Source organism: Myroides odoratus (assembly GCF_001549985.1).
GTDB lineage: Bacteria > Bacteroidota > Bacteroidia > Flavobacteriales > Flavobacteriaceae > Flavobacterium > Flavobacterium odoratum_A.
Genome location: NZ_LROZ01000001.1, coordinates 57,672 through 173,014 on the forward strand (window position 1 = coordinate 57,672; position 115,343 = coordinate 173,014).

Consider the following 115,343-nt stretch of genomic DNA (forward strand, 5'->3'; position numbering starts at 1 on the left):
AACAGATTTTTAAAATAAATCACCAAACTCATCAAGGGTATTGTTCCTACCCCAAATAACGCCATATAAGCCATTCCCATCACGACATCTTGTGTTGCTAAAGCGCCAAATAAGGCAACATACACCATTCCACAAGGTAAGAATCCATTAAAAAAACCAATGAGAAACAACGCTTTGGGTGACTTTTTTTTAAACTGTTTTCCCAAGGAAGATTTGATCCAGTTCACAAAGCGATACAGCGGTTTCAACACATTGAAATTACCAATTCTATTGGATGGAACCAGTGCCAGTACAATCATGATAATTCCAACCACAATAGACAACTGTTGTTGAAATCCTGCTAAAAACAAACCTTTACCAAACAAACCAAAAATAACACCCAATAAAGAATAGGCAGCTATTCTCCCTATGTGATAGGTGAACATCTGCCTAATTTTTACAACTGGATTATGCTGGCTAATTGGCAACATTAAAGCAATCGGTCCACACATACCAATGCAATGCAGACTACTTACTAAGCCAAAAATAAGTGCCGAAATCAAATTTTTTCTACTTTATCGTTAGTTGTTTTACATTTCGATACGATACATCATTATAGTTCCATTCAACCACAATATCCCAACGACCGTCTACCAGATTTGTGTTAGGTATGAGCAAATTGGAAGAAGACAGTGATATGAGAGTATCAAAGTCTAATTGCTGGTTAGACGGTCTGTATAGGAATATTTTTCCATGTATTTTTTTATAGTCAAAGCTAGCAGGGAATGTAAATTTAATTCCCTCACTTGTACTGTATATTGTCACTTGTTCTTTTAGTTTTAGTGCTTCCATTTCTCTCTCACGACGTGAATCCACCTCAACTTCTTGCTGATAATAGTTCTCCGTTACCAATTGATTGTCGTATTTCGAATCAACTTGTACGCGAATAACATATTGTAAAATGAATATCATAAATAAGCCAATGGCGATTACGATTCCTGTTCCAAAATTAAATTTCATACCTAACTATTTTTTAATTTTTAATTCAATAAGCGTGGGCCTAAGAAGTTGGTTTTCGTTGTTTGAATTAAACGATCTCCATCATATACCTCAATGGTTACTTTTGTACTATATCCATCGAGGTCCTTTTGAGGAATTTCAATAAACAGTACCCCTTCACTATAATTTTCTTTTTTAACTGTAATGACATCTTGACCGACCATTTTTACTTCTGCGCCTGCTGGTTTTTTCACTTTGAAGCTCAAATTATCGTAATCTTTCATCGTTTTATTCATGATTTTAAACGTATATACGTTAGAGATATTCGCACCTTTGTGTTCAAACGTTTTTCCTGCTACACGCAATACTCTTGCTTCAACATCTGTTCTCAAGAATACCAGTCCAATTAAGATGACAACTAAAATAGACAATACCGCAGTATATCCTTTTTGTCTCGGTGTAAACTGATATTTTTTGTTCTCTACGATTTCCTCTTCAGACGCATAGCGAATTAGCCCTTTAGGGAACCCTGCTTTTTCCATAACGAAATCACATTCGTCAATACAAGCCGTACAATTCACACATTCTAATTGCGTTCCGTTTCGAATATCAATTCCTGTTGGACAAACGTTCACACATTGTTTACAGTCGATACAATCACCAAAACCTTCAGCTTTTCTATCGATATTTTTTTTCAGTTTTGCTCTTCCGTTTGTACTTTCCCCTCTTACGTGGTCATAGGCTACAATAATGGATTTATTGTCGAGTAAAACACCTTGTAAACGTCCATAAGGACAAGCGATTACACATACTTGTTCTCTAAACCAAGTGAAGACAAAATAGAAAGCACCAGTAAAAATAATTAAACCGATAAAATTCCCCATGTGTACAAATGGTCCATCTTCTACCATTAAAAGCACAGCATCACTTCCGATAATATAGGATAAGAAAACGTTGGCAATGATAAAAGAAATCACAAAGAAAATGAACCACTTCAAGAGTCTCTTGCGTATTTTCTCCGAATTCCAAGGTTGTTTGTCTAATCTCATTTGCGCTCCTCTATCCCCGTCAATCCAATATTCGATACGCCTGAAAACCATTTCCATAAAAATAGTTTGCGGACATATCCAACCGCAGAAAATACGACCGAAAGAAACCGTAAATAAGGTTACAAAAACAACACCGATAATCATTGAAATTACGACCAAATAAAAATCTTGTGGCCAAAAAGGAAAACCAAAAATGTTGAATTTTCTGTCAATAACATTAAATAACAACAATTGATTTCCATTAATCTTTATGAAGGGTGCAGCTATTAAAAAAATTAGCAGTAAATAACTAACTATTTTTCTTTTGTTGTAGTATGGCCCAGACGGCTTTTTAGGATAAATCCAAGCCCTTTTACCATCTTTGTCAATGGTACTTATCGAGTCTCTAAAACTCTCATTATTTCCATTTTCCATAGCCTTGTGTCTTTTTATAAAAAGGAGCTGAGCATGTAAAATACTCACTCAACTCCTTTTTTTATATGTTTATTAGTTTTTTTTGTTTTGTCAAGAGATTATTCTTGACTTACTTCAGCTGCATCAGCAGTTGAAGCATCATCTTTTGCTTCTGTAGCTGTTTCAGTTGCTTCGGCAGCATCTCCGCTTGCTCCATCCAATTCAGCTTTAGACCAAATGATATCTCCTTCTGCCTCTTTCGGGCTTGCAGGAGTTGTTCCATTTAATGAAATAACATAAGATGCTACTTTTTCAATTTCAGATGGTTTTAATGTTTTTTCCCAATCTACCATTCCTTTACCAGGTCTTCCTCCTTTAGCAATGGTGTGGAAAATATTTTTAACTCCTCCACCTAAAATCCAATGATCATCCGTTAAGTTTGGTCCGATTCCTCCACCACCATCAGCTTGGTGACAAGCCACACAGTTCATTTCGAAAATCTTTTTACCAGCTGCTAACGAGCTTTCATCTGTTAAGTATTGCGCCTCATCCGCTGAGATTAAATCTGCAGCAGTCTTTCTATATTCTTCAATTTGTTCTTTGGCAATTGCCACTGACTTTTCGTATTCTACAATTTGGTTGTCGCCTCCAAATACGTGGAATCTCAATAAGTAAACAACAGAGAATATAACGGTAATATAGAACAAACCAACCCACCATGGTGGTAATTCGTTATCTAACTCTTTAATACCATCGTAGTCATGCTCTAATAACAACTCATTTTCATCACTAATACCTTTAGTACGAGTCATTTTTTGCATTAATTTCTTCACCCATGGTCTATCCGCTAACGAAAGATTGTCTTCTCTTTCTTTCTCTGCGATTTCTTCAGGTGTCATTAATCGTCTTAGTACTCTATTGGTTGCTAATGCAACTATTTCCACCGCTATTAAAGCGAATAAAAACAATCCCAACAAAATAAGTACTGCAGGATGATCTACAAAAGCAGGTCTTTGTGCTGTTCCGCCTGCTACCCATTCTACTAATACATAAAATAGCAAGAATAGTAATGGAACTCTTACATATACTGGAAAATACTTTTTCATAATTTTTTTGAATTAGGATCAACATTGTGCTTTTCATCATCTAGAAACGGCATATTGCTCAATTCCTCAATCGTCTCTTTTTTATAGGTAAATACCCATACAAACAAGCCTACAAAAAAGGTAAAGAAAATTAACAGGGAGATAATCGGGTAAATCTCAATCCCGCCTATAGTTTCCATCGTATGTTTAATAAATTTCAACATAATGCTCCTTTTTTATTATTCCTCAACTCTATTTTTGATGTCTGTACCTAAACGTTGTAGGTAAGCAACCATAGCTACAATTTCGCGTTCGCTCATTGGAACGAACTCTTGTCCATTTTCTTTAGCTGCTTTTTCACTAGCTAAATATGAATCTTTATAATCCGGATCCGTTTGGAAATTCAAAGCAATTTGTTCTCCTTGCTCCTTCATTGATTGTCTTGCATTTGCAATATCTTCATCCGTATAGGGAACACCCAACGTTCTCATTACATTCATTTTCTTCTCAATGTGTGAGAAATCTGCTTGCTTATTATCAAACAACCATTTATATCCTGGCATAATAGATCCTGGAGATGTTGATTGTGGATTATACATGTGGTTGAAATGCCAGATATCTGAATATTTCTGTCCAACGCGCATTACGTCTGGTCCTGTACGTTTAGAACCCCATAAGAATGGATGATCATACACATACTCTCCTGATTTTGAATACTCTCCATAACGCTCTACTTCTGAACGGAAAGGGCGAATCATTTGCGAGTGACATCCCACACATCCTTCACGGATATACAAGTCTCTACCTTCTAACTCTAGTGGAGTATACGGTTTCACACTTGAAATTGTTGGAATATTCGATTTCACGAAGATTGTTGGAATAATCTGCACAACACCTCCAATTAAAATCGCTATTGTTGTTAAGATTGTAAATTGGATTGGTCTTCTTTCTAACCAAGTATGCCAAGCTTCTCCTTTTAAACGAGAAGCAGAAATTCTTTTTAATGCTGGTGCTTCTGCTAATTCGTCTTCTACTGGTTTACCAGCTCTTACTGTTTTATATACTAAATAGATTAACACGAATAATCCGATTAAGTAGAACGAACCTCCAATTGCACGCATCACGTACATTGGCATAATCGCCGTTACTGTTTCAAGGAAGTTTCCGTATTTTAATGTTCCTGATGGATCAAAGTCTTTCCACATTAAGTGTTGAGAGAATCCTGCTACATATAAAGGAATCGTATAAAGAATAATACCTAATGTTCCGATCCAGAAGTGGAAATTCGCAAGTGTTTTAGAATACAATTCTGTTTTGGTCATTCTAGGGATTAACCAGTACACCATACCGAAGGTCATGAAACCATTCCATGCCAAGGCTCCAACGTGTACGTGAGCAACGATCCAGTCTGTATAGTGTGCAATAGCGTTTACGTTTTTCAACGATAACATCGGTCCTTCGAATGTTGCCATCCCGTATCCTGTAATACCTACTACGAAGAATTTCAACACAGGATCTACTCTTACTTTATCCCAAACTCCACGTAGGGTAAGTAATCCGTTAATCATACCTCCCCAAGATGGTGCAATCAACATTACAGAGAAAACTACTCCTAAGTTTTGTGCCCATTCTGGTAAAGCTGAATATAATAAGTGGTGAGGTCCAGCCCAGATATACAAGAAAATTAAAGACCAGAAGTGGATAATAGATAAACGGTAAGAATACACCGGTCTATTCGCTGCTTTTGGTAAGAAGTAATACATCAATCCTAAGAATGGTGTTGTCAAGAAGAAGGCCACGGCATTGTGTCCGTACCACCACTGCACCAGTGCATCTTGAACCCCCGCATACACAGAGTATGATTTTAATCCGTGTACAGGTAACTCTAATGAGTTAAAGATGTGTAATACTGCTACTGTAACGAAAGTTGCTAAATAGAACCAAATAGCAACATAAATATGACGTTCTCTACGATTGATGATTGTCATAATCATGTTGATACCGAAGGTAACCCAAATTACCGCAATTGCGATATCAATTGGCCACTCTAATTCAGCATACTCTTTTGAAGTAGTAAAACCTAAAGGCAAGGTAATTGCTGCAGCAGCAATAATGGTTTGCCATCCATAAAAGTGAATGTTACTTAGAACATCACTGTACATTCTTGACTTACACAAACGTTGTAAAGAATAGTAAACCCCTGCAAAGATTGCATTTCCAACGAAAGCAAAAATAACTGCATTCGTATGTAGCGGACGTAGTCTTCCGTAACTTAACCAAGGAATTCCATCCGTTAAGTTAGGAAATATAAACATCACCGCTAATAGTAATCCTACAAGCATCCCAACAGCCCCGAAAAAGATCGACGCGTAAAGGAATTTCTTTACAATTTTGTTGTCATAATAAAATTGTTGCACTTCCATAGTTGTTTATATTTGATTTTCTTTTTGATTATTTTTTTTGTCTTTTTCCTCCTCTTTGGGTTTCGTTTTTTTCAGCTCATCATCAAACAACATACGAACAGAAGGCGTATAAGCGTCGTCAAACTGACCACTTTTCACGGATCGAATGAAAATGTAGAGGAAGATCCCTGCAACGAAAACACTGATACTAATTAAGAAATATATAACACTCATACCTGATAATTATTAAAACAAAGTTAACAATATATTTTACCTAAAACTATGATAAATATCACCAAAAACCTAATAATTGTTTTTTTTATTTTATCTTTTTTCCATAATAATTTGTCAATAAAGTAACGAAGCTAATGATTGTAAACGTGCTAATTGGCATCAAAATTGCCGCTAATAAAGGTGACATCATATTCATAATGGACACCGTAATACCAATCACATTATACGTTAAAGCAAGTACATAGCTGATTTTGATAACTTTAACAGATTGTTTAGAAAATTGAAGGCACCCCAACAGCTGGTCAAAGACGCTTGCATCTAGGATTGCATCACTGGCCGGCGTAAAGACATTTACATTCTCTGACACGGATACTCCCACATTACTTTGCGCCAAAGCTCCTGCATCATTTAATCCATCGCCAATCATCATTACGTTCCCTCCTTTGTCTTGCAGTGCTTTGACATACTCCAATTTTTCCTCTGGTTTCTGATTAAAGGCTAAAGCAGTCCCTTGAGGCAAAACAGATTCCAAATACGCTTTTTCTCCTTCATTATCTCCAGAGAGGATACTCAATTTGTATTGGTGTTGGCTCAAGTTTTTAAACAATACTTCCAATCCAGGTCGGTAGTGATTTTCAAAAATGAATTTTCCCACATACTGTCCGTCAATTGCGATGTATACTGCTGTTTCATTTAAGCGTTCTGTTACCTTTGCTCCCACTAAACCTGCAGAACCAATGGCATATCCTTTTCCATTGATTACTCCCACAATCCCCTTTCCTGCAATTTCTTCAAACTGTGTGGGTTTGATTACGACTTTTGACTGTAAAAAAGCATAGAGCTTTCGGCTTAACGGGTGATTCGATGCACGAACCATATTTTTGATATCCGCTTGTTGTTCCTTATCTAGTTCGACTCCTTCATATTGAATTGTCGATTGTGCATTGGTAGTAATGGTTCCTGTTTTATCAAAAACAAGGGTATCCACTTTTGCCATTTGCTCCACGACCGTTACATTTTTCAAAAAGAACTTTTTGCGCCCCAAAATACGAATGGCATTTCCCAAGGTAAATGGTGCTGTTAATGCTAAAGCACACGGACACGCCACAATTAAGATAGCCGTTACCACATTAAACGCACTATTCAAATCCACAAAAGCCCATCCGGCGAATGCCAATACAGCTATTGTCAATAAGGCTGGAGTAAAATAATGACTTACTGTATCCGTAATCGTTTTGTATTTCAAGTCCACTCGTTTTTGGAATACCTCATTACTCCACAATTGGGTCAAATAACTTTGAGAGACCTTATTAATCGCTTCCACTTCTACGGCTTCTCCCATTTGTTTCCCTCCAGCAAATAGTTTATCTCCTGATTTTTTTTCTACTGGAACCGCTTCCCCTGTCACAAAACTGTAGTCGATAAAAGCGCGTTCTGACAATAAGATAGAATCAACGGGTAAAAGCTCTTGATTGCGAATTAATAAACGATCCCCTTGTTCCACATCATAAACTTGAATCGGTTCTTCTGTTCCTTGTTTCGTTAATTTGGTAATTGCGATAGGAAAATAAGACTTGTAATCGCGTTCAAAAGACAGGAAGTTATAGGTACGTTGTTGAAATAATTTTCCTAATAACATAAAGAAAACTAACATGGTCATACTGTCAAAAAATCCAGGTCCTAAATCGAAAACAATGTCAACTGTACTTCGAATAAACATGACAATAATTCCCAAAGACATTGGAATATCAATGGTGTAATTTTTTGTTTTGATTCCAGTCCACGCGGCTTTGTGGTAAGGCGAAGCAGAATAGAAAAAAACAGGCAACGACAAGAATAAAATCAACCAACGGAAGAAATTCTTGTATTGATCCATCCAGACATCATCAATATTAAAATACTCTGGAAAGGACAGCATCATTACGTTTCCATAACAGAAAAAAGCAACCCCAATTTTATAGATTAAGCTGCGATCAATGCTGTTGGGTTTTTCTTCGTAATTCTTTAAGCTGATATAAGGTTCATATCCAATACGACAAAGCAAGAGCACGATTTCTTTTAAATCGATAGCATCTGTATCGAATGTAATAGTGGCTTTTTTTTCTGGGAAGTTAACCAAAACACGGTATACCCCAGGATTTAATTTATGTAGATTTTCTAAAATCCAAATGCAAGAGCTGCAGTGAATATGAGGAATATACAGCGAAACGATAGCCGTATTTCCTTCATTGAACTCCAATAATTTCGATACAATGTCTGGATTACTCAAGAAATCATATTTTCCATTTACCTCTTCAGGAGTGGCTCCAGGTGTAGATTCGAGGTCATAATAACAGGTTAAATCGTTTTCATTAAAAATTTCGTAGACGGTTTTACAACCGTTACAACAAAACATTTTCTCATCGTAGTCTATACGATTAAAGGCAGTAACACTGTTACCACAATGAAAACACGCTTTTTTATCCATAAAATTTGCTCATTTACCTTGTACAAAGGTCTTAGTTAATTCTCCTAAAAATTATGACATTTATCAGTAAATAGCACTATCTTTGCAGAGGTATTTTTACCAACTGCATAAAAAATAGTTTATATAGGTATGGGAAGATGTGAGCAATGTATGATTAGAGAATTCAGTTCTCTAAAAGCTTTAACTAGAGAGGAGTTACTAGCGATTTCAGAAACAAAAACCCACTTTATTATTAGAAAAGGAGAGAACCTATTTTCGGAAGGAGAAAGTTTAAATGGGGTTTATTGTATCAAAGAAGGATTCTGTAAATTAACAAAGTTAAATTCAAACGGAAAAGACTCGATTGTCAAATTGGCAAAAAGAGGGGATTTATTAGGACAACGTTCGATTATTAATGAGGAGACTTCTAATCTTTCTGCAACTGCCTTAGAAGATATGCAGGTGTGTTTCATACCAAAAAAAGAAATGTTAGATCATTTCACAGAAAACAACAAGTTTTCATTGTTGATTACACGAGACATTTGCACGCACTTAAAAGATGCAGATCAAGACTTAGCGAATCAAACACATAAAACAGTAAAAGAGCGTTTAGCGATTATGCTATTGAAGTTGGAAGACTTAGGAGGCTCTTCTTCGGAGACTCAAGCCTTAAACATCAAATTATCACGTGAAGATTTAGCGAATATGGTCGGAACTGCGACAGAAAGTTGCATTCGTTTATTATCTGAATTAAAAAAAGATGGCATTATTCAACTAAAAGGAAAGGACATTATTCTTTTAGATAAGAGAGAGCTCCGTGCATTGGCGGAATAAATGCGAACTGTCATTTTAATTTTATTAAATTCGTCTATATTTTTATGCAAATGATGCAAAATAACTTATTTTCGCATTATGAAGCATACATCAATAGATACGTTAAAACAACTCATTAGTTTACCAGCAAAGAGCTTTGCAATCATCCCACATCGCAATCCCGATGGTGATGCTATTGGCTCTTCTTTAGGTTTATATCACGTATTAAAACAATTGGGACACAAGGTAGAAATTATCTCTCCCAACGAGTATCCAAACTTTTTGGCTTGGATGCCTGGTACTGCAGCAATTAAAATTTACGATTTTAATAAAACAGCAGGTCAACACATACTAAAAAATAGCGATTGCATTTTTACGCTAGATTTCAATATCTTATCTCGTACAGGAGATGAAATGGGTGCTTTTTTAGCAAGCTTACCCAATGATTTTGTCATGATTGACCATCATCAAATGCCTGGAGATTACGCCAAATTAACCTTTTCCGATACGTCTTTTGGATCAACATGTGAATTGTTGTATTCGCTGTTAGAACAAATGGATTTGACTGATTTAGTTCACCAAGAGGCCGCTACTTGTATTTATACAGGAATTGTTACGGATTCTGGTTCTTTCCGATTCCCTAAAACTACGGCTAAAACACACCAAGTGGTTGCTGCCTTAATTGAGAAAGGAATTGACAACCCTAAAATTCACCACGCCCTGTTTGACAATAGCTCATTCAACCGTTTACAATTAATGGGAAGAGCACTACAACATCTGCATTTGATTCCGGATACGCAAACTTCTTATCTTTATTTGAATGAGGAAGATCTTCATGAATTTTCTCATCAAAAAGGAGATACAGAAGGATTAGTGAATTATGGGCTTTCTATTAGTGGAATTGATTTAACCGCATTTTTCATTGAACGCAAAGACGAAGGCATTATTAAAATTTCTTTCCGTTCATCGGGTAATTTAGATGTCAATTTATTTGCTCGAACCTATTTTGAAGGGGGTGGCCATATCAATGCAGCAGGAGGTAAATCTACACTTTCACTCGATGAAACGATTCAACGTTATATCGACATTGTAAATCAACACAAACAAGATTTTTATGTTTAAGTATTCCCTTTGCTTCACTCTTCTGGCTAGTCTAGTTCTCCTGGCAAGCTGTCAAGAGAAACAAGAGGCTCGAAAACCGATTTCTAATTCGCGTTCAGTGGAAACAAAACTTTCTATTGACCGCAATATTGAATTGAGAGAAAGCGAAGAAGACATCTTTACCAAATACAGAACAAATGACGTAGCCAATACTTATATTCACTCGAATTCAGGATTTTGGTTTACCTATTTAAAAAGAGAGGTTAAGGATTCTGTCCTCCCTCAGAAAAGTGATATCGTTCAATATACGTATGAAATACGTCAAGTGAATGACAGCGTCATCTATACGCAGAAAGAAATCGGCACCTTAACCTATAAGGTTGATGAAGAAGATATCTTACCTGTTTTGCGCCATAGCCTGAAAATTTTAAAACCTGCTGAAAGCATCAAGGTATTAAGTCCCTCTAGTTTAGCGTATAGCTATTTAGGTGATCAAAAGGCTATTGCAAAAAATCAACCTTTAGTTTTCATTATTTCACTGGAATCAATCAAAAAATCTAATTAATAAAAATGAAAAAAATGACGAGTCTAATTTTAAGTTTAGTCGCTTTAGTGTCGTCTTGTACTACGCAAAAATCAGATTTACCTGATGGTTTGTACGCAGACATTCAAACAAACAAAGGTCATATCATCGTTGAGCTAGCTTATCAAAAAGCACCTGTAACTGTGGCTAACTTTGTGAGTTTAGCAGAAGGAAAAAATCCTTTTGTTGATGAACAATACAAAGGCAAACAATATTATGATGGAATTAAATTTCACCGTGTAGAGAACGATTTCGTAATCCAAGGTGGAGATCCAACAGGAACAGGAGCTGGCGGACCAGGTTATGTGTTTAAAGATGAGTTTTCTCCTGAATTAACGCATGATAAACCAGGAACTTTATCTATGGCTAACAGCGGTCCTTTTACCAATGGTAGTCAATTCTTTATTACACACAAACCTACACAGTTCTTAGATAACAGACACTCTGTTTTTGGTTATACAGTAAAAGGAATGGATGTAGTAAACAGCATTGTAAAAGATGACGTAATCGAAAGTGTAAAAATTATCCGTCAAGGAAAAGAAGCGAAAAAATTTGATGCTGTAAAAGTATTCAAAAACTACTTCGAAGAAGCAGCTAAAGAGAAAAAAGAAAAAGAAGATAAATTAGCAGGTGCACAACAAAAATATGCTAGTCAATTCGCTGATTTGAAGAGCAAAGCAACAAAACTTGATTCAGGTTTATCTTATGTAATTATAGAAAAAGGCAATGGCAAAAAACCAGCAGTCAGTCAAGAAGTATTTGTTGACTATGCAGGATTCTTTGAAAATGGACTTTTATTTGATTCAAGTATTGTTTCTTTAACGAAAGAGTTTGATGCATTTGATCAACGTAGAGCAGACATGAATGGATATAACCCAATTCCTTTTACTTACGGTGCTAAAACAGGCTTAATCCCAGGTTTTATTGAAGGAATTGAGCAAATGAATTTTGGTGATACTGCTATTATCTTCATTCCTGCTCACATGGCTTATGGCGAACGTGGAGTTGGTCCTATTCCTCCTAATACAGATTTAGTGTTTCAGATGAAATTATATGAAACTGCTGATAGAAAATAGTAATGAGTTATGAGTTATGGGTTATGAGTTATGGGTTATGAGTGATTATGTGAGACAACAATTACCCTTTAACCTTTAACTCCAAAACCAATAAAATAAAAAAACCTCCGCTTTAGCGGAGGTTTTTTTATTTTATTGGTTGACGTTGCAAATAAGCAACTGCGCTTCTTCCTTCATTAAACAACAAATCTAATATGCTTAAGTTGTTTAAAAATCCATTCTTATCGTCAAAGACTTGAATATAAGGTTCGAATTGATTTTCATCTTTCTTACCGTTGGCTAATGTTCTAAAATCAACGACATCGGCTGAAACTTCTTTTAGATACTCTTCTGTTTTGCGATATTTCCAATCTACACCTAAACATTCGGTTATAACTTCGTGAATCTCTAAATTTAGATCCAACATATACTTGTGTTGTTTCTCAAAAAGAGAACGAATATCATCTTCAAAATATTCAAAATAAGGAGAAGTACGATAAGCGGCTTCTAAGCTCTTAAAGTGTTGCTTTTGCCATCCAAAGGCATATTCAATTTCAACCTCTTTAAACTTTTGGTGTAGTCCTTCTTTGTTGTGCTTGATGGGTATATTCAACATTTGCATTCCATTTGCACTGTGAATATACATTCTGTTTCTATTGGTTTGTTTTTGAAAATTATCTTCTACTTCAAAAACAAGCTCTTCTGCTTGCGCCATCGCTACATAGTGACTTATAGAAGGAAAATAAGTCGGATGTAGTATAATTGTATTCGACATTATTAAAACTTAGAATTCTTTTTTTCTTTTCTTCTTTTGTATAAACTATATCCACCCCATCCGATTAATATAACGAGGAAATAAGGGAAATAAGACACTTGGGTTCCATTGCCATTTACCGTAATAAACATGCGGTCCCAACGGATTTTATCAAACGCTTTTGACCATGGAATATTTTGATCCAAACTCATCCATACAAATACAGGTTTACCCACAATATGATCTTCAGGTACAAATCCCCACATTCTACTATCTTCTGAGTTGTTGCGGTTATCTCCCATCATGAAGTAATAGTTTTGTTTGAAGGTATACTGATCTGTAGCTTGACCATTAATGTAAATCTGCCCATCTTTTACTTCCAAATCATTGTCTTCATATACGCGAATTGCGCGTTTATACATTGGTAAGTTATCTGCAGTTAAAGTGATTGTTTCTCCTTTAGCAGGGATATGAATTGGCCCTAAATTAGTTTCTGTCCAATCTTCTTTATTGTGTGGGAAGATATACCCTTTAGGCATATTGTATTGAAACAATTTAGACATATCCGGACTTCTAGTCACACCTTTTACCGCACTAAACGTTTTTAGATATTCTACATCGTCATTTGTTAGCGATTGGAAAAACACAGCATATTGTGGACTGTTTACATAGGTAACATAATCGCTAATTTTTCTGTTTTGAATAATCGTTCTTAAATCTAATGAACCATCTGTTTCAATTAGGTAACTATATTGAACTCTTGCTCTATCATTGAGCTGTAATTCTTTATCATTGATAAATACAACACCCTCTTTAACTGATAAGTTCTCTCCTGGTAAACCTACTGCGCGTTTTACATAGTTGGTTTTTTTGTCAATAGGTTTAATAACTCCAGGTCGTTTCACTGGGTCATTAAATTTGTAAATGGTATCGACAGGCCAATTGAACACGACAATATCGTTGTGTTGTACTTTTTGGAAACCAGGCAATCTAAAATAAGGCAAATGTGGCTTATTTAAATACGATTTTTTTGATGTAAATGGAATCGTATCGTGTACCATCGGCAAGGCAACTGTTGTCATGGGTGTTCTTGCTCCATAATGGAACTTGCTCACAAACAAAAAGTCTCCGACCAACAAGGTTTTCTCTAAGGATGAGGTTGGAATGGTATAGGGTTGAATAGCATACGTATGGATTACGGTTGCCACAACTACAGCAAATAAAATCGAGCTTACAAACTCTCCTGATTCTGTTTCTGGTTTTAGTGATCGATTTTCACGGTACTTTACGTCGCCTACATAATTGATAAAAGCTACGTATAATCCCAAGGTTACCACCCCTAAAATCGTATCTATCGTTGATTTCTTTCCAAAACTTCTCAATATTTCAACCCATACTACAGGGAACATAATCAAGTTTACAATTGGAATAAACAACAAGATTACCCACCACCACGGGCGATTGATAATTTTCATTAATACTACTCCATTATATACTGGAACAGCTGCTTCCCAAGCTTTTCTTCCTGCTTTTACATATAGCTTCCAAGTTCCTATAAAATGAACCACTTGAATAAGCAAGATGAAAATGAACCATTGTGCTATCGTCATACTCTTTTTATTTTAAATCCCAATTTACTTATTTTTTCAAATTAAGCACATCTTTCATTGAGAAAATACCTTTTTTATCTTTTAACCACTCCGCTGCGACAACAGCTCCTAGAGCAAATCCTTCGCGATTATGAGCGGTGTGTTTAATTTCTATTTGATCAATGCTAGAGTCATAACGCACCGTATGTGTACCCGGCACTTGATCTTCTCTTACTGCATCAATGTGTATTTGTTTGTCCGTTGCTTGCGGATCTAACGTCCAGCTTTCATAGCTAGAGTTTGCTAAAATCCCTTCTGCTAAGGTGATGGCTGTTCCACTTGGCGCATCTAACTTTTGTGTATGATGGATTTCTTGCATGGAAACTCCATATTGCTCAAAATTTCTCATCATTTTAGCGAGGTAGTCATTTAATTCGAAGAAGATATTAACTCCTAAGCTAAAATTTGACCCATACAAGAAGGCGCTATCTTTGTCTTTACAAAAATCAACGATTTCGCTATAATGCTCTAACCAACCTGTGGTTCCACAAACCACGGGAACTTGAACGGCTAGTGCTTCTTTTATATTAGCAACTGCAATTGACGGCACACTAAAATCAATGGCCACATCTGCTTGTTCCAGCCTTCCTGTTACCTGTTCTCTTTGTTTGATATAGACAATTGAATGTCCTCTTTCGATGGCTATTCGCTCAATGATTTTACCCATTTTACCATAGCCTAATAATGCAATATTCATAAGTTCTGTACGGGTTAAAAGCGATATTGTACATTAATCGCGTATTGGTACTGTTGCTGTTGAATCAGTCCTTTTTGGTCTAATTCAATGACGGGTTTGATTGTCAAGTTTTCGTTGACGTTGAACTGCATCAAATGCGCATCCACATTGGCATCTACAATGCTCAATACATAGAATCCCACAGCAATAACGACAGATAAATCTCTATTTTTACGATAGAAATTCTGTCCATCTAGTAATCGTTGATCATCCAATCCCGCAAGGGTTTCATCTGTTTGATCTATTTTTCCTTGAAGTCTATTTTTATATTCGTTGCGGTAACGATCGTAATTGCGTTGGTTATCTGCCCAAAAATAAACGGGAATTCCAATTCCTGCGTACACAAGCGGAACTTTCCAATATTTTTTGTTGTAAATCTGTCCTAAACCAGGAACAATTGTAGTATAGAATGCCGCACGAGAGGGTGCAACAGGATCAAGAGGCTTATAAGCGGCCTCTCTTTTTCTTTTTTCTTTTTTACTCTCTTTTTCAATCCCCTCTTCTTCTTGTGCAAAACTTGCTACTTGAAAGAGTAGGCTGAAAATCATTATCAATAAAAATCTACTTCTCACTACTTTTCTAAAAGTTTGATAATACGCTCTAAATCTTCTTCCGAGTAAAAAGGAATTGTAATTTTTCCTTTTCCACTATGGCTTGCTTTAATATCGACCTTTGCTCCAAAAAACTTACCAAATGACTGTCTATATGTCTCTGGTACCACTGGTTGGGCTTTTGGTTGGGCTTTTACAGCTGTTGGCGCTGTATCCCCTTCCTGATATCTTTTCACCAAAGCTTCTGTCTCTCGAACAGATAAGTTCTCGGCAATTATTTTATGGTAAATATCCGTTTGTACGTCTAAGTCATCGATATTAATGATTGCTCGTCCGTGTCCCATCGTAATAAAACCGTCTCGAATTCCCGTTTGAATAATAGGGTCTAACCTCAGCAAACGCAAATAGTTAGCAATCGTAGATCTCTTTTTACCTACACGATCACTTACTTGTTCTTGGGTCAGGCTAATTTCTTCCATCAAACGTTGATACGACATGGCGATTTCGATTGGATCTAAATCGTGGCGTTGGATATTTTCCACCAAAGCCATAACAAGCGAATCATTGTCATTTGCGATGCGAATATAAGCAGGAATCGTGGATAAGCCAGCAATTTTAGAAGCTCTTAACCTTCTTTCCCCTGAAATTAACTGATATTTATTAAAGTCAATTTTTCGAACCGTAATAGGCTGAATCACACCTAACTCTCGAATACTACTCGCTAATTCTTGTAGTGATTCTTCATTAAAATTTGTACGAGGCTGAAAAGGATTAATTTCAATTGCTTCTAAATCCAATTCAATGATATTACCTACAACTTTGTCCGCATTGGTATCGTCAATTGACTTAATGTCATTCTCAGGATCTTTTAACAGCGCTGACAATCCTCTTCCTAAAGCTTGTTTTTTTATTGCTTTTGCCATAGTTTATCTTTCCTCTCCTATTTTTTAGTGATTCTTTTTTACTATTTCCTCCGCTAAATTAATATAATTTGTAGCACCTTTACTTGTTGCATCATAATTTATGATGCTTTCACCAAAACTAGGTGCTTCACTTAATTTTACGTTACGTTGAATAATGGTGTCAAAAACCATGTCATTGAAGTGTTTTTGTACTTCTTCTACCACTTGATTTGACAGGCGCAAACGCGAGTCATACATCGTCAATAACAACCCTTCAATATCCAATTTAGGATTGTGAATGCGCTGTACGCTTTTAATGGTATTCAATAACTTTCCTAATCCCTCTAATGCAAAGTATTCACACTGAATTGGAATAATGACAGAATCAGCAGCAGTAAGTGCATTCAAGGTCAATAATCCCAGAGAAGGTGCACAATCAATAATGATGTAATCGTACTTGTCTTTAATGGACTGTAACGCTTCTTTCAGCATATATTCTCTGTTCTTTTTATCAACTAGTTCGATTTCAATCGCAACTAAGTCAATATGAGCAGGAATCAAGTATACATTGGGGGCTGTACAATCTACAACAGCTTCAGCAGGCGTACAACTATGCTCAAGAACTTCATAAGTTCCTATTTCCACAGCTTCCACATCTACTCCTAAACCCGAAGTAGCATTGGCCTGAGGATCAGCATCAATGAGCAACACCTTTTTCTCTAGCGCTCCTAAAGAAGCAGCTAAGTTAACAGAAGTAGTCGTTTTACCTACGCCACCCTTCTGATTTGCAACAGCTATAATTTTCCCCATTTTATTAATATCAAAAATTTTTGAGTGGTAAAAATACAATTAATTATCTGTATATAAAATCTATTTTATTAACATTCTCAATTGACAACTTCGACCTAAAAAAAGGGTAATCTCTTATTATCCAAAAGAATACCCTTAATTTAACTTCGTTTATATTTTGTTTTATTTCTTGCGCACATTGGCTTCTAACATATCCCACATCGCTTCTGGAACTTGATCTAACATATTAAACTCTCCGGCTCCTTGTAACCATTCTCCTCCGTCTATGGTAATTACCTCTCCATTGATGTAACTTGAAAAGTCAGAAATCAGGTAGGCTGCTAGATTGGCTAACTCTTGGTGTTCCCCAACTCTGCGCAGCGGAATCTTTTTCGTGAGGTCGAATTTTTCTTTTAAATCACCTGGTAATAATCGATCCCAAGCTCCTTTTGTAGGGAAAGGCCCTGGAGCAATCGCATTGAAACGCATACCGTATTTGGCCCATTCCACAGCTAAGCTTCTCGTCATAGCTAAAACCCCTGCCTTAGCGACAGAAGAAGGTACGACATACGCAGACCCTGTCCATGCATAGGTTGTTGTGATATTTAAAACAACCGTATTGCGTTGTTTTTGTTCAATCCAATGTTTCCCGAGAACCAATGTACAGTTTTTTGTTCCTTTTAATACGATATCTACGATTGTGTCAAACGCATTGGAAGATAGTCGCTCCGTGGGTGAAATAAAATTACCCGCTGCATTGTTGAGTAAAACATCTACTTTTCCCCATTTATCCAATACTGCTTGTAGCATTTGTTCTACTTGATCATAATGTCGCACATCACAGCTTACAGGGAAACACTCCCCGCCTGTTTGTTCTTCTAGTTCTTTGGCTGTTTGTTGTAATTTTTCTAAATCGCGAGAAGTGATAACCACTTTCGCACCTATTTCCATAAAGTAAGCAGACATCGATCTTCCTAAACCGCTTCCTCCTCCAGTAACAATCACTACTTTATCTTTCAATGCCGTTGGTGGCAACATTTTTTCTGTATAATTCATAACTTATTTTCTTTTTGATATCTTCTAAAGATACAAAAAAGGAAGTTGATTTTCTTTCATCTCGGTTGAAAAACTTTATTTGAGATGGTGAGGCGATGAGAAGGTGAGGTCACCTAAAAAAAAAAAAGACATCCCGAAGGATGTCTTTTTTTAAGATTTATTGCTGCGCCTTATCAATGTGATCTTGTATGATGTTCCAATCGTAATAATGGAATACTTTTCCATTGCTCATCATCACCAACATTCCTTTGGGAAATCTAGAGTCAAGTCCTTGAGCTGTGATTTCTAACCCATCACATTCAATGGCCGCCACTGGAATGGTTGCTATCAATTGATGTTCGTGTGGATGATCTGAAGTTCCTTCTCTTGGGTAAATTAAGATGGAATTATCTTGTTGATTGGACACCACTATGTATCCCGTTGTTGCGTCTTGTTTATAAATCGCAATCCCTTCGTGGTCGCGTTTAGCATCGGTTTGTGCAAAGAATGCAAGTTCTTGATTTCCTCTTGCTGGATTTGCATAATACTTGCGTACTCCTGCTCCTTCATCGGAATAATACACATAGCCCAACTCCTGATCTACCGCTATGGCTTCAATTTCTTTTTTTCCACTATAAGCACCAAATTTTCGAACCAATTGCAACTCAATCTTTCCGGCGGCATTGGTTTGATAACGGTATTGCCATAAATATCCTTGGGCAGGTCCGTTTTTACGACCTACAATCGCATAAAATACGGTTGCTCCTCCTTCTTTTCCTTCATATAAAGCAATCCCCATTGGTTCATTGTATTCTTCTGTTGTTTCTCCTTCAAACACCTTTAATCCTCCTCCATCAATAGGAGTTAATTCAGGCAACTTAAACAAGCGAATGGCATTAGCATTGCGCTCGGTGACCACGGCAATGTCAATCTTCTGGTTTTGATATGGAAAATCATACGCGATATCTACGTTATTTGGACGTGCCATATCTGTGTATTGATGTACAATCTTTCCCTGTAAATCATAAGCATAAAGTCCACCGCCATTTTCTTTATCTGTTCCGATGATTAAACTTTTTGTTTTGTCTTGTTTATTCAGCCAAATAGCAGGATCATCCGTATCAAAAACCGTTTGTTCTGTCACTACTACAGGTTGAATAGCATCTGGTGAAACAGGTGCTAATTTATCTTTACAGCTGGTCAATAACGCCAAGCTAAATAAGAAGTATATTGATTTGTTTTTCATTATTTTTTCTTTTGAATGGTGTGGGTATACATTACTTCTGCATCTTCTTTGTTTGCTTTTACGACTTGAACCGTTAAACGATTATTCAAGATAGAAAAGGCCATAAATCCAGGTTCAGCTGCTGCAAAAACAGTATGTTCCATGGTTCCTGAGGGACGGACCTCACTCGCAGCCCCAGATAAAAATTGTGTGGTATAGCGATTTTTAGGTTTAATAATTTGCAAATCATGTTCATGCCCACAGATATAAGCATCAACTTGATGGCGATCAAAAAACGCGGCGAATTTCTGCTCAAATCCTTGGGTATCTTTATTTACTTTTCGCTTTCCTCCACTATACATCGGGTGGTGTCCTACCACAATTTTCCACTGTATATCTGCATCTGCCTGTCCTAAGGTTTGCTCTAGCCACTGCATCTGCTTTTCTGTATCTTGTTCACTCAAATCTCCATACTTGGGACTCTTGCGGTAATTGTCAATAAACGGGTTAGTATCCATCACGACCAACAATAGTTTTTTTCCATTCTCTAATTTAAACGTTTTGCTGTAATAACGATCGGGCATATTCCAACGTCTACTGATTTTCGTATAATCGACTTGCGCCTGAACATTACCTAAATAATCGTGATTACCTAAAGCCACGTACCAATCCGCATACAGCGATGGGTTGGTGTATACCTGTTCAAAAGAAGAAGTCCAGTGATAATCTTGTGTACTCGCTACGCCATTTGGATAGAAATTATCTCCAACAGAAACAACAAATTCTCCATCTAGCACCACCATGGCATTTCCCATTTCTCGAGCTACCTCTTTTTGATAGTAGTCCCCCACGCGTCCAAAATCGCCTAGAACAAGAAAGTTAAAACTATCTTCCTGATATACTAAACTCGGAATATTTTGTCCGGAATAACCCGTACTTTTTTCGTGTTCAAAAGGCGTCTGCGCTTGAGTTAATCCTGTGAAACTAAGTAAGACTAAAGTATAAAATATTTTCTTCATGTGTTGTAAATGAAAAAATTACAGCCAATAAAACGATTCGCTGTAATTTTCTTGTGTATGGTTTATATTATAAATCAAATTTAACCCCTAAGGTAAATTTAGGTTGGTAGTATTCCATTTGTTTTACGCGATTGCTCACCCCTTGGTAATATCTCAACGGTTGATTGGTTAAGTTATTTGCCTCAGCAAACACGCGCAAATACGAAGTAATCTTATAGGATGCATTCGCATCTAAAAACAATTGTTTGTCGTAGTAGCTATCCTCAAAACTATTTCCTCCTAATGCATCTAAGTAATCCGAAGCATAATTTAAAGAAACACGAGCAGAGAAGCGTTCATTTTCCCATGAAAGCGATCCATTAAACATGTGAGGGGCTGATCCAGGTAACTCCATATTTTTTCTAATCTCTCCATCTGCATTGGTAATTCCTTTCGCTTCTGAGTGCGTATACGTATAGTTCACATAGATTCCCAATCCTTTAAAGAATTTACCCGGAATAAAATCTAATTGTCTTTGAAAGGCTACCTCAACCCCGAATAAATTCACCTGATCTCCATTGCGTTGTTGCATAAACTTCCAGTTTTCACCTGCTTGAATTGGATTCGCTTGATCAGGGAAAGCCGCATTGAAATTATCTTGATTGAATGAATCCGAACGGTACGTATAAATGAAGTCATTTAAATTTTTGTAAAACACTCCTGCAGAGAACATCCCTACCGATTGGAAATACTTTTCTGCCATTACATCAAAATTATAGGCATACGTCGCTTTCAAATCTGGGTTTCCAGCGGCAATTGCATTATCTTGAGAAATTACACTGATATAAGGAGCCAAAGCGTAATAATCGGGTCTAGCTAATGCTGTAGTGAACGCAGCTCTATAAATCCAATCTGTATCTGTTTGGTATTTAAATGTCAAACTCGGCATCACATTCGTATAGCTGTTGGTGTTGTTTACTTCTCCTACTAAATCACTTTCATCTACAATGTGATTTCCAGTATAATCAATACTCGTATGTTCTACACGAGCTCCCACAATCATGGATAAATTTGCATTAAAATCTTGATCCCAACGGATATATCCTGCGTAAATTTTCTCTTTGGCTTTGTAATTTAACGCCAAGTATTCTTCTGGTTTGGCTTCTTTTTCAAATAAAGCTGCATTGTTCAAATCTAAACCACCTACATATTGCTTAGCAGCAAAATAACCCGGTACATATCTACTTCCTGCTTGAAAGTCTTTTCCATCATAAAAATGATGCGGTACTGCTGCTAAATTTCCGATTGCATTTGGTGCGATTGGCGTGTATTCATAGAACATATTATCGCGTTCTTTGTCTTTTAAACGCAAACGTCCTCCAAATCTCAATCGTCCTTTTTGATCTTCAATTACAGAAAACGGGATTCTAAAATTCAATTTCGCTCCAAACTCACTGTCTTTTGTAAAGTTGTGGTTTTCTGTTAGTTTTCTAAAGCTAAAGTTTTCAGGTGTATCTTTCGCTGCAGTGATTAAAGGAAAATCTCCATTAGATAAATCTTCTACCATGGCTACTTTCTTATTTTGAAAATCCAAGTAGCGCTCTCCTGGACGGTCTTCTGAAGCACGGGCATAGTTTACTGACCAATCCATATCTAAATTACTCGACCATAAATGCTCTCCACTTAAGGCATAGTTTTGTATGCGTTGATCTTCTAAACGTGCATTCTTATTGCGATTCGTATCAATTCCTCCTTTTGTTTCTCTACGGATATCTCCTTTGTACCCGATGATGTTGTTTTCTGCATCGTACTCTGGGGTTATCCCTCTGTAACGTACACGGTATCTATTTTCTCTATCATCTCTCCAATTGTACATTGCACTGGCATAAATGGTGTGATTGTCATTGATTTTGTAATCAAATGCTCCGGAAAAACTACGGCGTACGCGTTGTACATCATACTTTCTGATGTCGTATTCACTGATATATACATTATTGTGCTCATCTTGATCCCAAACTGCTTCTACGTTGTCTGAACCAAAATTATTGCTGTTGTAAGATCCACTGAAAATCATTCCTAATTTAGAATCTAAAAAGCGGTTTCCGTACACAAAGCTTCCGATGTAATTTCCTTTCTCTCTAATGGGATTATATCCTCCTGCTATTGTTGCAGCAATACGCTCTCCATAAGGGGAAGCGCGGGTAATCAAATCTACAGAACCTCCAATGGCATCTGCATCCATATCTGGGGTTAAGGTTTTATTTACTTCAATAGATGAAATCATATCTGAAGGAATTAAATCCATCTGTACGTTTCGATTATCTCCTTCAGCAGAAGGAATGCGATCTCCGTTTAGAGTCACCGAGTTTAAACTAGAAGCCAATCCTCGGATTACAATGTTACGCGCTTCTCCTTGGTCATTTTGCATGGTAATCCCCGGTACGCGTTTTAAGGCATCTCCGATATTAGAATCTGGAAAACGACCGACTTGATCCGCAGAGATTACATTGGTTACATTGGCGTTATTCATCTGTTGATTTAATGCCTTTGCTTGTCCTTTGAGGCGATCTCCTACAATGACAATTCCTTCTAAAGTTTGAGCATCAGTAGCTAAACTCAAATTGATGACAGTATTCTGTCCTGCTGTAACTTCTACTTCTTGTTCAATAGGTGCATATCCAATATAACTAACAGATAAGGTATAAGCACCTACTGGTATATTTAAAAACTCAAAATAACCATTGCTATTACTAATGGTGTATTGTTTTCCTTTATTTAATAGTACGGCTGCTCCTGGAAGTGAACTTTTATCTGTTGCGTCAATCACTCTACCGGATACAATTCCGTGTTTTTTATCTGCATTTTGCGCGTGTAAGGTCCACGCAAAACAAAGTGTAAAAAAGAATAATAAGTACTTTACTTTCATAATGATAACATTGAATAGTTTTAGGCAAACTTAGTCCTACCCCTACGAAATGGTGTTTCTATATCGTTATGATTGTGTTTTGGTTTTGTTTGTTGTGTTAAGAATGGGTTATGATGAGTTATGGGTGAGGTGGTGAAAGGGTGAGATTGGTGAGACGGTGAGACGGTGAGAGGGTGAGGCAGTGAGACGGTGAAAGGGTGAGATTGGTGAGATTGGTGAGATTGGTGAGATTGGTGAGAGGGTGAGATTGGTGAGATTGGTGAGAGGGTGAGGCAGTGAGACGGTGAGAGGGTGAGGCAGTGAGACGATGAGGTGGTGTTAAGGTCTGAAGGTCTGAAGGTGTGAGGGTGTGAGGGTTGAACGTCTTTCCCTTCTCCATAAAAAAAGAGGCCATGCATCGCATGACCTCTTTTATTTCGTAAAATCAAATTCTACATTTGACTTTCTTCTAACTGCTGTTTTTTAGCTTTCTTCTCTTTTAATAACTCCATTGCGCCTCCAGTTGCCCAGTAGCAAGCGAAACCAATTAAGAATATCAAAAGCCAAAACGCCATTGTAATAACGGTCATGGCAACGATGAAACCTAAATACTGTTGAAATTCAAACATTTTATTCCGGATTTTTTTGTATACGTCCCAAATATACATCCTTTTCTCGATTTAGCAATACCTCTTATTTTATTTTCCACCTTCTTTAGAATCAAACTAAATAATTCAGTACCTTTAAGGTAATTTTAAATACAAATCACATCATGGACTATAGAATAGAAAAAGACACCCTTGGGGAAGTACAAGTACCAAAAGACAAATATTGGGGTGCACAAACGGAACGCTCAAGAAACAACTTTAAGATTGGCCCAGAGGCATCCATGCCACATGAAATTATCGAAGCTTTTGCTTACTTAAAAAAGGCGGCTGCCTATGCTAATTTTGATTTAGGTGTATTAAGTCAAGAAAAACGCGATGCAATTGGACAAGTATGCGATGAGATTATTGCAGGAAAATTGGATGATCAGTTTCCATTGGTCATCTGGCAAACGGGATCGGGTACGCAATCCAATATGAATGTCAATGAAGTGATTGCCAATCGCGCACAGGTTTTAGCGGGGTTTGCTATTGGAGAAGGAGAAGCAGTATTGAAAGCGAATGACGATGTCAACAAATCACAGTCTTCGAATGATACCTACCCTACGGCCATGCATATTGCGGCCTACAAAGCAGTAATTGAATCCACTATTCCAGGGGTTACCCAACTAAAAAACACCTTAGCCGCTAAGGCAAAAGCATATAAAGATGTGGTAAAGATTGGACGTACGCACTTAATGGATGCGACGCCTTTAACTTTAGGCCAAGAGATTTCAGGTTATGTAGCTCAATTAGAACATGGCTTAAAAGCGCTTAACAATACTTTACCGCACTTAGCGGAATTAGCACTAGGAGGAACAGCGGTAGGAACGGGATTAAATACGCCTGTCAACTACGATGTGGTAGTTGCTCAACACATTGCTGATTTTACACAATTACCTTTTGTTACGGCTCCAAATAAATTTGAGGCTTTAGCAGCTCATGATGCTATTGTAGAAACGCATGGTGCGTTGAAGCAACTAGCGGTATCGCTCTATAAAATAGCCAATGATATCCGTATGCTAGCTTCTGGACCTCGTTCGGGAATCGGTGAGATTATCATTCCTGCTAATGAACCGGGATCTTCTATTATGCCTGGTAAAGTAAATCCAACGCAATGTGAAGCCTTAACGATGGTGGCTGCTCAGGTATTGGGGAATGATGTAACGATTTCATTCAGCGGTACACAAGGACAATATGAATTGAATGTATTCAAACCTGTGATGGCAGCGAATTTTATTCAATCAGCTAAATTATTAGGGGATGCTTGTGTTTCTTTTGATGAACATTGTGCACAAGGAATTGAACCTAACCACAAACGCATTCAGGAACTCGTAGATAACTCGTTGATGTTAGTTACGGCGCTCAATACAAAGATTGGATACTATAAAGCAGCTGAAATTGCACAAACGGCTCACGCCAATGGTACAACCTTAAAAGAAGAGGCTGTTCGCTTGGGCTATGTCACACCAGAAGATTTTGATCTTTGGGTAGATCCGAAGAAAATGATTGGGAATTAAGGGTGAGATGATGATGAGGTGAGGCGATGAGATGGTGAAATCGAAACGCAGTGAAAATCGGAACGCAGTGTAGATTCATCGAACACCAAAACAAAATAACAACTCGGTGAGATATATTCATCAAACACCAAAACAAATATAAACTAGGTAAGATAGATGGTGAGGCGATGAGATGATTAGTGGCTGTAATCCATAACTTCTTAAAACCTAAAAAGCAGTAGGGAATAATTCTCTACTGCTTTTTCGTTATGATTACATCAACTTGCTTTCATGTTTTTTATATCACAAGTTTATATTTTCGATCAATAGATAAACTTCACCCTATTTGACTGAATTAATTGATTATAAGAACTATATTTTTTGTTTTTCAGTTCAACTAAAAGCTCTTTCCCTACATATTTATCCATCCATTTTTTTGGCATACTATAACTGATACTAAAAGTAATGTTACTTTTTCTATTTTTCGCCTCACTTATATCATACTCAATAAAACTATCATTATCGGGCTCTTGTACTTTTTTTAGTGTAAAAAAATAGGGTACTATCAGTGTCTTATTTTTCGGAATTAAAACAATTCTATCTTTGTCTTGTATACTTTCATTTATTTGACTGTAGTATTCGGAATCATGGGCTGATGTAGATACTATAGTATAAATTGGAGTATCTTCTTCCTGACTTTTTAAATTTTCTCGTATTTTAATGCCTCCGCATAATTCAGTTTTACAGAACTGTAACTTAGTTTGATTTTCCGATATCGTATCTAACGCTATCCAAATATTCTCCTGAGAATTATTCACTAACTTTATTTGTAACCACGTACTATCGCGTACTTCTTTTTGTCCAATCTCAAAGTATACTTTCGATTTCTTATTTTGACTTAACCCTATTGTAAGTGAAAACAAACTAATAAGTAAAATTACCTTTCCCATCCGTTTAATTTTGCTTGTCCTAAATATCCTTGATATGTGTTATTAAATTGTGGTCGTTCATCAGTAGAATGATATACTTCAAGCTCTGATATAATTAATATTGCTTGGGTTGATTGCTAAGTTACAGCAAGATACAATCTGATTATTTGGCAACCAAATCAATATAACTAAAAAAGGAGATTTCAACCTATTGAAATCTCCTTTTTCATATAAATTATATCTTTCTAATGAGAAAGATGCTCTACATCTTCCGGTCTGTGTTTGTATTTAAAAATAATCGCGAATAAGATAGTTACCACTAACGAGAATAAAGCGAAAATAATCCACGAATGTCTCCACCCTTCTACTTGTAAAACCAAATCTTCTTGGCTATATACATAGTGGTTCACCACAGCTTGTGCTAAGAACATTCCGATGGTTGCTCCGAAACCGTTGGTCATCATCATGAATACCCCTTGAGCAGACGAGCGGATATCTTCACTTGTTTCGTTATCGACATATAAAGATCCTGATACGTTGAAGAAATCAAAAGCGATACCATAGACAATCATCGATAAGATAAACATCCATACGCCATTTCCAGGATCTCCTAATCCAAACAATCCAAAACGCAGTACCCAAGCAATCATTGACATCAACATCACCACTTTAATTCCAAAGCGCTTCAAGAAAAACGGGATCAACAAAATACACAGGGTTTCTGAGATTTGAGAAAGCGAGATTAACGCATTGGCATTACTTGCTCCCCAAGTACTCGCATACTCTGGAATATTCTTAAACGTCGTAATGAAAGGATTGGCATACCCGTTGGTGATTTGAAGAGATACTCCCAATAGCATAGAGAAAATAAAGAAAATAGCCATTTTCTTTTGCTTGAATAGTGCAAAAGCTTTTAAACCAAAGGCATCTGCCAAAGTGCGTTTATCATCTGATTTATTCACTGGGCAATTCGGTAAGGTAAAGCTGTATAAAAATAGAATTACACCTAAGAATCCAGAGACATAAAACTGGTGGTAATCTTGTTGAAAACTAATAAAATCAGGACTACTACTGAAATTAAAACCTAGGGTTCCATCTGTATATCCGAAGAAGTTGACAAATAACATGGCGATGATAAAACCAATGGTTCCAAATGTACGTATAGGTGGAAAGGCTTTAATAACATCCAATTGATTTTGCTTCAAAACAGTATAAGCCGTAGAATTAGATAAGGCAATCGTAGGCATAAAAAACGCTACACTAATGCTGTATAAGGTAAAGATAGTTGTAAAATCTACGTTACTACCAGAAACATAACCATAATACCCCGTCGCAAACATAAAGAGTGCCGCTAACAGGTGGTTGATTCCCAATAAACGTTGAACTGGAATCCATCGATCTGCCACGATTCCCATAATTGCAGGCATAAATATAGACACAATCCCTTGCATGGCATAAAACGAACCAATTTTAGGTCCTAATCCTATAGATCCTAAATAGTTTCCCATTGACGTTAGATACGCTCCCCAAACAGCAAATTCGAGGAAGTTCATAAACGTTAGTTTAAGTTTTACATTCATAATTATTTCGTGTGTAGTGTATAGAAACAAACCGCATGCGTATGCCCCATGCGCGTTTTTTCATGGGTCATTTTAAATTCTTTCTTTTACTAATTGCAGGATTAAATCAAATTGTTCTTCTCTTGATAAATTTGAATTATCTATTTCTACCGCATCTTCCGCTTTTACTAAAGGCGAATCTTTACGCGAAGTATCAATTTGGTCTCGTTCAACCACATTGCGGAGTACATCTTCGTACACGACTGCACTATTTTTTTCTTGCAGTTCTTTGAAGCGTCTTTCTGCGCGAATTTCTGGAGAAGCAGTCATGAATATTTTCAATTCTGCATCGGGAAAAACAACCGTTCCAATATCCCTTCCATCCATGACAACGCCTTTTGATTTACCTAAGATTTGCTGTTGTTGTACTAATTTTTTTCTCACGGCAGAAACGGCTGCAATTTGACTGACAAATTGAGACACTTCCAAGTTGCGAATAAGCTCTTCTACATTTTCTTGGTTGAGGTAAATATCAGCATATCCTTTTGCTACATTGTATTCAAAGTGTACATCAAAGGTATCTAGCAGTTCAATCAAGCGTTCTTCATCAAAAGACTTAGAAGAGATTAAACCTTTGCGCATGGCAAAAAGTGTCACTGCGCGATACATGGCACCGGTGTCGATATAGATGTAGCCTAATGACTTGGCCAATGCTTTTGCTAACGTACTTTTTCCCGTAGAGGAAAAACCGTCAATCGCTATAGTTATCTTTTTCAAATTTGAAAAATTTACAATTAATTCATATCAATACGAACACCAAACATACTGGTGTTTGCTGCTGTGGTTTGGCGTGCATAAGAATAGTCGAATTTAAAGCGTTTCAGTTGTAAACCGACGCCCGCAGTTATCCCTGCGAAATGTCTATTGTCAACAATTCGCAATTCCTCTCCTTTGCGGAAGTTATAACCCAATCGGATTTGAAACTTCTTTCTAGGAAAAAGTTCTACTCCAACAATGAAATGTCGCAATGCATTATTAAAAAATCCGACCTTTTGTTCTTTGAATTCTTCGTCTATAGACGTAGTTCCCCTATTGGGGTTTGAAAAGGACAAATCCCATTGTTGTAAATTATCTATTGTAATGTGCCAACGCAAAGGTACGTTTTCTAATTCTTTCGAAAGAGAAATTGCGACATCTAATGGTAATTTTTCTCGATAATCTGCATACGTTTGCAGTTGAGCCCCTAAGTTTCTGGCAGTTAAGGCAAAGTCCCATTGGCCAATTTCGTCTTTATAGAGTACACCTAGATCAATAGCTGCACCAATAGACTGATAGGATTCCATCGAAGAGAACACAAATTTGACATTTGCTCCTACATACCAATCGGATTGTTCGATTTGATAAGAAGATCCCACAGTCAAAGCAACTTCATTTCCTTTAAAACTCCCCGTATAACTTCCAAATTCATCATACCCTTCCATATCACCATAGTTGATGAAGTTCACCCCAACAAATAGATTTCGCTTGGAACGAAAGGTTTTGGAATACCCTAATGATCCATAATTGGCTACGCCATAAACCTTACTAAAACTCAAATCAAGCTGATTGTCCATCGTTTCATTGATCACAGCCGGATTCCAAAAGGCTTGACTTACCTGTTCCGTAAAGGCATAATTTTTTCCTCCTAAAGCAGCTTGTCTAGGGGAAGAGGGTAAATTCAAAAACTGATAGGTATAGTCAGCTCCTACTTGACTATACGCCTCTAGCGAAAGTAAGTGGAAGACAAGTAAACAAATCCATATGATTGAATGCTTCATTTAGCCATTGGTATTATGTTGCTAATATATTACATTTTCAAAAACAATCGCAAAAAAGGAAGCCTAAGCTTTTTATAGGAGCTAGGCGATTTATTTCTATGTCAAGTTTAAAATGGTCAACCCTATTTAGGAACATTCAGGGATATAAAAAAAGCAGTAGTCACTTGTACTACTGCTTTTTTATTCTTTTTATAAAGGAGAAGCTTTAGGCTTACTTCGCTTTTTCTATGCTGAAATCTTTTGCTTTTTTCACTTTTTCTTTCAACAAGGCAATCTCCAATACCTCTTCCATGCGGTCGACATAGTGGAAGGTTAACCCTTTTACATAGTCCTCTTTTATTTCTTCAATATCTTTTCTATTTTCTTTACACAAGATAATTTCTTTGATATTAGCACGTTTCGCTGCAAGAATCTTTTCTTTGATTCCTCCTACAGGTAATACTTTTCCTCTTAGGGTAATTTCACCTGTCATGGCTAAATTCTTTTTCACCTTGCGTTGGGTAAATGAAGACACCATCGAAGTTAACATCGTAATTCCGGCACTTGGTCCGTCTTTTGGCGTTGCACCTTCTGGTACGTGAATGTGAATTTTGTATTGTTCAAATATATCGGAATTAATACCTAACTCATCTGCATGTGCTTTAATATACTCTAAAGCAATTGTTGCAGATTCTTTCATTACCGTCCCCAAGTTTCCTGTAATACTCAATCCGCCTTTTCCTTTTGAAATAATAGATTCAATATACAAGATATCTCCCCCTACACTTGTCCAAGCTAAACCAGTAACTACACCAGCTACATCGTTATTCTCATATTTATCAGCTTCAAAACGAGGCGTACCTAAGATTTTACGGATATCTTCTTCCGTTACCTTTGGATTGTATTCTTCTTCTAAAACAATGCGTTTCGCGATTCCTCTAGCTACATGAGCCAATTGTTTATTCAATCCACGTACCCCAGACTCACGCGTATAATGTGTTACGATGAACTCCATTTGCTTTTTGCCAATGGTTAAATCCTTCGCTGTTAAGCCGTGTTCTTCCAATTGTTTTGGCAACAAATGTTGTTTTCCGATTTCTACTTTTTCTTCAATCGTATACCCTGTCATTTCAATAATTTCCATACGGTCTCTCAAAGCAGGTTGAATTGTTGACAAACTATTTGATGTAGCGATAAACATCACTTTAGACAAGTCATATCCCATTTCTAAGAAGTTATCATAGAAATCGCTATTTTGTTCTGGATCCAATACTTCTAATAAAGCGGAAGATGGATCTCCATTATTACTCACAGATAGTTTATCAATTTCATCCAACAAGAACACAGGGTTTGATGTTCCGGCTTTCTTCAAACTTTGAATGATTCGCCCAGGCATCGCACCGATATATGTTTTTCTATGTCCTCTAATTTCAGCCTCATCGCGTAAACCACCCAATGAAATACGTACATATTCACGACCAAGTGCTGTAGCAATGGACTTTCCTATCGATGTTTTTCCAACACCTGGAGGTCCATATAGACATAAAATTGGAGCTTTTAAATCATTGCGCAATTTTAAAACTGCCATATGTTCTAAAACTCTTTTCTTTACATCTTCGATTCCGTAATGATCTTTATCTAAAATCTTTTGCGAACGTTTTAAATCAAACTTATCTTCCGAGTATTTACTCCAAGGTAATTCCAACAAAAGTTCTAAATAGTTGCGTTGAATACCAAATTCAGCTACCTGAGGGTTCATGCGTTGCCATTTCATCAATTCTTTGTCAAAACGCTCACGCACCTCTTTATTCCACTTTTTCTCTTTGCCTTTTTTGCGCATTTCTTCAAACTCCTCCTCATTCGAAAACCCACCTAACTCTTCTTGGATGGTCTTCATTTGTTGGTGTAAGAAATACTCTTTTTGTTGCTGATCTAAGTCGATACGCACTTTCGTTTGAATCGTATTTTTCAGCTGTAACTTTTGCAATTCAACATTCATTAAGCGCAACGTTTCATATGCGCGTTCTTTTAAATCGTTGATACGCAACAAGCGTTGTTTATCTTCCACCGTCAAATTGAGGTTCGAAGAAACAAAGTTGATTAAGAACGAATTGCTCTCAATATTTTTTACTGCAAAAGAAGCCTCTGAAGGAATATTTGGGTTTTCTTTGATAATCTCAACCGCTAATTCTTTAATTGAATCTACAACTGCAGAAAACTCTTGATCATCCCCTTCTGGGCGTATTTCATCGCATTCTTTTACTGTTGCAGTTAAGTATGGGTTTTCTGAAATTAATTCAACAATTTCAAATCGCTTTTTTCCTTGTAGGATTACCGTTACGTTTCCATCAGGTAATTTCAGGACCTTAATAATTCGAGCTACCGTTCCTTGTTGATGAATATCTTGCAGACCTGGATCTTCAATATCTTCATTGACTTGAGCAACAACCCCAATGCTTTTTCCCTTTTTATTTGCTGCTTCAATTAATTTAATTGATTTATCTCTTCCTGCGGTAATTGGAATTACCACACCAGGAAATAAAACCATATTACGCAAAGGCAAAATTGGCAATTCAACTGGTAGTTCCTCATTATTCATTTCTTCTTCATCTTCTTGACTTAACAGAGGAATGAATTCAGAATCACCATCTAAGAAATCATCAAGCATCAAATTATCTAATGTTATTATTTTTTGGTTTGCCATATTATAAATATCACGTCATTATGTCAGTAGCTACTATATTCTTGCAAACAACAAAAAACACAAGTCGTTTACTATCAGTCATTTCAGCTACTTATTAGTTTTATACTACCTTAGTAGTTCAATCTTTATGCCATAAAAAAACCTTGCATAAAGCAAGGTCTTATGTCAGTTTATATATTTATCAAATATTATAGTTCTGGGATACCTGGATCTGTTCCTGGGCCTCCTGTTCCTGGATCAGTGATAATTACCTCTTTCATGGATAACTTCGCTTTGTAATCCCCAAAGTTCAATGTAATCACTTGTCCTTCTTTTGATTTTAATTTAAACGTAAATTTACCTGCGTAGGTCTTTTTGTTGTCAATTGTTAGATTTTCAATCTTATCAATTTTAAAGTAACTTCCTGCTAATGCTGCATCTTTCTCATCTGAAACATAAACCACTCCATTCTCTGATGTATATTGTACGTTTACTTTTGTATAATCGTAATTTCCTATAGGAAGTGTTTTATCGAAGCTAATCTTCAGCATACGCTTACGCATTGATTTACTTCTTGCATTCATTACAATCTTACCATTTAAAATATCACCCTCAAATTTTGAAAACACATCCATGTCTTTAATATCTTCTCCATTGATGTTGGTAAAAATATAACCAGCCTCATTGGTTCCAATACGCTCGTATGGGATATTCTCAAACTTTCCTGTAATTCTAAAAGATTCTTTTAAGTATTGATTTAATGGTGATGGCAATAATAAACTACTGAAGTTTCCACTTACTAGCATATCATTGCGGTCAATATTTGTAATCTTAATTATTCCGTTATTGCGTTTTGGATTTGCTAAGTCTGTAGAATTGAAAAATTCAAAACCATTATCGCCAATACTATAAGTATAGTCTAAGGTATTGATATTCGTTGGAAAGTTTCCTACTTGGAACTTCAAAATTTTCATATCAAAAAAGTGACCTTGCATCAAATCATCAATATAGAATTGAAATTCACCATTTTCATCAACATATGCATTAAACTTCTCTTTCTTAACAAAAGTTGTATCTGGAAGTGTAACTGTAAAATAGGCTGGCACTCTAAATTCTGGATCAACAAAATCATCATCTGAACTACTACATGACGAAACTCCAACACCACATAAAGCTAACAAACTTGCACCAAACAATATCGAATAAATTCTCTTCATAATTTAATATTCTAATTACAGATTCAAATATATATATTTTAATAGATTTTAAATATTTTTTAACAAAAATAAATTAACAAAAAAACTTCATTTTAATTCTTCTTCTCTTTTACACGCAATAATAGGAAAAAACCAACGATAAAAAACAGAATTAAAAACAAAATTGCATTTTGCATCTTCCCTGTCAAATCACTGATTAATCCATAAATAGACATCCCAACTACAATTCCTATTTTTTCTGTCACATCATAAAAACTAAAAAAAGAAGTTGTATCAGTTGTTTCGGGTAAAAGCTTAGCATAAGTAGAACGCGAAAGCGATTGAATTCCCCCCATCACTAAACCGACAAAGGCTGCCGCCACATAAAACTCATTGGGTGTAATAATAGTATAAGCATAGATACAAATAAATACCCAAAGCACATTTAATACACACAAGGTTCGAATATTGCCAATGCGTTTAGACAGACTAGAAGTAGCAAAAGCCCCCAGGATAGCAATGATCTGAATCAACATAATACTAACGATCAATCCCATGCTTCGCTGTTGATCATCTGCCCAAGCAATTTCTTTTTCTCCGAAAAAGGCAGCAATAATCATCACTGTTTGCACCGCCATGCTATACACAAAGAACGCAACTAAATAGCGTTTTAGTATCGTGTGTTCTTGTAAAAGCCCCCATACTTTCTTTAATTCTTTAAATCCTTTAAAGAAAATCTCTCGTGTTAGTTTCTTATCATTTTTAAAATCAGGGAGTCGTCTGAATGTAATCTGGCTAAAAGCAATCCACCAAACTCCCACTAAAATGAAGGACAATTGCATCGCCTGAGTCGCATCTTCAAATCCTAATTTTTCAGCATTCATCACCAAACCAAGGTTGATAATCAATAAAAGGACACTTCCGATATACCCCAGAGCATATCCTTTTGCACTGATTCGATCTTGTTGTTCTTCAAAAGCAATATCGGGTAAATAGGAGTTATAGAAAACTAAACTTCCCCAGAAACCAATTAATCCCATCATATAAATAAACAAACTCAGTCCGAAATAATCTAAGCTAAAGAAATAGAGTAGCATACAGGCACTAGCCCCAATACCACAAAAGAGCTTCATAAAAAACTTCTTGGTACCAAGATAATCGGCAATGCCCGAAAGTAAAGGGGACATAATCGCAATCAATAGAAAGCCTAAAGCGGTGATGTAACTAATGATACTCTCACTGTTCATCTCTATTCCAAAAAACGAATAGCTCGTAATCGATTTTGCACGGAATAGCATCCCATAATATAAAGGGAAAATGGAAGAAGAGATGACTAACGCATAAACAGAATTGGCCCAATCATAAAAAGCCCATGCATTTAATAGTTTAGGATCTCCCTTTTGGAAGTTTTTCATCTTGTTGAATATAAATAGCTCGCTAAAATAGAAAAAGCCACCTATAGTCGGTCGCTTTTTCTACTTTATTTTAAAATGTAACACCAAATTTTGCAGCTTCTGCTTTGGCTTCCGGAATTAATTTCTTCAGATTATCAATACGCTCTTGATTTGAAGGGTGTGTACTCATAAAAGAAGATCCGCCACCGCCACCGCTATTTGCAGCCATACGGCTCCAAAATGAAACAGCTTCATCTGGATTATAACCCGCAATCGCCATTAATGTTAATCCGATTTTATCTGCCTCACTTTCATTACTTCTACTAAAAGGCAACATAACACCATATTGACTTCCCAAACCAAATGCCATACCTAGCGCTTGTTTTGTTCCTTCTTTACTATTTGCTGTAGCAGCATCTAATCCTAAAGCAGCGGCTTGTTGCAGCATTGCAGCACTCATGCGTTGCTGTCCGTGGTTCGCCAAAGCATGCGATATCTCATGCCCCATCACCGTTGCAATTCCAGCATCTGTTTGGCAAATTGGCAAAATCCCCGTGTAAAATACAATCTTACCTCCTGGCATACACCACGCATTGACCTCTTTATCATCCACTAAATTGTACTCCCAACGATAATCTTGTAAATAAGTAGGATATCCATTCGCTGTCAACCATTTTTCAGCTGCTATTCGAATTTTATTTCCAATATCTTCAATACGCTTCGCATCTTTTGTTCCTTTAATTACTTTATGCTCTTTCAAAAACTCTCCATACTGCTGAAAAGACGATGGAAATAAAGACGCATCAGACACAAAAGCCATGGTACTTTTTCCACTAAATGGATTGGTCTTACACCCACTTAGCAAAAGAAGAACGCCTAAAGTTAAAACTAGTTTTTTCATTCTATTTTTTATTCAAAAATAAAACTATTCTTTTATGTTTAACAAATTAGAAAGTGCTTTTTGTTGAGGCGATTTTTTGTTTTTTTGTTAGGGCTTTTTTGTTAGATGCTTTTTTATATAATCTAATCTTAAGTAAAGCGTATTCCTTTTCAACGAGAAGATTTTTTTTTAATAAAGAAATAGCTAACGAAAAAACAACCCACAAAAAAACAAAAAAGCCACCTCCCAATATATTTTGTACTTTTGCTTTTAAATGTGTTTAACTCATGCAAGACAATTCCAAAAAAGCAAAACATTCATTAGAAGTTCCTAAGTCCATTATTTGGACTGGAAAGTTCTTACAGTTTTTTTCGCTTCCCTTAGCGGCTAAATTTGCACAGAATCTCTTTATCACCCCTATAAAATTCAAAACACCTAAAAGGGAAAAAGAGATGCTTACCAAAAGTAAGCGTAGTAAATTATATGTCAATGCCATCAAAAAGGACATTGTAATGTATGAGTATGGCATCAATAAAAAAGCAAACAAAAAGGCCTTGTTGATTCACGGTTGGAATGGTCGTGGTACGCAATTGGTTACAATTGCTAATATTTTAATTCGACAAGGGTATGATATTGTCAGTTTTGACGCACCTGGTCATGGTTTTTCTCCTAAAACAAAAACGAATCTAACTGAATTCATTGCCGCTGCTTTTGAGATTGAAAAACAATTCGGTCCCTTTGATTTAGTTGTCGGACATTCATTAGGAGGTATGACCACGATGAATGCTTTACGCGATGGACTCAAAGCGAAGAAAGCTATTATCATTGGGAGTGGCGACGTTGTACAAGATGTGATTGAAGATTTCATCAAGCAACTTCAGCTTAAACCACAAATTGCTGATATTATCAAAATGCGTTTTGAAAAGCAATTCAATCGCACCATGGATAGTTATTGTGTACATACAGCAGCGGAACAAATTGATATCCCGTTGTTAATTATACACGACGAAGATGATATTGATGTTCCCATCAAAGCGGCTTATCAAATAAAGAAACACGCGGTAAACAGTCAGTTAATGGTTACCTCTGGCTTAGGACATCGCAAGATATTAGGAGATAAAAAAGTCATTGAGCGCATTCGAGATTTCACCCAAGAATAAACATAGCCCAAATTCAAACCCGATGAACAAAGACAAAAATACAACAGAACAAGAGTGGAAAGAAATCCTGACAGAGGAGCAGTTCTACGTTTTAAGAGAAAAAGGAACAGAGCGCCCTTTTACTGGAGCTTATACCGACTTTTATGAAGCTGGACAATATGCATGTGCAGGTTGTGGCCAACTTTTATTTGACGCCCAAACGAAATTTAATTCCCATTGTGGTTGGCCTTCGTTTGATCAAGCCATCGAGGGAAGTGTAACATACATCAAGGATTTATCACATGGAATGGTTCGTGTAGAAGTGGTATGTTCAAACTGTCAGGGACATTTGGGACATGTATTTCCGGATGGACCACAAGAAACAACAGGACATCGTTACTGCATCAACTCGATTTCCATTACGCATCAAAAATAAAACAGAAGCTCAGCGTCAGATTATTCTTATTCTGAGCTAATACAACAGTTGAATTTCCTTTAATCCAAAGACTAATTCTCCTTGATTTTCCGTCTCAACGACTAATTTACCATAAGGCGTTACCTCTCTAATGATTCCATTGAAACGCACTCCATTGGGGGTTTCAAAAGTGGAAATCCTATCTTTTCGAAACAGCTTGGCTTTATACCCTTCCCATAAAGCAGCTGCGTGACCTTGTTGCAAAGCATCATAGCCTTCTTTTAATGCAGCAAGTAACGCTTGTAACAACTCCTCCTTATCTAATTGCTGGCCTGATAGTAACGCTAAAGAACTAGCCTTACTCATCTCAGGAAAATACTGTTGGTTTACATTGATCCCAATTCCTACAATTGAAAATATTTCACCCTTAGCTTTGATAATATTTTCAATCAATATGCCACTAATTTTCTTATTTGCAGACAAAATGTCATTCGGCCATTTGATAAAAAATGGCAGATTTGTTATTTTTTCCAAGGTACTTGAAACGCTTAATGCAATCATTACATTCAGATCAAAAACCCCCTGAAGATTGTCGGGCTGACTCTTCATCAACACACTAAAAGTCAGATTACTACCCGCTTCTGAAACCCAACTTGTTCCTCTTTGTCCTTTGCCAGCAAATTGATTTTCCGTGACAATTGTAGTGAAGTTTTCCAAATCGCAATTTGTTAACATCTCTCTTAAATAGGCATTTGTGGATGCAGTGGCATCGAGTTTGATGATATTCATATAAAATTATTGTAGTCTAATCAGAAGCGATTCACTATATTTGAACCCAAAATTAGGAAACATATTTTTGTTAACTTGAAGAAATTTAGATAAAATCAATAAATGACAAACAAAACTATCAACAACGACGAATTGATTGCTAATATTATCAAAGGAATTGAAGCTGTAAAAGGGGAAAATACGACGATTTTAGATTTAAGAGAAATAGATAACACACCTTGTGATTATTTCATTATATGCGATGGGAACTCGAATACGCAAGTCAATGCAATTGCTGGTTCCGTTCAAAAACTTGTATCAAAAGAATTACACGACAAACCTTGGCATGTTGAAGGTGAGATTAACGCAGAATGGATTTTAATGGACTATATTAATGTAGTCGTGCATGTATTTCAAAAATCTATCCGCGAATTTTACAACTTAGAGAGCTTGTGGGGAGACGCAAAGATTACGAATATCAACAGCCAATACTAAACTTTAAAATTTATTCTTCATGGCGGGAAACATAAAACCAAACCAAAACAAACCCAAATTTAGTCCGTGGATTTTATACGCGAGCATTGTGGTTATCGTATTGGTTATAAACTTTTTATCGAACGGCAGTGGTGTTGGAGATTCCAAACAGCTGAGTCTTTCTAAATTTTTCGATTACCTGAAAGAGGGTAAGGTCGAAAAAGTAGAATTTAATCGTTCTGTTGCTAAGGTATATTTGACGAAAGAAGCTTTACAAAGTAAAGATTTTGAAGAATTACAACGAAAATCAATCCTAGGCAAAGAAAGTACAGGTCCACAATTTGTAACTGAAATTGGTAACTCAGAAATTTTTCAAAAGAAATTAGATGAAGCTGCTGGAGAAGGTAAACTAGTGGAGTATAAATCGGAAGCTGAAAGCAATTGGGGAGATTATTTTATTAGTTTCCTTCCAATTATCATTATCATTGGATTCTGGTTATTCATGATGAGAAGAATGACTGGTGGCGGTGGTGCTGGTGGAGGCGGACAGATTTTCTCGATTGGAAAATCTAAAGCGAAACTTTTTGATGAGAAGAATGACATCAAAATAACCTTTAGCGATGTAGCAGGATTAGAAGGAGCGAAAGAAGAAATCGTAGAAATTGTAGAGTTCTTAAAGAACCCAGAAAAATATACTTCTATTGGAGGTAAAATACCAAAAGGAGCTCTTTTAGTAGGACCTCCGGGGACAGGTAAAACTTTGCTAGCAAAAGCAGTTGCAGGTGAGGCAAAAGTACCTTTCTTCTCCTTATCAGGTTCTGATTTCGTAGAGATGTTTGTGGGAGTTGGTGCATCACGTGTACGTGACTTATTCAAACAAGCAAAAGAAAAATCTCCAGCTATCATTTTCATTGATGAGATTGATGCTGTAGGTCGAGCACGTGGAAAAAGTAACTTCTCTGGATCAAATGATGAAAGAGAAAATACATTGAACCAATTACTAACTGAAATGGATGGTTTTGGTTCTCATACGAATGTCATTGTATTGGCTGCAACAAACCGTGCAGAAATCTTAGATAAAGCACTTTTACGTGCAGGACGTTTTGACAGACAAATTTATGTTGACCTTCCGGACGTTAAGGAAAGAGAAGCTATTTTCAATGTTCACTTGCGCAACATCAAAAGAGTGGACAACTTAGATATCGATTTCTTAGCAAAACAAACACCAGGATTCTCTGGTGCAGATATTGCAAACGTTTGTAACGAAGCAGCCTTAACAGCAGCTCGTAAGGACAAAAAAGAAGTAGATATGCAAGACTTCTTGGATGCAGTAGATCGAATCATTGGTGGTCTTGAGAAGAAAAACAAAATCATTACAGTAGAAGAGAAATATGCAATTGCGATTCACGAAGCAGGTCACGCTACAGTAAGCTGGATGTGTGAACACGCAGCCCCACTTGTAAAAGTAACCATTGTTCCTCGTGGACAAAGTTTAGGAGCTGCTTGGTATTTACCAGCAGAACGCCAAATTGTACGTACAGAACAAATGTTGGATGAGATGTGTGCTACTATGGGTGGTCGTGCAGCTGAAAAGATTGTGTTTGACAAAATTTCAACAGGAGCTTTAAGTGACCTTGAAAAAGTAGCCAAACAAGCGAGAGCCATGGTTACCATTTATGGTTTAAATGAGAAGTTAGGAAACATTACGTACTACGATTCATCGGGTCAAAATGAATACAACTTCAGCAAACCATACTCAGAAGATACAGCGAAGGTTATTGATGAAGAAATTTCAAAATTAATCGAAGGTCAATATGAGCGTGCGCAAGCGATCTTAACTGAGCACAAAGACAAATTGATCCAATTGGCTGATTTACTTTGTGAGAAAGAGGTGATTTTCCAACAAGATTTAGAAAATATCTTTGGTAAACGTCCTTTTGACAAGTCAAATACAGAGGAAAATACAATTCAACCTCAAACGGATACAGAAAACACAATCGCTTAATCAAGCATTGCTGAGAATCAATATAAAAATCTTAACTTAAAGACTCATTTAAGTTAAGATTTTTTTTATCTTTGAAAATATTAAAATTTATACATTACGACACTTAGCGTATGAGCTTTCTAAAGAAGTTAATTAGCGGATTTATGTCAAAACAAAGTAACGAAGAGGCTGATGATCAAAGAAGCCAATATCTTCCAGAAACTGTTATGCCTGTTGATGACCTATTCACTGTTAACTTTAAGAATAACGGCGGTAAGTTTTTATACTGTGATACTCAAACAGAATTACAAGAAACGTTCGTCAATGTTTTACTAGAAAATGATTGGTTTGAAAAAGAAGCTTTAACCAACGAGAGCCAATTTCACTCGTTATTGAAAGACAACAACATTCGCTTTGCCAATTCCAAACAACCTGTTTTCTTTGTTTCTTCTTGTGAAAGTTTAATCGCTGATGATGGTGCTATTCTATTTTGCGACAGACAACTCAAAGATTTTAAACCCCATGAGATTCCCGACAATGTTATCATCATTGCGGCAACAAGCCAAATTACACGCACTAAAAGCGATGGGCTTCGTGAAATAAAAAGAAAGTACAGCAGTGCATTGCCTACTAATATTACGGCCATCAATTGCTTTAAGCCTTCTGCCAATCAAGATTTCTTAAGTTATGGCAGATCCCCTAAAAACTTATATTTACTTTTATTAGAAGATCTATAATTATGTCTGAAACCGTTAAAAGAACAATATCCGGAGTAATCTATATTGTTCTGCTTTTAAGTGCAACTTTATATGATGCGCTAACTTTCAAAATACTATTTGGATTTTTTATGATTGTAGCTGCTTATGAGTTTGCTAAATTGATTCAGCTATCCAAATACTTTTGCGTTGGTTTGAGTTTAGTTGCTGTAGCAGCTATTTTTCAAGATCGTATTGCACTTCCGGTTCAAACCTTGGTGATTCTAACCTTTTTAATTTTACTGGCTATTACAGCAGAATTATTCACCACGCGTAAACCCAATCGAAGTTTACCCATTAAGATTATTCTATTCCTAGGGTATATCCTCGGTACTTTTTTGGCTTTTATGCACCTTCCCTATACAGCTGAAGGATATCAACCTCAAATTGTTATCGGTATTTTAATTTTGGTCTGGACCAATGATACCTTTGCCTATATTGTGGGGAAGAAATTCGGAAAACACAAGCTATTCGAGCGCATCTCTCCTAAAAAAACCATTGAAGGTTTACTAGGCGGAATTGTATTCGCAATTATTGCATCCCTCATACTAAATCACTTTTTTACCTTATTAAATGTGTATATTTGGATTGCAAGTGCTATTTTTGTAGGATTATTTGGAACACTTGGGGACTTAGTTGAATCGCATTTCAAACGAGAAGCCGGTGTTAAAGATAGTGGCAACATCATGCCAGGACACGGAGGTATCTTAGATCGCTTAGACAGCATCTTATTTATCTCTCCATTTTTGTATATCATTTTTCAAATTTTATAAGTCATGTTTCATAAAGAAGGAACTAAAATTATTTTTTTCTCGTTAGTAGTAGCTGTAATCTTTATTGTAGGATTAGATTATGTTATAACGATTGATTGGTTAAGAATGACCTTGTCATCTATTATTCTAGCACTGCTAATCTTAGTATTGCAATTCTTTAGAAATCCCAACAGAAGCATTACACCTAACGATCATGTTATTGTAGCGCCTGTTGATGGAAAAGTAGTTGTAATAGAAGAAGTTTATGAGCCTGAGTATTTTAAGGATAACCGTTTGATGGTGTCAATCTTCATGTCGCCACTTAATGTGCACGTTACTCGTTATGGTTTGAGTGGATTGATTAAATACAGTCAATATCACGCAGGAAAATACCTAGTAGCTTGGCATCCTAAAGCAAGTGAAGAAAACGAAAGAACAACAGTTGTTATAGAAAATAACGTTTTTGGAGAAGTAATGTACCGTCAAATTGCTGGTGCATTAGCCAAGCGTATTATAAACTATGCTAAACCAGGAATGCAAGCCATTCAAGGAACAGATGCTGGTTTCATTAAATTTGGATCTAGAGTTGATTTATATTTACCGATTGGAACAAAAGTAGATGTGGTTTTAAACCAAAAAGCTATTGGAAACAAAACGGTAATTGCAAAAAAACAATAATGAACGAGCAACTAGATAAAGACTTTTTAGAAGCCTATAACCGAATTTCTAAGGAAGCTAGAAATCTGGCTCCCGATGTAATGCTGCGGATTTACGCTTACTATAAACAAGCAACGAATGGTTTAAGTCATCAAGACTTCGAACATATGTCTCATGATTTGAAAAAAGCATTTAAATTCAATGCTTGGACTCAAGTGAGTCACCTATCCACGGATCAAGCGAAAGCCGAATATATCAAACTTGCTCAATCTATATTAAGCGAAGAATGAAAAACATCAAGTTATTGCACCTCGTGCTTCTCTTTCTTGTCGTGGTGACGTCTTCTTGTAGAAAGAAAAACGAACTCGTTGAAGTTGAGATTCCCAAAAGAGAGACTTTTGTTGTAGAGAAAAAATCAGTTCTTGGTCAAGAGAAAGTCAAAACCAAACAGGGACCTTTTGAGATGCACGCACTTTCTTTTCAATACGAAGAGATTGAAAACTTGTTTAAACCTGAAGATTTAGCCCTTCACTATGGGACTATTCATTTGGATTATGCGAATCGTTTAAATACAGCTATTCACGGAACGCCTTATGTTACGGACAGTTTACCTGCTATCCTAACTAAAGTTACCCCAGCACAGGCTGAAATAATGAATTTAGCAGGCGCTTATTACAACCATAATTTCTTTTGGCAGTCCATCAACAAGAATACAACAACGAGTCCTAATACAGGTTTATCTGCCTTAATTTCGTCTAGTTTTGGTTCTTATGCTAATTTAAAAGCTGAAATAACGAGAATTGCCGTTGAGTTTGAAGGTTCTGGATGGTTGTGGTTATTAGTTGATTATCGCAATAATTTGACGTTAGTCACTACTGAAAACAACGGAAATCCAATTTCCATGCGATTAGGAAAACCACTATTGGTGATTGATTTATGGGAGCATGCTTACTTGCCTACCTATAAAAATGACAAAGAGAAATACATCAAAGCTTTACTTCCTCACTTGAATTGGGAATTTGCTAATCTCCAATTGGGACAAGGTAATTAGACATGAAGGATTGTGGATTTTACTCAATAGAAAATACTACATACAAAAAGGGCGAAAGATAAATCTTTCGCCCTTTTTGTATCTGTTTTTTTGCTCTTTGCTTTTTGCTCTTTGCTCTTTGTGAAATACTCACACTTCACCATCTCACCACCTCACCATCTCATCACCTCATAACCCTAAAAAGGTACATCATCATCATTAAATACATCACGTGCTGGTGGTAAATGTTGCGTCATACTGGCTCCTCCTTCATTAATTGCAGAAGAATATACACCATCCCCACCTACAAAGCCTTCCATGCGTGCATCTTCATCCAAGTTGTCAAACTTACCGTACATTCCTAAGAATTTCAGACGGATATTATCCAATCCACCATTTCTGTGTTTTGCGACAATAAATTCAGCTTGTCCTGCTGTAGGAGAGCGGAACTCATCATCCCATTCTTCAATTTTATAGTACTCTGGGCGATAAATAAACGACACGATATCCGCATCTTGCTCAATTGCTCCAGACTCCCTTAAATCGGATAATAAAGGTCTTTTTGACGTTCCCCTTGTTTCTACCGCACGCGATAACTGCGATAAAGCAATCACCGGTATATCCAACTCTTTCGCTAAAGCTTTTAAGTTACGCGAAATCGTAGAAATCTCTTGTTCACGGTTTCCTCCTCCTTTTTGACTTCCTCCTGCTGTCATCAACTGCAAGTAGTCAATTACAATAAGTTTAATGCCATATTGAGAGGCCAAACGTCTTGCCTTCGCACGTAAATCGAAAATAGACAAGGAAGGTGTATCATCAATAAATAACGGCGCACGTTCTAAGTCTTTTACTTTTACGTTCAGTTGTTCCCATTCGTGCTTTTCTAGTTTACCTGTACGCAACTTCTCAGAAGACAATCCTGTTTCTGAAGAAATCAAACGCGTGATTAACTGTACAGATGACATCTCTAAGGAGAAAAACGCTACACCAGCCCCTGCTTCAATGGCAATATTACGCGCCATTGATAGTACAAATGCTGTTTTTCCCATCCCGGGACGTGCAGCAATAATAATCAAGTCACTCGGCTGCCAACCTGAAGTTAGTTCATCCAATTTATGAAAACCAGTAGGTAAACCACTCAATCCTTCTTTGGTACTAATCTCTTCAATACGCTTTTTGGCTTGCGCCACTAAGCTTTGTGCTGTTTCAGAACTCTTTTTAATATTTCCCTGTGTAACCTCATACAGTTTAGCCTCCGCCTTATCCAATAAATCGAAAACATCGGTTGTTTCATCGTAGGCATCTTCGATAATTTCATTCGAAATACGAATCAAACTACGCTGAATAAATTTTTGAAGGATTACACGAGAATGGAATTCAATATGCGCGGATGAACTGATCTTTTGTGTTAAACTAACCAGGTACGCATCTCCTCCAGCCATATCGAGTTTGGCATTTTTTCGGAGTTGAGCTGATACAGTTAACAAGTCAATGGGTTGATTCCCAACGAATAATTGATCAATTGCTTCAAAAATATACTTGTGTCCTTCCTTATAAAAAGCTTCTGGTTGAAGTATGTCAATTACTTCGTCAATCCCCTTTTTGTCAATCATCATTGCACCTAGCACAGCCTCCTCAAAATCAGTAACTTGAGGTGGTAACTTTCCTTTTTCTAAAGCAATAACATCTTTAGTAAAAGAACTGGCATAGGTACGTATATCTTTTGCTTTTTCCATAGTGCGAAAATAACTCTTTTTTTAATATGCTGTTCGCGTATTCTCTTTACAATCAATAAAAATAAACTTTTTTCATTTGATTCAAGAAATATTGAAGCACAAAAAATCCGAGTGTAAACTCGGATTTTCAACTATTTTATTTTGTCATTTAGCTTTTGTATTCTCCCATTTCGAAATACTTTTCCATGCGTTGGTTCAGTAATTTGTCTAATGGAGTTTTAGCCAATTCTTTGTATGTTTTTTCAATATACGTTCTCACTGAATGAAAAGTAGCTTCTCTATCTGAATGAGCTCCTCCTAATGGTTCAGCGATAATATCATCAACTAACTTATTCTTTTTCATATCATAAGAAGTCAATTTTAATGCATCCGCTGCTTGTTCTTTAAATTCCCAGCTTCTCCATAAGATAGAAGAACATGATTCTGGAGAAATTACAGAGTACCATGTATTTTCTAACATTGTAACACGGTCACCCACACCAATACCTAATGCTCCACCTGAAGCTCCTTCACCGATAATAATACAAATGATAGGCACTTTGATACGGAACATTTCATAAATATTACGTGCAATAGCTTCTCCTTGTCCTCTTTCCTCTGCTTCTAATCCTGGGTATGCACCTGGCGTATCAATCAAAGTAACGATTGGAATATTAAATTTCTCAGCCATTTGCATTAAACGCAAAGCTTTTCTGTATCCTTCTGGATTTGCCATCCCGAAGTTTCTATACTGTCTTGTCTTTGTGTTGAATCCTTTTTGCTGTCCTACGAACATAAAACTTTGATCTCCAATTTTTCCTAAACCACCGATCATCGCTTTGTCATCTTTTACATTTCTATCACCAAATAGTTCTAAAAATGTATCACCACAAAGTGCTTTAATATAATCAACCGTATAAGGTCTGTTTGGATGTCTTGACAATTGTACACGTTGCCAAGGAGTCAAATTCTTATATATCGTTTTCTTTGTCTCTTCTAATTTCTTCTCGATTTGTGAGCAAGTCGTTGATACATCCACATCAGATTCTTCCCCGATTAACGTACATTTTTTTAACTGCTCCTCAAGTTCTTTAATAGGAAGCTCAAAATCTAAATATTCCATTTATGAATAAATTTTAGTTTCAATTACTAATCACAAAGATAAAATTTTCCTCTATATAGACATACTATATTTTGGCAACTTTTATCTTTTTCCTGTTTTTAACAATAGCATTTAGTACTACTGTGCTTAATATTAATAAGGCACCGATGTAAAATTCGGGGCTCATTTTTTCACTGTCTTTAAAAATTAAAATGGCTAATAGAATCCCATATACAGGTTCTAGATTGATGGTTAGCATTACGGTAAACGGTGTAATATACTTCATAACATAAACCGATCCGATGAAGGCAAAAGCCGTACAAAATGTACCTAAAACCAACAACCACAGCCAATCTGTTGTAGTAACGGTAAAGAATTCTACCGTAAATCCACCACTAAACAAAAGATATAAAGAAAGAATCAGCAGTCCGCCGACCATTTCATAAAAAGTAATAATAGAAGCGGAAGAATGTTGCGCAAATTTACCGTTAATAATTGAAAATACGGCAGATAAACAAGCGGCACTTAACGCCAATAAAATTCCTTCTACATATTCCGTACTCACACTAAAAATCAAGCCTAATGCACAAACGACGATAAAACCAAAGAAAACTTCGTAGGCAATAATCTTGCGTTTATAGAAAATAGGTTCTAGAATGGAAGTAAAAAAGGCCCCTGTTGACAAACAAGCCAAAGTTACAGATACATTAGAAACCTTGATGGCCCAGAAAAAAGTCAGCCAATGCAAAGCAATGACAATTCCTGCGGCTAAAAACTGCGTAATATTCTTTTTACTGTCCTTTAACGTTTGTCGCTTAAAAGCGAATAACAAAAGTAAAGTGATTACAGCAATTACAATTCTGTACCAAACTAAAGGTAGCGCATCTAGGGTAATTAAATTACCTAGAATAGCCGTAAACCCCCAAACGAAAACAATGAGGTGCAACAGCAAATTACTCTTTACATTATCTGCGAGCATTTCGTAATAAAAATATAGCTAAAATTGAGAATGTGACGTTAGGAATCCACACTGCCACCAAAGGGGACATACTTGAAGCTTCTGCTAACACACTAAAAATCTTATCAAAGAAAACATAGATAAAAGCTAACGCAATACCGATAGCTAAGTTAATCCCCATACCCCCTCTTCGTTTCATAGAAGATACGGATACAGCAATAATCGTCAAAATAAAGGCCGATACAGGCACACTGTATTTTTTATACAACACCACCAAATGAACATTGATATTAGAAGATCCGCGCATGCGTTCTTTTTCAATAAATTTCTTTAGTTGACCCAAAGTCATGGTTTCTGCTGCATATACGACAGGACTCAAATCATCAATATCAAATTCTAAATGCAATTCTTTAGAATCAGCAAACTCTAAAACATCACCAGCCTCTCCTACATCTCTTTTGATATAGTCGTATAAGGTGTACATTTTCGTTTCTTCACTCCATTCAATGCGTTTAGCCTCAATTTTTGAAACTAATTTATTGCCATCAAACTCCTCAATAGTAAAATTATACCCTGTGTTTGTACTGTAATTAAAGTTACTTACAAAGATAAATTCGTTGGCATTGATTTGTTTAAATACGTTCTGACTTTCCCGAACCTCGTCTCTCTTTAGGTACTTATAACGAAAATCATTATATCCGGCACTTGCTTTAGGTACAATATACATGGACATCGCTAACGCTAAAAAAGAGATTAATGTAGCTCCAATCAAATAAGGACGTAAAAATCGAGTAAATGATATTCCAGAACTCAAAATTGCGACAATTTCTGTATTATTTGCCAATTTGGAGGTAAACCAAATAATGGAGATAAACAGAAATATTGGGAACAACATATTGGCAAAGTAGACGGTAAAATCCAAGTAGTACATCATTGTTGCTTGGATAGGCACCTTGTTCTCGAGGATTTTATTAATCTTTTCAGAAACGTCAATGACAATACCAATAGGCACAAATAGCAAAAGCATCACAAAAAAAGTGGCTAAATATCGCTTTAAAATATACCAGTCTATAATTTTCATCTGTACACTACTTTTGCTATTTGACGTTCATTAACTTTTACAATCTTTCCCCCAATTGTTTCACCATTTTATTTTTCCAAGAGGCAAATGTACCTGCTAAGATTTGTTGACGTGCTTCACGAACCAACCACATATAAAAACCTAAATTGTGAATTGATGCAATTTGTTTTCCTAGCGATTCATTAGCCGCAAATAAATGACGTAAATAGGCTTTTGAGTATTCTGTATCAACCCATGTATGTCCCATTGCGTCAATTGGAGAAAAGTCATTTTCCCACTTTTTATTCTTGATATTGATAATTCCTTCAGCTGTAAACAACATTCCATTTCGCGCATTACGCGTTGGCATTACACAGTCAAACATATCAATACCCAGTGCAATATTTTCTAAAATATTAATTGGAGTACCCACTCCCATCAAATATCTTGGTTTATCTTCTGGTAAAATAGAAGTAACCACATCAGTCATGGCATACATTTCTTCTGCTGGTTCCCCTACTGATAATCCACCAATGGCATTACCTTCTGCTCCAACATTAGCAATATACTCTGCTGATTGTTGGCGTAAATCTTTATAAGTACTTCCTTGAACAATTGGAAATAAAGCTTGTGAATATCCGTATAGTTCTGGTGTTTTATTAAAATGTGTCACACAACGATCTAACCAACGGTGTGTCATGTGCATCGAGCGTTTTGCATAGCGATAATCACATGGATAAGGGGTACACTCATCAAAAGCCATGATAATATCCGCTCCAATTGCACGTTGAATTTCCATTACATTTTCTGGAGAGAAGAAGTGATACGATCCATCAATGTGCGATTTGAATTTCACTCCTTCTTCCTTGATTTTTCTATTCGCAGAAAGGGAATATACTTGGAATCCACCACTATCTGTTAAGATATTGCGGTCCCAATTCATGAATTTGTGCAAACCACCTGCTTGCTTTAAGATTTCTACTTTTGGTCGTAGATATAAATGATACGTATTTCCGAGAATAATATCTGGATTAATTTCTTCTTTTAGCTCACGTTGGTGCACTCCTTTTACTGTTGCTACCGTTCCAACAGGCATGAAAATAGGCGTTTCAATAACACCGTGATCCGTCGTAATTTTTCCAGCACGCGCACGTGACTGAACATCAGTATGTAATAATTCGAACTTCATATTGTCTATTTACAGCTTGCAAAGATAATTTAAAACTAGTCATCAAGCCTAGTTTTACTATTTTTTTCTATTTTCTAAAAAACGCGGTATTTTAATAGTAGCGCAATGACTATTGGAGCACCAAAAATAGCTGTAATAGCATTAATGGGTAAAATCGCATGCGCGTGTACTTGTGTGAGCATATCACAAAGCAAAAGAAGCATACTCCCCAACAACATACAAGCGCCAATTAAAGTGCGATGCGTATTTGTTTTCCACAACAAACGCGCCATATGCGGCACAGCTAATCCAATAAAGGCAATAGGTCCGACAAAGGCTGTTGCTCCACCTGCTAATAAACTAGTGGTGATAATAATTAAATTTCTCGTTTGCTTCACATTAATTCCCAAAGAAACAGCATATGCATCTCCTAACAATAAGGCATCTAATCTTCGGATTAAAAATAGGGATAATCCAACACCTATACTAACCACAAGCAAAAAAAGTAAAATCATTTCTTGGGTTAAATTCCCCAAGCTTCCTGACATCCACACGACATATTTTTTTAGCTGATCTGCCTCACTGAAATAAGTCAATACAGCTATAATTGCATTAGCAAAACTACCAAACATCAGCCCCACAATTAGCACTGTAACCGAACTTTTTACTCGATGGGATACGGCTAAAACGAGTAGTAATAAAAGGAAACTTCCTATAATAGAGGTAATAAGTAAGGTATAACTAGACATTAAATAAGGTGCGATAAATGCTGGAAGTAGTGCACCTCCCATCAACACTAAAGCTACCCCTAACCCTGCTCCTGCACTAATACCCAAGACATAAGATTCTGCCATCGGATTGCGAAACAGTGTTTGCATCAATAGCCCACTTAACGCTAGGGCAATACCAACTAAGATTGCTACAAAGGCTTTGGGTAAACGATAATGCAAGACAATATATTCCCATGAGGCTTTCGTCCCTTCTTGCCCAGTGAGAATGCGAATGACTTCTTTAAAGGGAATATGTACACTACCCCAAGAAAGATTTACGATCAATAGGCAGGCTACCAATATAATTCCCAATCCCCAACTTGCTTTTGGTATTCTCATTTACTGTAATTGTCTATAGAAAAAAGGTTGATAATCAGGTAATAACTCTGGATGTAGTATTTGAATGAGGTCTTTTACAACCCAATCCGGTCGAAGGGGCCCCCACTCGTAAAAAAGTGTCCCTCCTGTCTGTCCTTTTGTTGGAGCAAAAGAATATACTTTTCCGTTTTTGAACGCATCAAATTCTTTGTAATGTGGATTGGCTGCTGCTAAATCACTTAAGGACTCATAATGTCCTGGATTAATCCAAAACTCCGCTTGCTGTCCTTTTTCAAGCACCTGTTCAAAAGACAAGGCTAAACTCCCTACTCCTGATGTATCTTGCCACAAATAATTTGCTTTTGCATCTTTAAAATACACCGCTGCCCAGCTATTTCCTTCTGGTAAATACCAAACATCTGAATACATGACTCCACTGACCACTGTTGGTTGATTTTTTGCCTTTTCTACAAGTTGCAAAGCTCCTTTATAAGCGATCACAATATCCTCAAAAAATTGATTCGCTTCTTTTTCTTTATCAAATAAAACACCAAAAAGCTTAATCCATTCTGCTTTACCTAGAGGATGTTGTTCTGTCCAATCCCCATTATATAAAACGGGAATACCTGCTTGTTCAATGGTGTGTAAGACTTTGTTTCCGTTATCCATAGCAAAAGCCATGAATACATCGGGTGCGATATCGACAATCGCCTCTACATTCAAGGCTTCATTTTGTCCTAATTCACGAATATGCCCTCGATCAATCTCCTGTCGCACGGATGCTGTAGAAATATAATCCAACCCTGCAAAACCGATAAGCGCCTGAACTTCATCTAATGTTGAAATAGCAGGAATATGCGTAGTCGATGTGCAAGCAATGGTTTGAATGGGAATTTGAATTTGCGTATACTGTTGTAGAGAATCTGGCACTTTGGCTTGTTCTCTTTTTAAAACATAGGTAAAACGCTCTTTTGCTGATGCCCAGGGTTGAGTAATTTGAACCACATAAATTCCATCATAAGCCTTCAATGTGAATCCCTTGGCATACGTAATAAGAGGTTGCTGAGTGGATTGCTCTACTTGTGCTGTCGACTTGTCTTTACATTCACTGAACAAAAACAGCAAGGTGAATCCCAAAAAATAAAAAGCTAATTTTTTCATTTACGCTTGTATTTACTACGCAAAAATAAACTTATTTATTCGATTAGAAGACGAAGGATTTTGGTACTTGATTTTTGTGAAGGTGTGGAGGTGGTGAAATCGAAACGCAGTGAAGATTCATCGAACACCAAAACAAATATAAAATAAGTGAGATAGATGGTGAGATTGGTGAGGCGGTGAGGCGGTGAGGCGGTGAAATCGGAACGTAGTGAAGATTCATCGAACACCAAAACAAATATAAAATAAGTGAGATAGATGGTGAGAGTGGTGAGGCGGTGAGAGGAAAAAAAAAGCACAAAATACAAAACTCACAAAAAACAAAAAGCGAACCTCACAAAAAAGCCTCTCACAAAAAAGCAAATAACAACCCTCACAAAGAGCAAAAGCAAAAAAAGGCTATCCTTTCAAATAAAAGAATAGCCGAAATCCAAAAAAGCGTTAATTAATATAAAGTCGTTTAAATTTAAACTTTATGTCTTTCTTTTTGTAAAATCTAAATTGGAACTTCACCGTTTCTAACCATAAACGAATAAAAACTTCCTTGGAGTTTTTTCCAATTAATCGAGCATAGTGCTCTGCCATCTTTTCAATATCATTAATATTGGTGGTTAGATGAGATAAATTTTTCATGCGATGGGAAAACGACATTTCTTGATCAAATTTCATTCGATTCAAATCGACCAAATAAAACTTATAGGTTCCATCTGGTTGTTTTTGGATTAATGTATTTCCTGGCGAATGATCTAAAAAATTAATCCCCTTTTCATGCAATCCATAAGAAAAACGAACAAATTCTTTCAAAATAACATCCCGATTCGGATAATTCTTTTGTATAATTAAATCGCGATAGGTAATTTCTGCCTCGACGTACTCCGAAATATAATAGGTGTTTCGAATGGTTGTGGCTGTACTGTATTCAAAATACGCTACCGCTTGCGGGTTAGCTACGCCCAACTCCTTTAATTTTTCAGCGTGTTCAAATGATCGCAATCCTTTGGGTTTACGAAAAAATTTATACACCCGCTTATTAAATTCATTGGGAATTTTAAAGGATTTAATAGCAACTCGTTGGCCCGTTGATAAGGTTACTAGCTTAATTGAGTTTCTACTTCCTTTAAAAAGATAGGTAGTTAATGCATCATAGTTTTCAATTAGTTTTGTTAATTCTTCTTGTTGATTTTGATATAAGGGGTGAATACGGTGATTTACCCTTAATTGAGTCATATTTATTTATTTTTAATTCTACACTAAGATACCGCTATTTTAGGAAACTAACTTTGCTCTCTAAAAACACATAAAATACTATATATCAACAAATTAAAACAAAAAAGAACGATTAAAAAAATATTACACTTTTTTCATTACTACTACTAAATTAAGAACTTCCTTCCTTTACTCTCTTCAAAACCCTGAATACCTTCTACTTTACTCTGATTTTACTCTTTTTTAATAAATTTTACTCCTTCCCTTTTTCTATTTTACCCCTCTTCTCCCGTTTCGCTCACTTTTACGGATTTAGCTCTTTTTTAATTCATAGTTTTTGTTTCTTATGACGAATCCCATTCTTTTTTGTGATTAATGTATTTTCAGTTTGAAACATTCCGAACTAAAAAGTATAAAAAAGACGTTTACTTTCTTTTTTACTCTATTACATCTCAACTAGGCTTTAATTGTTAAAAATAAGTTAATCAAATACCCCCCTTAAGGCGACTTCACGAAATAATTTTCTTGTTTTTTATACTACAATACTATTATTTACGTTAAGAGAATAGTAGAAATAGCCCCTTAAAAAAGCGATTTTTCCAGGGATAAAACGAAGAGCTAACACGCTTCTACAGTAAATGAATCATGTAGAATGTGCGATTTCAATGTTAATTAAGGAGTTGACCTATAAATTTTACGGATTACCACTTGTTTATTTCAGAATAAAAACTAATTTTGAGAAAGATAAAAATTAACATTTTATTAAACTTTCACTTTTGTGTAATACTAATACTATGCAACTAAATATGAAAAAACTTTTATTTCTAGCACTATCATTATCAATCCTTTCAACATCTTGTAGTACATCGGATGATCCATTTGTAGAAGTACCACAAGCGCCAAACCTTGACAATGGTTTACTTATTTTAAATCAAGGAGGTTTACAGTATAATGATGCATCCATAGGATTTTCAAGTTTTGCTTACGATAAATATCATGCTAATATTGCACAAACCGCAGACAAAGTATTAGGAGATAACGCTCACAGTATGGCTTTCAAAGACAACAAAGCATTTGTTGTATTAAAAGGATCTAATAAAATTGAGATTTTCAATCGCTATACATTCAAACACGAAGGAACAATTACAGAAGGTTTAAACCTGCCCTTGTACATTGCTTTCGCGAACAACAAGCTATATGTTACGAATGAAGAAACAAAAGCAGTTAGTGTCTATGATGCAAACTACAAATACCTAACTGAAATTAAAATCAATGCACCAATTGGTCAAATTTTAGCATGGCATACTAAATTGTATATACAAAAAAATATATCAGCTGATAAAAGTGAAATCGTTGTTGTGGATGCAAACTCGCAAATTACCAAAACAATTCCAGTAGAAAAAGAATTAAAAGACCTTGTAACACTAGGTGATTTTGTTTTCGCTATTTCAAGTACAAGTGATAAATCATTCTTCTATAAGATAGATGCACAAACAGATACGAAAGTAATCGAATTTTTCTCTACAAGAAATTCAGCAGCAAAGAACTTGCGTTTAGACAATAATGATTTGTATTACACGAGTAACAATTCAGTTTACAAATGGAATCCACATGATACAAACGTACAAGTTGCACCAGTCTTGACTATTCCAGAAAAAGATTACAATGCAACTTCTACCTTCTATGGTTTCAACGTAATTAAAAATACGATTTACATTGGAGACGCTGGAGACATGATGGATCCGAGTAAAGTTTACATCTACCAAAACGGTAAAATGGTTCAAAGTTTTACAGCGGGAATTTTAACAAGTAATTTCTACGCAAACTATAAATAATAGCAAAGAGTCCTTCGGGGCTCTTTTTTATTTCCACGTATTTCCATTATATTTTTAAAAAGCGATAATTGTTCAATTATATTTTCTATTTTTACTATAATATTAATTTAGTTCGCAAGAAATAATGAAGAACAAAAAAAATTTCACTTACTTCATTGGCGGTATACTGATTGTTAGCTTACTTGTATTGATTGTACAATCCCAGTATCTCAAAACAACACAAGCACCACCTTCAGAAACCAATCTCGGCACTTTTTCCAATCCAGAAGTTGCTTACCAGGAATGTAAAACTATTTTATCTGAAGTTTCGAGAGCCTTAAATACTAGCGATACAACTAATTAGAATACCATGAAACGAATCGTACCTTATTTGATCTGTTGTTTGATGTTGTTTTCAGTACAACTAACATTAGGTCAGGACAGCTTTTCAAAGTTTGAAAAAAACAAAAACATCAACAATGTTGTAGTCAACAAAAAGATGTTTGAAATGATGGCTAACGTAAAAGTAGAAGCAACGAATACAGAAGAAAAGCTCTATTTTGATTTAATCAAAAAGCTAACCAGCTTACGTGTTTTTAATACAAAAACACAAGAAGTGAAAAAAGAGATGACCTCGACAATCAATGACTATGTAAAGGCCAAGAACCTCAAAGAATTAGTAAACAAAAAAGACAGTGATTCTAAAGTTATCATTTACATTGACCAAACAGGAACGAATCAAAATATTTCAGAACTAGTGATGTACAATGACAGTGTAGATCCAACCAAAGAAACGGTTTTAGTTCACATCACAGGAAATTTTAGTTTAAAAGAACTTTCCTCCTTAACCAAGAAAATGAATTTACCGCTAGGAAATACCCTAGACAAACTATAAAAACAAACGCTCCTTTTAAACAAAGGGGCGTTTTTTTATTATTTACAATAAACAACTGACATTTATCAGACTATATTAATATTATTTTTCATAAATTAGTACAGAATAACATAAATAAACACGTATTATGAACTTAATGAATTTACCTCTGTACAATTTTGCTAATGGCACATTTATGATCATTATCTTTGGATTAGTATGTGTGGGACTTGTCGTAGCAATCTTCATGTTTATGGGAGGAAGCCCAAAAAAGAAAGATGATGAAGAAGAAAACAAAATAGAATAAGACAAAGACGATATAGCATTCACGTAAAAAAAAATTGTGATGTGGCAACCATCACAATTTCTTTTTTATTCAATCAGAAGCGAAACATTGTATCGGCTTTTATGCCTGCATAGCAGTACACAATTCGATTAGAAAACCATTGCAATCTGTGACATACGCAACTGTTTGTCCCCATGGTTTTACCTTTACTGGCTCATATATTGAAGCTCCAGCAGCTACTGCTCGCTGCACAGCGTGTTCAACATCTTCTACTACAAATCCCAACTCGATTCCCATTACCCGATCTTTATTTACAGTTGTAAATCCTTGGGATAAATTCATCTGTGCTAATTCCTCTGCTGCAAAAGCCAAGGTGGTATCTCCTGAAATTAATTCACCATAATCTTCTTCTGGGGTAATGAATTTACGTTCAAATCCAAAAGCACTTTCGTAAAACGCAACGGTAGCTTCAACCTGTTTTACATACATAATAGTATAACTGTACTTGATCATCTTTCCTCATTTAATACTCAAAGATACAACTTGATTCTAGCATTAAAATCACAAAAAAGTTACTTTTTTCTCATTCTTATCGTTTTCTAACCTAGCATTAAATTTCTTTAATGTTAATTTTCAACCACTTATAAGTTTTATTTTTGTTCTAAAATGCACTAGTTATGAACATATTATTGGTTGAAGATGAGGCGAATGTGTCTAATTTTATTCGCAAAGGACTCGAAGAGAGTCAACATAAAGTAACCTTGGCTTATGAGGGTTTCATGGGGCTAAAACTAGCGATGGAGCACGAATTTGATCTCATTATTTTAGATGTGATTCTCCCCAATATGAATGGGTTTGATCTCTGTCAAGAAATCAAAAAACACAAATCGGATACTCCTGTATTAATGCTTACTGCCCTATCTACTTTACACGATAAAATCAAAGGTTTCAATATGGGAGCTGATGATTACTTGACCAAACCTTTTCATTACGAAGAGCTTTTACTACGCATCAATGCCTTGACCCGACGCATGAAAATGGCCGTTCCCAGCTTGGCCTATACGGTTGACAATTTGGTTATGAATTGCTTTCAGAAAAAAGTATATCGCGATCAGGTCGAAATCAACCTAACCCAAAAAGAATATCATTTACTGGAATACTTTCTCCTCAACAAAAACCGCGTATTGAGTCGCGCGCAAATTGCAGAGGCTGTATGGGGTATTGATTTTGATCGAGGAACAAACCTCATCGATGTATACATCAATTACCTGAGAAGAAAACTAAACAAAAATCAAGAGACTACACTGATTCAAACTGTCATTGGTATGGGGTATATTTTAAAAGATGAACAATGAAAATAAGAACTAGACTCTCCTTACAATTTATCGGTTTATTTGCCATTTTGCTTTTAGGTGTACTGACCTCTATTTACTTTGTTGTCGCTACCCAATGGAAAAAGAATTTCTTTCGTCAATTGGAAGATCGCGCCATTACTGTAGGGCATAATTATTTAGCAGAAGACAATTTCACCAAGGCTGAATATGATGAGGTACTGCGCAAATTTCCACGTACCTTACCCCAAGAGCAAATTCGCATTTATACCTCTACGTTTGAACCCACCTATATCGCGGAACAAGAATTGCGATGGGATAAATCGCTCTTACAACAAATCTACACCCATAAAAAGGTGCAATTTCAGCAAGAAGGTAATTTCATTGTGGGGATCTTCTATGAGGACAATTCTGGAAATTATATTATTGTAGCCAAAGCAGCCAATGTCAATGGAGAAAAAGCACTGCATCAATTGCGTAGCATCATGCTTTTTAGTCTTTTGATTGCTTTGATTATCACCTTTATCTTGTCGAGAATTTTCTCCAATTCCTTATTAAACCCGATTAAAAGCATCATCAATCACGTTCAGGATAAAGACGTTGAAAATTTAGTTCAACCCATCCCCGTTGACCATATGTCAAAGGATGAAATTAAAACCTTAAGCGACACCATCAATACGTTGTTTTTGCGTTTACACACTTCTTTTGACAACCAACAATCCTTTGTTTCACATGCCTCTCATGAACTCAAAACACCAATTGCCTCTATGATGGGCAATGCGGAAATTGCTTTGCGCAGTCCGCGCACAGAAGCCGAATACCAAGAAGTATTAGCCGGCATTGTTAAAGATGCAAGTCACATCAATCGCATCATCAATAATTTATTGACGTTATCGCAATTAAATAACGCGCGTTACTCCTTACAGGAAACGTCATTTGAGGCGTTTTGGTGGACCTTACTCGATCACTTGGTAGCGACCCAAAAGGATATAAACCTCAACCTAGCCATAGAAACACAAGAAGAATTATATGCTTTATATTTTAATGGAAATTCTCATTTACTTGAACTTGCACTTTCCAATATCATTCTCAATGCACATAAATTTTCTCATCAAGCTCCCATCCAATTAACCTTGCGCACAACAGCCAACGATATCCTTATTAGTATTGAAGACCAAGGAATTGGAATCAATCAAGAGGATTTGGATAAGTTATTTCTTCCCTTTTTCCGTTCCCCTAATGCTTTAGGTATTAAAGGAACTGGATTAGGTTTATCGTTAGCCCATAAAATTATTGAATTACACCAAGGTAGTTTACTGGTTAACTCCATTCTTCACCAAGGAACAACCGTGACGATCCGCCTGCCTAAACGCATCAAAACAACAGATTAATTTTTTTTAATCCCATTTTAATCTCTCCTTTATCTCGGTTTAAAGTCCTTTTAATCTCGTCTCCATAGGTTTGTATTCTAATTTAATTGCAAACCACAATGCGTAAAACAAAAAGACTCTTAACCACCTTACTCTTTTGTTTCAGCTTATTGAGTGCACAAGCACACGATAAAAAAACGCCAATTTTAGTGCGAGATGCCGAAACTTTACTCCCTTTACCTGGAGTGACTATTGAAAATATCAGCAAAAAAGAATATAGTTTCACCTTAGAGGATGGTTCCTTTGATCTACAAGTAGAGGAAAAAGAAACCATCCAATTGCGATTGTCTTACTTGGGGTATCAAGAGCAGTTCATCACGATTGAAGGTACCACCCTACCAAAAACTATTGATTTACATATTGAAGAAAATGTATTGGATGGCATTGTCATCACGGGTTATACCAAGCAATCAAAAGGAAGAACGACGGGTGCTGTAGGAAAAATTGAAGCGAAAGCGCTCAATCAATTACAGGTTAGTTCGATGGATCAAGCCTTACAAGGACAAGTTCCTGGTTTGTACGTCGCTTCTCCATCAGGGCAACCAGGAACTCCGGGACGTGTTACCATCCGCGGAATCGGTTCCTTACAAGATGAAAACACCAATCCGCTTTACATCTTAAATGGTATGCCTATTTCTCCAGAAACATTTACCTCTCTTCCTCCAGAAGACTTTGAAGATATTACTGTATTAAAAGATGCAGCTGCGACTGCTCCATACGGTTCTCGAGGCGCTAACGGTGTCATCGTTATCACTTCTAAAAAAGGAATGGCCAATACCCCCTTGCAAGTGACCTATCAAACCCAATATGGTTTTGCACAAGCAAACAACAGCAAATGGGATATGATGAATACCAACCAACGCTTGGAATTTGAAGAACTACTACAAGATCCAGATTTGCCTGGTTGGGCCTATTCTCAAAAAAATCCATACAAAATGGTGAATGGGATAGCCGTTGCCAAAACGGATGAAGATTATATTAATGATACACAACGCTTAAATCAAATCAGACAAACCAATATTGATTGGCGCAAAAAGATCTTGCGCAAAGGAATCATTCAATCCCATGCGTTGAGTTTAACTAGTGGAACTGAAAAAACACAACACTATACTTCATTTAATTATTACAAGCAAGAGGGTGTTTTGTATAATTCAGGTTTAGAACGTTTTACTATTAATTCCAATATTCACCATCAGAGCAAACGATTTAAAGCCGATTTTTTCATCAACTTGGCACAAAGCAACAGTAAAGAGTCGGAATCGGATTTTGACGTCAGCGAAACTAACCCTGTAGCCTCTCTTTACTTTGCTTTGCCTTATGAAAATCCCTATGATGAAAACGGACAACTGCAACCAGGTACGAATCGCTTTGGAACAAATGCATTGGCCATGTACCAAGATGTGAATCGAAAAACAATTGGACTGAAAGGAGTGCTCTCTGGGAATTTTTCTTATGCCTTAACGGATGAACTGAAATTAACCTCAACACTTGGGGTGGATTATGGCAAATACTCCAATACACACATCATCAAACCAGATACCTATTTTGGTGAATTAGTAGAAGAAGGTGGACAAGGCATGTACAGCCAAGGGGACCAAAATAAAATCAATACGATGAGCAATTTTGGTTTCAACTATAGAACGCAATGGGACAAACATGAAATAGAAGCGATTGGATTAGTAGAGATGAATCGCTATAAATACGATTACCACGGATTTACTGGATTTGGATTAATTAACGGATTGGATCAAACGCCTTCCGGTATTACACCTGGAACACCAGAAAACGATTTTATCCCCAAAGTAGAAGGTGGTGCATCAGAAAATCTATTGGTTTCTCAAATTGCCTTGTTGCGCTATTCCTATGAAAACAAATACACCCTAAGTGGTAGTTTAAGACGAGATGGTTCTTCTCGTGTTCCCTCAGCAAATCGCTACAAGTATTTCTATGCATTAGGCGGAAATTGGAACATGAAATACGAAGATTTCCTTATGGACAACGAAGTAATCTCTACCGCAAGAATGCGTATTAGTTACGGATTAACTGGAAATGCCAATGGGTTCGCTAGTGATTTTGGTTACCGTCGTTTATATGGTCCTGGACAATACAATGGACAAACGGGATTGGTTCCAACTACACCAGGGAATGCCAATTACAATTGGGAGATGAATCGCATTTTCGATTTAGGTCTTGAAGTGGGATTATTTAAAAATCGCCTCGTTGCAGAAGTTGATTTTTACAACCGAATTACGAGTGATTTATTTATTGACCGCACCTTATCGATGACTTCTGGTTTTGAATCCCTTCCTTCTAATTTAGGAAAGATCCGCAACCGAGGAATAGAGTTCAAAATTGCTGGAGATCTTATTAGACAAGGGGATTTCACTTGGAATATGGGTCTTAACCTCGCGTTTAACAAGAATAAAATTCTCAGCTTAGGGGAAGAAGACGATATCGTAACGGAGGATTACTCCATCCATCAAGTCGGAAAATCATTGGGACATTTCTATATGGTGCGTTGGGCAGGCGTAAATACGCAAACAGGAGCTCCCCAGTACTTAGACAAAGAAGGCAACATAACGGATGTTTATGATCCTGAAAATGCGGTATTAGTCAAAGGGAGTTTTGATCCTGCTTGGAAAGGAGGAATCACCACAAGTTTCCGATACAAGAACTTAGAAGTAAGTGCATTATTTTCGTTCATCAAGGGAATGTATCGTTTGAATACAGGCGAATTCTACCGTACCTCAGCCGATCCGAATTACCGCCTATACAATCAATCCACGAGTATGTTGGACATGTGGCAAAAACCAGGGGATGAAAGCAGTAATCCACATCCAAGCTATACCAGATACTTAACGGATCGGGAACTACAACGTGCAGATTATCTGAAATTGAGAAATTTAAACGTCAACTACAAATTCACTGATTTGGGTAGAGCGGGTAAATTCATCAAAGAAGTAAACGTCTTTGCACAAGGATCAAATTTAATTACGTGGACGAAATGGAAAGGACAAGATCCTGAAGATGACAACAATTGGTACCAATATGAATATCCGCTACCTCGTACCATTACAGCTGGTTTAAAAGTAATTTTCTAAAAGATAATACAGATGCATACAACAACATATACCCTAAAAAACAGCGTTCTGCTCCTACTCGCTCTTGTCTTTTTGACGAGTTGTGATCGCATGTTAGACATCGATCCGAAAGAAAACGTGGATTCCGATCAGATTTACAAATCCGTCCGCTACTTTGAATATGGTGTAGTGGGAGTTTATAACAATTTACACTTAGAATACTCTACTTTATTGGGATCCATTATGGCGGATGAATGTAAATTGAGTAATGAAAATACGGGGGTAGATGGTTATGCCGTTCACCTCAACCGATGGACCTATAGCTCAGATGATGAACTCCTTCACGAAACGTGGAAAGATTACTACCATACCCTTTATAAAATCAATACCTTATTGGAAAATAAAGATCGTGTACCCCAAGAATCTGCAGAAGATCAGGCGGCCATGGCCCTATTAGAAGGTGAGTTAAAAGGATTACGTGCGATGATTCACTTTGAGCTCCATCGCATCTTTGGTGATTCTGATGCAAAAACGGGACAAGCCTTCACCGTTCCTTATGTTACGAGTACGGATTTATTCCAAAAACCGGGTAAAACACCAATAACCGACTTTTATGCTTTGCTATGGAAAGACCTACAAGCTGCAGAAGAGCATTTGACCAATACACATGCGCCGACACGATTTTCACTAGACGCCACTTATGCTTTAGCTGCACGAGTAGCCCTCTACCAAAAGGAGTACCCTCGAGCCATCACCTATGCAACAAAAGTCATGAGTCAATATGCCCTAGCCACAAAAGAACAATACACGGCTTTTTGGAGAGCGAATCAAACAGCAGAAGTTATTTTTAAATTAGCCAGAAACAATGAGGATGACCTACGCCCCAACACCTTGTGGTATAACTTCAACACGGGAAAGAGCTTATTTTATGGAGCAACGAAACTAATTCGCTCCTACGAAGAGGAGGATGTGCGTCTCTCGCTTTTCTTTGGGGAAGAGCAAGCGAATCAGATTGCCAAATACGCAGGGGAAGGAAATGAGAATCGAATCAGTGATTTACCTGTATTTCGCCTAGCAGAAGTCTATTTGATTCGAGCAGAGGCTTACCTCAAAACTGGAGCCCATAGCCAGGCCCTAGCAGATATTCAAGCCCTTGTTCAAGCAAGAACAGAAGCCGATTACGAGTCAACAACTTTGGATGAAGACCAGCTCTTAACGGAGCGATTCAAAGAATTGGCATTTGAAGGGCATCGCTACTTTGATTTAAAGCGACTGGGAAAACCGCTGGAACGCCAACCAGAAGACCTCGCTGCTCCTACCGACCTCAGCCAATTGTTCTTCGGTCAACCGTTATATCAATTGCCAATTCCATTGAAAGAAGTACAAAGTAATCCAAACTTAGGGAATTAGTGATGATGATGGGTTATGAGTTATGGGTTAAGTTGATTACTTATAACTGATTGCACCCATAATTCAGCCACAATTAAAAATAAAAAAATCCTGTAGAAAAATATCTACGGGATTTTTTATTTCATCTCTATCAGATAAATGCTCACCATCTCACCGTCTCTTCATCTCTTCATCTCACTGATTTTATATTTATTTTAATGTTCAAAAATCTCTACTTCACTTCGATTTCCATTCTCCAATAAAAACTATCCTTCAAAATCACCGCAATCGTGTACTTCAAATGTTTCTAACAAACTGCGTAACGTATAAAAAGAAGCTTCTCTAAACATGGATTCATCAATTTCATCACCAATAACCTTCAAACTATATACGGGATACTCTTCTACTTGTTCAAATACAAACGTATGAGATTGGGTACGAATACTAATCTGCTTGCCTTTTTCTTCCACTGATTCTATGGTATACGAAACTTGACTGTGTAAATCACACGCATTCATCAAATTAATCATCTCTCCGTCGATTAAGATATTCACCACATCACACGCATAACAATTCCCTCCAAATTCCAATCCATACTTGGTTGTTACGTCTTTAGAAGCAGGTTCAACAATCTCCATGGGAACCAGTAATTCGCTGCTTATCTTTTTCAATACAGCAGTACTTTCAAACGCTTTGGCAACTTCTTCTTTGGTTGTTGCTTGATGTGCAGGTACTTCTTGTTGTGTGTTTTGTTTACACCCTAGGGTAAACAAGCATACAATGGCTAAGGTCAATAGTTTTTTCATGTGAGTTGGTTTACTACAAAGGTAGTATTTCTGACGTGAAAGTTAATACAGTTCTTGTAATTTGATTCTATTCATTTTGCTTTTGCTTTGGTATTTGATACGGATAACGTTCATATATTGCATTGGCTTCATTAATTGAAAACCCCTGTTGGTTATAGGTAAAAAATAAATCTGAAGTTGCTTTGATTTTTTCCTCTGATTCTTTCATTTTCCATTGACACAACCCTTTATAATAATAGGCATCTGAAAATTCTTTGTAGTTGACCACCGCTTGATCAAAATAAGCAATCGCTTCTGTAAAGCGCTCTTGCTCATAACAAACAATACCCAAATAGAAAAGCTCCAAGTGATGTACCTCGGGGAATACCTCTTTCTGCTTGGCTACCGCTCGTTTAAAATAGGTTTCAGCTTTGTCAAATTCATTCAGTTGTAAATACGATAAGCCAATGTAAAAACTGTAGGTGTGATCCATTTCATAGCGATCCCCCCAATTAGCGATACAGGTTTCAAAATCTACAATAGCCTCGCGATAGGTTTTAGCGAAGACACATTTGATAAAAGCACGGTAGCCCAAATATCGTTCTAGATCGTATTTGACCGCTTGGTCAATATACTCCATTCCCACTTCGTATTTTCTGCTTTTAAAGTACGGCATAGCCTTTTGCTGCCACAAATAGGCAATGGTGGAATCTTGTGCTAATCCTTCATCCAAGGCCTCTTGCCATTCTTTCAAATTAAAGGTATAGCTATAATGGTGGGCTTTGTTGGTCGCATAGGTTTCAATAATCTCTTCTTGCTTGGCCTTTTGCTCAGGCGTAAGCTGCCGTTGTTTCAAGTTTTGTTGCCCTTGAATCTGTTGACAACTAATGAAGAGCAATAGGATTAATGGGAGGTATTTCATCGTGTTTTTTATTAAATGTAGGGATAATTTGCGCGGGAAGGGGATAATTACAATAAACAAACTTTAAAATACTAGATGATGAGGTAAGACATTCTTTTTAAATTGTATTTTTTATTTGATATTTGAATAAAATCAATAAAAAAATATGAATAGTAAACTTTGGGTTTTAAAAACAGTCCATGACAAAGACAAAGCTTCCACAACCATTGATAGTTATGGTGATAGCTTAACAGAATACTATAATTATGATAACAACGTAGCCAATTCAAAACAGATTAAAGAAGGAGATTACGCTATTATTATTGATAAAAAGAAAATTTTAGGATTCTCAAAAATTGGATATATCGACCAATATGAAGGAGAAAAGACCGTTCGAAAATGCCCAATATGTGGACATAGTACACTAGATAAAAGAAAAACAAAATTTCCTATATACAGATGTAACAAAGGACATGAGTTTGACCAACCTATCGAAGAAATTCAAGCAGTTACAAAATACAGTGCTAGCTTTACAACTTTTGTTTCATTAGAATTATTCAACGACGACTTACTTCAACTGAAACCGTATTATACAAACGGATATAACCGAAACATGTCTATGCAATATTTGGATTTGGAAGCGTTGGATATTTTTCCAAATCTAAAAAAAGAACTAGATAAGGTTCAAGAACAATACATCCATCCAACAACTAGTTTTATCACTGAAGTTGAAGAACCAGAACCGTATGATGCAAACAGTGAAGATGAAAGAAGCTTTACGATTCAAGCAATAAAAGCAAGAAGAGGACAACAAACCTTCCGCAAAAAATTATTAGATCAATTTAATTCTACTTGCGTGATTACGGGATGTAAAATTATTGACATTTTAGAAGCTGCACATATTAATCCTTATCGTGGAGAAAAAGATCATCATTCTGGTAATGGCTTGTTACTACGTGCCGATATTCATACTTTATTTGATTTAGACCTCATTCGCATCAATCCAAAAAGTTTTAACGTGGAAATTTCCGACAAACTAATTGGATCTGAATATGAACAGTATGATGGAGTTTGTTTAAATCAGTATGAAAAATTAATTTCAATCGATGCGTTAAGAGGGAAGTATAAAGAATAAAAGTGGATATATCCACTTTTATTCTTTAGTATATTTTTACAAAATCCACACCAACTCTTGCAGGATGACCAAAAGCATGATTAGCAATACGCTGTGCATAGTCTTGTCTTAAAGTCGTTATATAACTCAAATTAAACTCATTTAAATTTTGATCAATTTCTTCTTCTTTATACTTATTTGAAATATCCCACATTCTTAATTTTTTATCAATAAGTTTATTACTTTCAACATTAAAAATTTGTGGTTTAACGTAAAATGGTTTGTATAAAAACTGTTTATACCCATCGATTTCATTAGTTAACTTTCTAATTCTATAAGCATCCATACTTTCTCCCTGTCTTTGTCTTTCTATTGAATTAAACCTAGCACTATCTAAATTCCCCCAATAGACAGCAATGTTATTTGGCAAAAAACTTAAAAAAGCAGTATCTCCCAATCGTAACGCTAAATCAATATTTTTAAACTGTTTGCCTTTTACAAAATAAAAATTTCCTTGGATTTTGTTAGGGTCAAAACAATCGCATAAAGCTGTTATACACAAAAAGTAATCCCCTTTTACGTCTACAAAAACATCACCAAAATTCAAATTTGGAATACTATCATGCATTCCACTTACAGTCACCGAATTGTAAAATACATTTAACTGAAACAAATCCTCATTAGTAGGGGGTGTATTAGCTAGCTTAGAACTCTGATTTTGTAAAAAATCGCTCTCTAATAATTTAAGTTTTGCAGTTCTAAATTTTAAAGTTGCTTGTTCTAATAAAAGTTTTTTTATAATTGTCCCAAATGATTTATCATCATTCAAATGATTTCTAAATTGAAATAATGCTTCCGTAGATGATTTCAAAATAGAACTATCGATAAAGCTCTCATTATCATTAAATATAGATTGCATTTCTAATCCTAACAATTGAAAAAAACTCCCTTCATTCGTAATAACAATATCAGAAATTCTTCTTATCAAAGATTCATAATTTAAATCTTTATTAAAGTCTTTCTTTAAAGTTAATACGAATGTATTATTAATCATAAAAGAATTATTCCCGGCATTAAACACTTCGTACTTAGGTGAAATTCCATCAGAATAATAAAACTTATCAATATTTAGAGCAATATGTATTAATCTAAATAAATACTCAATAGCATTATTTTCAAATTCTTTTATTGGAAAAGCAGAGAAATCTATACTATTTTCATTTGCAAATTCCTGAATATCATCTTGACTTTTATTTATAGTATCTTTTAAATCATCTTCTTCAAAAAATGAATACACATCACTAATAATTTGGAAGTTTTCTTTTGATATACCTGAAAAATAAGCATCAAGAAACAAAGAAATATCATCAAAATTTTGTGCACTAGAGTAGATACAACAAAAATTGATATTAGGAGAACTTACTGCTTTATGCAAAAGATTTAATGAATGTTCCTGCCCCGATACTCCATCTAATTCCCAATCAAGTAAAATTAAATCCTTTCCTTTAAACAAATACTCAATTGTTTTAGGTTCATTAATGTTTGTATTTTCAAACTTATGTACGGTTAAGTTTTTTCCATTCGTTTTAAAAGTTGTATATAAATCAAAAGATAGTTTTTCTTCAGGAACTTTTTCATCAATATCAGTTCCAGAATAAAAATCTTTTGCCTTTTCATCAATAAAAACTGCATTATTTATTGATGCATTTAAAATATCAAATGCCTTTTGACTATACATTTCTATTAGTTATTTGGTTAATTACGAAGCAAGCTCCATTTAATGAATTGAATTCTTTATCATTGGTAGCATAAATATCCAGTCCAGCTTCATTCAAACTTTGTTTTGATAGATATAGACCGATACCACGTCCATTAGGGCGCTGCGTATAGAATAATTCAAATATTTTATCTAATCGATAATCAGGTATTTTTTCTCCTGAATTTGCAATAATAATTGCATCTGTTTCACTTAAATAATCTAATTTAATAATTCGATTTTCCTTATTACGCATCCAATAAATAGCATTATTAATAACATTTATAAAAATAGTATGAATAACAGGTTCTTTAATTGTTATCGAATGATTTTTAAAGGAATCTGTAACTTCAAATTGGATCTTATACTCTTGAATTTGATTTTCAAAAAATTCTAACAAATAATTATACACCGTATTACAAGAAACATCTTTTACTAAAGCACCAGATATTCTATATAAAGGAGATAATAAAGCATACTTATCTTCTAATTGCTTGAAGTTCTTGTCTAAAAATTGAAATTCTTTTATTGAGCGAACAACCTCGTTATTATTCAATACGCTTAATTGATTGTTTATTTTAGCATATAACTGATTAAACTCGTGATCAATAATCTCAACTGCAATACCCAATTGAGCCGTATCTCGAGTCTGTTCCCACTGATACTTCATTTGATCATATTGTGCCTTATAAGCTCCTTGAACTTGTTCTTCATCAATATCAAAAGACAGCCGATTAATATGCTCCACTAACGGAAATAAAGTTCCTTGCGCTTGATTTAGTAAGGAGGAATACAATTCTTGTATTTTATCTGTATAAAATGATACAAGGTCTTTTGATACAGTATTATGGATAGTTTCTTCCTTATTCTCAGATAATGCTTTAACAAAATTGCGAGAACGTTCCCTATATTCATTTAATAGAGTGCTTGTTTTTAACTCTAGAATTTGTCGATTAGTATTTAACTCTTTCTCTAAAGACGAAATATAAGTATTATATTTTTTAGCAAAATCAATCTTTAAATCTCTAATCTCTAATTTATCTTGGGCTTTTTTATTAAGTAATTCTCTTTTAGGATTAATAAGTTCAAAATAGAGATTTAAACGATCCTCAAATTTGTACAATCTTTCTTTCTGTGTTTCCGTCGGTTTATATCTTTTCGGAATTCTTGGTATTAAGGATTTGAATTCTATATCTAATTTTTGAAGTTCATCTAATATCTCTTCAACTTCTGAATATGTTACATTTAAATTATCTAATTTCTCATCTAATATTGTCAACAAATTATCATATTTGATTTGATGCTCTTCTAATCTCTTAGGATATTCATTTAATGCTTTAGAAAAAGCTATTTTTTCTTTCCTGTCTCTTTCTTTATCTGCTTTTAGAGCTTCATGTTCATCATTCAGTTGTTTCTTTTTATCTAAGAATAAAGATTGTTTCGCCTTATCAGAAAAGTAATCTTGTGCGAGTGCTTTAAACAAACCTATTGCATCACCAGTAAATGCACGATACTGAGCATTATTTATTAATCCTTCTCTACTCGATTTATCTTTTAAAGATTCATTTCTTTCTCTCGTTATATCTAGATATCCATACATTCGTCTGTATGAAAAATAATAAGTACCTGCTCTTTTTGATCTTCTTTCTTCAAATCCTAAAAAATCAGCATATTCTCTCCCATAAGGTAAAACTCTAAAATCATCCCTAAAAATATATAACCCACCAAATTTCTCAACCTTCTCTCTAATCAGTTGAAATTGATTTTCTGTTAATGATGATGACCTTTCTTCTCCTTGAGAATAGCCTAATTCAATAGGAATCTGGCCATAAAAATTTCTTTCATCTTTTTTACGAGGGCTTATAAATTGATAATCTATAACTTCATCATAGATTCTAATCTTCCCATTAAAAGAGCCATATCCATCAAATAAGCCATTGATATATACATCGGCTAAATCAAAATCAGACTTGGTAAAAAAATTTCCTTGAGAATTAAGAAGATCAAAAGTTTCATCCTTAGAGTTTATTGAGAATGAATTATTTACTTTTAAACTCTCATCCTTAAAAGGATTTGTAAAAGCTGTCAAACTAGAAATTACAAACGTTCTATCATCCAAACCATCTTCCTCCTTTTCTGCTAATTCAAGAATTTGATCAATAGGATTAAATGTTAGAAAAATAGTGCCATGGGAATTTTCATCATTAAAAAAATGATTTATTGACTGAAAAATCACAGGTTCTAATTGAGCATTTACAGTATCATGAATAATATTCTCTTTTAATTCAATCTGTTTCCCTTCCCAAATCAATTTTTCATCTAAATCCTTTTCTTTATCAAAGTTTTTTAGAAATATTTTTTTTAACTCTTGAAAAACTGATTCTAAGGTATTATTTTCTTCCACTGATTTAATTGGAATAATAATATCATCTAAAAATAGATTATAATTTTCTAATAGCCTCCAATCAAAATATACTGCTTGTAAAGGGTTTCCTAATTTCTTCGTTAGCATTAACATAGGATTACCCAAATAAGCAACTGACAAACGCCCTATCCCCTTTTCTCCAGCTTTAATCCGTGGTTTTTTCCATAGTGTATCTTCAGATTCAACATCTAATTCAGCTCTAGATTTAGAATCTGTTCCTAATACTAACCATTTATCTAAAATATCATTTTGAGACATTCCTTTACCATCATCAGAGAGGATAAAATAATCATGCTCTAAACCTTGATATCCTTTCTTATATAATTCTGCTTTCAGATTATCCGCATAAGCATCATAACCATTTTTCCATAACTCGGTTATAGCAGTTGGTAAATCAGCAATTTGCCCTTTACCTAATAAATCTACGGCACGTGCTTTTGTTCTAAACTGCATCTTCAAAATGTTTAACTATAGCTTTTCCTATTGCTTCTGCATATTTCGGAGGTACTGCATTACCGATCATTCTTGCAATATTTGCTATACTATTTGACTTAAATTTATATGTTTTTGGAAAGGACTGCAAAACAGCTCCCTCTCTTAGTGAGATTGCCCTATCTTCTTCTGGATGTGCAAACCGGCCATTGGATATACTAAAAAACTTCGTTGTTATAGTCGGTGCTGGCCTATCCCACCACATACGTCCATAGACATCCTTAAAACCTGTTACGTTTCCATAATGACATTCTGGAGCTAATTCAGCATCATCTACATACGCCATGCGATCTCCCCCATTTTTGGGTGTCACCGCTAACCGTTTTAGATTAATTTCCTTCAAACCTGCTACTGTATGCATAAAGTCAGTATTATCCTTATATCCATGTTTTACTGTAGCAAATCCATTTTTATTTCCAATTACGTCTTCTACATTTAATTTTTTTCCTTCAATTCGCACAGGAATAATTTCTATATCATCAATTCTATTGGCTATTAAAGTAAATCTTTTTCGATATTGAGGAACTCCATATTCACTTACTTCGTGAACTTTTTTATGAACTTTATATTCGTTGCCCTCAAGCCACTCTATAAAATCCTGTAATCCGCTTTCTTCTTTTCTTCTCAATATTCCAGGGACATTTTCAACTACAACATATCCTGGTGTATAATATTCTACAAAACGTCTAAATTCTTTCAATAAATCTTTAGACTTTTCAGATTTCATTTTATTGGTGTTCATGATAGACCAGTATTGACAAGGGCTACATCCTATCAAAACCAACTCTTTGTCATTTTTTTCAATCTTAAATTTTCTTGCTAAAAATTCTTCTTCTAATTCAAATACATCGGCCAAAACAAAATCAGCCCCTTTAATATTGGCTTCATATGTTTCTTTACAATTAATATCAAAATCAATTCCTCCTAGTATCTGAATACCTGAACTCTGCATACCATAGCTCATGCCCCCCCCAGAACAAAAAAAATCAATTGCTTTTAATGCTCGTTTTCTCATCTTTACGTTATCTAACTAATCTTACAAACTTATTAAAAACTAATGACTTTAATTTAGTAAATTTTCTATTCATAATTATATTTAACTGGAGAAGCTGCCCCTTTTTTTCTATATGAATCGGGAATTCTTTTATTCATATATTTATTTTTCACCTCCTCGGGTGCTTCTACTCCAATAAAACCAGATCTTTTATTTGTATAATATACAAAACCAGGAAAATATTGTTCTCTTGCTAATTTCCATTCATGAGCAACAAATACACCCATAATTTCACCTTTTTCTATCGCCAACACATAATCTGCTTGCTTAGCACGATTTACATTTATACGCCAAGCAAAACGAACTGCATCATAAATGCTTTTTTCACTTATTGTTCTATTAATGGTAATCATGAGCACTTTATCCTCTCCAAAATCAACCTCTTCTTTTAAATACTTACGCTCAATCTCAATAGCGTTCATAGGTCCGAAATCATTTCCTTTTCCTGAGACCAAGTTTGTTAATCCTGAAAATGCATCGATCAAAGCCGCTTCTACTTCCAGAGCTACTTCTGCAGTCATATTATGTCTGTGAATAATATGAATTACGTCTAAACCTGCTTTATTTATTTCTCTAATACGTCCATATTTTAAACTAACTTCATCTTCCTCTTCAATCTCATTATCCACTTCTTTCAATAAACTTTGTGCAATTAAAACATGTTGAAACACTCTATTTCCTTTGCCTTTGCCAATATAAAAGGTTTCTCCATTACGTGGATCAATTAGACGATAAACGTAATAACCTAATTCTTTTATTACACTCTCTGAAAACTTTTGTATCATTTATTTAATCGTTTTATGCGATCTAAATTTCGTAAACATATTTAACTCTGCCCCAATATGCTTACAATATTTCGTAAAGACCTATAAAATTTGAGTGAACATGATTTATCATTCCTTATTACTTGCATTATACCAAGTAAAGGGTTTCCCTATACTTCCTTCGACGAATCCTCGACATTCCTTGGACAATACAAGGAAAAACATAGTTTTTGTCGAAGGGACGTCCAAGGAACCTCCAATCAATCTCCAAGTTAATGATCTTTCTCCCAAAGCCTCCTACAAACAAGCTCCTAATCACAACCATACTGATTCCATGTTTCAATACTCTCCTTTTGCATCTTGCGTTTATTCTTCTCAGACTTTTCTCGTTTCAACTATTCAACTATTCTTCCTTTCATTTTCTCCCGTACCCTCAGTAAACACTGCATTTATTTTTTTTTATCCTGCTTTGATGCGTTAACTTTTTCGGCTGTACTTTTTCAATACCTTACCACTTTAAAAAAGTAGAACTATGGCAGAATTAAGAGAAAGTATCTTTGGAGGAATAAGTGGCAAAATTGGAACTTTTGTAGGGGTTCAATGGAGAGGTAGAAGTTTATTGCGCTCGAAACCTGGAAAATCATCAAAAAAAGCAACTCCAGCCCAAAAACTCCAACGAGACAAACTTCGTTTAGTGTCTGGTTTTGTGCGTCAAGTGAGTGAAGCAGTGAAGCTTTACTATCCGCATGCAGTAGTAAACGGCAAAAGAATATCAGGGAAAGAACAATTAATGTCCTTACTGATGAAAAAGGGAATTGAGGAGATTGATGGAGAACCTCATCTCCTTATCGATCAAGCACTACTCGCTGTAGGAACACTACCTGCAGCACATACTGTAGAAATTCAGCAAATTGCAGCAACCACAATATGCATCACTTGGGATACTTCTTTGATGAATATTCTCGCACATCAGGAAGATAAGTTAACCTTGTGCGTCTATTGCGAAAAGCAAAACAACTGCTTGATTGGCTTTCAAATAGTTGAACGTCAAAAAGGAAAGGTTGAGCTTCCTATTTTATTTTTACCAAAGGTTCAACGCCTCCACTTTTGGACGATTTGGGAGTCTTCTCAAGAAAAGAGGAATAGCTCTAGTCAGTATCACCTGTTTGAGAAAGAAGACTAGTTAATCTACGATGACTTGATTGAGCGTTTGTATATCCCCCAACTCCCCAACAAAAACAAACCACAACCGCCCAGCACCCACCAAAGGCTGTACCCTGCTGTTGCGTATAGGGATTCAATCGTTGTATACGTACTCCAGCCAGCCTCTCGATCTTCAAAGATTCCCCAATCGATCCAAAACCAAAGCAGAGCAACAAACAAACCGTGAAGGATAAACTGAATCCGTTGTTGGTTGATGCGCTGTATCAGAAGTAGCAAAAGCAGATACAGTATACTAGTAATACCAACAGCCCAGAACACATCCGTATAAAAGTCAAAGGAAAGATTACTTGACGGTTGATCTTTAAAAGGTGCCATGGACAAGATGGCTTGCAAATACCCCAGTCCTATAAAGAGTACAAGGTGAAAAAAGGCAGTAGTCCAGCGTGTGTTTTTAATTGGGCGATGATTCATCTTAAGGTAAAACTAATTATCTTTAATTTTCAGTTTAATTCATAACGAATGTACGATAAAACCATTGATATTATCCGCTTTGAAGCGGCGAAACAGCAATACTTTCCTGTTTCATTGGGTAAACAGAATTGGATGAAGGCACGCGATGTTCCTCATACGGAACTTGAAATCCCTTTAGGACATTCTCGCTACGGAGGGCCAGTGATTGATTTACCACCAGGGGTAGAACATCCCGAAGGATTGCGCTTTGCGGGTCAATTAGACCTCGCTCAATTTGCTCCTTTTGATCCATATGGATTATTGCCAAAAACAGGACAGCTTCTCTTTTTTGTGGATATTATGACGGACGAAGGTCAAGTCATCTATGCAGATGTAAAAAATGAAGATTTAGTTCGAATTGTTGTGGAGCATGAGGACAACTTTTTTTACGGAGTATTAATCGATCGCATTTATGCGGATGTGGACCAGTGGAGTGACCGCTACTACCTACCCGAAGAAGATTATGAAGAAGAAGATGCAGATGAGGAGGGGTACTACTGGGATTATTTTGGTGGTACACTTCGCTCGAAAATCTTTGGTTTTTTTACCCATTGCCAATTAGGAAAAGAAGAAATTGAAGAAGTAATGGAGTCTGACAAAATTGTACTCTTTCAAGTGGGTGAAAATGAATTTAATGATGAAGGCGTTTTCTCTGTACTCATTAACAAAGAAGATTTAAAAAATCGAAATTTTGATCGCTGTTCCTTTTATTGGGCACAGTCCTAACTTATACTTCCCTTCTTTTTTATCCCAAAGGATCTAAAAAGAAGGGATTGTTTAGCAATAAACCTCCTTTCGAAAACAAAAAACAGAGAAAATGCTTTTGCAGATATTGAAGTACAACTGAGTTTTTAGAAAAGATGTAAGATTTACTTGATTTACGAGGCTTGCTCTTTCACTTCTCAGCACGGAACAACAGCAATAATAGAAATGCCTAAGAACTAAAAATTCCTTGGCATTTTTTTATTTCCCTTTCCTTCTATATATTTGCAAAGTATTTGACTAATCAAACACTTTGCAAATGAAAAACGAATCTTTATCTCTCCTATTTAACTTAACTAAAACCCAATCGATACTACAGCGAAAGTTTGATCGATTGAGTATGCACGGTTTAGGTTATACGGATTTTATGTTGCTGCATCTGCTCGCTTCTACATCAGAACAGCAAATGCGCCGCATTGACTTGGCAAGTCGCATTGGTTTAACTCCTTCTGGTGTGACGCGTTTATTGAGCCCTTTAGAAAAAAATGGATTAGTAGGACGCGAAAGTAATGCCAGAGATGCCCGAGTGAGCTATGTTGTACTAACAGCAACAGGACAACGCGTTTATGAAGAGGCTAAAGTTACCGCAGAAGCGCTAGCAAACGATATACTCCCAAAAATCACAGCGAATCAACTCCAAGCCATCATGGCATTGTTCAAACAGATTGACCCTGATTTTACTACTTTCTAATTTTATTTTCCCACATGAAAAAAGTAATAATAAACAAGATAGAACTTTGTTACCAAACTTTTGGTCAACCACAACATCCTGCGATTCTACTTCTCAGTGGATTGGGCACCGCATTAACGCGATGGACTGTTCCTTTTTGTCAGCAACTTGTTGAACAAGGGTATTACGTCATTCGCTATGACCAACGCGATACAGGATGCTCTTCTTTTACCCCTCATTCTTTTGCACATGCAGGAGAAGTCATGGAAGTACTCCAAAAAGGGAAGGCAGAAGCGCCCTTTTATACCTTATACGATTTAGCCACTGATGCCATTCACCTCTTGGATCACCTCCAAATTGAACACGCGCATATCATGGGACGTTCAATGGGGGGAATTGTGGCGCAACTCTTAGCGAGTACATATCCCAATCGCGTATTGTCTTTGGTGATTATCATGTCTACTTCTCTCCATCCCGCTTTACCCCAAACAACCCCTGAGGTGATGCAACAAATGATGACACCACTTCCAAACTATCACACAGCGAAAGAGCAGCATATACAAGCGCGACTTGCCTTCCTTCGTCGTATTAGTAGTACCGATTTACCTTTAGATGAACAAGAGGAAATACAACTCATGGAAGAAGATTTTCAACGCAATGCAACGCCCAACAATACGCTACTCCATGTATGTGCCATCGGATTTACGCCTTATACCAAAGAAATAACAGCAAATATCAGTTGTCCTACACTTATTGTTCACGGAACTATTGATCCTATTTTTCCCAAAGAACACGGTTTAGACTTACATGCTGCTATTCCTCATTCAAAATTGGTATTAATTGAACATATGGGACACGATTTACATGCTGATCGCTATACACTCCTATTGGATGCTTTTAGCCAAAATCAGGGATAATAAACTTGTGTATTTCTGTTATCTTTATCCCAAACAAAAACAACTGCTATGAATCTTACAGAAGAACAGCGTATCGCAATCAAAGAAGCTAATATTGCGCGTATTGCAAAAAAGAACTACCGCTATATTGATTGGTTACCCATTTTAGAAAACCCCAATCTACGCAGCCAGGATGAATTAATTGGTAGAATGTCTGTCTTAAATGCCTTGATTAATATTTCATTTGAAGCTCCTGTTCACCTCGTTCAACAATGGATTGAAGATCAACAATTGTCTCATCACTTATCTACTTGGGAAAAAGAAATTTTAACCAAAACACAAGCCGATTTAGATCAATATGAAATCAATACACTCCGTTGGTATTTAGAAGCATTATGGGCTTTGATGTGGGCGGCTAAAATGATTCCTCATTTAGATGAAACCCAGTGGAATGAAGAATCAATGGCCTCGATGCTACCTAACTTAGAAGATGGAGAAGACAATAGTCGACTACAACAAGTATTGACCATGCGCACAGCTGAAGATATTTATACCCAACTTGACTTCTATTATCGTTTGCACTGGTATTGTGTGGATGAACGCCTCCAAGGCCATGAAGCAATCATTAATGAGGGACTTGTCTATGAACGTCGTCGAGCCTTAGAATGGTTAATAAACAAAGATACAGATTGGGATGAAATCGAAATGGGTACGTAATAAGTAAACAATCAAAAAAGATAAACGATGAGTATGATAGGTAATCTGCTTCGTGTTTCAGAAGCTGACTTAGAGCGCTATAAAGCAAACAGTTCATTATTTGAAGATCGCATCTACAACGAGTATGATGAAAATGATGATGCCATGGTTGATTTAGACAAAGCCTGGCACGTACTCGCATTTCTCCTAGGAGAAATGCAAGATAGATTTGAAGATCATCCCATGGCAGGTTTAATCTTTGGTAAACATACGTTAGATGAAAATCAAGATGTAGGGTATGGTCCTGCACGCTATTTAACGGTTGATGAAGTACAAGAACTCAATCAGGCCTTAACTCAATTATCCGATGAAATACTAAAGAAGCGTTTTTCACCTGCTTTATGTGAAGAACAAGATATTTATCCTTCTTTTTGGATGGGTGAAGATCCAGCAGACTTATGGGAATACATCCAAGATAATCTCCATGTACTTCGTACCACCTATCAAAAAGCGGTAGATCAAAATGAAGTAATGATTACCTATTTGAACTAGATAAAAAAAGCCTCTTGTTACAACAAGAGGCTTTTGTGATTATTCTTTATATCCGTGTTATTTTGCTGCAATCAACATTTCTATTTTATTTTTCACATCCTTCCATTCGGTATCCAAAATACTGTAATACGCAGCATTTCGCGTCGTTCCATCTGCTTGAATCTTATCTTTTCTTAAAATCCCTTCAAACACTCCGCCTATCTTTTCAATGGCTTTTCTTGAACGAATATTGGTGTCTTTTGTTTTCAGTTGTACGCGATTCACTTGTAAAACCTCAAAACAATACACCATCAATAGTAACTTGCATTCCAAATTAACAGTTGTTCCCCAATATTCCTGCGTAATCCAAGTCCAACCAATCTCTAATTTCTTATCCAATTCGTACATTTCAAAAAAGCGAGTTGATCCCATATATTGACCCGTTTCTTTATTTACAATAACAAAAGGATACTGCAGACCTTGTGCTCTAGCTTTTATAGCCTGTATATAATTGGCAAAAAACGTTTCTCGTTCAGAACAATCTGAAGGAACTAATCGCCATAATTCTTTATCAGACGCTAACGTATATAACTCTTCCAAATGATGAAGTTCCAAGGGAATTAATTGTACCATGTTTCCCTCTAAAACAAGAGGATAAGGAATCCAAGGGGCTTTTTTTGTATCAGTCATCTCAATCACATTTAAGGGGTTTACCTTTTAATTTGCCTGCGAAAGTAAAACAAACAAATCAAGAACTCGAGTAGGAGAGATCAAAAATGACGAACTACACGCTCCTTTCCATTTCTCCATTCATCCAGTTAAAAGACAAATAGCCATTTGCCTTTTTTATTTCTTCTTTTCAGTATCATCCAATTAATCTTCTCTACTTCCGTCATCAGCCATACGGACAATTTTAGGTGTAAATATTGCTACGACATTCACCAAATCGCCTTGGGCGGCCATCACCTGATGAATATCCTTATACGCCATCGGAGCTTCATCTTTTCCTGCGCCAATGAGTTCTACACCGTGATCGGATAAAACGGCTTTAATATCGCTTGATTTTAGCGTTTTAATCGCTTGTGTTCGACTCATCTGTCGTCCTGCTCCATGTGAAGCTGAATTCAACGCCTCTTCTTCTCCCTTTCCACGAACTAAGAATCCAGGAGCAGTCATGGACCCTGGAATAATTCCCATCACACCTTTACTCGCAGGTGTAGCTCCTTTACGGTGTACAATCACCTCTTCTCCTTGGTACATTTCCTTCCACGCAAAGTTATGGTGGTTTTCAATTTTAGCTAGTACCTCCGCGCCAATGGCTTTCGTCAATTTAGCGTGAATCACCTCATGACAAGCCGAAGCATAATCCCCTGCGAGATTCATCAAAGCCCAATATTCTTGTCCCGCTTCCGAATTCATATCTAAATAAGCTAAATTCTTTGCTTCATGTGGCAGTTTACAGTATTCCTTTGCAATTTGCGTATAACGTCCTGCAATCGTTGCTCCCATTCCACGAGATCCTGAGTGGGTTAACAATGCTAGATACGTTCCTTTTTCGATATTCAATACCGCATCACGTTCCATGAACTCCATCAATCCCCATTCCACAAAGTGATTTCCGCCACCAGATGACCCCAACTGTTCCCATGCTTTATCTTGTAAATTCTTAATGAAAGGATTCAAATTGAATTCCCCACGATCCAAAATATCATGTTCTGCTTTGTATTGTCCATGAAATCCATGCCCTGCACCAAATTTGGTATGTTTCACCAATTGTTCTTTTAATAGGGCTTCCATTCCATAGAACTCAATCCCTTTGATATCAAAAATCGACAACGCCATCCGACATCCAATATCAACGCCCACACCATAAGGAATAACAGCATTTTCCGTTGCTAATACCCCTCCAATAGGCAATCCATACCCTTGATGAGCATCTGGCATCAAAGCCCCTGCAACAGCCACAGGTAGTTTTACGGCTATTTCCATTTGTCGAATCGCCCCTTCTTCAATATGATCAGATCCATAGATGCTATAATGAACGGCCTCTTCTCTTAAGGGAATCACTTCTTCCTCTACCTGTTGTCCCACGCCTTCGATAATGGCCGTAGCTAATTTTCCAAACACTTTGTGATTGATATAATCCTCAGCCTGAGTTAAAATCATTTTATAATGGGTCAACATCTCCACTTTTGTTAACCCTGTTCGCTTTTTATTTATTTTTAATGCAATACCCAACAATGCTGTTTCTGGGTATCCTAATGCGATTAAATCGTTTCCGTTTATTTGTGTATTTTCTTTCATTTTTTTGTTTTTTTGGGGTGGTGGGTTATGAGTGAACGTTGAACGTCCCTAAATATGGTTGACCGTTTTTAAACATTAACTCTTCCTCCCTTAACTCTTAACCCTTTAACCATAAAGCTCTTCTCTTATCTCAACAACTATTCTTTCTGCGAGTGCTATACTAGGTTTACTCAACAAAGTTGAATCCGCGTAATACTGTTCTATTTCCTCGTTCAACTGAGTCACTTTATCCAATAACTCCTCATAACTGTAATGTCCTGCTTTAATTTTGAGTAGTTCCTCTCGATATGGTGTAAAGATTTGTAGTGTATTATACTTGAATACATCACGTACAATAAGCATTAATCGAATTGTATGCATCATGTTCTTACTGTCATATCCACCTCCGTGATTTACTGTCGTTTGATAGCGGGTTTCATTTCGTTTCTCCATCCAATCCCAGTATTCTTTATACTGTTTGCAATAACTAGAGTATTCATCCATTTTACACAACAAATATGCTTGTATTTGCTCTTCTTTGGGAATACTACTCAGGCACACTTGATTAGACTCATCCAAACGCACAATTCCCTTATAGCCTTTATCACCTTGCTCATCGTAAAACAAAGCATATAGATCTTTTATGTGATTAACTTTAACCAATCCGCATTGTGCTTGATGTTTATTATTCACATGCAGCCATTTTCTTAGCTCTACAGTTTTCTCTCCATCGAGAACATAACAAAAATCCAAAAGCTCTTTGCGTTGTTTATCCATAGGGTGAAAAACTTTTTTATTCAATCCTTTGGCTTTTTTTATCTGACTCATAGCATAACCTGCAAAGGAATCTTTGGTCAATTTAGATAAAAAATCCGCTAAGCGAATCTTATCGAATATGGGATGCTTAAACAATACAAATTCCTCCGGTGTAGCTAAAAGTTCTAATATATTTGGATTATTCTTACTCAGCAATTCAATAAAACGCCCCAACTCATAGTATACAATATCATTCGTTTCATTGCTAATTTGAGGAATATAGTTCAATCCATAAAATTGTTCTTTCGGCAGATAGAATACTCCGCGGATATCTGTATCCGAATCCTTTGTAGCCAAACCATAGGCTCGACTTCCACTTATACATTCAAAAAGCACCAATCCTTGAGCTTTCATTTCATCAATTGTCATTTTATAATTTCTTTTCTAAAAAACAGATTCGCTTGTTCTACATCAAAATATCCTTTACTTTTTGTTACTGTTGATCGAGATAGTTTCTCATATAAATCATATACATAACTTTTCAATATAGAATTCCAAACATACCAATCTTGTTCTGTTCCACTTTCTTTTATTCTGATTAAACTTAGAATATATTCTTTTAGTTCCTTGTCCTCAACAAGAACGAGTAAAGGTTGAAATTCCATGGGAGCAATGCGATTCATTTGAACATTCCAGTGCGCTGACAATAAAGCTCTCAAAATATAGAATAAGGTTTTATACTTTATTTGTTCTCCTGTTATACTACTCATCTTCTTCTTTGCTAATCCCAAATAGTGATGCGCATGCGTTTGTTGACAATAATACAATTGACATAACTCCCATAATTCTTTTTGGAAACCTTCCTTTTCTTTATACACAATAGGTGATTGTATCCATTCAAAGATTGTTGTATTCGACTTAAGCAGTAATCCCATAACCTTCTTGATATCCCAAGCATTAAAATCCCACGTTTCATCAATAGGCAGGTTTAAAAAATCTTGCACATCTACAACACTTAAATACGTTTCATGTTCTCTTTTGTAAATTAAGCGAACATCGTAATCGCTATCTAGTGAAGCAAATCCCCAAGCTCTACTTCCTGATTCACAGGCATACAATACTTGTATTGCATAAGTAACTTCTATTTCTTTTATCTTTTGTTCTATTATCTTTTTCATTTTTTTTTATGAGTTATGAGTTATGTAAACCGCTAACTCTTAACTCTTACCCCTTAACTATCTTCCAAATACTTCTTTCAGTTGTTTCAATACATTTCCACCACCAGACAAGCTAATTTCTCCCACTTTTTCTGCAATTTTCTCAATGTATTCCATCTCTTTCAATCGCATCAACATTTCATTTTCTTCCATTAATTTAGCTGTATTCAACAAGCTACGAGTAGCTGCTGTTTCTTCCCTTCTAGTAATCATATTCGCTTGTGCCTTTTTCTCAGCAATCAAAACTTGATTCATAATCTCACGAATATCTCCTGGTAGGATAATATCTTTAATTCCACAAGCTTTTATATCGATTCCCAATGCAGCAACGTTTTCTTTTACATCAGCTAAAATGGCTTGAGAAACATTTTCTTTGTTTTCCATTAGCTCATCAAAAGACATACGTCCTACCTTTTCTCTCAACATCAATTGAATGCTATTGTACAATTGTTTTTCTACTTCTTTGTTTTCGACATAAGCCAATAACAAATCACAAAACTGATAGACAATATTGAAATTGATACGCAACTGCACTTTGTCTTTGGTCAAGATTTCTTGTCCATTCATATCCATCGTTTGCTGACGTACATCGACAACGAGCATTTGAACTTTGATTTCATTTTTCCAATAGCAATAATCCCCTGCAGTCAGGAATCCTTGAAACTGTTCATCAACAAACAATAATCCTTTCTCATTTGCACCAACCGTGTACATTCGCAGGAAGTTGAGCATATTCCCTTTGTTTCTAATGTTTCGAGCAATCGTTGAGGGTACTTCTAAACCATCCATTGCAAAACGCTCAAAAGTGTAGATTTTCGCTTCTTTCCAATATACATATCTTCCAGCACCTAAGGCTGTAAAGAACACTTTGTTTTTATAGACAAGTACAACTTCGTTATCTAGTACATCAACAACCGTTACAAGCGCGGCGAACTGCTTATTTTCTAACAAAGCATCCAAGTCTCTACGCATAGGAAACATTTCCGCTTGATTGAATTCCATCACTTCTTTTTGTCCCCACAACCAATACTGACCTGTAGGATAAACTTTTTGCAACTCTCCTTGGTTAAAAACTAGTGCAACGTGATTTGTTTTTACTTGTAACTTTTTCATAACTATATTTTTTATTTTTTAAATCATTTTGAATAAGAACAGTTTAACTAGATTTCCCTTCACTAGGCGGAAAAAGAAGTTCGCTTTGAAGTTGAATCATTTGTGTATAGCCTAGAATCACGCAGCAAGCGAGTTATTCTTTCTATATCATCCCTGATTTTCCTTTCATATCGTAACTTGTTTTTACAAGCGTTGATCCGGTGTTTTTATGCGGGTTATCCGAAGACTTCCAACCTAAAAACTGAAACACTAGTTGACTGAACTTTTTTATGGAGGAGATTTTTTATTGAAGTTCTCCATCTTCACCTAAGATTGCTTTTAAGGCAATGGTATTCTACTCTAACCAACTGAGTTACATTGCTGTTGCAATGGTAGGATTCGAACCTACGACCCAAATACATACTAAACCACTAGTCATCCATCTAAAGGAAGTGAGGAGTCGAACCTCAATATTCTACTTGACCAAACAGGATAAGATAAACGATGGTCCCTTACTTCCGCGCTATACTGAAACGCTTCCTAGGTTTGTATCTTTCGAACAGTACAAAGATGCACTCCATACTACGCAAACAACATGCGTAGTTAAAAATATTTTTTATTATTTCCCCAAAACACTATATACCAACAGTTTAAAAATTATTTTATTTTTTAAAATTATCAACTACGCACATACACTGCGTAGTTTAACCAAAAAAGAGTATATTTGAAATGCAATTCAACTAAAAAATTTCATGGCTACAAATAAACTTGCCTTGTTACGCTACCGTATTCTTGATGAATGTTTACAAAATAGATTCAGAAAGTGGACACTAGATGACCTAATCGAAAAAGTAGCCGATGGATTATATGAATACGAAGGAATAGATACAGGAATCAGCAAGCGTACGATCCAAATGGACATACAGACCATGCGTAGCGATAGCTTGGGGTATAACGCTCCTATTGTGGTCGTGGACCGTAAATACTATACCTATGAAGATCCGCAATACAGCATCAAAAACTCTCCGATCAACGATGCTGATATGGAGAAACTCAAAGAAGTCGTAGCGATTTTAAAACATTTAAATGGGTTTAGTCAAGTAGATGAGATGAGTGAAGTGATTGCAAAACTTGATAATAATTTACTCACACGCAGTACGCAAGCGCCCAATTACATTCAGATGGAAGGTAATCCTTTATTAAAGGGAATTAAGTTTATTAGCCCCTTATATGAAGCCATAAAGAACAAACAAACGTTGCTGATTGAATACAAATCGTTTAAATCGAAAGAAGCGTCTAAGAATCTCTATTATCCATATTTACTGAAGGAATACCGCAATCGATGGTTTTTGATTACCCGAAGTAGCAAAAACAAACATTTACTTACTTTGGCATTAGATCGCATGACCAATGTATACACTATTGCTAATGAGCCATACAAAGAATACCAAGGAGTTAACTTTGATCGTTATTTTGAAGATACTTTAGGCGTAACAAAAACAGAACAAGACCGCGCACAGAAAGTTATTTTATGGGTGAATCAATATCATGCACCTTATGTTAAAACAAAACCGTTGCATAGTTCACAACAACTGTTAGAGGAAAATGAAAAAGGAATCAAGATTCGTTTGGATATAGTATTGAATTTCGAATTGGAACGCGAAATCTTGGGGTTTGGCGAAGCGATAATCGTACTATCCCCTCGGCATTTACAACGACAGATTGCTAAACGCGTGGAGAAAATGCATCAACAGTATTTGAAAGAGGAAATATAACCAACCTATAAAAGAAAAGAGAAGTTCAAGAGCTTCTCTTTTCTTTTATATTTTTTCTTGAAATTCAAGCAACTTGCGTTTTACTTCTCTTGATACTTCGTTTTCATCAATGGCAAGAACTAAATCTTTTAAGTCCTGACGATTGGATAACGCAGCGATAATTCTACTACCTAATTGAAAGAAAGGGAAGCCTTTATCTTTTAATGACGCTTGCTTTAGCTGCTTGGATACAAAATCTAGTATTTCTTTGTCTTGTGCATACTTTAGATGATTTAATACCTTCAAATCCATTACATTGATTTCATTTTTATCGAAAATGATTTGACGTACTACTTTATTCTGCTCTGCAGTAACGGAATAAGGATTCGCTACAAGATTTCGTTCTATTGTACGATCCACTTTCTCGTTGAGCAATTCAAAAAAACCATCCCAGCGCGTTAACGGCTCTTTGATACAATCCACCATCCAATTAATAAACTGTTGTTCTTGTCGCCCCGGATTCGAGATTGCTAAAACAGCTTGTAAGGCGATTAACTTCTCTTTATACAGGTAATAATCAGCTGTAGTTACTTCTCTTGCTCCATAAGACCAGGAATAAGGCCAATAAAAATTCTCTTTCTCATCTTTATTCAGAAAAAGCAAAACGTCTTGTCCTTGTTTAAAATCAAAAGGCTCTGGACACATCATCCCAATATAATGGGCAATACAAATTTCCCTTTCCATTAACTCCCCTTTTAGTTCTTCCTGTATAACGACTTGAACCCAGGTATTATATAACCTTGGTGGTTTTGTCACGTCATACTCTTCTTCTACAGGTATAAAACCAACGACTTTTCCATATACCAGATGATCTGCTCCTTTATACAAATCACTTAAAGTCTGCGGAAAAATAGGATATGCCCACAAAGAGTCACAACTTCCCCACAGAAAGAATACAAGAATAAAAAACAAATACTTCTGCATACGTCTTAACTTAAATAAACAAAGGATAACTATTCTAAGATACTACATTCAAAATAAAAATAAAGAATAAATAAAACTTATTCATTTAACTTTATTAAAACTTATATTAATTTTATTATATTTAAACTTAACATTATTAAAAAATATAGTTTGAAGACTCAACATCCCATTCAAAAAATCCAACCTACTCCACTAGATCGTTGTTTAGATGCAATAAATGTAGTACTACTTCTTATTTTTATAGGAACCACCTACTATTATTATGGTCAATTACCCGAAACTATCCCCACGCATTTTAATATTGCTGGTGAACCTGATGCGTATGGAGATAAAATCACCCTGTTTTTCTTATTGGGAATCGGCGGATTTGTTTTTGCTTTGTTGTACTACTTTCAAAACAAACCCCACCTCTTTAAACATCAGATAACAATAACCGCTGAAAATATAGAAGAGCAATATACCAAAGCCATACGCATGATGCGCGTATTAAACACCTTTACAATCCTTCTATTTTTCTATATTCAATACCAAACCATTCAAACTGCCTTAGGCAAAGAAGAAGGATTGGGTCAATACTTTATTGTTTTTGTCGTAATTGGTGGTTTACTTCCTTTACTGACTTTCGTATATTCTAGTAAAAAGAAATCGTAGCCCAATAAAAAAGGCCTGTCTTTCGACAAGCCTTTTTACTTTATTTTTTATCCCAAACTAAACCTTGAGCATCGTATTCGAATACGTTTAAACCGGCGTCAAAAATATCAATTTCAACCATCACTTTTTTGGCTTTCAACAATTTATTGAGAATTTCCTTTTCTTTGTCTAGAAAAACATAATTATTGGCAGAACCCGTGGCAGTCGTATATTTATAATTCACCGTTGCCTCGTCATCAAACTTAAATTTCACCGTTTTCTCCCCAATCAAACTCGGCATAATTTGTCCTTTATCTAAAAATAAATACACCTCATTTCCCTTTCCTAGGTTACGCACAAAAATAGACAGGGTTGATCCTCCTTTATAGGGAAATTTCAGATTTACTTTATTGGTGGATTTTAACCCCGCATAATAGTTGGTGGTCCCCTCCATTTTATCGGTTTCTTCTGAATACTCCCATTTCGTTTTTGGGCCACTTTCAGCCGTTGTTTGTTCCGAATCCGAATCTTTCTTCGCGGATTTATCCCCACCAGAAGCAAGGGCGATTACTAACATAAAAGCGACTGCAAGAGCCGAAAATAAATTCTTTTTCATATATCTAAATATTAATTTCTATTTCTTTCTTTTAAAAATCCAATACGCTCCTCCTATTCCAATCAAAATAAACACAAGATCATACCAATCGAATGTACCATAAAATACTTCCAGGCCAATCGATACAGTCACCAACACCCCGAGCCAAACATAATATCCCGTTGACTGAACATCTTCCCACACAAGTGCTACAAGCGCTGAAAAGGCAAAAGCCCATAAACCATCTGGTAGATGATACTGCACCCAATAAGGCAATTCAATTTTATACCCCTTGATCGGAAGGAACTGTAAAAAGTAAATAGATGAATCTCTAGCCATAACATAAATCAAACTCCCCAACAACAAGGGTAAAAAAACAAACCAAAAGCTTGTCTTACTGATTGATTTTATCTTATCCAAATTCACTTTTTTTATATCAATTATATTCAAAAATAAAGATTATTAAAATCTTAAAAAAACTAATTTTAACATTTATTAATCAATATATCACTCCGAAAGATATTTTTCTTATTTCATACTCCAACACCTCCAAGTTTATTCCATAAAAAAAGGCTTGTCTTTCGACAAGCCTTTTGACTCTATATAGGATAGATTATATTTCTCTGTTGATATCCCAAGCTTCTAAAATGTCAGCTACACGCTTCACAAAAGAACCTCCTAATGCTCCATCTACTACACGGTGATCATAACTGTGTGATAAGAACATTTTTTGACGGATACCGATAAAGTCTCCTTCTGGTGTTTCAATAACCGCTGGTACTTTGCGAATAGCTCCTAAAGCTAAAATACCTACTTGTGGTTGATTGATGATTGGCGTACCAAATACACTACCAAAAGTACCTACGTTTGTAACTGTATACGTACCTCCTTGTGTATCGTCTGGTTTTAATTTTCCAGCTTTCGCACGGTTTCCTAAGTCATTAACCGCTTTAGCCATACCAACGATATTCAATTGATCTGCATTTTTAATTACAGGTACAATTAAGTTTCCGTTTGGTAATGCAGCAGCCATTCCTAAGTTGATATTCTTTTTCTTGATGATGAAATCACCATCAACAGAAATATTCATTCCTGGGAAATCTTTTAATGCTTTAGCAACAGCTTCCATGAAGATTGGTGTGAATGTTAATTTTTCACCTTCTCTCTTTTCGAAAGCTCCTTTTACTTTATCTCTCCATTTTACGATATTCGTAACGTCAACTTCAATAAATGATTGTACGTGAGCTGAAGTTTGAACTGATTGTACCATATAACCTGAAATCAGTTTACGCATACGATCCATTTCAACAATTTCATCACCTCCATTTACAGAAACTGGTACTGCTTTAGCTGCAGCTGCTGGTGCAGCTGTAGGTTTTGCAACCTCTGCTTTAGCTACTGGAGCTGCTGCTTGTGGTTGAGAACCTCTTTGTTCAACATAAGCTAAAATATCATTTTTCGTTACTCTTCCTTCTTTTCCTGTTCCTTGGATAGCTTCCAACTCGCTTAAAGAGATTCCCTCTTCTTTTGCAATGTTTTTAACTAAAGGTGAAAAGAATTTCTCAGAAGCTGAAAAATCTACTGGTGCAGCAGCTTCTTGTGCTACATTTACTGTTTGTTCTACGGCTGCCACTGTTGGAGTTGATGTAGCAGCTGGAGTTGAAGTAACTTCTCCTCCTTCAGTTTCAATGATAGCGATAGTTTGTCCTACTTGAACAACATCGTCTACTTGAAATAATATTTCAACCAAAGTTCCCTCTACTTCTGATGGAACTTCACTGTCAACTTTATCCGTTGCGATTTCTAATACTGTCTCATCAGCCTCAATGCGATCCCCTACATTCTTCAACCAGTTTGTAATGGTTGCTTCCGCAACACTTTCTCCCATTTTGGGTAATTTCAATTCGAACTTTGCCATATTTATAACCTAAGGTTGTGTTTCTTAATTCAGATTACAAATTTAATAATATTTCGGACTTTTTCCACGTAAAGATAAAATTATCATTCTTCTAAAATTATCACGGATCCTTTACTATTACTATCATTACTACCAATCAAAAACAAAGAATTTACAGGTTTAATTTTATAAATTATTTCTGATCTATAATTTTCACGCATAAAGGTAATGATCTCTTTATTAGTTAAATAATCCCCATCAAAGATAATTTCTATTAAATCTCCATTCTTTTCACTGATTTGATTCACTCTTTCTTGCAGTTGATCTAGGGTTTCGATTTGATGAATCGCCTTTTGCATCGCTGTTTCAATTTTCTGCTTCAACGCTTGACTTTGACTGACCACCCAAGTTGCTGCAACAACATCTAATGCTGGACTTTTCTTTTTTTGTTTTGCAAACAAAAATGTCAACGTAACCATACGCATCACTACTTCAAAAATATAGGATTTTCGAAAGTGCTTTTCATAAAAAATTTGCGTTCCGTGATGAAATCGCTTGACGTATTCAAGATCTTTATTGGTGCTCTCTCCTTTGTAGTGAATGACAGCGGTATCAGCCAAATAGTAGTTCTCATACCCCAATTTTAAACTAGAATACGATAAATCAGTATCTTCAACATACATAAAAAAACGTTCGTCAAAACCTCCTAATTCTTCATATAAAGCACGAGTCATAAACATAAACGCTCCCACTAATATCTCCACCTTTCCATTTTGATGCTGTGGTAAATGAGAAGCATAATAGCCATTTGCAAAAGATCGAGAAGGAAATAGCTTATAAAACCCTGTGACCTTCATCAAAGAACGCCAATAGGTTGGAATTCCTCTTTTAGATTCAGGTAAAAATTGCCCTCGCCCATCAATCAATTGACATCCGACAATACCCAATTTTTCTTTGCGCTCAAAAAGAGTCATCAATTGATGAAAGGTATCTTCTGCTACAACAGTATCGGGATTGAGTATACAAATATATTTCCCCTTGGCGTGTTTTACTCCAATGTTATTTCCCTTGGGAAAACCGAGATTCTCCTTATTCGCTAAATAGAGAACATCCGGAAATACAACTTGCATCATCTCAGAACTGTCATCCTGCGAATTATTGTCAACTACTATAATTTCCGCTTCAATCCCTTCAATTGCAGATTGCACGGATTTAATACATTGCTCTAAAAAGTAACGAACATTATAGTTTAAAATAATTATAGATAGTTGCATCCGGCAAATATAGTAGGATTAAGAAAACTACAATAGAAATAACACAAAAAAAAGGCTGAATACCTATAGATATTCAGCCTTTTACTTCTTTATTATAATTCCTTATCCTTTATTGATTGCTTCTATTGTTTTTTTAGCAAAACTATTTGTAGGATCTAAATTTAATACTTTTTTGAATTCCTCTATTGCTTCCGCATTTCGGTTTTTATTTGCATAATACGTAGCAATTGAAGTATGTGCCTCAATTACTTGTTCTTTGTTTGCAGCATCTTTCAATTCATTCTTCTCCGCTAACACTTTCAAGAACCCTTGGTATGATTCAAACATTCTATCATAGGCATCTACGTGATCAATATAGCGATTCGCACGAGCTCTATAGAAATAAGCTTCTTGTGTTAAAGGTGAAGCTTCAATTGTTCTCGCTAAATACTCATCCGCTTTTTTCAATAATTCTTCGCTATCTGGACGTTCTGTTGACCCTAACAAATAGTAAGAATATCCAACATAGTAGTTATCATAGATATAACCTGATGACTCTTTTACGTCAGCAGAAATACTCAAAATATCAATTACATTTTGGTATTTTTTAGCTCTAAATAATTCTAAACCATAACGATTAAATTCACCTGCAATGGCAATTTCAACATTTACTGCATCTTTCAAATGGTTCAATCCTTTGTTGTATAATTCTTTGTTCTCCCCATCGTTTGACAATCCGATTTCAGACAAACCTAAATACATATAATCTCTACCAATTGCATTTAAGCTTTTTGACTCTTTCAAGTATACTTTTAAGAACTTATCTAAAGCATCAACACTTACTTGGTAATTTTTATTTTCATAAGCTGCATACCCTAAATATCTATGGATACGTGGATTTACACCTTTAATGTCTTTCATTTGAGTTGCTACTCTTTCTAGTTCAGGATAGTTCTCTGTTTTCACTAAGAAATCAGCATATCGCATTTGAGAATCAACAGAATTGTCCGTTGCTTTGATAAACTTTTTATAGTTCTCTCCTGCTTGAGCAATTAATTGTTTTTCTTTTGGTGCATTCGCTTTAGACCACATATACGAAATCTCAGCAATTTCTCTATATGCTGGTGCATAATCTGGCGTTGTAGCTAAGATTTCCTCACAAGCTTTGATTGCATCCGCATACGCTCTTGCACGCTTTGTAATCATGGCCATTTGCAATTTAGCTTCTACTAATGTATTGTCTAAATCATATGCATTTCTGAAAGAGGCAAAAGCATCATTTAAATTCTTTTGTTCTAAGAACGCACGACCTAAAAGCAAGTGTCCCATTGGATTGTTATAGTCTTTCGCTACTACATCAGCCGCAATCGTCTGTGCTTCTTTTGGATTTGGCATTTTAGAATTCAAATAAGCCGCTGCAATTAACAATTGCTCATTGTAATCTTTCTTCTTGATATCTTTTTCTGCTTTTTTGAAATTAGCTACTGCTTCAGCAGAACGATTATTGTCTAACTCAATTTGACCTAAACCAATATAGTTTAATGACCCTTTCGTTTTAGCTAAAAGTCCTTGATCAAAATAATAACGCGCTGAATCTGATTGATCTTCTTTTAAAAATACATCTCCTAAATAGAAGTAATTCACTCCTTCAGCTGGTTTTTTCCCAATTAAATCTTTTAAAATCTCTTTAGCTTTATCAAATTGTTCTGCATTGATAGCTGTTTTTGCTTCATTAATACTTTGAGCAAAAGCAAAAGAACTACTTAAAGCTAAAGTTAACAATGAAATAGAATACTTTTTATTCATAATATATCGTTATTGTTTTATAAGTATGTGGTTTTATTATTTAATTTCCTTTGTTACTACAATTTCTCTTGGAGGTGTATTAAAAGGAAACAAGCCCGATTTTAATACAATACGCTGTCCTTTATACCCAGCAATATACGAAGCAAATCCTGTACCAAGACCATTTTTACCTTGCATATCCCACACATATAATTTGCGGATCAAAGGATACGTTCCTTCCGCAATATTATTTTGACTTGGTTTGTAGTATTGTTGATCTGTATCATTCTTCACTGCTAATACCTTAACAGCGTCTATATGCTTTTGAATGGCTTCATTAGGCTGTGTTAACCAATTCAGACCAATCACGCCAATTGCCTTAGGATTCTTAACTACGTAATCAATCACTTCTTCTGTCGTATTTAAGAAATAAGCATAATCTTTAGGAAAGGAATCAAACCCTGTCGCTTTTCTAAATGCAGCAGAGACACTTGAATTATAATTATCAAATACGAGGAATGAATTACCTTCTTTCACGCTACCTTGTTCCAATTGTTTTAAGATAGCAGTATAATCAACGATAGAGTCAGTAGCCGTTTTACTTGTTACAAAAACAATAGCATCGCTTGCAAAATGCGTTTGCTTGGGTGCAACTACTCCTTTGTAATGTTCCATCTCTTGTTCTGTCATCAAACGAGGCAAAACAGCTACGCGAATAGAATCAGTAAACAACAAGTTTAAAACTTCGCGTTCCGATTTAGGTAGTAGATTTAATTTAGCTCTTTTATATTCATTTTCAAAAAGAATAGCCACATCTTCAACGATTGGAAAAACAGATTCGTCTACTCCCATGGTTAATGTGCCGCTTAATAAAGTTTCTTCCTGAGAAACTGCTTCTGTATTTGTATCAGCAGTCGTTGTGTTTTTATCTTTGCATTGAAAGAATAAACTCGTTGTTGCTAAAACACCAGCTAAAATTCCAATTCTAGCAGCGCTTCTTCTTTGAATCATATAAAACAAATTTAGAGCAAAACTTAGTTTGCTCATTTTCTTTCGTCTAAGATAGATATTCTTTGTAAGAAGGAAAAAATAAAAGTCGTTTTTAACATAAAAAGTAGCAATAAAAAAAGCTCCGAATATATCGGAGCTTTTTTAATCTTTTCCCATATTAGTATTCCACAAACGGTAGAATCTAAAAAACCCATAGACTATTAATACCACACCAAATAAGATTCGGTGGTTATCTTCCATTTGAAAGGGCAAGGACTTACTAACGATAAGTGCAATACCACAAAACAAATAAAGAAGAAAAAACAATAGTCCAAAAAAGAACAAAAATCGCTGTAATAGCGATTTTTGTTTGAATTTATTGTTAAACATTACTATTGAACTTGAATGGTAATAGGTAATGTAAACTGTGATCGAACTGTTTTTCCATTTTGTACAGCTGGTTTCCACTTCGGCATGTTAGATAACACACGTACTGCTTCTTTTCCAGCTCCGTAACCTGGGTCACGTACAACTTTGATATCAGTTAAGGAACCGTCTTTCTCAACGATAAACATAACGATAACACGGATAGATTTCACACCTGAATCGATGTCTGGAGTTCTAAAACGTTGAATAAATTGTTTATTAAACGCTTGCATTCCTCCAGGGTATTCAGCTGGTACTTGTACAGCAATGAAAACTTCGTTTCCATCTCCGTCTCCACCTGAACCTGTTCCTTTATCCGCTTCTCCTGTTTTCTCAGTGATTTTGATTTCTCCTTTGTCTTTATCACCTTTAAGGTCTTTTTTACCTACCTCTGCATCTTTGAAGTCATCTTGTTTAGCGATTTCTTCTTTCACTTCCTCTTTCTTTGCAATCTCAGGTTCAGTAAACTTTTTCGTATCGTTTATTGATTTAACCTCATCTGCTGGTGGAGGTGGTGGTGGAGGTGGTACATCCTCTGGTGGTGGTGGTGGAGGCGGGATATCTTCTGGTAAATTTAAATTTTCCATTTCGATAACCTTATCCAATTTTTCCACCTTATTATTTCCAAAAGTACCCTTTGCCATTTCGATTAACATTGGTGAAACCAATGCCAAACCGAACAAAGCAATTCCTGAGAACAATGCTACAGTTGTTACTTTTGGGTTTTCAGATCTCAATTGATATGCTCCGTAAGACTTGTTACGTCCTTCGAAGATAATATCAACCCAATCCTTTTTAAAGATATTTAATTTTGACATAATTTCTTAATTTCTCAGAACGTTAACTACTTCTCACCTAATATTTCAAGATCTTCAGGCGTGATATCTACTAACGCATATGATTTAATACCTGAGATAGCCATCTCATCTAAAATATCAACTAAGTTGCGATATGTAGCTTTTTCACTTGCTCTAATGATCACAATCAAACCTTGATCTGGTTTCCCAGAATATGCTAAAGCTGCTTTGTCTTTCTCTAACAATACTTGACGAATACCTGCTTTACCATACGTTTGATCTGTTGGTCCTTCTAATGGGTTGTTAACCATACCCATATACCATTTTACTTTATTGTCTCCGCCAATTAGTATAGTCATTGTGCGGTTCTCATCTACCTTAGTTCTATCCTCTTCTTTTTCTTTCTCGACGTCTTTATCAGGCATCGCAAGATTCATAGACTGAGGCTTATTCATAGATGTGGTCAACATAAAGAACGTAATCAATAAGAATGCTAAATCCACCATCGCAGTTAAATCTACTCCGGCATTTTGCTTCTTACTTCTTACTTTTTTGTCTTTACTGCCACCGCCACCGCCTGTATTTAATTCAGCCATTTACAGTTTAATTTTTTAATGATTAAAAATCTTCGTTTCTAAGTCCTGTAACTAAGAAGAATTTATTTACACGTTGTGCTTGTAAGATATCAATCACGTTTTTCACTGCAGGGTAATTTGCTTCAGCATCTCCCTTAATTGCAACGTCTAACACTTTGTTATTTCTCTCTTTAGCCACTATACGTGCCATCTCTACCCAATCTTTTAATTGATTGTTCACAGAGTCAGTTGGAATACCAGGTTGGTCAGCTCCAATTTTATTTCTAACGTCTGCAGGTAGATTTAAAAACTTCTTCAATTCGTTAATAGGAGTTCCGATACCTTCAGTATAAGCAAATACCTCTTTTTCTTGATCATTAAACTCAATCTGATAACGACTACCCATTTTTTCAAGCGTAGCAATACGATCTTCTTTACCTAAAACTCCGAAGAAAACCTTTTCTTCACCTGGTTCTCCTCCAATTGTAACTGTTGCTAAGTTACTTTCTGGCAATTTCGTTTGAACGGTTGAATTGGGTGTATCTACTGGTAATGGCTCCGGAAGCTTTGCTGTCGATGTTAATACGAAGAATGTTAAGAGTAAGAATGACACGTCGCACATCGCGGTCATATCTACGCTCATACTCTTCTTTTTCATTTTACCTTTAGCCATTGATAAATCTTTTTAACTCCTATATCTTTCAATATAAGATAATTAATACTTATTCTAAAATTATTTTACTAATCCTTTGAATCTTCTGTATGCTTGAGTAATAGCAAATCCAGCTTCATCAATTGAATAAGTTAATCTATCAATTTTTGTAGTAAATGAGTTATACATTACAATCGCTAATGTTGAAGTACCAATACCTGTAGCAGTACAAACTAATGCTTCAGAAATACCTGTTGCTAATGCAGCAGAGTCAGGAGTACCAGAAGTTGCTAAAGCTGAGAACGCTTTAATCATCCCTGTTACTGTTCCTAATAATCCACATAATGTACCGATAGATACTAACGTAGCCAATACGATCATGTTTTTCTCTAACATTGGCATCTCTAGAGTTGTAGCCTCTTCGATTTCTTTTTGGATAGCTTCAGTAGCTTCTTCGCTATTGTATCCTTCTTTTTTCATTTGTTGATACTTCACTAAACCAGCTCTAACAACGTTAGCTACCGATCCTTTTTGAGCATCACAAGCTTCCATAGCTTCTTCGATTCTTCCTTCATTGATAGAAACTTGGATTTCTTTAACGAATTTCCCAACATCTCCTTTTCCAGAAGCTTTAGAGATTACTAAAAATCTCTCGATTGAGAAAACAATTGTCATAGTTAATAATCCAATTAACACAGCAACAACAGGTCCCCCTTTATAAACCATTCCCATAAAGTTACCTGGTAGTGGATGTCCTGCTGGATCTCCATTCTCAAAGTTCGCTGGGTTACCCATTACGAATTGCCAAATAAGGTATCCAAAAACAATACATAATACTACAGCTAACGATGCAAATAATCTACTTGCTCCTGAGCTTGACCCTACTTTTTCAACTGATTCGTTTGATACGTTTGTCATCTTTTTAAAATTTAATTCTTTTTTTTCAATTATTACTTATTACTTTTTTACTTTTTTAAAGTCATCAGTGTCGCAAATTTATGTTTTTAGATGAAATAAAAAAATTAAAATCCATTTTTTTAAAATAAGCTAACCTTGACTTAACATAAGACTTTTTTATACTTACCTTAACTTTTAAAAAATAGTAAGCAGTGGTAAAGATAATAAGTCTAAATGAATTTTACTATCTTTATTTCATCAACCCAGATACATTTAACATTTGATATTTATAGTATTTATTCATGTTTACTTGTGTATTTGATTCAAAATCACCTTTAATTATATAAAATATATAAAATGAGCTTAGAGATTTTTAAAACTGACATCATTAATGGTTATAGTCATAAAAGTGATTTTATTACCATTGGCTGTGCAAATTTGGATCAAAAAATTGTTCCAGACACTTTTGTAAATCTACCCTTAAAAACGTTAAATCGCCATGGTTTAATCGCTGGAGCGACAGGTACGGGAAAGACAAAAACGATACAAGTTTTATCGGAACAGCTCTCTGCCAAAGGAATACCTGTGCTCATGATGGATATTAAAGGGGATTTTAGCGGTATTGCTGAACCAGGGACATTGAATGATTTTATCAAAAATCGTCACGAACAAATGAATATTCCCTTTGAACCAAGTGGATTTCCTGTTGAATTACTCACACTTTCACAACAAAATGGAGTGCGTTTACGTGCAACGATTTCTGAATTCGGTCCTATATTATTGAGTAGAATACTCGAACTCAACGATACACAAAGCGGAATTGTCGCCATGTTATTCAAATATTCTGCAGATGAAAACCTGGAATTACTCAATTTAAAAGATTTTAAACGAACACTTCAATACCTTACAAACGAAGGCAAAACAGAAATTGAAAGCGAATATGGTCAAATTTCACCTGCTTCTATGAATGCTATTTTGAGAAAAGTCATTGAATTAGAACAACAAGGTGCAGATTTATTCTTTGGAGAACCATCATTTGACATCAGTGATTTAATGCGTTATGACGAGCAAGGAAAAGGGTATGTCAATATTTTGCGTTTGACTGACATTCAGGACAAACCTAAGTTATTCTCTACTTTTATGTTGAATCTCCTGACTCAGGTCTACAATAAAATGCCTGAACAAGGAGATAGTGGTCAACCCGAATTGGTGATTTTTATTGATGAAGCACATTTAATTTTCAATGAAGCAAGTAAAGCTTTATTAAGCCAAATTGAAACTATTGTTAAGTTAATTCGCTCTAAGGGAATTGGCATTTACTTTATTACGCAAAATCCAACCGATATTCCCAATGGTGTACTGGCACAATTAGGGTTGAAAATCCAACATGCCTTACGTGCATTCACCGAAAAAGACCGAAAAGCAATCAAAGCGGCTTCAGAGAACTTCCCTTCTACCTCCTATTATACAACCAATGAGATTATTACACAACTTGGAACAGGTGAAGCATTGGTCACTGCGTTAAATGAAAAGGGAACTCCAACTCCTTTAGTTGTCTGTACCATGCGAGCCCCTATGAGTAGAATGGATGTGCTTTCTGAAGGAGAAATTGTCGATATTTTATCTCACTCGAAATTAGTATCCAAATACAATCAAACAATAGATTCTCCAAGTGCTTATGAAAAAATAGAACAACGAGTTTCTGTTTTAAAAGAGAAAGAGTCGCAAACGGAAGCTCCAACGCGATCCAGTTCATCTCCTAAAAAAGAAGACAATACGGTTACCAAGAGTATCCTAAAGGTTGTAACGAGTGCCACCTTTATCAAAGGAGCTTTTAGCTTACTTAGCAAAGTGATGAATGGATCCAGTTCTTCTTCCAAATCAACAAGAAAAACTACAACTAAAAAAAAATAGAGGATTAAAATCCTCTATTTTCGTTTATCAATTGTTTTAATTTCTCTTCTATTTCTAGGCTATCCCAAACCGTTTCTATCTGTTCAGTTTCCATAATTACATCCATAATAGCTGCTTGCTTATCGCCAATTGCCAACGCTTCTTGATAACTTCCTTGACTAAATGTTACGCGATCATATAAAGGCAACCATAAATCTGGGTATTTTTTTGCGAACTTACTTTCAATTTTCTTGCGCAACAGAAACAAAGGGTTTGCTGTTAGCTCACTCATTTCTCTAAAATTGCGATACGATAATTCTGCAATAGCATCAGCATTAACTTTACGAGAATATTGATATTGATCCAATGCCTCCAGCCAATTACCTGCCTGTTGTTGCAAACAATCTAATAAAACATCAACGTCCTCTAACCCTGCATTAAGACCTTGCCCATAAAAAGGTACTACAGCATGTGCAGCATCTCCAATTAGGGCTACCTTATCTTTATACACCCAAGGAAAACAAGTGGTTGTGACAAGCGAATTTACTGGATTTTCAGTATACAATTCTACTAAATCTGGCATCAATTGCAAGGCATCGGGAAAATAAGTTTCAAAAAAGGCCGTCACTTGCTCTGGAGTTTTGATGCGCTCAAAAGATACTTCTCCTTGATAGGGCATAAACAACGTGCACGTAAATGAACCATCCATATTCGGCAAAGCAATTAACATAAAATCTTTTCTCGGCCAAATGTGGAAAGAGTGCTCATCCATAGCAAAAACACCCTCTGCTTTTGCAGGAATAACCAATTCTTTGTAAGCAATAGGCAAATACGATTGTTGGTATTCAAATCTGCTGCGTCTTTGTAAGCAACTTCTCACTTTAGAATATGCACCATCTGCTCCAAAAATGACATCATGTTGAATCTCTTTCCATTCTTGATATTCAGCTGCACTGGTATAAAGCACACCTCTTTTGGTATCCACACTCCAAATTGGCGTATTGAATACAAACTGAACCCCTACTTCTTCTGCCCACTCTACTAATTTCTTATTTAGTCCTCCACGAGAAACAGCCCAAATGGCCTCACCGTGAATGCCATAGGGTTGGTGTTCTTCTCGATTAACGTGGTGAATTGCACGTTGATGCATTGGAATTCCAAACTGACGAACCTTCTCTTCAAGTCCAACGCGTTTCAACATCTTCCATCCACGCTCCGAAAGAGCTAAATTAATTGAACGTCCTGAAAAATCTATGGTGCGAATATCATCTCCTTTTTCATATACAAACACTTGATGTCCTTCTTGTTTTAGCGCAATCGCCAACACAGTTCCTACCAAACCACTCCCTACAATTGCAATACTTTTCCCCATATCCCCTTTCAATATTTGAATCTTTAATATAATTACCTAATTAATATTTGAATAGTGTTTTTAGCTCTACGTATTATCGACTACTTTTAAACCACACTCTTAACAGTAATGAAAAATTTAATTTGGATTATCGTTATTCTCCTGACAGGTTGTTGGTATATCTGCCGGTTTGTTTTTGATTTCGGTGGTTTGTACGTCTATAGTTTACTTACATTAGCCATTATTTTAACCTTAATCAACTTTTGTGTAAAAGAAAATCAAAAAAAATAATCCCTTTAAAAGGGATTATTTTTTTATTTCTCAAATGTTAATTCCTTTCCTACTGCCAATCCTTGTGATTTTGCGAATGCTCCACACATATGGAACAAAAGTCTTGCTCCAACGTTTCCATCCCAATCATCTTCTCCTGGCGCCACTTCTACTAAATCCATTCCAATAATTTCTTTATTGGTTTCTGAAAGTCTAGTGATTAAATACGTCGCTTGCTCAAAAGTTAATCCTCCTGGCACTGGCGTACCTGTATTCGGACAATACCAAGGCAACAATGCATCGATATCAAAACTAATTACTACTTTTTGTGGTAGAGAAGCTATAATTTGATCACATTTCACTTTCCAGCTCATGCCTTCAAACTCATCTTTTTTCAAATCTGCATCGGTATGAACCAAAACGCGTCCTGAAGCTTTGACTACATCTACTTCCTGTTCACAGAAATCGCGTATCCCCACTTGAACAATTTTTTCAACTTGAGGTAATTTCAGCGTATTGAACATAATAGAAGCATGTGAATAAGTAAATCCTTCATAGGCATCTCTTAAATCCATATGTGCATCGAAATGTAAAATTCCGAAAGAATCATGCTGTCTAGCCACAGCCTTATAATACCCCAATGGTGTACTATGATCTCCTCCTAACAATACTACGCGTTTTCCTTTACTCATCCAATCAGCCACTTTTGCTTCTACTTCTTTATGCAAAGTATCACACACTTGGTTAATGGTATTCAAACTTTCTTGTAAAGTTGGATGATCAGCTAAATCTTCCCCATTTTCCAAGGCTTCAATAATAGGTTGAGCCAACGTTTTGTATTGGGCACTTTGTTCTTGCCAATGTGCTGGTGCTTCATCAAAATAGATTCCCAACTTCCACAATTCAGGGTAGTTTTGGTGTAACAAGTCTACTTGGTAAGAAGCTTCTAAAATTGCTTCTGGTCCTTCTGATGCACCTGCTCCATAACTTACTGTTACTTCCCAAGGCACAGGAACTACAATTATTTCACTTTCTTCTGCTGTAAAAGGCAAACCATAGATTGTTGCATCTGCTAACCCTGGTTGAGACGGATCAAAAGTCTCTATTTTCTGTTGCTTTGTTGACATATATTAAGCTGTTATTTTTCGCTGCAAATTTAAGAATTAAATCACAGTCATACTATCAAAATTATTTCTGACTTAGAATCCCTGCTTTTAAGATTTGTCCAAACTGATACATATCTTCAAAACTAGTGTATAAAGGCACTGGAGCTAAACGAATCACATTGGGTTCTCTCCAATCTACGATTACACCAGCTTCCATTAAATAGGTAAACATTGCTCGTCCTTCTCCATGTAATAAGATAGATAGTTGACTCGCGCGTTCACTTTGTTCTGTTGGCGTGATAATCTCAAAATTCCCTCCTACTTCAGCACCAATGGTATTGATGATAAATTCTAAATAAGCCGTAATTAAATTTCTTTTTTCAATTAATTTTGGCATACCAATTTCTGCGAACAGTTCTACTGATGCTAAATAAGGAGCCAAAGTCAAGATAGGCAAATTACTGATTTGCCATCCATGTGCACCTTCAATAGGATCATAATTTGGTTCCATCAAAAAGCGTCTTTCTTTGTTGTGTCCCCACCATCCACCAAGGCGAACTAAATCTTTATTTGCATGGTGTTTTTCATGAATAAAACAACCAGAAGCATTTCCAGGCCCTGAATTCATGTATTTATAACTACACCAAGCGGCGAAATCGGCATCCCAATCGTGTAACTCTAAGTTGATATTTCCTGCAGCATGCGCCAAATCCCATCCGACATAAGCACCTTGTTGATGTGCTTTCGCTGTGATGGCCTTCATATCTAATACTTGACCCGTATAGTAATTTAAACCCCCCATTAATACTAAAGCCAACTCGTCTCCTACTTCATCAATCTTAGCTAAGATATCTTCTAATCTAAAATTGTGTTCTCCAGGTCTGCGTTTTACCTCAACGATTACATCTTTAGGATCTAATCCATGCCATTTCACTTGCGTTTGAATTAAATATTGATCACTAGGAAATGCTTTTTCTTCACATAAAATCTTTACGCGTTTTCCTGAGGGTTTGTAAAACGTTGCCATCAGCAAGTGAAGGTTTACAGTTAATGTATTCATTACTGTTACTTCAGCAGGTTTTGCTCCTACAATTTTACTTAAAGGCTCACTAAATCTTTCGTGGTAATCCCACCAAGGTTTAGCTGCATAAAAGTGACCTTCTACTGCTAACTCTGCCCAATCTGTCATCACTTCATTTACATATTCTACCGCTCGTTTAGGCTGAAGACCTAGTGAATTCCCAGTAAAATAAATCACCTGTTTCCCATTCACTTTAGGAAAATTGAATTCATTTCTATAGTTTGATAAGGTATCTTTCGCATCAAGGCTTTGAGCAAAAGCTAACGTATTCTCAAATTTCATGGTTTATAATTTTGGTTTTTGTAAATGTAGAATTTTTATCAATATTTCTACTATTTTCTACTTATAAAAAATCCCTTGCTGGTATAGCAAGGGATTTTTTATAGATATCTTAGTTTTTGTTGATTTTATAAAATCAACATTGCATCTCCGTAAGAATAGAATTTGTATCCTTCTTCTACTGCTTCTTTGTATGCCTTCATCATTAAATCATGTCCACAAAAAGCAGAAATCATCATTAATAAAGTAGATTTTGGCATATGGAAGTTTGTAATCATACAATCTGCAATACTAAAATCATAAGGAGGGAAGATAAATTTATTTGTCCATCCTCTATATGGGTTTAGTGTTTGACTTGATGAAACAGAACTTTCTAAAGCTCTCATACACGTTGTCCCAACAGCACAAACTCTGTGTTTCAATTCTTTTGCTTCATTTACCACATCACAAGCTTCTTGAGACACAACGAACTCCTCAGAATCCATTTTGTGTTTAGACAAATCTTCTACTTCTACAGGATTGAAGGTTCCTAACCCGATATGCAGGGTGATTTCAGCAAATTTAATTCCGTTAATTTCTAAACGTTTCATCAAGTGTTTAGAAAAGTGTAGTCCTGCTGTTGGAGCAGCTACTGCTCCTTCTTCTTTTGCATAAATCGTTTGGTAACGTTCTGCATCTTCTGGAACTACTTCTCTGTTGATGTATTTTGGAATTGGTGTTTCTCCTAATTCTTGTAATTTAGCTCTGAACTCCTCGTATGAACCATCGTATAAAAAGCGCAACGTTCTACCTCTAGATGTTGTATTATCGATCACTTCAGCAACTAGTGAATCGTCTTCTCCAAAGTACAATTTATTTCCAATTCGAATCTTACGTGCTGGATCTACTAATACATCCCATAAACGTTGTTCTTCATTCAATTCACGCAATAAGAAAACTTCGATTCTAGCACCAGTTTTTTCTTTATTCCCATAAAGACGTGCAGGAAATACTTTCGTATTGTTTAAAACCATTACATCACCTTCTCCAAAATAATCCACAACATCTTTGAATAATTTATGTTCGATAGTTCCCGTTTTGCGGTCAACAACCATTAAACGAGCCTCATCTCTATTCTCAGCTGGAAACTCTGCCAATAATTCCTCTGGCAAATCAAAATTAAAGTTTGATAACTTCATGAAAACAATTTTAATTAGTTCAATAAAAAGAAGTCAGTTCTTTTTAAGTTTTACAAATATACGACCTTGAGATAGGGGTTGTCAAGTTTTTAGCACTATTTTTTTCTATCTTACTTAGATTCAATAGCCTGGATACCAATTTTTCTCAAGTCATTCCAAAAGGTAGGATAAGACTTACTTACGACTTCTGCTTCATTAATAAGAAGATCCATTTGTATCACAAGTGGCGCAAAGGCCATAGCCATACGATGATCTTGATAGGTATGTATAGCGGGTAATGTCGTTATTGTACTTCGGTGCTCTGTCAACGTCAAGCTATCAGCTGTGACAATCAAATGTCCTCCTAATTTAGCTAATTCGTTTTGCAAAGCCACCAAACGATCGGTTTCTTTGATTTTCAATGTATGTAAACCTTGTATATGACAAGCGATTCCCAAACCAAAACAACTCACAACGACTGTCTGAGCTAAATCAGGTGTATCATTAAAATCAGCTTCAAAAGAACTTTGAGCTTCCGCTATTTTCGTTAATCGAATATAATCCTCATTTTCAAAAATGGTTTCCACCCCCAATTTAGCATATATCTCAGGCAGGATTGAATCTCCTTGTAAGCTAATCTTTTTGTATTTCCCCAAACGCAAGGTTGTTCCTAAAGGAGACAACGCAAGGAGGGAATAATAATACGAAGCGGAAGACCAATCTGCTTCTACAGTGAAATGAGTTTGTTGAATTTGATGCAGAGGAGCAACAACAATAGTTTGCCCTTCAAAAGAAGTTTTAACTCCCAACTCTTGGAGTATCTTCAAAGTCATCTCAATATAAGGTCTTGAAGTTATCTCTCCCAATAGCTGTAGGGTAATTCCTTTTTTTAACCGCGTTCCAACAAGTAATAAGGCAGAAATATATTGACTACTAATGGTGGCGGGTATCTCAACAGTTCCACCTTCTGCTTGTATCCCATCAATACGCAATGGCGGAAATCCTTCTTTGGCGGTATAGGTTATTTGAGCACCTAATGCACCTAATGCATCAACCAAAGGAGCGATAGGGCGATTGTGCATGCGCTCACTTCCTTCTAAAACCACCGTTTGATTTTGACATAAAGCAAAATAAGCGGTTAAAAAGCGCATGGCGGTTCCCGCATGGTGAACGTGAACCACATCCGTTTTAGTAGATAACCCTTCTTGCATAGCCACCACATCATCTGAATCAGCGATATTCTCAACAACCAATTGAGGAAATAATTTTTGCAACAGCAACAAGCGATTGCTTTCCGATTTACTTCCTGAAAGAACTATGGTTTGCCCCGATACTACGGATGATTTTTGTAGGTGAACCTGCATGATCGTACTATTTTAATTTTTCGTTGTTGTGATGGCGATCATGGTCTCTCTTTGTTTTAAGATCCATCTTCTTATCAAACGCTTCTTGCAAATTAACGCCTGTCTGATTCGCTAAACACATCACTACAAAAATCACATCGGCTAATTCTTCCCCTAGATCTTTATTTTTATCACTTTCTTTTTCAGATTGTTCGCCATAACGACGAGCAATAATTCGGGCTACTTCCCCTACTTCTTCGGTCAATTGAGCCATATTGGTCAATTCATTAAAATAGCGAACTCCGTGTTCTTTGATCCACGTATCAACAGCTAATTGTGCGTCTTGTATATTCATTTTTTTTGTTTTTTGTGAGGTTTGTTTTTTTGTGAGGGTATTACGATTTTTCTATGACTCATAGCCCTATACTTAATACCCCTTAACCTATTTTTTGTTTTTTTATAAGGGTTGTTTTTTGTGAGGGTAGTACGATTTTTCTATGACTCATAACCCTATATCCAATAACTCTTACCCTATGTATTCTTCTTTTTAAACAATTTATTTTTCACCCATTTTTCATATACAACCATAAGAATGATGAAAATTACATAGCGAATCGCTACATTCTGCAGGCATAAGGGGTCACCCTTTAACGCACAAACAAAATCAGTGGCAATAAACCACGAAAATAAAATATAAATAACCGTAAATAGGCTAAATTTAATCAGTGTTGTTTTCATTATTCTTTATTTTGAGAATCGATACAAATAGTTACAGGTCCATCGTTGAGCAAAGCTACTTTCATATCTGCACCAAATCTACCCGTTTGAACTTTTTTATTTAAATCTCGAGATACTTGAGCTACAAAATCTTCATACATGGGAATGGCAAAATCTGGTTTTGCTGCTTTAATATAAGAAGGTCGATTTCCTTTTTTTGTCGAAGCATGTAAGGTAAACTGGCTTACTATAAGCACCTCTCCCCCTACATCAAGAACAGATTTATTCATCACCCCTTGTTCATCTTCAAAAATGCGCAAGTTCACCAATTTGCCCGAAAGCCATTCAATATCTTGTTTTGTATCTACCTCTTCTATTCCTACTAACACCAGTAAACCCGTGCCAATACTACCAATGATTGTTCCTTCTACCGTAACAGAAGCTTCTGTTACTCGTTGTATTACTATTCTCAATGTATTATTTTTTTACTCCTTCGTTTATTTTTTCCAACACAATCAATTGATTCATTTTACTATTCATTTCTAAATAGAAGGTGCACAATTCATTGTAATATTCTTTTGGCACAACTGTATTTGTCACACGTAAAGTATAGGCAATTTGCAATTGATTCGCCCCCAGTTCCTTTACTTCATACGTCATGTTCATGCCTAATGTTTTATTTGTCAATATGCCACTGCTTGCTAGCTGTTTCACTTGATATCCTGCAGGAAGTTGAATCGTAACTTTATACATGTCCATAAAAGGATACATCAAGTAAACATCCGATTGCCTGGTTTCGCTAACAAATGGATTTTCCTTATCTCGATACAAGATTAAAGGATTAAACTTCATCGTTTTCCCATCTTCCTCAAGCGTTGCAAAGTTAAACTTTCGCACTTGAAATGCTAGGTTAACCTCTCCTTGTTTTGGGGTTATTTCTCCATTACTTAAGAACAGCTGCGGACTACGAGCCTCAATATCACCACGACTTCTATTGAGAGGGCTCTCACCATATCTCGTTTGAAAAGCCAAAGCCTCATAACGCGTTAAGGTACTATTCAACTGCCCAGACACATGGCCTGATTCATCCAATTGCAAGGAGAATTCTTCTTGCTTGAATGAAAGTTGTTTCGGTGTTAGCTCTATTTTAGTCACTGCAAATTCATCAGTAATCATCCACCCACTTCCATTTAAATCTTCAAATGGTAGCACGTTCAATTCAGCATTTGGCATTACTCCATCTACCACATACAATTGATTCTCTAGTTTAAATCCTACAATAACATGGTTTATAAAACGAGAAAATAACAAGGGAGCCTTGCCATTTGATTGTGTACTTAAAACAATCGGTTCTGCATAAATACCCACGGCACGTAAAGCGCCAATTAACGCCAAATTAATATCTGCTCCATTGCCCACCCCTTGCTTTATGGCTTTCTTTACTCCTTTTTCTGCCCAATACCCATACTGTTGATTCCACTTGATTTTACTTTGAACAAATGCAATCATTTGCGCTGCTTTTTCTTGTTCACTTCCTTCTACAACAGGAAAATCTTTTAGCAATTTCGTCCAATACGAATCCAAACGCAGCTCACTGCCAAAATTTCTTCCTTTGTAAATCTCTTTAGCAACAGCAGCGGGTTCATGAGGAATTACGACTGAGGAACTCATGGGATATTGAAATTGAATCAAATCAAAGCGAATACTACTGATCTTATTTTGGCTACTTTCCATGAAAGGTTCATATTCAAAAGCAGGAATATTCACTGCACTGTATTGCAGAATCGCTTCTTTGAATCGATAGGAAGTTCCCCACTTTGATGAAGATAAATTACGCGCATCTTGGGTAACCTCTTTTTTTTCATTTAGAGATAAATCCCCTGTAGTTGTAATAAGATATGTCAAGTTATCCGGAATCTTAACGGTATAACTACTCTTTAGTTTGGGAATATCTTCTTGAAAATACCACACGGGTATAGTGTCAATATTATCGATTACTTTGGTATAGGTATATTCAATACGATCACCTACTTGAATATCATTTACTTTAATTTCCTTAAGGTAGAAATCTTCTTCAACCTTTGTATTTTTTGCCTTGTCAATAACTACTACTTCTTCTTTACCATTGACGGTGCGATAAATTTTATAGGACTCAATAACGACTTCTTCTTTCGCAAATCGACCAAAATAAAAAGGGATTTGTAAACTAGCGTGGCTGATTCCATCTTTTGTTTGGATTAAAACACTGCGTTTTACCGTCTGTTTAAGTTTGAAGCCACTTTCTTCGTGAAATTCATACTCTACTACGCCTTCTTCATTCAATACAACAGCATCAGCCTGAGTTTTAAATATAGCATCAGGTGATTGTATGATATTGATTTCGCTCAACAATTGATTCGAGGTTTGTTGTGCCAACACAGTACAACTTAAAATTCCAAAGGCAAATAGTACAACCTTATTCATCTCTTATACCACTTTTATATTATCTATGTTCAAAAATACAAAACTCCTGCTGTTTCTGTTGTGATTTTGGGGAGGATTTATCATACAAGTCAAAATCTCATCTACTTCTTTCCAATTTTCATTTCTTATGTCATGAGATGGGCACTTTATTCTCCAATTATACTCAAAAAACAAGTTCATCCTATTTCATATAGTATTCCAATACTACTACTTTTTTTAACTGTTCATTAACTTATTTCAGTTCGATTTTACTCTAGTTTTACCTCATCACCTGAATAAAAAAGGGCGTTCTTTTACGCCACTACAATAAAAGAAAGTAGCCTCTCTTGTTCAGCTACTCTATTTCATTGAAATGTGTATATAGGTACTATTCAGGTGTATTTTTTAGATTAATCGGCCGACTTTAATCAACTGATCCAGTAAATAAAGATAGTACAACTATTTCCTTATTTTCTTCCGCAATGCATACCTCAATAAATTGACACTATAGAGTGATTTTTTATTGTTTGTGCATTTCGATTTACCATGCCGCGTATTAACTCGCTCAATTAAAAATGAATTGACTCAACAAAACAGACAAACATGAAACAGTTATATTTAATCGTCTTGGGTGTAGTCGCTTTATGCACCGCTTGCCACTCAGATCAAGCAACTACAGACAGCGCCAATCCAGCGCAAACCAAGCCTACTATTTATGAGCACATCAGTGCTACCTATGAAAAAAAACAACAAGAACTCCCAAATAAAACAACTGCTGGTTTTTGGGGTTGGCTAAAAAAAGTAGCTTCCGCTGATGCAAAAGCTGCTGCTGCTTATGCCGTTAAAAAAGGAATGAAAAGCGATTGGAAAGAAGCCCTGCTTATTAGTGCAGCAGCTTCTGTAGGAGAAGCGATTACAGTGAAAAAATCCATCCAAAGCGCCCAAAACACCACGGAAGCAGAGCCTTATCACACCTTAGTTTTATCCAATATTCAACAAATTAAAACAGCTGAATTTAGCTCCAATACCATGGATGATGCAGGTTATTATCATTATGTATTAGTTAATGAAGTACTCAAAGATTCCATGCTTTCAACAATCCCTCCCAATGAGTTATTCGCTATGTTATATGATAAAATTTACCAGCAAGCTGAGCAATTAGGATTACAAGCACCTTATGAAAAAGAAGAAGCTGTTGCCTTATTAGAAAAAATAAACCAAGTAGCCGACAACGAAAGTGATGCGTATTATGCTACCCTTTATCCATTTGAAAATAAAGAAGACTTTGCGCATTTTAAACCAATTGCTAAAATCTATACCACTACATTTTACCGACTCAATAATACCGCTCTTTTTACCGCTTATTCTAAAGAAATGGAGGCTGCTGTACTCGCAGATGCAACCTTATCTCAACAGGTAAAAGACGTTTTATTGCTAGAAATGGCCACCTATCGCTTCGGTAATACCTACTATTTTTCTAAATTCTAAATATTTTTTTTGTTATTAACAAGAAGGAGCCGCCTCATGATTTTGAGGCGACTCCTTTATTTTTTTTATTTTTAATTTGATGAGTAACTATTCCTTATATCTTTTTAAAAATAATTTGATCTTCAAGTTTATTCACCAACTTCTCATAAAAATTCTTGACTTTTGTATAGTTAGAAGGCTCTATTGTTAAAAGTGACCTAGAAAACTCTAAACTACAATGCAGCGTATTTTCTTCTCTTTCTATTTTATAAACTGCTTTTAACCCTACAGTAGCGTCTAATAATTCCAACATCTTAGGTAAATACTCTACTTCATACCCCACAGGAATCTTTACTGTCATTTTGTATAAATCAATTTTTGGAAATGTAAATGATATAGGCATTGTACGCACCTCAGATTTAAAAGGATTTGATTTTAAATCATAAAACTGCATTGGATTCAAATACAACTCATTACCTATTTTGGAAGCTAACTTTGGTTTTTCAAATGAAAAACGAAGATTTAAATCTTTACTTACATCTTCTCTATTATATACCTTGATATTTTTAATATTCATATTTTCATAGGACTTCTCAAGTTCATTTATGATTTGTTCGTCACTCTGATCTTGAAAATTAATTCTCCCTAAATACGCCATATAATCTTTATACGAAAAAAGTGCTTGCCCTAATCCTAACTCAACATCATCATTATTCCAATTTACCACAAAGTTTTCTGAAGAAATAGAATAAAAATTAGGTTTCATATCCACTTTACCATACCCTCCATTTCTATTAATAACAATCCCAAACCAATTTAAATTTCGAATTGGTATAATATTAGTACTCGTATATTTACTAGTACCGTCTAGTAAAAAAACAACTTTGTCTAATTCAACACTACTCACTACACTATTAAATGAGGTTTTTTGAAGAGATAAATCTATTCCATTGTTTATTGTACTGACCAAAACTGGATTAGCTGTTAAACCAACATAGCGTAACATACTAGTTAGCATGAGGTTAATTTCCGCAACATTCCCCGTTCTGTTTTCAAATGCTTTCTTTACTCCATCATTTGTGTAATATCCTTGTTTTTCATTCCATGAAATGTTCTCCTTAACAAAAGTCAACACTTTATTTAATTTCTCTTCCTCTGTCAATTCTTTATAACTAGCTAAGTCAATCGCCTTTTCAAAATATTTGGTTTGTTCCAATTGATTCTTAAAATTTCCATTCTCATAGATACTTTTGATTAAATCATCTTCACTTAAAGAGATAACTTTAGGATTTGAATTTGGATAATGAATCATACTTAAATCAAACTGAATGCTCCCTCGATAATTTTCCATATTATCGATATAAGGTTCACTTTTTATAGGCGCAACATTTGTAACGGTATAGTTTTGTATTGTTTCTTGTAAACTAACCTCTTTGAAAGGATGTGTATTGGTTACACGAATCTTTTTAGTTTCCGTTTTATTACTTCTCACTATATTAACATCTCCCTTTAATCTATTGGTATATACCAAATATTCTGGTATTCTTACTTCATAACTTGATTTTCGAATCGGAATATTTCTTTGAAAATACCAAGCCGGAATTATATTAAAATAATCACTTGTAATGGTGTATTTATACTCCACAATACTACCTTCTTTAACATCAGGAATAATGACTTGCTTTTTCTTCCAATTTTCATTCGTCTTATCGTCGAAAACCGCATTTGATTTCAATTTACTTTTTTCAATTTTTCCATCTTTCTCATTATAAGTAAATACTTGATCTATTTTCACTTGTTCAATCACTCCTTTTCCGACATAATAAGGTACACTTAAATCAACATAAGATATTCCTTCTTTTGTATATACTTTTATTTTTCGACTTACCACTTGATTCATTTTAAACCCAACATTAGGGATATAATCAAAATAAACTTTTCCCTCCTCATATAAAACAGAAGCATCTGCTTCTGGGCTGACTAAATCTTTTTCTTCTCTAAGTTCTTCTAACGTTACTTTTCCTAAAAAATCTTGCCCTAATACAACAATAGGACTTCCTAAAACCAGTAACAATAAAATTATTTTTCTCATCTTTTATTTCTGTTGTTTCAACACTATTTTAAGTTGATCTGCTTGATTCACTTTTTCTCTAAATTCTTTATACGCTCCATATTCTTCCTTGGTGTACATGCCTCCAATACTATGTAAGCTTCTTTGGTATTTTAATTGGTTGTTTTCATAGTTAAATTGTACAACATAATCTCCAAATTTGCTTTTAATTTTAATATCTTCAGGGACAACCTCTAACATATACCCCTCTGGAATTATTATTTCAACTTCATCCAAATCTTGCCAATCTGTTTTCAAATAAAACGGAGTCACTCTATTTCTTGCATTGGTCAACGTTGATGAAACTGTATTCCAATTTCCTAGAGCTAGCACTAGTCGATTTCCTAATTTTTGAGCATATTTATCTGTTTTAAACGTAAAAAACTCTTCATATATCGTATTTTCATTATCTAACACTACATCCAATGTAGAGAATTGAATGTTTTTAAAATCTGAAAACAAACGTTTATACAGTTTTTCCTTATCTTTTGAATCTAAAGAATACGTAAAGAATCGATTGTCAAATTGTACCCCAGATGATTTAATTTTAATATTTACCTCGGCATTGCCTTCTTGGTCTAATGTCAATACAGTATTACTCTTTTGAAGACTCTCTGTATAGCTATATTTCTTAGTTTGTACTAACTCACTTCCTTTTTCTTTGACAACTAATACAGTTCGATTATCTGTAAATCCTCCAATAAAACCAAAAGGAGCTTTTTGACTCGTACATTCAATCCATTGATACCCATTTTCTATAGGCAAAGCCAAAATCATATGATTGCCTTGTAAACAAACAGACTCACTTTCTATATCTATAGGGGTAGAAGATCCATAAAGAAGAACAGGATACGCTTCTACTCCGACCTCTTTTAACATTGCTCGTAGATAATTCGTTAAGCCTTTGCAATCACCATATCCTAAAACATCCACATCTTTCGCATTCATGGGTTGCCAGCCTCCAAGCCCTAACTGAATACTAATATATCGAGTTTTACTTTGCATGTATTCATATAAAATCTTAGCTTTTTCAATTGGATCATTGACCTCTTTGACTAACTCATGGACTTTTGCTTTTGTCGCTGGGGATAAAATTTCTGTTCCTTTAACTAAATTTACATAGTACCAATTTCCCAATTCTTCCCAATTTGAGAATGAGCCCGCCACTTGTTCAAGATTAACCTTGTCCAAAGAAAAAATGCCTTTTGGAATAAATCGTTGGAAATTAGGGGATAAACTTTCATCCAATAAAGCAGGGAAATTTTGTAAAGTATACTCCACAACAGTAGCTTCCTTCTTTTCTTCTATGGGATGGAAACTTTGATTATATATTTTTGAATTGAGCTTTAGTGTGGCAGGTATTTCAATCGAAAACTTAGAAACTAAGATGGATTGTCCATAGGTTTGAATTGGATACCACTTAGGGAGAAATGCAGTATTTTTAGATTCGACTTCACTTTCAAACACAAATATAACGGGATATTTTGAAGGTTTAAAGTCAAAGCTTAACAAGCGACTATCTGAGATACTCATCCCTTGATTAAGCGAATAATCTTTAAAATCACTTTTTTTAAATGTACGTTGAAGATTTCCGCGATCATCATACATTAACACTCGGATATTTTTAATTTTTCTACTTTTACTGGTATAGTATTCTTCAAAATTAAGATCATTCAATCCTCGTTCATTCAGAACTGTAATTGTTTTTTTTGTGTTCACAGTAAACCGATCATAAGACAACACTTTCACTTCCACCAATTCTTCATTAACAACGGAGAAAGCATGTTGTTTATATTTTTCTGCTATTTCATTTACTAGAATATTCTTTTGTGCAAATACACAAGACGGCAATAATAAAAGCCAAAAAAAAAGACGCATAATAACATTCACATTTAAGGCGCAAATATAAGTGTTAATTTTTACTTTTTATTAACCAAAACTATCTAAAAAAAGCCAAAAACAAAGATAGATTTATTCTAAAATACTACATATACCTTTTACTTCTACTCTTTTTTATACTGTATCGATTAAAAATGAAACAAAAAAAAAACCAAGATTATTCTTCTTGGTTTCTTCCATCTTTATAAATATCTGTACGATAATGTTCTTCTTCTCCATCTAAAATTTGGATGTAGGTTTTGTAACGCGACCAAGCCAGTTCATCTCGATCTAAAGCGTCTTTTACTGCACAATGCGGTTCTTCTCGATGCAAACAGTTATTGAATTTACACTGATCTTTTAAGGCAAAAAATTCAGGGAAATAATCACCTACTTCCTGAGGCGCCATATCAACAACTCCAAATCCACGAATTCCAGGAGTATCTATAATCGCTGCATCAAACGTTAAGTCAAACATCTCAGCAAACGTAGTGGTATGTTGCCCTTGTTGATGTTGCTCTGAGATTTGTGCTGTTTTTAGATTTAATCCAGGTTCAATTGCATTAATCAAGGTAGATTTCCCAACACCTGAATGCCCAGAGAACATGGATACTTTGCCAATCATACGTTCTTTAATTGCATCTATCCCTTTTGATTCTAAGGCAGATACACGCAAACACTCATACCCAATTTGAGAATAAATGTATTGCAAATACAATTGTTCATCTAATGCATCTTCCGAATAGGTATCAATCTTATTGAAGACTAACACCGTTTTAATTCCGTAAGCTTCAGCAGTAACTAAAAAACGGTCAATAAAACTCGTTGTTGTCACTGGATTATCAATCGTAACAATCAAGAACATCGTATCGATATTCGAAGCAATAATATGTACTTGTTTGGATAAGTTTACTGATTTACGCACAATATAATTCATACGAGGCGCAATCTCGTGAATCACTCCAGTAGTTGCATCATTGGTTGTTTCTAACTCGAAAATAACATGATCACCTACTGCAAGGGGATTCGTACTTTTAATTCCCTTAATACGAAACTTTCCCTTGATGCGGCAATTGTAAAATTGCCCATCTTCACCTTTTACCAGATACCAGCTTCCTGTTGATTTATAAACTGTTCCTTTCATAGGGCAAATATATTTTAAAATCCAGCTAAAAAAAAGAGACTAGGTAGAAAAATACCTAGTCTGATTCTGCTGTATTATTCACTTTATTTTTTACTCTTCTTTTCTA

Annotated in this window: 107 protein-coding genes (2 of these 107 cut by a window edge); 34 read left to right on the forward strand and 73 right to left on the reverse strand. The window is 35.7% G+C overall.

Annotation, left to right across the window (positions count from 1 at the left end):
- The 8 genes from AWV75_RS00300 to AWV75_RS00335 form a co-directional block, all read right to left on the reverse strand.
- A protein-coding gene (locus tag AWV75_RS00300; RefSeq protein ID WP_060872487.1) for a sulfite exporter TauE/SafE family protein crosses the window boundary here: on the reverse strand, positions 1-542 show its 5' portion. 154 nt of this gene lie to the left of the window's left edge; the window shows 542 of its 696 coding nt (coding positions 1-542); its start codon is at positions 540-542; its stop codon lies beyond the left edge, outside the window.
- Between the two features lie 7 nt (positions 543-549).
- Positions 550-999 (reverse strand): FixH family protein, encoded by a 450-nt coding sequence (locus AWV75_RS00305; protein WP_060872488.1) that lies wholly within the window; start codon positions 997-999, stop codon positions 550-552.
- A gap of 20 nt (positions 1,000-1,019) precedes the next feature.
- Entirely contained in the window at positions 1,020-2,441 is a 1,422-nt protein-coding gene (ccoG, locus tag AWV75_RS00310; protein WP_060872489.1) for a cytochrome c oxidase accessory protein CcoG, read from the reverse strand.
- 98 nt (positions 2,442-2,539) lie between these two features.
- On the reverse strand, positions 2,540-3,526 hold the full coding sequence (locus AWV75_RS00315; RefSeq protein ID WP_060872490.1) for a cbb3-type cytochrome c oxidase N-terminal domain-containing protein: 987 nt from the start codon (positions 3,524-3,526) through the stop codon (positions 2,540-2,542).
- Positions 3,523-3,729, reverse strand: a complete 207-nt coding sequence (locus AWV75_RS00320) for a cbb3-type cytochrome oxidase subunit 3 (protein WP_002990287.1) — start codon at positions 3,727-3,729, stop codon at positions 3,523-3,525. The genes AWV75_RS00315 and AWV75_RS00320 overlap by 4 nt, the downstream gene beginning before the upstream one ends.
- Before the next feature lie 15 nt (positions 3,730-3,744).
- Positions 3,745-5,928 (reverse strand): cytochrome-c oxidase, cbb3-type subunit I, encoded by a 2,184-nt coding sequence (gene ccoN / locus AWV75_RS00325; protein ID WP_060872491.1) that lies wholly within the window; start codon positions 5,926-5,928, stop codon positions 3,745-3,747.
- A gap of 6 nt (positions 5,929-5,934) precedes the next feature.
- Positions 5,935-6,141: a cbb3-type cytochrome oxidase assembly protein CcoS gene (ccoS, locus tag AWV75_RS00330; RefSeq protein WP_060872492.1), complete on the reverse strand. Its 207-nt coding sequence runs from the start codon at positions 6,139-6,141 to the stop codon at positions 5,935-5,937.
- 85 nt (positions 6,142-6,226) lie between these two features.
- Complete coding sequence (locus tag AWV75_RS00335) at positions 6,227-8,608, reverse strand: heavy metal translocating P-type ATPase (RefSeq protein ID WP_060872493.1); 2,382 nt, start codon at positions 8,606-8,608, stop codon at positions 6,227-6,229.
- A gap of 129 nt (positions 8,609-8,737) precedes the next feature.
- Between AWV75_RS00335 and AWV75_RS00340 the strand changes: the two genes are divergently transcribed.
- The 4 genes from AWV75_RS00340 to AWV75_RS00355 all read left to right on the forward strand — a co-directional run bounded on the left by AWV75_RS00340 (position 8,738) and on the right by AWV75_RS00355 (position 12,160).
- Positions 8,738-9,421: a Crp/Fnr family transcriptional regulator gene (locus tag AWV75_RS00340; RefSeq protein WP_060872494.1), complete on the forward strand. Its 684-nt coding sequence runs from the start codon at positions 8,738-8,740 to the stop codon at positions 9,419-9,421.
- Positions 9,422-9,499: 78 nt separating this feature from the next.
- Positions 9,500-10,522 (forward strand): DHH family phosphoesterase, encoded by a 1,023-nt coding sequence (locus AWV75_RS00345; protein ID WP_060872495.1) that lies wholly within the window; start codon positions 9,500-9,502, stop codon positions 10,520-10,522.
- Positions 10,515-11,066 (forward strand): gliding motility-associated peptidyl-prolyl isomerase GldI, encoded by a 552-nt coding sequence (gene gldI, locus AWV75_RS00350; protein WP_060872496.1) that lies wholly within the window; start codon positions 10,515-10,517, stop codon positions 11,064-11,066. The genes AWV75_RS00345 and gldI overlap by 8 nt, the downstream gene beginning before the upstream one ends.
- 5 nt (positions 11,067-11,071) lie before the next feature.
- Positions 11,072-12,160: a peptidylprolyl isomerase gene (locus AWV75_RS00355; RefSeq protein ID WP_197429536.1), complete on the forward strand. Its 1,089-nt coding sequence runs from the start codon at positions 11,072-11,074 to the stop codon at positions 12,158-12,160.
- A gap of 127 nt (positions 12,161-12,287) precedes the next feature.
- On the opposite strand, the gene AWV75_RS00360 is transcribed toward AWV75_RS00355, so the two are convergent.
- The 11 genes from AWV75_RS00360 to AWV75_RS00410 form a co-directional block, all read right to left on the reverse strand.
- Positions 12,288-12,914 carry a WbqC family protein gene (locus tag AWV75_RS00360; protein WP_060872497.1) on the reverse strand — a complete coding sequence of 209 codons (627 nt, stop codon included), beginning with the start codon at positions 12,912-12,914 and terminating at the stop codon, positions 12,288-12,290.
- 2 nt (positions 12,915-12,916) lie between these two features.
- Entirely contained in the window at positions 12,917-14,503 is a 1,587-nt protein-coding gene (gene lepB, locus AWV75_RS00365) for a signal peptidase I (protein ID WP_060872498.1), read from the reverse strand.
- Positions 14,504-14,531: 28 nt separating this feature from the next.
- Complete coding sequence (gene dapB / locus AWV75_RS00370; protein WP_060872499.1) at positions 14,532-15,239, reverse strand: 4-hydroxy-tetrahydrodipicolinate reductase; 708 nt, start codon at positions 15,237-15,239, stop codon at positions 14,532-14,534.
- Positions 15,240-15,253: 14 nt separating this feature from the next.
- Positions 15,254-15,826 (reverse strand): DUF5683 domain-containing protein, encoded by a 573-nt coding sequence (locus tag AWV75_RS00375; protein ID WP_060872500.1) that lies wholly within the window; start codon positions 15,824-15,826, stop codon positions 15,254-15,256.
- 23 nt (positions 15,827-15,849) lie between these two features.
- On the reverse strand, positions 15,850-16,752 hold the full coding sequence (locus AWV75_RS00380) for a ParB/RepB/Spo0J family partition protein (RefSeq protein ID WP_060872501.1): 903 nt from the start codon (positions 16,750-16,752) through the stop codon (positions 15,850-15,852).
- Positions 16,753-16,776: 24 nt separating this feature from the next.
- Positions 16,777-17,541, reverse strand: a complete 765-nt coding sequence (locus AWV75_RS00385; protein WP_060872502.1) for a ParA family protein — start codon at positions 17,539-17,541, stop codon at positions 16,777-16,779.
- Positions 17,542-17,703: 162 nt separating this feature from the next.
- Positions 17,704-18,576, reverse strand: a complete 873-nt coding sequence (locus AWV75_RS00390; protein WP_060872503.1) for an SDR family oxidoreductase — start codon at positions 18,574-18,576, stop codon at positions 17,704-17,706.
- 157 nt (positions 18,577-18,733) lie between these two features.
- Positions 18,734-19,801: a phytase gene (locus tag AWV75_RS00395; RefSeq protein ID WP_060872504.1), complete on the reverse strand. Its 1,068-nt coding sequence runs from the start codon at positions 19,799-19,801 to the stop codon at positions 18,734-18,736.
- Positions 19,801-20,799, reverse strand: coding sequence for a metallophosphoesterase (locus AWV75_RS00400; RefSeq protein ID WP_060872505.1), 999 nt, complete (start codon positions 20,797-20,799; stop codon positions 19,801-19,803). The genes AWV75_RS00395 and AWV75_RS00400 overlap by 1 nt, the downstream gene beginning before the upstream one ends.
- 67 nt (positions 20,800-20,866) lie before the next feature.
- Positions 20,867-23,704, reverse strand: a complete 2,838-nt coding sequence (locus AWV75_RS00405) for a TonB-dependent receptor (RefSeq protein WP_060872506.1) — start codon at positions 23,702-23,704, stop codon at positions 20,867-20,869.
- 431 nt (positions 23,705-24,135) lie between these two features.
- Positions 24,136-24,312 carry a hypothetical protein gene (locus tag AWV75_RS00410; protein ID WP_172462211.1) on the reverse strand — a complete coding sequence of 59 codons (177 nt, stop codon included), beginning with the start codon at positions 24,310-24,312 and terminating at the stop codon, positions 24,136-24,138.
- Positions 24,313-24,455: 143 nt separating this feature from the next.
- Between AWV75_RS00410 and fumC the strand changes: the two genes are divergently transcribed.
- Positions 24,456-25,847, forward strand: a complete 1,392-nt coding sequence (gene fumC / locus AWV75_RS00415) for a class II fumarate hydratase (RefSeq protein WP_060872507.1) — start codon at positions 24,456-24,458, stop codon at positions 25,845-25,847.
- 302 nt (positions 25,848-26,149) lie between these two features.
- Here the strand turns inward: fumC and AWV75_RS00420 are convergent, their stop codons facing one another.
- The 8 genes from AWV75_RS00420 to AWV75_RS00455 all read right to left on the reverse strand — a co-directional run bounded on the left by AWV75_RS00420 (position 26,150) and on the right by AWV75_RS00455 (position 36,284).
- Positions 26,150-26,776: a hypothetical protein gene (locus AWV75_RS00420; protein WP_060872508.1), complete on the reverse strand. Its 627-nt coding sequence runs from the start codon at positions 26,774-26,776 to the stop codon at positions 26,150-26,152.
- A gap of 224 nt (positions 26,777-27,000) precedes the next feature.
- A complete protein-coding gene (locus tag AWV75_RS00425) occupies positions 27,001-28,335 on the reverse strand; it encodes an MFS transporter (RefSeq protein ID WP_060872509.1) in 1,335 nt (444 codons plus the stop codon).
- Positions 28,336-28,407: 72 nt separating this feature from the next.
- Positions 28,408-29,091, reverse strand: coding sequence for a (d)CMP kinase (gene cmk, locus AWV75_RS00430; protein WP_060872510.1), 684 nt, complete (start codon positions 29,089-29,091; stop codon positions 28,408-28,410).
- Between the two features lie 17 nt (positions 29,092-29,108).
- A complete protein-coding gene (gene porQ, locus AWV75_RS00435) occupies positions 29,109-30,131 on the reverse strand; it encodes a type IX secretion system protein PorQ (RefSeq protein WP_060872511.1) in 1,023 nt (340 codons plus the stop codon).
- Between the two features lie 211 nt (positions 30,132-30,342).
- Positions 30,343-32,814, reverse strand: coding sequence for an endopeptidase La (gene lon / locus AWV75_RS00440; protein ID WP_060872512.1), 2,472 nt, complete (start codon positions 32,812-32,814; stop codon positions 30,343-30,345).
- A 188-nt stretch (positions 32,815-33,002) separates the two neighbouring features.
- Entirely contained in the window at positions 33,003-34,010 is a 1,008-nt protein-coding gene (locus AWV75_RS00445) for a hypothetical protein (protein ID WP_060872513.1), read from the reverse strand.
- A 92-nt stretch (positions 34,011-34,102) separates the two neighbouring features.
- Positions 34,103-35,404, reverse strand: coding sequence for an MFS transporter (locus tag AWV75_RS00450; protein ID WP_060872514.1), 1,302 nt, complete (start codon positions 35,402-35,404; stop codon positions 34,103-34,105).
- A gap of 70 nt (positions 35,405-35,474) precedes the next feature.
- Positions 35,475-36,284 carry a M48 family metalloprotease gene (locus AWV75_RS00455; protein WP_060872515.1) on the reverse strand — a complete coding sequence of 270 codons (810 nt, stop codon included), beginning with the start codon at positions 36,282-36,284 and terminating at the stop codon, positions 35,475-35,477.
- Between the two features lie 266 nt (positions 36,285-36,550).
- On the opposite strand from AWV75_RS00455, the gene AWV75_RS00465 reads away from it, so the two are divergent.
- Complete coding sequence (locus tag AWV75_RS00465) at positions 36,551-37,423, forward strand: alpha/beta fold hydrolase (RefSeq protein ID WP_060872517.1); 873 nt, start codon at positions 36,551-36,553, stop codon at positions 37,421-37,423.
- Between the two features lie 22 nt (positions 37,424-37,445).
- The gene (msrB, locus tag AWV75_RS00470; RefSeq protein WP_060872518.1) at positions 37,446-37,838 is read left to right on the forward strand and encodes a peptide-methionine (R)-S-oxide reductase MsrB; all 393 of its coding nucleotides are present in this window, start codon (positions 37,446-37,448) and stop codon (positions 37,836-37,838) included.
- 36 nt (positions 37,839-37,874) lie between these two features.
- Here the strand turns inward: msrB and AWV75_RS00475 are convergent, their stop codons facing one another.
- Complete coding sequence (locus AWV75_RS00475) at positions 37,875-38,606, reverse strand: biotin--[acetyl-CoA-carboxylase] ligase (RefSeq protein WP_060872519.1); 732 nt, start codon at positions 38,604-38,606, stop codon at positions 37,875-37,877.
- 102 nt (positions 38,607-38,708) lie between these two features.
- Here AWV75_RS00475 and rsfS point away from each other — a divergent pair, with 102 nt between their 5' ends.
- The 7 genes from rsfS to AWV75_RS00510 all read left to right on the forward strand — a co-directional run bounded on the left by rsfS (position 38,709) and on the right by AWV75_RS00510 (position 44,258).
- A complete protein-coding gene (gene rsfS, locus AWV75_RS00480) occupies positions 38,709-39,080 on the forward strand; it encodes a ribosome silencing factor (RefSeq protein ID WP_060872520.1) in 372 nt (123 codons plus the stop codon).
- Positions 39,081-39,099: 19 nt separating this feature from the next.
- Positions 39,100-41,064 (forward strand): ATP-dependent zinc metalloprotease FtsH, encoded by a 1,965-nt coding sequence (gene ftsH, locus AWV75_RS00485; protein ID WP_060872521.1) that lies wholly within the window; start codon positions 39,100-39,102, stop codon positions 41,062-41,064.
- A gap of 143 nt (positions 41,065-41,207) precedes the next feature.
- The gene (locus AWV75_RS00490; protein WP_060872980.1) at positions 41,208-41,780 is read left to right on the forward strand and encodes an LUD domain-containing protein; all 573 of its coding nucleotides are present in this window, start codon (positions 41,208-41,210) and stop codon (positions 41,778-41,780) included.
- A 2-nt stretch (positions 41,781-41,782) separates the two neighbouring features.
- Complete coding sequence (locus AWV75_RS00495; RefSeq protein WP_060872522.1) at positions 41,783-42,571, forward strand: phosphatidate cytidylyltransferase; 789 nt, start codon at positions 41,783-41,785, stop codon at positions 42,569-42,571.
- Between the two features lie 3 nt (positions 42,572-42,574).
- Positions 42,575-43,228 carry a phosphatidylserine decarboxylase family protein gene (locus AWV75_RS00500; RefSeq protein WP_060872523.1) on the forward strand — a complete coding sequence of 218 codons (654 nt, stop codon included), beginning with the start codon at positions 42,575-42,577 and terminating at the stop codon, positions 43,226-43,228.
- Positions 43,228-43,497 (forward strand): acyl-CoA-binding protein, encoded by a 270-nt coding sequence (locus tag AWV75_RS00505; protein ID WP_060872524.1) that lies wholly within the window; start codon positions 43,228-43,230, stop codon positions 43,495-43,497. The genes AWV75_RS00500 and AWV75_RS00505 overlap by 1 nt, the downstream gene beginning before the upstream one ends.
- Entirely contained in the window at positions 43,494-44,258 is a 765-nt protein-coding gene (locus AWV75_RS00510; RefSeq protein ID WP_060872525.1) for a superoxide dismutase, read from the forward strand. The genes AWV75_RS00505 and AWV75_RS00510 overlap by 4 nt, the downstream gene beginning before the upstream one ends.
- Positions 44,259-44,434: 176 nt before the next feature.
- Here the strand turns inward: AWV75_RS00510 and dnaB are convergent, their stop codons facing one another.
- The 8 genes from dnaB to AWV75_RS00550 all read right to left on the reverse strand — a co-directional run bounded on the left by dnaB (position 44,435) and on the right by AWV75_RS00550 (position 53,713).
- Positions 44,435-45,973: a replicative DNA helicase gene (dnaB, locus tag AWV75_RS00515; RefSeq protein ID WP_060872526.1), complete on the reverse strand. Its 1,539-nt coding sequence runs from the start codon at positions 45,971-45,973 to the stop codon at positions 44,435-44,437.
- Positions 45,974-46,121: 148 nt separating this feature from the next.
- On the reverse strand, positions 46,122-47,075 hold the full coding sequence (locus tag AWV75_RS00520; protein ID WP_060872527.1) for an acetyl-CoA carboxylase carboxyltransferase subunit alpha: 954 nt from the start codon (positions 47,073-47,075) through the stop codon (positions 46,122-46,124).
- A gap of 64 nt (positions 47,076-47,139) precedes the next feature.
- Entirely contained in the window at positions 47,140-48,033 is an 894-nt protein-coding gene (locus AWV75_RS00525) for a DMT family transporter (protein ID WP_060872528.1), read from the reverse strand.
- Positions 48,020-49,093, reverse strand: coding sequence for an LptF/LptG family permease (locus AWV75_RS00530; protein ID WP_060872529.1), 1,074 nt, complete (start codon positions 49,091-49,093; stop codon positions 48,020-48,022). The genes AWV75_RS00525 and AWV75_RS00530 overlap by 14 nt, the downstream gene beginning before the upstream one ends.
- Positions 49,094-49,130: 37 nt before the next feature.
- Positions 49,131-50,261, reverse strand: a complete 1,131-nt coding sequence (gene tgt / locus AWV75_RS00535; RefSeq protein ID WP_060872530.1) for a tRNA guanosine(34) transglycosylase Tgt — start codon at positions 50,259-50,261, stop codon at positions 49,131-49,133.
- Between the two features lie 74 nt (positions 50,262-50,335).
- Positions 50,336-51,349 carry a FecCD family ABC transporter permease gene (locus tag AWV75_RS00540; RefSeq protein ID WP_060872531.1) on the reverse strand — a complete coding sequence of 338 codons (1,014 nt, stop codon included), beginning with the start codon at positions 51,347-51,349 and terminating at the stop codon, positions 50,336-50,338.
- Positions 51,350-52,489, reverse strand: coding sequence for an ABC transporter substrate-binding protein (locus AWV75_RS00545; protein WP_060872532.1), 1,140 nt, complete (start codon positions 52,487-52,489; stop codon positions 51,350-51,352). It abuts the gene before it with no gap.
- Between the two features lie 438 nt (positions 52,490-52,927).
- A complete protein-coding gene (locus AWV75_RS00550; protein WP_060872533.1) occupies positions 52,928-53,713 on the reverse strand; it encodes a lipopolysaccharide kinase InaA family protein in 786 nt (261 codons plus the stop codon).
- 785 nt (positions 53,714-54,498) lie between these two features.
- On the opposite strand from AWV75_RS00550, the gene AWV75_RS00555 reads away from it, so the two are divergent.
- The 4 genes from AWV75_RS00555 (at position 54,499) to AWV75_RS18830 (ending at position 56,687) form a co-directional block, all read left to right on the forward strand.
- Positions 54,499-55,527, forward strand: a complete 1,029-nt coding sequence (locus AWV75_RS00555) for a YncE family protein (protein ID WP_231737921.1) — start codon at positions 54,499-54,501, stop codon at positions 55,525-55,527.
- 124 nt (positions 55,528-55,651) lie between these two features.
- Positions 55,652-55,870: a hypothetical protein gene (locus AWV75_RS00560; RefSeq protein ID WP_060872535.1), complete on the forward strand. Its 219-nt coding sequence runs from the start codon at positions 55,652-55,654 to the stop codon at positions 55,868-55,870.
- Between the two features lie 6 nt (positions 55,871-55,876).
- Positions 55,877-56,401, forward strand: coding sequence for a DUF4252 domain-containing protein (locus AWV75_RS00565; RefSeq protein WP_060872536.1), 525 nt, complete (start codon positions 55,877-55,879; stop codon positions 56,399-56,401).
- A 127-nt stretch (positions 56,402-56,528) separates the two neighbouring features.
- Positions 56,529-56,687, forward strand: coding sequence for a hypothetical protein (locus tag AWV75_RS18830; RefSeq protein WP_197429538.1), 159 nt, complete (start codon positions 56,529-56,531; stop codon positions 56,685-56,687).
- Positions 56,688-56,786: 99 nt separating this feature from the next.
- On the opposite strand, the gene AWV75_RS00570 is transcribed toward AWV75_RS18830, so the two are convergent.
- Positions 56,787-57,179: a VOC family protein gene (locus tag AWV75_RS00570; protein ID WP_060872537.1), complete on the reverse strand. Its 393-nt coding sequence runs from the start codon at positions 57,177-57,179 to the stop codon at positions 56,787-56,789.
- A 164-nt stretch (positions 57,180-57,343) separates the two neighbouring features.
- Between AWV75_RS00570 and AWV75_RS00575 the strand changes: the two genes are divergently transcribed.
- The 4 genes from AWV75_RS00575 to AWV75_RS00590 all read left to right on the forward strand — a co-directional run bounded on the left by AWV75_RS00575 (position 57,344) and on the right by AWV75_RS00590 (position 63,917).
- Positions 57,344-58,021, forward strand: a complete 678-nt coding sequence (locus AWV75_RS00575; protein WP_060872538.1) for a response regulator transcription factor — start codon at positions 57,344-57,346, stop codon at positions 58,019-58,021.
- Positions 58,018-59,388 (forward strand): sensor histidine kinase, encoded by a 1,371-nt coding sequence (locus AWV75_RS00580; RefSeq protein ID WP_060872539.1) that lies wholly within the window; start codon positions 58,018-58,020, stop codon positions 59,386-59,388. The genes AWV75_RS00575 and AWV75_RS00580 overlap by 4 nt, the downstream gene beginning before the upstream one ends.
- A 98-nt stretch (positions 59,389-59,486) precedes the next feature.
- Positions 59,487-62,528, forward strand: coding sequence for a SusC/RagA family TonB-linked outer membrane protein (locus AWV75_RS00585; RefSeq protein WP_060872540.1), 3,042 nt, complete (start codon positions 59,487-59,489; stop codon positions 62,526-62,528).
- Positions 62,529-62,540: 12 nt separating this feature from the next.
- Entirely contained in the window at positions 62,541-63,917 is a 1,377-nt protein-coding gene (locus AWV75_RS00590) for a RagB/SusD family nutrient uptake outer membrane protein (RefSeq protein WP_060872541.1), read from the forward strand.
- A gap of 245 nt (positions 63,918-64,162) precedes the next feature.
- Here the strand turns inward: AWV75_RS00590 and AWV75_RS00595 are convergent, their stop codons facing one another.
- Together AWV75_RS00595 and AWV75_RS00600 are read right to left on the reverse strand one after the other, a co-directional pair.
- Positions 64,163-64,702 (reverse strand): hypothetical protein, encoded by a 540-nt coding sequence (locus tag AWV75_RS00595; RefSeq protein ID WP_060872542.1) that lies wholly within the window; start codon positions 64,700-64,702, stop codon positions 64,163-64,165.
- Positions 64,703-64,769: 67 nt separating this feature from the next.
- A complete protein-coding gene (locus tag AWV75_RS00600) occupies positions 64,770-65,603 on the reverse strand; it encodes a tetratricopeptide repeat protein (protein ID WP_060872543.1) in 834 nt (277 codons plus the stop codon).
- Positions 65,604-65,748: 145 nt separating this feature from the next.
- On the opposite strand from AWV75_RS00600, the gene AWV75_RS00605 reads away from it, so the two are divergent.
- The gene (locus AWV75_RS00605; RefSeq protein WP_060872544.1) at positions 65,749-66,717 is read left to right on the forward strand and encodes an HNH endonuclease; all 969 of its coding nucleotides are present in this window, start codon (positions 65,749-65,751) and stop codon (positions 66,715-66,717) included.
- A 25-nt stretch (positions 66,718-66,742) separates the two neighbouring features.
- Here AWV75_RS00605 and AWV75_RS00610 read toward each other — a convergent pair whose 3' ends face one another.
- From AWV75_RS00610 to AWV75_RS00625, 4 genes are all read right to left on the reverse strand, one after another.
- Positions 66,743-68,434, reverse strand: coding sequence for a response regulator receiver domain (locus AWV75_RS00610; protein ID WP_060872545.1), 1,692 nt, complete (start codon positions 68,432-68,434; stop codon positions 66,743-66,745).
- On the reverse strand, positions 68,427-71,330 hold the full coding sequence (locus AWV75_RS00615; RefSeq protein WP_060872546.1) for an ATP-binding protein: 2,904 nt from the start codon (positions 71,328-71,330) through the stop codon (positions 68,427-68,429). Before AWV75_RS00615 ends, AWV75_RS00610 begins: the two co-directional genes overlap by 8 nt.
- Positions 71,320-72,384, reverse strand: a complete 1,065-nt coding sequence (locus AWV75_RS00620) for a DNA cytosine methyltransferase (RefSeq protein WP_060872547.1) — start codon at positions 72,382-72,384, stop codon at positions 71,320-71,322. Before AWV75_RS00620 ends, AWV75_RS00615 begins: the two co-directional genes overlap by 11 nt.
- A 65-nt stretch (positions 72,385-72,449) precedes the next feature.
- Positions 72,450-73,208 (reverse strand): LEM-3-like GIY-YIG domain-containing protein, encoded by a 759-nt coding sequence (locus AWV75_RS00625; RefSeq protein WP_060872548.1) that lies wholly within the window; start codon positions 73,206-73,208, stop codon positions 72,450-72,452.
- A 511-nt stretch (positions 73,209-73,719) separates the two neighbouring features.
- On the opposite strand from AWV75_RS00625, the gene AWV75_RS00630 reads away from it, so the two are divergent.
- On the forward strand, positions 73,720-74,370 hold the full coding sequence (locus tag AWV75_RS00630) for a DUF6266 family protein (protein ID WP_060872549.1): 651 nt from the start codon (positions 73,720-73,722) through the stop codon (positions 74,368-74,370).
- Between the two features lie 5 nt (positions 74,371-74,375).
- Here the strand turns inward: AWV75_RS00630 and AWV75_RS00635 are convergent, their stop codons facing one another.
- Positions 74,376-74,822: a hypothetical protein gene (locus AWV75_RS00635; RefSeq protein ID WP_060872550.1), complete on the reverse strand. Its 447-nt coding sequence runs from the start codon at positions 74,820-74,822 to the stop codon at positions 74,376-74,378.
- Between the two features lie 48 nt (positions 74,823-74,870).
- On the opposite strand from AWV75_RS00635, the gene AWV75_RS00640 reads away from it, so the two are divergent.
- The 5 genes from AWV75_RS00640 (at position 74,871) to AWV75_RS00660 (ending at position 78,437) form a co-directional block, all read left to right on the forward strand.
- Positions 74,871-75,587 carry a DUF1963 domain-containing protein gene (locus tag AWV75_RS00640; RefSeq protein WP_060872551.1) on the forward strand — a complete coding sequence of 239 codons (717 nt, stop codon included), beginning with the start codon at positions 74,871-74,873 and terminating at the stop codon, positions 75,585-75,587.
- Between the two features lie 295 nt (positions 75,588-75,882).
- Positions 75,883-76,314 (forward strand): MarR family winged helix-turn-helix transcriptional regulator, encoded by a 432-nt coding sequence (locus AWV75_RS00645; RefSeq protein ID WP_060872552.1) that lies wholly within the window; start codon positions 75,883-75,885, stop codon positions 76,312-76,314.
- A 14-nt stretch (positions 76,315-76,328) separates the two neighbouring features.
- Positions 76,329-77,210 (forward strand): alpha/beta fold hydrolase, encoded by an 882-nt coding sequence (locus AWV75_RS00650; RefSeq protein WP_060872553.1) that lies wholly within the window; start codon positions 76,329-76,331, stop codon positions 77,208-77,210.
- Positions 77,211-77,258: 48 nt separating this feature from the next.
- A complete protein-coding gene (locus tag AWV75_RS00655; RefSeq protein ID WP_060872554.1) occupies positions 77,259-77,906 on the forward strand; it encodes a DUF4272 domain-containing protein in 648 nt (215 codons plus the stop codon).
- Between the two features lie 27 nt (positions 77,907-77,933).
- A complete protein-coding gene (locus tag AWV75_RS00660) occupies positions 77,934-78,437 on the forward strand; it encodes a YfbM family protein (RefSeq protein WP_060872555.1) in 504 nt (167 codons plus the stop codon).
- 57 nt (positions 78,438-78,494) lie between these two features.
- Here the strand turns inward: AWV75_RS00660 and AWV75_RS00665 are convergent, their stop codons facing one another.
- The 5 genes from AWV75_RS00665 to AWV75_RS00685 all read right to left on the reverse strand — a co-directional run bounded on the left by AWV75_RS00665 (position 78,495) and on the right by AWV75_RS00685 (position 83,785).
- Complete coding sequence (locus AWV75_RS00665; protein WP_060872556.1) at positions 78,495-79,106, reverse strand: GNAT family N-acetyltransferase; 612 nt, start codon at positions 79,104-79,106, stop codon at positions 78,495-78,497.
- 183 nt (positions 79,107-79,289) lie between these two features.
- Positions 79,290-80,720: an RtcB family protein gene (locus AWV75_RS00670; RefSeq protein WP_060872557.1), complete on the reverse strand. Its 1,431-nt coding sequence runs from the start codon at positions 80,718-80,720 to the stop codon at positions 79,290-79,292.
- A 105-nt stretch (positions 80,721-80,825) separates the two neighbouring features.
- Positions 80,826-81,884 (reverse strand): nucleotidyltransferase domain-containing protein, encoded by a 1,059-nt coding sequence (locus AWV75_RS00675; protein ID WP_060872558.1) that lies wholly within the window; start codon positions 81,882-81,884, stop codon positions 80,826-80,828.
- Positions 81,881-82,633, reverse strand: coding sequence for a nucleotidyltransferase domain-containing protein (locus tag AWV75_RS00680; RefSeq protein WP_060872559.1), 753 nt, complete (start codon positions 82,631-82,633; stop codon positions 81,881-81,883). The genes AWV75_RS00675 and AWV75_RS00680 overlap by 4 nt, the downstream gene beginning before the upstream one ends.
- A gap of 57 nt (positions 82,634-82,690) precedes the next feature.
- Entirely contained in the window at positions 82,691-83,785 is a 1,095-nt protein-coding gene (locus AWV75_RS00685; RefSeq protein ID WP_060872560.1) for a slipin family protein, read from the reverse strand.
- Positions 83,786-84,516: 731 nt separating this feature from the next.
- Here AWV75_RS00685 and AWV75_RS00695 point away from each other — a divergent pair.
- The gene (locus AWV75_RS00695) at positions 84,517-85,539 is read left to right on the forward strand and encodes a helix-turn-helix transcriptional regulator (protein WP_060872562.1); all 1,023 of its coding nucleotides are present in this window, start codon (positions 84,517-84,519) and stop codon (positions 85,537-85,539) included.
- Positions 85,540-85,584: 45 nt separating this feature from the next.
- On the opposite strand, the gene AWV75_RS00700 is transcribed toward AWV75_RS00695, so the two are convergent.
- Positions 85,585-86,502 (reverse strand): hypothetical protein, encoded by a 918-nt coding sequence (locus AWV75_RS00700; protein ID WP_060872563.1) that lies wholly within the window; start codon positions 86,500-86,502, stop codon positions 85,585-85,587.
- Between the two features lie 150 nt (positions 86,503-86,652).
- Between AWV75_RS00700 and AWV75_RS00705 the strand changes: the two genes are divergently transcribed.
- On the forward strand, positions 86,653-87,153 hold the full coding sequence (locus tag AWV75_RS00705) for a DUF1648 domain-containing protein (protein ID WP_060872564.1): 501 nt from the start codon (positions 86,653-86,655) through the stop codon (positions 87,151-87,153).
- 40 nt (positions 87,154-87,193) lie between these two features.
- On the opposite strand, the gene AWV75_RS00710 is transcribed toward AWV75_RS00705, so the two are convergent.
- The 10 genes from AWV75_RS00710 to AWV75_RS00760 form a co-directional block, all read right to left on the reverse strand.
- Positions 87,194-87,748 carry a hypothetical protein gene (locus AWV75_RS00710; protein ID WP_060872565.1) on the reverse strand — a complete coding sequence of 185 codons (555 nt, stop codon included), beginning with the start codon at positions 87,746-87,748 and terminating at the stop codon, positions 87,194-87,196.
- Positions 87,749-87,766: 18 nt separating this feature from the next.
- Positions 87,767-88,147, reverse strand: a complete 381-nt coding sequence (locus AWV75_RS00715) for a hypothetical protein (RefSeq protein ID WP_060872981.1) — start codon at positions 88,145-88,147, stop codon at positions 87,767-87,769.
- A gap of 193 nt (positions 88,148-88,340) precedes the next feature.
- Positions 88,341-89,645: a dihydrolipoamide acetyltransferase family protein gene (locus AWV75_RS00720; protein WP_060872566.1), complete on the reverse strand. Its 1,305-nt coding sequence runs from the start codon at positions 89,643-89,645 to the stop codon at positions 88,341-88,343.
- 83 nt (positions 89,646-89,728) lie between these two features.
- Positions 89,729-90,898 carry a glycosyltransferase family 2 protein gene (locus AWV75_RS00725; protein WP_060872567.1) on the reverse strand — a complete coding sequence of 390 codons (1,170 nt, stop codon included), beginning with the start codon at positions 90,896-90,898 and terminating at the stop codon, positions 89,729-89,731.
- Between the two features lie 102 nt (positions 90,899-91,000).
- Positions 91,001-92,683: a tetratricopeptide repeat protein gene (locus AWV75_RS00730; protein WP_060872568.1), complete on the reverse strand. Its 1,683-nt coding sequence runs from the start codon at positions 92,681-92,683 to the stop codon at positions 91,001-91,003.
- A 36-nt stretch (positions 92,684-92,719) separates the two neighbouring features.
- Positions 92,720-93,673 (reverse strand): PstS family phosphate ABC transporter substrate-binding protein, encoded by a 954-nt coding sequence (locus tag AWV75_RS00735; RefSeq protein WP_060872569.1) that lies wholly within the window; start codon positions 93,671-93,673, stop codon positions 92,720-92,722.
- Between the two features lie 371 nt (positions 93,674-94,044).
- Positions 94,045-94,896 carry an energy transducer TonB gene (locus tag AWV75_RS00745; RefSeq protein ID WP_060872571.1) on the reverse strand — a complete coding sequence of 284 codons (852 nt, stop codon included), beginning with the start codon at positions 94,894-94,896 and terminating at the stop codon, positions 94,045-94,047.
- Between the two features lie 26 nt (positions 94,897-94,922).
- Entirely contained in the window at positions 94,923-95,471 is a 549-nt protein-coding gene (locus AWV75_RS00750; RefSeq protein ID WP_060872572.1) for an ExbD/TolR family protein, read from the reverse strand.
- Between the two features lie 22 nt (positions 95,472-95,493).
- Positions 95,494-96,123: a biopolymer transporter ExbD gene (locus AWV75_RS00755; RefSeq protein WP_002990107.1), complete on the reverse strand. Its 630-nt coding sequence runs from the start codon at positions 96,121-96,123 to the stop codon at positions 95,494-95,496.
- A gap of 60 nt (positions 96,124-96,183) precedes the next feature.
- Entirely contained in the window at positions 96,184-97,020 is an 837-nt protein-coding gene (locus AWV75_RS00760; RefSeq protein ID WP_002990105.1) for a MotA/TolQ/ExbB proton channel family protein, read from the reverse strand.
- Between the two features lie 336 nt (positions 97,021-97,356).
- Between AWV75_RS00760 and AWV75_RS00765 the strand changes: the two genes are divergently transcribed.
- The gene (locus AWV75_RS00765) at positions 97,357-98,913 is read left to right on the forward strand and encodes a helicase HerA-like domain-containing protein (RefSeq protein WP_060872573.1); all 1,557 of its coding nucleotides are present in this window, start codon (positions 97,357-97,359) and stop codon (positions 98,911-98,913) included.
- 4 nt (positions 98,914-98,917) lie between these two features.
- Here the strand turns inward: AWV75_RS00765 and AWV75_RS00770 are convergent, their stop codons facing one another.
- Positions 98,918-100,264: an FAD-dependent oxidoreductase gene (locus AWV75_RS00770; RefSeq protein ID WP_060872574.1), complete on the reverse strand. Its 1,347-nt coding sequence runs from the start codon at positions 100,262-100,264 to the stop codon at positions 98,918-98,920.
- Between the two features lie 108 nt (positions 100,265-100,372).
- Between AWV75_RS00770 and AWV75_RS18835 the strand changes: the two genes are divergently transcribed.
- Entirely contained in the window at positions 100,373-100,534 is a 162-nt protein-coding gene (locus tag AWV75_RS18835; protein WP_197429539.1) for a hypothetical protein, read from the forward strand.
- 23 nt (positions 100,535-100,557) lie between these two features.
- Here AWV75_RS18835 and AWV75_RS00775 read toward each other — a convergent pair whose 3' ends face one another.
- The 8 genes from AWV75_RS00775 to AWV75_RS00810 all read right to left on the reverse strand — a co-directional run bounded on the left by AWV75_RS00775 (position 100,558) and on the right by AWV75_RS00810 (position 108,659).
- Positions 100,558-101,640 (reverse strand): agmatinase family protein, encoded by a 1,083-nt coding sequence (locus tag AWV75_RS00775; RefSeq protein ID WP_002990097.1) that lies wholly within the window; start codon positions 101,638-101,640, stop codon positions 100,558-100,560.
- 61 nt (positions 101,641-101,701) lie between these two features.
- Positions 101,702-102,982, reverse strand: a complete 1,281-nt coding sequence (gene kynU, locus AWV75_RS00780; RefSeq protein WP_060872575.1) for a kynureninase — start codon at positions 102,980-102,982, stop codon at positions 101,702-101,704.
- A gap of 125 nt (positions 102,983-103,107) precedes the next feature.
- Positions 103,108-104,157: a tRNA preQ1(34) S-adenosylmethionine ribosyltransferase-isomerase QueA gene (queA, locus tag AWV75_RS00785; RefSeq protein ID WP_060872576.1), complete on the reverse strand. Its 1,050-nt coding sequence runs from the start codon at positions 104,155-104,157 to the stop codon at positions 103,108-103,110.
- Positions 104,158-104,267: 110 nt separating this feature from the next.
- The gene (locus AWV75_RS00790; RefSeq protein ID WP_060872577.1) at positions 104,268-105,500 is read right to left on the reverse strand and encodes a 3-phosphoshikimate 1-carboxyvinyltransferase; all 1,233 of its coding nucleotides are present in this window, start codon (positions 105,498-105,500) and stop codon (positions 104,268-104,270) included.
- 7 nt (positions 105,501-105,507) lie between these two features.
- The gene (locus tag AWV75_RS00795) at positions 105,508-105,834 is read right to left on the reverse strand and encodes a nucleotide pyrophosphohydrolase (protein WP_002990089.1); all 327 of its coding nucleotides are present in this window, start codon (positions 105,832-105,834) and stop codon (positions 105,508-105,510) included.
- A 176-nt stretch (positions 105,835-106,010) separates the two neighbouring features.
- The gene (locus AWV75_RS00800) at positions 106,011-106,217 is read right to left on the reverse strand and encodes a hypothetical protein (RefSeq protein WP_060872578.1); all 207 of its coding nucleotides are present in this window, start codon (positions 106,215-106,217) and stop codon (positions 106,011-106,013) included.
- Complete coding sequence (dtd, locus tag AWV75_RS00805; RefSeq protein WP_060872579.1) at positions 106,217-106,669, reverse strand: D-aminoacyl-tRNA deacylase; 453 nt, start codon at positions 106,667-106,669, stop codon at positions 106,217-106,219. Before dtd ends, AWV75_RS00800 begins: the two co-directional genes overlap by 1 nt.
- A 4-nt stretch (positions 106,670-106,673) precedes the next feature.
- Positions 106,674-108,659, reverse strand: a complete 1,986-nt coding sequence (locus AWV75_RS00810; RefSeq protein ID WP_060872580.1) for a DUF3857 domain-containing protein — start codon at positions 108,657-108,659, stop codon at positions 106,674-106,676.
- A gap of 582 nt (positions 108,660-109,241) precedes the next feature.
- On the opposite strand from AWV75_RS00810, the gene AWV75_RS00815 reads away from it, so the two are divergent.
- A complete protein-coding gene (locus AWV75_RS00815) occupies positions 109,242-110,126 on the forward strand; it encodes a hypothetical protein (protein WP_060872581.1) in 885 nt (294 codons plus the stop codon).
- A gap of 94 nt (positions 110,127-110,220) precedes the next feature.
- Here AWV75_RS00815 and AWV75_RS00820 read toward each other — a convergent pair whose 3' ends face one another.
- The 4 genes from AWV75_RS00820 to AWV75_RS00835 all read right to left on the reverse strand — a co-directional run.
- On the reverse strand, positions 110,221-112,197 hold the full coding sequence (locus AWV75_RS00820; protein WP_060872582.1) for a DUF3857 domain-containing protein: 1,977 nt from the start codon (positions 112,195-112,197) through the stop codon (positions 110,221-110,223).
- A 3-nt stretch (positions 112,198-112,200) separates the two neighbouring features.
- Positions 112,201-114,093, reverse strand: a complete 1,893-nt coding sequence (locus AWV75_RS00825) for a DUF3857 domain-containing protein (protein ID WP_060872583.1) — start codon at positions 114,091-114,093, stop codon at positions 112,201-112,203.
- A gap of 178 nt (positions 114,094-114,271) precedes the next feature.
- A complete protein-coding gene (gene rsgA, locus AWV75_RS00830; RefSeq protein ID WP_002990073.1) occupies positions 114,272-115,237 on the reverse strand; it encodes a ribosome small subunit-dependent GTPase A in 966 nt (321 codons plus the stop codon).
- 90 nt (positions 115,238-115,327) lie between these two features.
- Positions 115,328-115,343 carry the 3' portion of a chorismate mutase gene (locus AWV75_RS00835; RefSeq protein WP_060872584.1) on the reverse strand. Its footprint extends 1,058 nt past the window's final position, so only the last 16 of its 1,074 coding nucleotides appear in the window; its start codon lies beyond the right edge, outside the window; its stop codon occupies positions 115,328-115,330.

Bases quoted from the DNA above. Each gene is read 5' to 3' on its own strand.
- AWV75_RS00305 (WP_060872488.1), bottom strand. From the start codon at position 999: ATGAAATTTAATTTTGGAACAGGAATCGTAATCGCCATTGGCTTATTT.
- ccoG (WP_060872489.1), bottom strand. From the start codon at position 2,441: ATGGAAAATGGAAATAATGAGAGTTTTAGAGACTCGATAAGTACCATT.
- AWV75_RS00315 (WP_060872490.1), bottom strand. From the start codon at position 3,526: ATGAAAAAGTATTTTCCAGTATATGTAAGAGTTCCATTACTATTCTTG.
- AWV75_RS00320 (WP_002990287.1), bottom strand. From the start codon at position 3,729: ATGTTGAAATTTATTAAACATACGATGGAAACTATAGGCGGGATTGAG.
- ccoN (WP_060872491.1), bottom strand. From the start codon at position 5,928: ATGGAAGTGCAACAATTTTATTATGACAACAAAATTGTAAAGAAATTC.
- ccoS (WP_060872492.1), bottom strand. From the start codon at position 6,141: ATGAGTGTTATATATTTCTTAATTAGTATCAGTGTTTTCGTTGCAGGG.
- AWV75_RS00335 (WP_060872493.1), bottom strand. From the start codon at position 8,608: ATGGATAAAAAAGCGTGTTTTCATTGTGGTAACAGTGTTACTGCCTTT.
- AWV75_RS00340 (WP_060872494.1), top strand. From the start codon at position 8,738: ATGGGAAGATGTGAGCAATGTATGATTAGAGAATTCAGTTCTCTAAAA.
- AWV75_RS00345 (WP_060872495.1), top strand. From the start codon at position 9,500: ATGAAGCATACATCAATAGATACGTTAAAACAACTCATTAGTTTACCA.
- gldI (WP_060872496.1), top strand. From the start codon at position 10,515: ATGTTTAAGTATTCCCTTTGCTTCACTCTTCTGGCTAGTCTAGTTCTC.
- AWV75_RS00355 (WP_197429536.1), top strand. From the start codon at position 11,072: ATGAAAAAAATGACGAGTCTAATTTTAAGTTTAGTCGCTTTAGTGTCG.
- AWV75_RS00360 (WP_060872497.1), bottom strand. From the start codon at position 12,914: ATGTCGAATACAATTATACTACATCCGACTTATTTTCCTTCTATAAGT.
- lepB (WP_060872498.1), bottom strand. From the start codon at position 14,503: ATGACGATAGCACAATGGTTCATTTTCATCTTGCTTATTCAAGTGGTT.
- dapB (WP_060872499.1), bottom strand. From the start codon at position 15,239: ATGAATATTGCATTATTAGGCTATGGTAAAATGGGTAAAATCATTGAG.
- AWV75_RS00375 (WP_060872500.1), bottom strand. From the start codon at position 15,826: ATGATTTTCAGCCTACTCTTTCAAGTAGCAAGTTTTGCACAAGAAGAA.
- AWV75_RS00380 (WP_060872501.1), bottom strand. From the start codon at position 16,752: ATGGCAAAAGCAATAAAAAAACAAGCTTTAGGAAGAGGATTGTCAGCG.
- AWV75_RS00385 (WP_060872502.1), bottom strand. From the start codon at position 17,541: ATGGGGAAAATTATAGCTGTTGCAAATCAGAAGGGTGGCGTAGGTAAA.
- AWV75_RS00390 (WP_060872503.1), bottom strand. From the start codon at position 18,576: ATGAATTATACAGAAAAAATGTTGCCACCAACGGCATTGAAAGATAAA.
- AWV75_RS00395 (WP_060872504.1), bottom strand. From the start codon at position 19,801: ATGAAAAACAAATCAATATACTTCTTATTTAGCTTGGCGTTATTGACC.
- AWV75_RS00400 (WP_060872505.1), bottom strand. From the start codon at position 20,799: ATGAAGAAAATATTTTATACTTTAGTCTTACTTAGTTTCACAGGATTA.
- AWV75_RS00405 (WP_060872506.1), bottom strand. From the start codon at position 23,704: ATGAAAGTAAAGTACTTATTATTCTTTTTTACACTTTGTTTTGCGTGG.
- AWV75_RS00410 (WP_172462211.1), bottom strand. From the start codon at position 24,312: ATGTTTGAATTTCAACAGTATTTAGGTTTCATCGTTGCCATGACCGTT.
- fumC (WP_060872507.1), top strand. From the start codon at position 24,456: ATGGACTATAGAATAGAAAAAGACACCCTTGGGGAAGTACAAGTACCA.
- AWV75_RS00420 (WP_060872508.1), bottom strand. From the start codon at position 26,776: ATGGGAAAGGTAATTTTACTTATTAGTTTGTTTTCACTTACAATAGGG.
- AWV75_RS00425 (WP_060872509.1), bottom strand. From the start codon at position 28,335: ATGAATGTAAAACTTAAACTAACGTTTATGAACTTCCTCGAATTTGCT.
- porQ (WP_060872511.1), bottom strand. From the start codon at position 30,131: ATGAAGCATTCAATCATATGGATTTGTTTACTTGTCTTCCACTTACTT.
- lon (WP_060872512.1), bottom strand. From the start codon at position 32,814: ATGGCAAACCAAAAAATAATAACATTAGATAATTTGATGCTTGATGAT.
- AWV75_RS00445 (WP_060872513.1), bottom strand. From the start codon at position 34,010: ATGAAGAGAATTTATTCGATATTGTTTGGTGCAAGTTTGTTAGCTTTA.
- AWV75_RS00450 (WP_060872514.1), bottom strand. From the start codon at position 35,404: ATGAAAAACTTCCAAAAGGGAGATCCTAAACTATTAAATGCATGGGCT.
- AWV75_RS00455 (WP_060872515.1), bottom strand. From the start codon at position 36,284: ATGAAAAAACTAGTTTTAACTTTAGGCGTTCTTCTTTTGCTAAGTGGG.
- AWV75_RS00465 (WP_060872517.1), top strand. From the start codon at position 36,551: ATGCAAGACAATTCCAAAAAAGCAAAACATTCATTAGAAGTTCCTAAG.
- msrB (WP_060872518.1), top strand. From the start codon at position 37,446: ATGAACAAAGACAAAAATACAACAGAACAAGAGTGGAAAGAAATCCTG.
- AWV75_RS00475 (WP_060872519.1), bottom strand. From the start codon at position 38,606: ATGAATATCATCAAACTCGATGCCACTGCATCCACAAATGCCTATTTA.
- rsfS (WP_060872520.1), top strand. From the start codon at position 38,709: ATGACAAACAAAACTATCAACAACGACGAATTGATTGCTAATATTATC.
- ftsH (WP_060872521.1), top strand. From the start codon at position 39,100: ATGGCGGGAAACATAAAACCAAACCAAAACAAACCCAAATTTAGTCCG.
- AWV75_RS00490 (WP_060872980.1), top strand. From the start codon at position 41,208: ATGTCAAAACAAAGTAACGAAGAGGCTGATGATCAAAGAAGCCAATAT.
- AWV75_RS00495 (WP_060872522.1), top strand. From the start codon at position 41,783: ATGTCTGAAACCGTTAAAAGAACAATATCCGGAGTAATCTATATTGTT.
- AWV75_RS00500 (WP_060872523.1), top strand. From the start codon at position 42,575: ATGTTTCATAAAGAAGGAACTAAAATTATTTTTTTCTCGTTAGTAGTA.
- AWV75_RS00505 (WP_060872524.1), top strand. From the start codon at position 43,228: ATGAACGAGCAACTAGATAAAGACTTTTTAGAAGCCTATAACCGAATT.
- AWV75_RS00510 (WP_060872525.1), top strand. From the start codon at position 43,494: ATGAAAAACATCAAGTTATTGCACCTCGTGCTTCTCTTTCTTGTCGTG.
- dnaB (WP_060872526.1), bottom strand. From the start codon at position 45,973: ATGGAAAAAGCAAAAGATATACGTACCTATGCCAGTTCTTTTACTAAA.
- AWV75_RS00520 (WP_060872527.1), bottom strand. From the start codon at position 47,075: ATGGAATATTTAGATTTTGAGCTTCCTATTAAAGAACTTGAGGAGCAG.
- AWV75_RS00525 (WP_060872528.1), bottom strand. From the start codon at position 48,033: ATGCTCGCAGATAATGTAAAGAGTAATTTGCTGTTGCACCTCATTGTT.
- AWV75_RS00530 (WP_060872529.1), bottom strand. From the start codon at position 49,093: ATGAAAATTATAGACTGGTATATTTTAAAGCGATATTTAGCCACTTTT.
- tgt (WP_060872530.1), bottom strand. From the start codon at position 50,261: ATGAAGTTCGAATTATTACATACTGATGTTCAGTCACGTGCGCGTGCT.
- AWV75_RS00540 (WP_060872531.1), bottom strand. From the start codon at position 51,349: ATGAGAATACCAAAAGCAAGTTGGGGATTGGGAATTATATTGGTAGCC.
- AWV75_RS00545 (WP_060872532.1), bottom strand. From the start codon at position 52,489: ATGAAAAAATTAGCTTTTTATTTTTTGGGATTCACCTTGCTGTTTTTG.
- AWV75_RS00550 (WP_060872533.1), bottom strand. From the start codon at position 53,713: ATGACTCAATTAAGGGTAAATCACCGTATTCACCCCTTATATCAAAAT.
- AWV75_RS00555 (WP_231737921.1), top strand. From the start codon at position 54,499: ATGAAAAAACTTTTATTTCTAGCACTATCATTATCAATCCTTTCAACA.
- AWV75_RS00560 (WP_060872535.1), top strand. From the start codon at position 55,652: ATGAAGAACAAAAAAAATTTCACTTACTTCATTGGCGGTATACTGATT.
- AWV75_RS00565 (WP_060872536.1), top strand. From the start codon at position 55,877: ATGAAACGAATCGTACCTTATTTGATCTGTTGTTTGATGTTGTTTTCA.
- AWV75_RS18830 (WP_197429538.1), top strand. From the start codon at position 56,529: ATGAACTTAATGAATTTACCTCTGTACAATTTTGCTAATGGCACATTT.
- AWV75_RS00570 (WP_060872537.1), bottom strand. From the start codon at position 57,179: ATGATCAAGTACAGTTATACTATTATGTATGTAAAACAGGTTGAAGCT.
- AWV75_RS00575 (WP_060872538.1), top strand. From the start codon at position 57,344: ATGAACATATTATTGGTTGAAGATGAGGCGAATGTGTCTAATTTTATT.
- AWV75_RS00580 (WP_060872539.1), top strand. From the start codon at position 58,018: ATGAAAATAAGAACTAGACTCTCCTTACAATTTATCGGTTTATTTGCC.
- AWV75_RS00585 (WP_060872540.1), top strand. From the start codon at position 59,487: ATGCGTAAAACAAAAAGACTCTTAACCACCTTACTCTTTTGTTTCAGC.
- AWV75_RS00590 (WP_060872541.1), top strand. From the start codon at position 62,541: ATGCATACAACAACATATACCCTAAAAAACAGCGTTCTGCTCCTACTC.
- AWV75_RS00595 (WP_060872542.1), bottom strand. From the start codon at position 64,702: ATGAAAAAACTATTGACCTTAGCCATTGTATGCTTGTTTACCCTAGGG.
- AWV75_RS00600 (WP_060872543.1), bottom strand. From the start codon at position 65,603: ATGAAATACCTCCCATTAATCCTATTGCTCTTCATTAGTTGTCAACAG.
- AWV75_RS00605 (WP_060872544.1), top strand. From the start codon at position 65,749: ATGAATAGTAAACTTTGGGTTTTAAAAACAGTCCATGACAAAGACAAA.
- AWV75_RS00610 (WP_060872545.1), bottom strand. From the start codon at position 68,434: ATGTATAGTCAAAAGGCATTTGATATTTTAAATGCATCAATAAATAAT.
- AWV75_RS00615 (WP_060872546.1), bottom strand. From the start codon at position 71,330: ATGCAGTTTAGAACAAAAGCACGTGCCGTAGATTTATTAGGTAAAGGG.
- AWV75_RS00620 (WP_060872547.1), bottom strand. From the start codon at position 72,384: ATGAGAAAACGAGCATTAAAAGCAATTGATTTTTTTTGTTCTGGGGGG.
- AWV75_RS00625 (WP_060872548.1), bottom strand. From the start codon at position 73,208: ATGATACAAAAGTTTTCAGAGAGTGTAATAAAAGAATTAGGTTATTAC.
- AWV75_RS00630 (WP_060872549.1), top strand. From the start codon at position 73,720: ATGGCAGAATTAAGAGAAAGTATCTTTGGAGGAATAAGTGGCAAAATT.
- AWV75_RS00635 (WP_060872550.1), bottom strand. From the start codon at position 74,822: ATGAATCATCGCCCAATTAAAAACACACGCTGGACTACTGCCTTTTTT.
- AWV75_RS00640 (WP_060872551.1), top strand. From the start codon at position 74,871: ATGTACGATAAAACCATTGATATTATCCGCTTTGAAGCGGCGAAACAG.
- AWV75_RS00645 (WP_060872552.1), top strand. From the start codon at position 75,883: ATGAAAAACGAATCTTTATCTCTCCTATTTAACTTAACTAAAACCCAA.
- AWV75_RS00650 (WP_060872553.1), top strand. From the start codon at position 76,329: ATGAAAAAAGTAATAATAAACAAGATAGAACTTTGTTACCAAACTTTT.
- AWV75_RS00655 (WP_060872554.1), top strand. From the start codon at position 77,259: ATGAATCTTACAGAAGAACAGCGTATCGCAATCAAAGAAGCTAATATT.
- AWV75_RS00660 (WP_060872555.1), top strand. From the start codon at position 77,934: ATGAGTATGATAGGTAATCTGCTTCGTGTTTCAGAAGCTGACTTAGAG.
- AWV75_RS00665 (WP_060872556.1), bottom strand. From the start codon at position 79,106: ATGACTGATACAAAAAAAGCCCCTTGGATTCCTTATCCTCTTGTTTTA.
- AWV75_RS00670 (WP_060872557.1), bottom strand. From the start codon at position 80,720: ATGAAAGAAAATACACAAATAAACGGAAACGATTTAATCGCATTAGGA.
- AWV75_RS00675 (WP_060872558.1), bottom strand. From the start codon at position 81,884: ATGACAATTGATGAAATGAAAGCTCAAGGATTGGTGCTTTTTGAATGT.
- AWV75_RS00680 (WP_060872559.1), bottom strand. From the start codon at position 82,633: ATGAAAAAGATAATAGAACAAAAGATAAAAGAAATAGAAGTTACTTAT.
- AWV75_RS00685 (WP_060872560.1), bottom strand. From the start codon at position 83,785: ATGAAAAAGTTACAAGTAAAAACAAATCACGTTGCACTAGTTTTTAAC.
- AWV75_RS00695 (WP_060872562.1), top strand. From the start codon at position 84,517: ATGGCTACAAATAAACTTGCCTTGTTACGCTACCGTATTCTTGATGAA.
- AWV75_RS00700 (WP_060872563.1), bottom strand. From the start codon at position 86,502: ATGCAGAAGTATTTGTTTTTTATTCTTGTATTCTTTCTGTGGGGAAGT.
- AWV75_RS00710 (WP_060872565.1), bottom strand. From the start codon at position 87,748: ATGAAAAAGAATTTATTTTCGGCTCTTGCAGTCGCTTTTATGTTAGTA.
- AWV75_RS00720 (WP_060872566.1), bottom strand. From the start codon at position 89,645: ATGGCAAAGTTCGAATTGAAATTACCCAAAATGGGAGAAAGTGTTGCG.
- AWV75_RS00725 (WP_060872567.1), bottom strand. From the start codon at position 90,898: ATGCAACTATCTATAATTATTTTAAACTATAATGTTCGTTACTTTTTA.
- AWV75_RS00730 (WP_060872568.1), bottom strand. From the start codon at position 92,683: ATGAATAAAAAGTATTCTATTTCATTGTTAACTTTAGCTTTAAGTAGT.
- AWV75_RS00735 (WP_060872569.1), bottom strand. From the start codon at position 93,673: ATGATTCAAAGAAGAAGCGCTGCTAGAATTGGAATTTTAGCTGGTGTT.
- AWV75_RS00745 (WP_060872571.1), bottom strand. From the start codon at position 94,896: ATGTCAAAATTAAATATCTTTAAAAAGGATTGGGTTGATATTATCTTC.
- AWV75_RS00750 (WP_060872572.1), bottom strand. From the start codon at position 95,471: ATGGCTGAATTAAATACAGGCGGTGGCGGTGGCAGTAAAGACAAAAAA.
- AWV75_RS00755 (WP_002990107.1), bottom strand. From the start codon at position 96,123: ATGGCTAAAGGTAAAATGAAAAAGAAGAGTATGAGCGTAGATATGACC.
- AWV75_RS00760 (WP_002990105.1), bottom strand. From the start codon at position 97,020: ATGACAAACGTATCAAACGAATCAGTTGAAAAAGTAGGGTCAAGCTCA.
- AWV75_RS00765 (WP_060872573.1), top strand. From the start codon at position 97,357: ATGAGCTTAGAGATTTTTAAAACTGACATCATTAATGGTTATAGTCAT.
- AWV75_RS00770 (WP_060872574.1), bottom strand. From the start codon at position 100,264: ATGGGGAAAAGTATTGCAATTGTAGGGAGTGGTTTGGTAGGAACTGTG.
- AWV75_RS18835 (WP_197429539.1), top strand. From the start codon at position 100,373: ATGAAAAATTTAATTTGGATTATCGTTATTCTCCTGACAGGTTGTTGG.
- AWV75_RS00775 (WP_002990097.1), bottom strand. From the start codon at position 101,640: ATGTCAACAAAGCAACAGAAAATAGAGACTTTTGATCCGTCTCAACCA.
- kynU (WP_060872575.1), bottom strand. From the start codon at position 102,982: ATGAAATTTGAGAATACGTTAGCTTTTGCTCAAAGCCTTGATGCGAAA.
- queA (WP_060872576.1), bottom strand. From the start codon at position 104,157: ATGAAGTTATCAAACTTTAATTTTGATTTGCCAGAGGAATTATTGGCA.
- AWV75_RS00790 (WP_060872577.1), bottom strand. From the start codon at position 105,500: ATGCAGGTTCACCTACAAAAATCATCCGTAGTATCGGGGCAAACCATA.
- AWV75_RS00795 (WP_002990089.1), bottom strand. From the start codon at position 105,834: ATGAATATACAAGACGCACAATTAGCTGTTGATACGTGGATCAAAGAA.
- AWV75_RS00800 (WP_060872578.1), bottom strand. From the start codon at position 106,217: ATGAAAACAACACTGATTAAATTTAGCCTATTTACGGTTATTTATATT.
- AWV75_RS00810 (WP_060872580.1), bottom strand. From the start codon at position 108,659: ATGAATAAGGTTGTACTATTTGCCTTTGGAATTTTAAGTTGTACTGTG.
- AWV75_RS00815 (WP_060872581.1), top strand. From the start codon at position 109,242: ATGAAACAGTTATATTTAATCGTCTTGGGTGTAGTCGCTTTATGCACC.
- AWV75_RS00820 (WP_060872582.1), bottom strand. From the start codon at position 112,197: ATGAGAAAAATAATTTTATTGTTACTGGTTTTAGGAAGTCCTATTGTT.
- AWV75_RS00825 (WP_060872583.1), bottom strand. From the start codon at position 114,093: ATGCGTCTTTTTTTTTGGCTTTTATTATTGCCGTCTTGTGTATTTGCA.
- rsgA (WP_002990073.1), bottom strand. From the start codon at position 115,237: ATGAAAGGAACAGTTTATAAATCAACAGGAAGCTGGTATCTGGTAAAA.